The organism is Kitasatospora sp. NPDC004240 (assembly GCF_053603215.1).
Genome location: NZ_JBSGFD010000008.1, coordinates 1 through 105,153 on the forward strand (window position 1 = coordinate 1; position 105,153 = coordinate 105,153).

The 105,153-nt window shown below is 72.2% G+C and carries 96 protein-coding genes; 31 read left to right on the forward strand and 65 right to left on the reverse strand.

Annotated elements, in window-relative coordinates; all coding sequences use genetic code 11:
• Positions 1 to 55: 55 nt before the first annotated feature.
• Positions 56 to 1,120, forward strand: a complete 1,065-nt coding sequence (locus tag ACWEQL_RS03825) for an ABC transporter ATP-binding protein (RefSeq protein WP_452148618.1) — start codon at positions 56 to 58, stop codon at positions 1,118 to 1,120.
• On the forward strand, positions 1,107 to 1,982 hold the full coding sequence (locus ACWEQL_RS03830; protein ID WP_452148535.1) for an ABC transporter permease: 876 nt from the start codon (positions 1,107 to 1,109) through the stop codon (positions 1,980 to 1,982). The genes ACWEQL_RS03825 and ACWEQL_RS03830 overlap by 14 nt, the downstream gene beginning before the upstream one ends.
• A gap of 112 nt (positions 1,983 to 2,094) precedes the next feature.
• Here the strand turns inward: ACWEQL_RS03830 and rarD are convergent, their stop codons facing one another.
• Both rarD and ACWEQL_RS03840 read right to left on the reverse strand, forming a co-directional pair.
• Positions 2,095 to 3,123 (reverse strand): EamA family transporter RarD, encoded by a 1,029-nt coding sequence (gene rarD / locus ACWEQL_RS03835; protein ID WP_452148536.1) that lies wholly within the window; start codon positions 3,121 to 3,123, stop codon positions 2,095 to 2,097.
• 163 nt (positions 3,124 to 3,286) lie between these two features.
• Positions 3,287 to 4,138, reverse strand: coding sequence for an SDR family oxidoreductase (locus tag ACWEQL_RS03840; RefSeq protein WP_452148537.1), 852 nt, complete (start codon positions 4,136 to 4,138; stop codon positions 3,287 to 3,289).
• A 97-nt stretch (positions 4,139 to 4,235) separates the two neighbouring features.
• Here ACWEQL_RS03840 and ACWEQL_RS03845 point away from each other — a divergent pair, with 97 nt between their 5' ends.
• Positions 4,236 to 4,619, forward strand: coding sequence for a winged helix-turn-helix transcriptional regulator (locus ACWEQL_RS03845; protein ID WP_452148538.1), 384 nt, complete (start codon positions 4,236 to 4,238; stop codon positions 4,617 to 4,619).
• 64 nt (positions 4,620 to 4,683) lie between these two features.
• Here the strand turns inward: ACWEQL_RS03845 and ACWEQL_RS03850 are convergent, their stop codons facing one another.
• The gene (locus ACWEQL_RS03850; RefSeq protein WP_452148539.1) at positions 4,684 to 5,457 is read right to left on the reverse strand and encodes a TetR/AcrR family transcriptional regulator; all 774 of its coding nucleotides are present in this window, start codon (positions 5,455 to 5,457) and stop codon (positions 4,684 to 4,686) included.
• Positions 5,458 to 5,507: 50 nt separating this feature from the next.
• Between ACWEQL_RS03850 and ACWEQL_RS03855 the strand changes: the two genes are divergently transcribed.
• Positions 5,508 to 5,729, forward strand: a complete 222-nt coding sequence (locus tag ACWEQL_RS03855; protein ID WP_452148540.1) for a DUF6011 domain-containing protein — start codon at positions 5,508 to 5,510, stop codon at positions 5,727 to 5,729.
• A 33-nt stretch (positions 5,730 to 5,762) separates the two neighbouring features.
• Here the strand turns inward: ACWEQL_RS03855 and ACWEQL_RS03860 are convergent, their stop codons facing one another.
• Positions 5,763 to 6,203 carry a DoxX family protein gene (locus ACWEQL_RS03860; protein WP_452148541.1) on the reverse strand — a complete coding sequence of 147 codons (441 nt, stop codon included), beginning with the start codon at positions 6,201 to 6,203 and terminating at the stop codon, positions 5,763 to 5,765.
• A 125-nt stretch (positions 6,204 to 6,328) separates the two neighbouring features.
• On the opposite strand from ACWEQL_RS03860, the gene ACWEQL_RS03865 reads away from it, so the two are divergent.
• The 4 genes from ACWEQL_RS03865 (at position 6,329) to ACWEQL_RS03880 (ending at position 9,118) form a co-directional block, all read left to right on the forward strand.
• On the forward strand, positions 6,329 to 6,886 hold the full coding sequence (locus ACWEQL_RS03865) for a TetR/AcrR family transcriptional regulator (RefSeq protein ID WP_452148619.1): 558 nt from the start codon (positions 6,329 to 6,331) through the stop codon (positions 6,884 to 6,886).
• Positions 6,887 to 7,078: 192 nt separating this feature from the next.
• Positions 7,079 to 7,633, forward strand: coding sequence for a hypothetical protein (locus ACWEQL_RS03870; RefSeq protein WP_452148542.1), 555 nt, complete (start codon positions 7,079 to 7,081; stop codon positions 7,631 to 7,633).
• Positions 7,634 to 7,804: 171 nt separating this feature from the next.
• Complete coding sequence (locus ACWEQL_RS03875) at positions 7,805 to 8,365, forward strand: hypothetical protein (RefSeq protein ID WP_452148543.1); 561 nt, start codon at positions 7,805 to 7,807, stop codon at positions 8,363 to 8,365.
• Between the two features lie 117 nt (positions 8,366 to 8,482).
• Positions 8,483 to 9,118: a DUF5701 family protein gene (locus ACWEQL_RS03880; protein WP_452148544.1), complete on the forward strand. Its 636-nt coding sequence runs from the start codon at positions 8,483 to 8,485 to the stop codon at positions 9,116 to 9,118.
• A gap of 133 nt (positions 9,119 to 9,251) precedes the next feature.
• Here the strand turns inward: ACWEQL_RS03880 and ACWEQL_RS03885 are convergent, their stop codons facing one another.
• From ACWEQL_RS03885 to ACWEQL_RS03980, 20 genes are all read right to left on the reverse strand, one after another.
• On the reverse strand, positions 9,252 to 10,307 hold the full coding sequence (locus ACWEQL_RS03885; RefSeq protein WP_452148545.1) for a 2-oxoacid:ferredoxin oxidoreductase subunit beta: 1,056 nt from the start codon (positions 10,305 to 10,307) through the stop codon (positions 9,252 to 9,254).
• Positions 10,304 to 12,274, reverse strand: a complete 1,971-nt coding sequence (locus tag ACWEQL_RS03890) for a 2-oxoacid:acceptor oxidoreductase subunit alpha (protein WP_452148546.1) — start codon at positions 12,272 to 12,274, stop codon at positions 10,304 to 10,306. Before ACWEQL_RS03890 ends, ACWEQL_RS03885 begins: the two co-directional genes overlap by 4 nt.
• Before the next feature lie 371 nt (positions 12,275 to 12,645).
• The gene (locus ACWEQL_RS03895; RefSeq protein ID WP_452148547.1) at positions 12,646 to 13,308 is read right to left on the reverse strand and encodes a LuxR C-terminal-related transcriptional regulator; all 663 of its coding nucleotides are present in this window, start codon (positions 13,306 to 13,308) and stop codon (positions 12,646 to 12,648) included.
• Between the two features lie 261 nt (positions 13,309 to 13,569).
• Entirely contained in the window at positions 13,570 to 14,580 is a 1,011-nt protein-coding gene (locus ACWEQL_RS03900) for a polyprenyl synthetase family protein (RefSeq protein WP_452148548.1), read from the reverse strand.
• Between the two features lie 208 nt (positions 14,581 to 14,788).
• A complete protein-coding gene (gene nuoN / locus ACWEQL_RS03905; protein ID WP_452148549.1) occupies positions 14,789 to 16,426 on the reverse strand; it encodes an NADH-quinone oxidoreductase subunit NuoN in 1,638 nt (545 codons plus the stop codon).
• Positions 16,423 to 18,048 carry an NADH-quinone oxidoreductase subunit M gene (locus ACWEQL_RS03910; protein ID WP_452148550.1) on the reverse strand — a complete coding sequence of 542 codons (1,626 nt, stop codon included), beginning with the start codon at positions 18,046 to 18,048 and terminating at the stop codon, positions 16,423 to 16,425. The genes nuoN and ACWEQL_RS03910 overlap by 4 nt, the downstream gene beginning before the upstream one ends.
• Positions 18,049 to 18,082: 34 nt before the next feature.
• Positions 18,083 to 19,978 (reverse strand): NADH-quinone oxidoreductase subunit L, encoded by a 1,896-nt coding sequence (nuoL, locus tag ACWEQL_RS03915; protein ID WP_452148551.1) that lies wholly within the window; start codon positions 19,976 to 19,978, stop codon positions 18,083 to 18,085.
• Between the two features lie 14 nt (positions 19,979 to 19,992).
• On the reverse strand, positions 19,993 to 20,292 hold the full coding sequence (gene nuoK / locus ACWEQL_RS03920; RefSeq protein ID WP_452148552.1) for an NADH-quinone oxidoreductase subunit NuoK: 300 nt from the start codon (positions 20,290 to 20,292) through the stop codon (positions 19,993 to 19,995).
• Positions 20,289 to 21,152, reverse strand: a complete 864-nt coding sequence (locus tag ACWEQL_RS03925) for an NADH-quinone oxidoreductase subunit J (RefSeq protein ID WP_452148620.1) — start codon at positions 21,150 to 21,152, stop codon at positions 20,289 to 20,291. Before ACWEQL_RS03925 ends, nuoK begins: the two co-directional genes overlap by 4 nt.
• Before the next feature lie 11 nt (positions 21,153 to 21,163).
• Positions 21,164 to 21,748, reverse strand: coding sequence for an NADH-quinone oxidoreductase subunit NuoI (nuoI, locus tag ACWEQL_RS03930; protein ID WP_452148553.1), 585 nt, complete (start codon positions 21,746 to 21,748; stop codon positions 21,164 to 21,166).
• A gap of 6 nt (positions 21,749 to 21,754) precedes the next feature.
• Complete coding sequence (nuoH, locus tag ACWEQL_RS03935) at positions 21,755 to 23,089, reverse strand: NADH-quinone oxidoreductase subunit NuoH (RefSeq protein ID WP_452148554.1); 1,335 nt, start codon at positions 23,087 to 23,089, stop codon at positions 21,755 to 21,757.
• Entirely contained in the window at positions 23,086 to 25,692 is a 2,607-nt protein-coding gene (locus ACWEQL_RS03940) for an NADH-quinone oxidoreductase subunit G (protein WP_452148555.1), read from the reverse strand. Before ACWEQL_RS03940 ends, nuoH begins: the two co-directional genes overlap by 4 nt.
• Positions 25,689 to 27,050 (reverse strand): NADH-quinone oxidoreductase subunit NuoF, encoded by a 1,362-nt coding sequence (gene nuoF / locus ACWEQL_RS03945; protein ID WP_452148556.1) that lies wholly within the window; start codon positions 27,048 to 27,050, stop codon positions 25,689 to 25,691. Before nuoF ends, ACWEQL_RS03940 begins: the two co-directional genes overlap by 4 nt.
• A complete protein-coding gene (gene nuoE / locus ACWEQL_RS03950; RefSeq protein ID WP_452148621.1) occupies positions 27,050 to 27,760 on the reverse strand; it encodes an NADH-quinone oxidoreductase subunit NuoE in 711 nt (236 codons plus the stop codon). Before nuoE ends, nuoF begins: the two co-directional genes overlap by 1 nt.
• A 41-nt stretch (positions 27,761 to 27,801) precedes the next feature.
• On the reverse strand, positions 27,802 to 29,271 hold the full coding sequence (locus tag ACWEQL_RS03955; RefSeq protein ID WP_452148557.1) for an NADH-quinone oxidoreductase subunit D: 1,470 nt from the start codon (positions 29,269 to 29,271) through the stop codon (positions 27,802 to 27,804).
• Positions 29,271 to 29,996, reverse strand: coding sequence for an NADH-quinone oxidoreductase subunit C (locus tag ACWEQL_RS03960; RefSeq protein WP_452148558.1), 726 nt, complete (start codon positions 29,994 to 29,996; stop codon positions 29,271 to 29,273). The genes ACWEQL_RS03955 and ACWEQL_RS03960 overlap by 1 nt, the downstream gene beginning before the upstream one ends.
• Positions 29,993 to 30,547, reverse strand: coding sequence for a NuoB/complex I 20 kDa subunit family protein (locus tag ACWEQL_RS03965; RefSeq protein ID WP_328955500.1), 555 nt, complete (start codon positions 30,545 to 30,547; stop codon positions 29,993 to 29,995). The genes ACWEQL_RS03960 and ACWEQL_RS03965 overlap by 4 nt, the downstream gene beginning before the upstream one ends.
• A 116-nt stretch (positions 30,548 to 30,663) precedes the next feature.
• Positions 30,664 to 31,023, reverse strand: coding sequence for an NADH-quinone oxidoreductase subunit A (locus ACWEQL_RS03970; protein WP_030060100.1), 360 nt, complete (start codon positions 31,021 to 31,023; stop codon positions 30,664 to 30,666).
• A 735-nt stretch (positions 31,024 to 31,758) separates the two neighbouring features.
• Positions 31,759 to 32,415: a response regulator gene (locus ACWEQL_RS03975; protein WP_452148559.1), complete on the reverse strand. Its 657-nt coding sequence runs from the start codon at positions 32,413 to 32,415 to the stop codon at positions 31,759 to 31,761.
• Positions 32,412 to 33,503 carry a sensor histidine kinase gene (locus ACWEQL_RS03980; RefSeq protein WP_452148560.1) on the reverse strand — a complete coding sequence of 364 codons (1,092 nt, stop codon included), beginning with the start codon at positions 33,501 to 33,503 and terminating at the stop codon, positions 32,412 to 32,414. Before ACWEQL_RS03980 ends, ACWEQL_RS03975 begins: the two co-directional genes overlap by 4 nt.
• Positions 33,504 to 33,677: 174 nt before the next feature.
• Between ACWEQL_RS03980 and ACWEQL_RS03985 the strand changes: the two genes are divergently transcribed.
• Positions 33,678 to 34,262, forward strand: coding sequence for a hypothetical protein (locus tag ACWEQL_RS03985; RefSeq protein WP_452148561.1), 585 nt, complete (start codon positions 33,678 to 33,680; stop codon positions 34,260 to 34,262).
• 73 nt (positions 34,263 to 34,335) lie between these two features.
• On the opposite strand, the gene ACWEQL_RS03990 is transcribed toward ACWEQL_RS03985, so the two are convergent.
• The gene (locus ACWEQL_RS03990) at positions 34,336 to 35,250 is read right to left on the reverse strand and encodes a DMT family transporter (RefSeq protein ID WP_452148562.1); all 915 of its coding nucleotides are present in this window, start codon (positions 35,248 to 35,250) and stop codon (positions 34,336 to 34,338) included.
• 205 nt (positions 35,251 to 35,455) lie between these two features.
• Here ACWEQL_RS03990 and ACWEQL_RS03995 point away from each other — a divergent pair, with 205 nt between their 5' ends.
• From ACWEQL_RS03995 to ACWEQL_RS04005, 3 genes are all read left to right on the forward strand, one after another.
• Positions 35,456 to 36,172 (forward strand): peptidylprolyl isomerase, encoded by a 717-nt coding sequence (locus ACWEQL_RS03995; protein WP_452148563.1) that lies wholly within the window; start codon positions 35,456 to 35,458, stop codon positions 36,170 to 36,172.
• Positions 36,173 to 36,444: 272 nt separating this feature from the next.
• Complete coding sequence (locus ACWEQL_RS04000; protein WP_452148564.1) at positions 36,445 to 36,771, forward strand: MazG-like family protein; 327 nt, start codon at positions 36,445 to 36,447, stop codon at positions 36,769 to 36,771.
• Between the two features lie 68 nt (positions 36,772 to 36,839).
• Positions 36,840 to 37,763 (forward strand): ATP-grasp domain-containing protein, encoded by a 924-nt coding sequence (locus ACWEQL_RS04005; RefSeq protein WP_452148565.1) that lies wholly within the window; start codon positions 36,840 to 36,842, stop codon positions 37,761 to 37,763.
• A 177-nt stretch (positions 37,764 to 37,940) separates the two neighbouring features.
• Here the strand turns inward: ACWEQL_RS04005 and ACWEQL_RS04010 are convergent, their stop codons facing one another.
• On the reverse strand, positions 37,941 to 38,513 hold the full coding sequence (locus ACWEQL_RS04010) for a YdeI/OmpD-associated family protein (protein WP_452148566.1): 573 nt from the start codon (positions 38,511 to 38,513) through the stop codon (positions 37,941 to 37,943).
• Positions 38,510 to 38,920 carry a VOC family protein gene (locus ACWEQL_RS04015; RefSeq protein WP_452148567.1) on the reverse strand — a complete coding sequence of 137 codons (411 nt, stop codon included), beginning with the start codon at positions 38,918 to 38,920 and terminating at the stop codon, positions 38,510 to 38,512. The genes ACWEQL_RS04010 and ACWEQL_RS04015 overlap by 4 nt, the downstream gene beginning before the upstream one ends.
• A gap of 189 nt (positions 38,921 to 39,109) precedes the next feature.
• On the opposite strand from ACWEQL_RS04015, the gene ACWEQL_RS04020 reads away from it, so the two are divergent.
• A complete protein-coding gene (locus ACWEQL_RS04020; protein WP_452148568.1) occupies positions 39,110 to 40,153 on the forward strand; it encodes a helix-turn-helix transcriptional regulator in 1,044 nt (347 codons plus the stop codon).
• Positions 40,154 to 40,276: 123 nt separating this feature from the next.
• Here the strand turns inward: ACWEQL_RS04020 and ACWEQL_RS04025 are convergent, their stop codons facing one another.
• From ACWEQL_RS04025 to ACWEQL_RS04055, 7 genes are all read right to left on the reverse strand, one after another.
• Positions 40,277 to 41,560: a geranylgeranyl reductase family protein gene (locus tag ACWEQL_RS04025; RefSeq protein ID WP_452148622.1), complete on the reverse strand. Its 1,284-nt coding sequence runs from the start codon at positions 41,558 to 41,560 to the stop codon at positions 40,277 to 40,279.
• A 225-nt stretch (positions 41,561 to 41,785) separates the two neighbouring features.
• Positions 41,786 to 42,478 carry a demethylmenaquinone methyltransferase gene (locus ACWEQL_RS04030; RefSeq protein ID WP_452148569.1) on the reverse strand — a complete coding sequence of 231 codons (693 nt, stop codon included), beginning with the start codon at positions 42,476 to 42,478 and terminating at the stop codon, positions 41,786 to 41,788.
• A 205-nt stretch (positions 42,479 to 42,683) separates the two neighbouring features.
• Positions 42,684 to 43,271, reverse strand: a complete 588-nt coding sequence (locus ACWEQL_RS04035; protein WP_452148570.1) for a hypothetical protein — start codon at positions 43,269 to 43,271, stop codon at positions 42,684 to 42,686.
• A 326-nt stretch (positions 43,272 to 43,597) separates the two neighbouring features.
• On the reverse strand, positions 43,598 to 44,302 hold the full coding sequence (locus ACWEQL_RS04040; RefSeq protein ID WP_452148571.1) for an amidohydrolase family protein: 705 nt from the start codon (positions 44,300 to 44,302) through the stop codon (positions 43,598 to 43,600).
• 15 nt (positions 44,303 to 44,317) lie between these two features.
• On the reverse strand, positions 44,318 to 45,541 hold the full coding sequence (gene mqnC / locus ACWEQL_RS04045; RefSeq protein ID WP_452148572.1) for a cyclic dehypoxanthinyl futalosine synthase: 1,224 nt from the start codon (positions 45,539 to 45,541) through the stop codon (positions 44,318 to 44,320).
• 133 nt (positions 45,542 to 45,674) lie between these two features.
• Complete coding sequence (locus ACWEQL_RS04050; RefSeq protein ID WP_452148573.1) at positions 45,675 to 47,459, reverse strand: protein kinase domain-containing protein; 1,785 nt, start codon at positions 47,457 to 47,459, stop codon at positions 45,675 to 45,677.
• Positions 47,460 to 47,584: 125 nt separating this feature from the next.
• Positions 47,585 to 48,448 carry a menaquinone biosynthetic enzyme MqnA/MqnD family protein gene (locus ACWEQL_RS04055; RefSeq protein WP_452148623.1) on the reverse strand — a complete coding sequence of 288 codons (864 nt, stop codon included), beginning with the start codon at positions 48,446 to 48,448 and terminating at the stop codon, positions 47,585 to 47,587.
• 384 nt (positions 48,449 to 48,832) lie between these two features.
• Between ACWEQL_RS04055 and ACWEQL_RS04060 the strand changes: the two genes are divergently transcribed.
• Positions 48,833 to 49,036, forward strand: a complete 204-nt coding sequence (locus ACWEQL_RS04060; protein WP_057227626.1) for a cold-shock protein — start codon at positions 48,833 to 48,835, stop codon at positions 49,034 to 49,036.
• Positions 49,037 to 49,316: 280 nt separating this feature from the next.
• On the forward strand, positions 49,317 to 49,895 hold the full coding sequence (locus ACWEQL_RS04065; RefSeq protein ID WP_452148574.1) for a dihydrofolate reductase family protein: 579 nt from the start codon (positions 49,317 to 49,319) through the stop codon (positions 49,893 to 49,895).
• Between the two features lie 127 nt (positions 49,896 to 50,022).
• On the opposite strand, the gene ACWEQL_RS04070 is transcribed toward ACWEQL_RS04065, so the two are convergent.
• The gene (locus tag ACWEQL_RS04070; RefSeq protein WP_452148575.1) at positions 50,023 to 50,157 is read right to left on the reverse strand and encodes a hypothetical protein; all 135 of its coding nucleotides are present in this window, start codon (positions 50,155 to 50,157) and stop codon (positions 50,023 to 50,025) included.
• Positions 50,158 to 50,245: 88 nt separating this feature from the next.
• Between ACWEQL_RS04070 and ACWEQL_RS04075 the strand changes: the two genes are divergently transcribed.
• Positions 50,246 to 51,706 (forward strand): recombinase family protein, encoded by a 1,461-nt coding sequence (locus tag ACWEQL_RS04075; RefSeq protein ID WP_452148576.1) that lies wholly within the window; start codon positions 50,246 to 50,248, stop codon positions 51,704 to 51,706.
• 108 nt (positions 51,707 to 51,814) lie between these two features.
• On the opposite strand, the gene ACWEQL_RS04080 is transcribed toward ACWEQL_RS04075, so the two are convergent.
• The 5 genes from ACWEQL_RS04080 to ACWEQL_RS04100 all read right to left on the reverse strand — a co-directional run bounded on the left by ACWEQL_RS04080 (position 51,815) and on the right by ACWEQL_RS04100 (position 55,442).
• Positions 51,815 to 53,257, reverse strand: a complete 1,443-nt coding sequence (locus tag ACWEQL_RS04080) for a replication initiator (RefSeq protein WP_452148577.1) — start codon at positions 53,255 to 53,257, stop codon at positions 51,815 to 51,817.
• 127 nt (positions 53,258 to 53,384) lie between these two features.
• On the reverse strand, positions 53,385 to 53,576 hold the full coding sequence (locus ACWEQL_RS04085; RefSeq protein ID WP_452148578.1) for a hypothetical protein: 192 nt from the start codon (positions 53,574 to 53,576) through the stop codon (positions 53,385 to 53,387).
• Complete coding sequence (locus ACWEQL_RS04090) at positions 53,576 to 54,889, reverse strand: FtsK/SpoIIIE domain-containing protein (RefSeq protein WP_452148579.1); 1,314 nt, start codon at positions 54,887 to 54,889, stop codon at positions 53,576 to 53,578. The genes ACWEQL_RS04085 and ACWEQL_RS04090 overlap by 1 nt, the downstream gene beginning before the upstream one ends.
• Entirely contained in the window at positions 54,886 to 55,086 is a 201-nt protein-coding gene (locus ACWEQL_RS04095; RefSeq protein ID WP_452148580.1) for a hypothetical protein, read from the reverse strand. The genes ACWEQL_RS04090 and ACWEQL_RS04095 overlap by 4 nt, the downstream gene beginning before the upstream one ends.
• Positions 55,086 to 55,442 carry an SCO3933 family regulatory protein gene (locus ACWEQL_RS04100; protein WP_452148624.1) on the reverse strand — a complete coding sequence of 119 codons (357 nt, stop codon included), beginning with the start codon at positions 55,440 to 55,442 and terminating at the stop codon, positions 55,086 to 55,088. The genes ACWEQL_RS04095 and ACWEQL_RS04100 overlap by 1 nt, the downstream gene beginning before the upstream one ends.
• Before the next feature lie 241 nt (positions 55,443 to 55,683).
• On the opposite strand from ACWEQL_RS04100, the gene ACWEQL_RS04105 reads away from it, so the two are divergent.
• Positions 55,684 to 56,472 carry a GntR family transcriptional regulator gene (locus tag ACWEQL_RS04105; protein ID WP_452148581.1) on the forward strand — a complete coding sequence of 263 codons (789 nt, stop codon included), beginning with the start codon at positions 55,684 to 55,686 and terminating at the stop codon, positions 56,470 to 56,472.
• 529 nt (positions 56,473 to 57,001) lie between these two features.
• Positions 57,002 to 60,769, forward strand: coding sequence for an NACHT domain-containing protein (locus tag ACWEQL_RS04110; RefSeq protein ID WP_452148582.1), 3,768 nt, complete (start codon positions 57,002 to 57,004; stop codon positions 60,767 to 60,769).
• A 150-nt stretch (positions 60,770 to 60,919) separates the two neighbouring features.
• Here the strand turns inward: ACWEQL_RS04110 and ACWEQL_RS04115 are convergent, their stop codons facing one another.
• The 3 genes from ACWEQL_RS04115 to ACWEQL_RS04125 all read right to left on the reverse strand — a co-directional run bounded on the left by ACWEQL_RS04115 (position 60,920) and on the right by ACWEQL_RS04125 (position 62,541).
• Positions 60,920 to 61,237: a hypothetical protein gene (locus ACWEQL_RS04115; RefSeq protein WP_452148583.1), complete on the reverse strand. Its 318-nt coding sequence runs from the start codon at positions 61,235 to 61,237 to the stop codon at positions 60,920 to 60,922.
• 367 nt (positions 61,238 to 61,604) lie between these two features.
• Positions 61,605 to 61,808, reverse strand: a complete 204-nt coding sequence (locus tag ACWEQL_RS04120) for a hypothetical protein (protein WP_452148584.1) — start codon at positions 61,806 to 61,808, stop codon at positions 61,605 to 61,607.
• A 262-nt stretch (positions 61,809 to 62,070) separates the two neighbouring features.
• Entirely contained in the window at positions 62,071 to 62,541 is a 471-nt protein-coding gene (locus tag ACWEQL_RS04125; protein WP_452148585.1) for an ATP-binding protein, read from the reverse strand.
• Between the two features lie 166 nt (positions 62,542 to 62,707).
• Between ACWEQL_RS04125 and ACWEQL_RS04130 the strand changes: the two genes are divergently transcribed.
• Both ACWEQL_RS04130 and ACWEQL_RS04135 read left to right on the forward strand, forming a co-directional pair.
• Positions 62,708 to 63,988 (forward strand): tetratricopeptide repeat protein, encoded by a 1,281-nt coding sequence (locus tag ACWEQL_RS04130; protein WP_452148586.1) that lies wholly within the window; start codon positions 62,708 to 62,710, stop codon positions 63,986 to 63,988.
• Between the two features lie 17 nt (positions 63,989 to 64,005).
• Positions 64,006 to 64,719: a creatininase family protein gene (locus tag ACWEQL_RS04135; protein ID WP_452148587.1), complete on the forward strand. Its 714-nt coding sequence runs from the start codon at positions 64,006 to 64,008 to the stop codon at positions 64,717 to 64,719.
• A gap of 66 nt (positions 64,720 to 64,785) precedes the next feature.
• Here ACWEQL_RS04135 and ACWEQL_RS04140 read toward each other — a convergent pair whose 3' ends face one another.
• Positions 64,786 to 66,126 (reverse strand): dicarboxylate/amino acid:cation symporter, encoded by a 1,341-nt coding sequence (locus ACWEQL_RS04140; RefSeq protein WP_452148588.1) that lies wholly within the window; start codon positions 66,124 to 66,126, stop codon positions 64,786 to 64,788.
• Positions 66,127 to 66,532: 406 nt separating this feature from the next.
• Here ACWEQL_RS04140 and ACWEQL_RS04145 point away from each other — a divergent pair, with 406 nt between their 5' ends.
• Positions 66,533 to 67,750 carry an MFS transporter gene (locus ACWEQL_RS04145; RefSeq protein WP_452148589.1) on the forward strand — a complete coding sequence of 406 codons (1,218 nt, stop codon included), beginning with the start codon at positions 66,533 to 66,535 and terminating at the stop codon, positions 67,748 to 67,750.
• Positions 67,751 to 67,781: 31 nt separating this feature from the next.
• Here ACWEQL_RS04145 and ACWEQL_RS04150 read toward each other — a convergent pair whose 3' ends face one another.
• The 5 genes from ACWEQL_RS04150 to ACWEQL_RS04170 form a co-directional block, all read right to left on the reverse strand.
• Positions 67,782 to 68,927, reverse strand: coding sequence for a LacI family DNA-binding transcriptional regulator (locus tag ACWEQL_RS04150; protein WP_452148590.1), 1,146 nt, complete (start codon positions 68,925 to 68,927; stop codon positions 67,782 to 67,784).
• A gap of 125 nt (positions 68,928 to 69,052) precedes the next feature.
• Positions 69,053 to 69,400, reverse strand: coding sequence for a DUF4229 domain-containing protein (locus tag ACWEQL_RS04155; protein WP_452148591.1), 348 nt, complete (start codon positions 69,398 to 69,400; stop codon positions 69,053 to 69,055).
• An 86-nt stretch (positions 69,401 to 69,486) separates the two neighbouring features.
• A complete protein-coding gene (locus ACWEQL_RS04160; RefSeq protein ID WP_452148592.1) occupies positions 69,487 to 70,014 on the reverse strand; it encodes an N-acetyltransferase family protein in 528 nt (175 codons plus the stop codon).
• A gap of 45 nt (positions 70,015 to 70,059) precedes the next feature.
• Positions 70,060 to 71,388 (reverse strand): MFS transporter, encoded by a 1,329-nt coding sequence (locus ACWEQL_RS04165; protein ID WP_452148593.1) that lies wholly within the window; start codon positions 71,386 to 71,388, stop codon positions 70,060 to 70,062.
• Between the two features lie 547 nt (positions 71,389 to 71,935).
• Positions 71,936 to 72,535, reverse strand: a complete 600-nt coding sequence (locus ACWEQL_RS04170; protein ID WP_452148594.1) for an ATP-binding protein — start codon at positions 72,533 to 72,535, stop codon at positions 71,936 to 71,938.
• A gap of 524 nt (positions 72,536 to 73,059) precedes the next feature.
• On the opposite strand from ACWEQL_RS04170, the gene ACWEQL_RS04175 reads away from it, so the two are divergent.
• Entirely contained in the window at positions 73,060 to 73,686 is a 627-nt protein-coding gene (locus ACWEQL_RS04175) for a sigma-70 family RNA polymerase sigma factor (protein ID WP_452148595.1), read from the forward strand.
• Positions 73,686 to 74,939: a zf-HC2 domain-containing protein gene (locus tag ACWEQL_RS04180; RefSeq protein WP_452148596.1), complete on the forward strand. Its 1,254-nt coding sequence runs from the start codon at positions 73,686 to 73,688 to the stop codon at positions 74,937 to 74,939. The genes ACWEQL_RS04175 and ACWEQL_RS04180 overlap by 1 nt, the downstream gene beginning before the upstream one ends.
• Before the next feature lie 61 nt (positions 74,940 to 75,000).
• On the opposite strand, the gene purU is transcribed toward ACWEQL_RS04180, so the two are convergent.
• Both purU and ACWEQL_RS04190 read right to left on the reverse strand, forming a co-directional pair.
• The gene (gene purU, locus ACWEQL_RS04185) at positions 75,001 to 75,870 is read right to left on the reverse strand and encodes a formyltetrahydrofolate deformylase (protein WP_452148597.1); all 870 of its coding nucleotides are present in this window, start codon (positions 75,868 to 75,870) and stop codon (positions 75,001 to 75,003) included.
• Between the two features lie 110 nt (positions 75,871 to 75,980).
• The gene (locus ACWEQL_RS04190; RefSeq protein ID WP_452148598.1) at positions 75,981 to 76,415 is read right to left on the reverse strand and encodes an SCO4402 family protein; all 435 of its coding nucleotides are present in this window, start codon (positions 76,413 to 76,415) and stop codon (positions 75,981 to 75,983) included.
• Between the two features lie 255 nt (positions 76,416 to 76,670).
• On the opposite strand from ACWEQL_RS04190, the gene ACWEQL_RS04195 reads away from it, so the two are divergent.
• Entirely contained in the window at positions 76,671 to 77,978 is a 1,308-nt protein-coding gene (locus ACWEQL_RS04195) for an ABC transporter substrate-binding protein (protein WP_452148599.1), read from the forward strand.
• A 99-nt stretch (positions 77,979 to 78,077) separates the two neighbouring features.
• On the opposite strand, the gene ACWEQL_RS04200 is transcribed toward ACWEQL_RS04195, so the two are convergent.
• Both ACWEQL_RS04200 and ACWEQL_RS04205 read right to left on the reverse strand, forming a co-directional pair.
• Positions 78,078 to 79,211 carry a hypothetical protein gene (locus ACWEQL_RS04200; RefSeq protein WP_452148600.1) on the reverse strand — a complete coding sequence of 378 codons (1,134 nt, stop codon included), beginning with the start codon at positions 79,209 to 79,211 and terminating at the stop codon, positions 78,078 to 78,080.
• Between the two features lie 194 nt (positions 79,212 to 79,405).
• The gene (locus tag ACWEQL_RS04205; RefSeq protein ID WP_452148601.1) at positions 79,406 to 80,782 is read right to left on the reverse strand and encodes a transcriptional regulator; all 1,377 of its coding nucleotides are present in this window, start codon (positions 80,780 to 80,782) and stop codon (positions 79,406 to 79,408) included.
• A 303-nt stretch (positions 80,783 to 81,085) separates the two neighbouring features.
• Here ACWEQL_RS04205 and ACWEQL_RS04210 point away from each other — a divergent pair, with 303 nt between their 5' ends.
• Positions 81,086 to 81,793: a bifunctional DNA primase/polymerase gene (locus tag ACWEQL_RS04210; RefSeq protein ID WP_452148602.1), complete on the forward strand. Its 708-nt coding sequence runs from the start codon at positions 81,086 to 81,088 to the stop codon at positions 81,791 to 81,793.
• 595 nt (positions 81,794 to 82,388) lie between these two features.
• On the opposite strand, the gene ACWEQL_RS04215 is transcribed toward ACWEQL_RS04210, so the two are convergent.
• Positions 82,389 to 83,081, reverse strand: coding sequence for a metal-dependent transcriptional regulator (locus ACWEQL_RS04215; RefSeq protein WP_452148603.1), 693 nt, complete (start codon positions 83,079 to 83,081; stop codon positions 82,389 to 82,391).
• Between the two features lie 221 nt (positions 83,082 to 83,302).
• Between ACWEQL_RS04215 and ACWEQL_RS04220 the strand changes: the two genes are divergently transcribed.
• From ACWEQL_RS04220 to ACWEQL_RS04230, 3 genes are all read left to right on the forward strand, one after another.
• Entirely contained in the window at positions 83,303 to 84,067 is a 765-nt protein-coding gene (locus tag ACWEQL_RS04220) for an SIS domain-containing protein (RefSeq protein WP_452148604.1), read from the forward strand.
• A gap of 254 nt (positions 84,068 to 84,321) precedes the next feature.
• The gene (locus tag ACWEQL_RS04225; RefSeq protein ID WP_452148605.1) at positions 84,322 to 85,266 is read left to right on the forward strand and encodes a DUF4231 domain-containing protein; all 945 of its coding nucleotides are present in this window, start codon (positions 84,322 to 84,324) and stop codon (positions 85,264 to 85,266) included.
• Positions 85,267 to 85,289: 23 nt separating this feature from the next.
• Positions 85,290 to 86,144 (forward strand): alpha/beta fold hydrolase, encoded by an 855-nt coding sequence (locus tag ACWEQL_RS04230; RefSeq protein ID WP_452148625.1) that lies wholly within the window; start codon positions 85,290 to 85,292, stop codon positions 86,142 to 86,144.
• A gap of 22 nt (positions 86,145 to 86,166) precedes the next feature.
• Here ACWEQL_RS04230 and ACWEQL_RS04235 read toward each other — a convergent pair whose 3' ends face one another.
• The 7 genes from ACWEQL_RS04235 to pdxH form a co-directional block, all read right to left on the reverse strand.
• Positions 86,167 to 87,132, reverse strand: a complete 966-nt coding sequence (locus tag ACWEQL_RS04235; protein WP_452148606.1) for a 2-hydroxyacid dehydrogenase — start codon at positions 87,130 to 87,132, stop codon at positions 86,167 to 86,169.
• Positions 87,133 to 87,302: 170 nt separating this feature from the next.
• Positions 87,303 to 91,307, reverse strand: a complete 4,005-nt coding sequence (gene fxsT, locus ACWEQL_RS04240) for an FxSxx-COOH system tetratricopeptide repeat protein (protein WP_452148607.1) — start codon at positions 91,305 to 91,307, stop codon at positions 87,303 to 87,305.
• Positions 91,304 to 92,665: a TIR-like protein FxsC gene (locus ACWEQL_RS04245; RefSeq protein WP_452148608.1), complete on the reverse strand. Its 1,362-nt coding sequence runs from the start codon at positions 92,663 to 92,665 to the stop codon at positions 91,304 to 91,306. Before ACWEQL_RS04245 ends, fxsT begins: the two co-directional genes overlap by 4 nt.
• A 249-nt stretch (positions 92,666 to 92,914) precedes the next feature.
• Complete coding sequence (locus ACWEQL_RS04250; protein WP_452148609.1) at positions 92,915 to 93,751, reverse strand: aminoglycoside N(3)-acetyltransferase; 837 nt, start codon at positions 93,749 to 93,751, stop codon at positions 92,915 to 92,917.
• A 97-nt stretch (positions 93,752 to 93,848) separates the two neighbouring features.
• Positions 93,849 to 96,308 carry an FxsB family cyclophane-forming radical SAM/SPASM peptide maturase gene (locus tag ACWEQL_RS04255; protein ID WP_452148610.1) on the reverse strand — a complete coding sequence of 820 codons (2,460 nt, stop codon included), beginning with the start codon at positions 96,306 to 96,308 and terminating at the stop codon, positions 93,849 to 93,851.
• Positions 96,309 to 96,349: 41 nt separating this feature from the next.
• Positions 96,350 to 96,532 (reverse strand): hypothetical protein, encoded by a 183-nt coding sequence (locus ACWEQL_RS04260; protein WP_452148611.1) that lies wholly within the window; start codon positions 96,530 to 96,532, stop codon positions 96,350 to 96,352.
• A gap of 269 nt (positions 96,533 to 96,801) precedes the next feature.
• Positions 96,802 to 97,434, reverse strand: a complete 633-nt coding sequence (gene pdxH, locus ACWEQL_RS04265; protein ID WP_452148626.1) for a pyridoxamine 5'-phosphate oxidase — start codon at positions 97,432 to 97,434, stop codon at positions 96,802 to 96,804.
• Positions 97,435 to 97,853: 419 nt separating this feature from the next.
• On the opposite strand from pdxH, the gene ACWEQL_RS04270 reads away from it, so the two are divergent.
• Positions 97,854 to 98,954, forward strand: a complete 1,101-nt coding sequence (locus tag ACWEQL_RS04270; protein ID WP_452148612.1) for a citrate synthase 2 — start codon at positions 97,854 to 97,856, stop codon at positions 98,952 to 98,954.
• A 142-nt stretch (positions 98,955 to 99,096) separates the two neighbouring features.
• Complete coding sequence (serC, locus tag ACWEQL_RS04275; RefSeq protein ID WP_452148613.1) at positions 99,097 to 100,215, forward strand: phosphoserine transaminase; 1,119 nt, start codon at positions 99,097 to 99,099, stop codon at positions 100,213 to 100,215.
• Positions 100,216 to 100,501: 286 nt separating this feature from the next.
• On the opposite strand, the gene ACWEQL_RS04280 is transcribed toward serC, so the two are convergent.
• Together ACWEQL_RS04280 and thpR are read right to left on the reverse strand one after the other, a co-directional pair.
• Entirely contained in the window at positions 100,502 to 101,470 is a 969-nt protein-coding gene (locus tag ACWEQL_RS04280; RefSeq protein ID WP_452148614.1) for a LysR substrate-binding domain-containing protein, read from the reverse strand.
• A 191-nt stretch (positions 101,471 to 101,661) separates the two neighbouring features.
• Positions 101,662 to 102,246 carry an RNA 2',3'-cyclic phosphodiesterase gene (gene thpR, locus ACWEQL_RS04285; protein ID WP_452148615.1) on the reverse strand — a complete coding sequence of 195 codons (585 nt, stop codon included), beginning with the start codon at positions 102,244 to 102,246 and terminating at the stop codon, positions 101,662 to 101,664.
• 46 nt (positions 102,247 to 102,292) lie between these two features.
• Here thpR and ACWEQL_RS04290 point away from each other — a divergent pair, with 46 nt between their 5' ends.
• Positions 102,293 to 102,835, forward strand: coding sequence for a GNAT family N-acetyltransferase (locus ACWEQL_RS04290; RefSeq protein WP_452148616.1), 543 nt, complete (start codon positions 102,293 to 102,295; stop codon positions 102,833 to 102,835).
• A 27-nt stretch (positions 102,836 to 102,862) separates the two neighbouring features.
• Here ACWEQL_RS04290 and ACWEQL_RS04295 read toward each other — a convergent pair whose 3' ends face one another.
• Together ACWEQL_RS04295 and ACWEQL_RS04300 are read right to left on the reverse strand one after the other, a co-directional pair.
• On the reverse strand, positions 102,863 to 104,149 hold the full coding sequence (locus ACWEQL_RS04295) for an MFS transporter (protein WP_452148627.1): 1,287 nt from the start codon (positions 104,147 to 104,149) through the stop codon (positions 102,863 to 102,865).
• A 433-nt stretch (positions 104,150 to 104,582) separates the two neighbouring features.
• A complete protein-coding gene (locus ACWEQL_RS04300) occupies positions 104,583 to 105,017 on the reverse strand; it encodes a MarR family winged helix-turn-helix transcriptional regulator (protein WP_452148617.1) in 435 nt (144 codons plus the stop codon).
• Positions 105,018 to 105,153 lie beyond the last annotated feature (136 nt).

Below are 105,153 nucleotides of genomic sequence, written 5' to 3' on the forward strand. Positions count from 1 at the left end.
CCACCGCGATCAACACCCACCGGAAGACCCTCTTCCCCTACACGCCGCTCTACCGATCTCCACCGGCCCCCCCGCCCCCGCCCCCGCCCCCGCCCCCGCCCCCGGCCGCGCCGCCGGGCCGTCCGACGACGTCATCAGGACCAGGGGCCTCACCAAGCGCTTCCGCGGCGGCCAGCTCGCCGTCGACGGGCTGGACCTGAGCGTGCCCCGGGGCAGCGTCTTCGGCTTCCTGGGCCCCAACGGCTCCGGGAAGACCACCACCATCCGGATGCTGATGGGCCTGATCGCGCCCACCTCCGGGGTGGCGACGGTGCTCGGCGAGTCGATGCCGCAGTCGGTGGCCACCGTCCTCCCCCGGGTGGGCGCGCTGATCGAGGGCCCCGCCCTGTACGGCTTCCTCTCCGGCCGGGACAACCTGGCCCGCTTCGACTCCGCCGACCCGACCGCCGACCCGCGCACCCGCGCCCGCCGCGTCGAGGAGGCGCTGGAGCGGGTGGGCCTGACCGCAGCGGCCGGCAAGAAGGCGCGGGCCTACTCGCTGGGCATGAAGCAGCGGCTGGGCCTGGCCTCCGCGCTGCTGCAGCCGCGCGAGCTGCTGGTGCTGGACGAGCCGACCAACGGTCTCGACCCGCAGGGCATGCGCGAGATCCGGGCGCTCGTCCGGGAGGTCGCGGCCGAGGGCACAACGGTCTTCCTCTCCTCGCACCTGCTGGACGAGATCGAGCAGGTCTGCACCCACGCGGCCGTGATGTCCCGGGGCCGGCTGCTGACCCAGGGCACGGTGGCCGAGCTGGCCGCGCGGGCCCAGGGACGGCTGGTGGTCCGGACGCCGGACGCCGTCCTGGCGGGCGAGGTGCTGACCCGGCACCGGGTGACCGACGTGGTGGTCGGCGCGGAGCGGGTGGACGGCGAACTCGCCGCACCGGCCGGGGGTGCGCCGGCTGGCGGACCGCCCGGCGGCGTTCCGGCCGACGACGTGTCGGCCGACGACGTGCTGGCCGGGCTGTGCGCGGCGCTGGTCGAGGCCGGCGTCCGGGTGCGCGGTTTCGGGGTCGAACGGGGAACGCTGGAGGACGCCTTCGTGGCGCTGACCGGGGAGGGCTTCGATGTCGCGGGCTGAGGTCCTGGCCACCGTCGGAACGGGGCGGCGGACGCGGACGGCCGCCGGGTTCCTGGCGCTGTTCCGCAGCGAGCTGGCGCTGACCTTCCGCCGGGTGCGCACGATCGTGCTGCTGGCCATCCTGGCGGTGCTGCCGGTGCTGATCGGCACCGTGATCAAGATCGAGACGGACGGGCCGCGCGGCGGCGAGGGTCCGGCCTTCATCGCCCAGGTGACCCAGAACGGCCTGTTCCTGGTGTTCACCGCGCTGGCCGTGGCGCTCCCGGTGTTCCTGCCGATGACGGTCGGCGTGGTCGCCGGGGACGCGATCGCGGGCGAGTCGGCCGGCGGCACGCTGCGCTACCTGCTGGTCGCCCCGGCCGGGCGCACCCGGCTGCTGGCCGCCAAGTTCGCCGCGGGCCTGGCGTTCTGCGTGGCGGCCACGGTGACGGTCGCGCTGGCGGCACTCGCCACCGGGGCGGCGCTCTTCCCGCTCGGCGAGGTGACGCTGATCTCCGGCGACACCATCGGCTTCACCGAGGCGCTGGTACGGGCGGTGCTGGTGGCCTGCGTGGTGGCGGCCTCGCTGGCCGGGCTGGTGGCGATCGGGCTGTTCGTCTCCACCCTGACCGGCAGCGGCATCGCGGCGATGGCGGCCACCGTCGGCCTGGTGATCACCGTGCAGATCCTGGACAGCTTCCCGCAGCTGCACGCGATCCAGCCGTACCTGTTCACCCACCACTGGCTGAGCTTCGGGGACCTGCTGCGCGAGCCGATGTACTGGGACGGGGTCCTGAAGAACCTCGGTCTCCAGGCGGCGTACGTGGCGGTGTTCGGCTCGGCCGCGTGGTCGCGCTTCACCTCGCGGGACATCACCGCGTAGACCGCGTGGGCGCCGGCGGCCGGCGGGTGGGCGCCGGCCGGCCGACGGGCGGGTCAGCGGGTGATGATCCTCGACGGCGGGTGATGGTCCTCGACGGCGGGTGGTGGCGGGGTCAGCGGGTGGTGACGGGGGCGCCCTCGGCCTGCGCGGCCCCGGGTCCCGGCGCGGGCGCCGGTCCCGACGCCGACCCCGGCTCCGGCTCCGGCAGGCCGCGGACCGCCGCCCGGCCCAGCCGGTCCGCGCGGACCCGGCGCACCGCGTCCCAGGTGAGCACCGCCAGCGCCGCCCACACCAGGGCGAAGCCGGCCCAGCGGGCGGGCGGCATCGACTCGTGGAAGACCGCGACGCCGATCAGGAACTGGAACAGCGGCGCCAGGTACTGCAGCAGCCCCAGCATGGTCAGCGGCACCCGGACCGCCGCCGCCCCGAAGAACAGCAGCGGGACCGCGGTGATCAGCCCGCTGAGCACCAGCAGCCCCGAGTGCCCCCAGCCGAACGACCCGGCCACCGCGTGCCCGAAGGTGCCCTTGCCGGTGATCTCCAGGTAAACGAGGTAGGCGAGCGCGAAGGGGAACATGAAGGCGCTCTCCAGCGCCAGGCTCTGCACCCCGCTGAGGCCGACCGTCTTCTTCAGCAGCCCGTAGGTGGCGAAGGAGAGGGCCAGGGTCAGCGCGATCCACGGCAGCCGCCCGTACCCGACGGTCAGCACCGCCACGGCGGCCGCGCCGATGCCCACCGCCGCCCACTGCGCGGTGCGCAGCCGCTCCTTGAGCACCAGGACGCCGAAGGCGATGGTCACCAGGGGGTTGATGAAGTAGCCGAGGCTGGTCTCCACGACGTGGCCGGCGTTGACGCCCCAGATGTAGACGCCCCAGTTGACCGAGACCACGGCGGCCGCGGCCGCGGACATCACCAGCTTGCGGGGCTCGCGCAGCAGCGGGCGTATCCAGTCCCAGTGCCGCATGGCCGTCAGCAGCAGCACCATCGCGACCAGCGACCAGACCATCCGGTTGGCCAGGATGTCGTCCGCCTCGGCCGGCTCCAGCAGCGGCCAGAAGAGCGGGAACAGCCCCCAGATGCCGTACGCCGCGAATCCGTACCAGAGGCCTCTGCCGGCCTCCCCCTGGGTTGTCCCTGCCATGACGGCCTGCCCTCCGCGCGCGTGTGATCCGAGCCGACGGTAGCGGGCGGGAGGGCGAGCTGTCATCTCCGTATCCACCTTTTGGTCATGACAGGTGGGTCACGGTCCCGCAGGGCCTCCCGTCCCGGTCCGCGGGGCCGGCCGTCCGGCCCCGCGGGGCCGTTCAGACCGCCAGGGCCGCGCGCACGCTCTCGGCCAGCGGGACGGTCGGGCGGCCGATCAGCCGGGCCAGGTCGCCCGGGGTGCCGGCCAGCTCGCCGCGCGCGATGCCGGCGTCGACGTCCACCAGGATCTCGGCGAAGCCCTCCGGCAGGCCCGCGCCGATCAGCACCTCGCGGTGCTCGGCCGGGGTGACCACGCGGTGCTCCACCGGCCTGCCCGAGGCCTGCGCCAGCTCGGCGGCCAGCTCGGCGAAGCTCCAGGCGGCGTCCCCGCTGAGCTCGTACACCCGGTTCTCGTGGCCCTCGCCGAGCAGGACGGCGACCGCCGCGTCGGCGTAGTCCCGGCGCGGCGCCGAGGCGACCCGGCCGCCCTCGCCGGCGCTGCCGACCACCGCGCCGCGGGCCACCGTGCCGGCCGCGTCGCCCAGGTAGTTCTCGGTGTACCAGCCGTTGCGCAGCAGCGCGAAGGGCAGCCCGGACCCGCGGATCGCGTCCTCGGTCCCCCGGTGCTCGTCCACCAGGCGGAAGGTCGCCACCCCGGGCGCACTGGTGTACGCGAGCAGCGCGACACCGGCGGCGCGCGCCGCCTCGACCACGGCCGTGTGCTGCGGGACCCGCCGGCCGACCGCGTTCCCGGAGATCAGCAGCACCCGGTCGCCGGCGGCGAAGACCCCGGCCAGGGTCTCCGGGCGGTCGTAGTCGACCACGTGGACGGCGACCCCGCGCCCGGCGAGGTCGGCCGCCTTCTCGGCGGAACGGACGGCGACCGCGACCTCGCTCGCGGGCACCTTCGCCAGCAGGCCCTCGACGACCAGACGGCCGAGCTGTCCGGTGGCACCGGTGACGACGTACATGGGGTTGCTCCCTCGGTTGTCCCTCGTTGACTTCGACACTCACCCTAGGGAGTGCACTCTCTTTCGGTAAGTACGCACTTTGAAGTACGGTACTGGCATGGAGGTAATGACCAAGGAGTTCCCGCCGGCGGACGTGCTCGACCGGATGTGCCCGTCCCGGGGCGTGCTGGAGCACGTCACCAGCCGCTGGGGCGTACTGGTGCTGATGGCGCTGAGCGAGCGCGGCTACCGCTTCAGCGAGCTGCGCCGCCGCGTCTCCGGCGTGAGCGAGAAGATGCTCGCCCAGACCCTGCAGACCCTGGAGCGCGACGGCTTCGTCCTGCGCGAGGCCCATCCGGTGATCCCGCCGCGCGTCGACTACAGCCTGACCGCCCTCGGCGAGGAGGCCGCCGGGCTGGTCGCCGCGCTCGCCCACTGGACGGAGCACCGCGTGCCGGCCGTCCTGGAGGCCCGCGTCGAGTACGACAACCGCGAGCGCTGAGGCGGCCGTTCAGCCCGCGGGGCGCGGTGGACCCGGCGGGCCCGGTGGACCCGCGGCCCCGGGCTCAGCGGGCGGTGCGGTCGATGAGCGCGGCGAGCCCGTCCAGGACCCGGGCGAGGCCGAAGTCGTACGCGTGATCCGGGCTGTACGCCCCGCCGTGGGCCGCGCCGGCGGCCGCGCCCACCCGGGCCGCGGTGGGGTGACGCTCGGCGTCGAAGACCCGGGCCAGCAGGGGGGCGTTGGCCGCCCACCACCGCTCGTCGCTCATCGCGCTGTCCTGTTCGGCGGCCCGCTCGTCGGCGGCCACCCGGGCACAGGTCTGCACGAACCCGAGCAGGTGGGTGAGCGCCGCGTCCAGTTCGACGTCCGGCAGGCCGGTGCCCTCCAGGGCGCGCAGCTCGTACTCGTACTTGGCCATCAGGCCCGGCCCCAGCGGCGGGCGGCTGGTGGAGACCTCGGCCACCCACGGGTGCGCCCGGTACAGCGCGCGGTTGTCCTCGGCCACGGCCGTCACCCGGGCCCGCCAGCCGTCGTCGGCGGGGGTGGCGCGGGTCATCCGGGCGTAGACGGTGTCGAGCATCAGGTCGAGCAGTTCGGCCTTGCCGGGCACGTAGGTGTACAGCGCCATCGGGGAGAGCCCGAGCTCCTGGGCGATCCGGCGCATGGTGACGGCCTCCACGCCCTCGGCGTCGGCGACCGCGACGGCGGCGGCGGCGATCTCCTCGGTCGACCGCGCCTGCCGGGGGCCGCGCCGGCCCGGCCGCTCCTGCGCCGTGACCCCCCAGAGGAGGGCGAGGGTCCGCGCGGGATCGCCTGCGCTGCTGCGGTCGGTGGCCATGCGCCGATCCTTTCACGGCCCGCCCGGCGGCCACCCGGTACCGTCACGCCATGACCGCCGCCCCCGAGTCCGAGCCGCTGCCCGGCCTGCCCGAGCCGGTGGCGGTGCTGCGCGCCCGCGTCACCTGCCGCCGCTGCCACCGCCCGCTGCACGACCCGGAGTCCCGCATCCTGCGGCTGGGGCCGGAGTGCCGGGACCCGGCCGAGCGCGTCCCCCGCCACGAGGTCCCCCAGGAGCCGATCCCCGGCGTCGACGGCGGCCCCGGCCGCTGAGCCGGGGCCGCCGGACGAGGTGGTGGCGGCCCGTCAGAGCGCGGCGGCGACGGCCGCCGCGACGAACACCACCTGCATCGCCGTCCGGGCGGGGAGGGCCGTCACCGGCCGGCCGCCCAGGGTCAGGCCACGGCGGGCGGCGGAGACGTTGGCCGGGAACATCGCGAGCATCAGCAGCGCCAGCCCGGCCGCCGCGAAGGGCGCCAGCGGCGGCACCAGCAGTCCGGCGGCACCGGCCAGCTCCAGCACGCCGGTGAGGGTGACCAGCAGCGCGGGGCGCGGCAGCGCGGCCGGGATCATGGCGACGAAGTCCCGCCGCCAGCTCGGCACGAAGTGCGGCACCCCGGTGAACACGAACATCAGGGCGAGGCCGCCGCGCAGGGCGGGCTGCCAGGCCTCGAGGGCGTCCACCCCCGCGAACCCGAGCGCCCGGAGCGCGACGGAACCAGCGAACAGCGCGATGAGCGGGATCATCCCGTTCCCCCCAGTGGTGTCACCGATGAATCTTGTCATCGGCAAGATTGGGGGGAGCGCCTCCATCTTGTCAACGTCAAGATAGGATCGGACCCGCAAGCGCCCGACCCCCGGAGGTGAGCAAGATCAGTCAGCCGACGTACCATCACGGCAACCTGCGTCGCGCCGTCATCGACGCCGCCCTCGACGCGATCGGCGAGTCCGGCCCGACCGGCTGGAGCCTGCGCGAACTCGCCCGCCGCGCCGGGGTCTCGCACGCCGCCCCCGCCCACCACTTCGGCGACAAGGCGGGCCTGCTGACGGCGGTGGCCGCCGAGGGCTTCGAACTGTTCGCCGCGAGCCTGGAACGGGCCGCCCCCGACGGCCTGGAGTCGGGCGTGGCGTACGTGCGGTTCGCGATCGACCACCGGGCCCACTTCGAGGTGATGTTCCGGCCGGAGCTCTACCGCGCGGACGACCCCGCGGTGGCCTCGGCCCGCGATCGCGCCGGCCGGGTCCTCACGGCCACCGCCGGCGGCTTCGCCCCGGACCCGGCCCGCAGCCGGGCGACCACCATCGCCGCCTGGTCGCTGGTCCACGGCTTCGCGAGCCTGTGGCTGAGCGGCGCCCTGGCCGAGAGCGCGGACGCCGACCCCGAGGAGCTCGCCCGGGAGGTCCTGCGACTCGTCTTCGGCGGCCGCTGACCCTCCGGCGGATCCGGGACCGGTGCCGGTGTCGGTGGCGGTGGCGGTGGCGGTGCCATTAATGCCGGGGCCGGGGAGGACACCGCTCCCCCGCCGGGGGGAGCCGCCGCCGGACGGCTCCACCGGACGGACGGCGGGGGCCCGTCCGCCGGACCGACGCCACCGCGTGCCCGGAACGGAAGCATCGTCGGTATGACGAACACCACCGGCCGCGCCCCCGGGGACCACGCCGCCGACCCCGGCGACACCGCCGACCCGACGCCCCCGCCCCCGCGCTGGGCGGTCAGGGCCGCCCACGCCGCCGCCCTGGTGACCCTGCCCTCCGGGCTGTGGCGGCTGCTGCTGGCCGCCGGGTACACCGCCGGCTACACCGAGGCCGGGTACCGGGAGCTGGACCCGCAGGGCTGGGGCGCGCTCTACGTGGTCGGGCTGAGCCTGGCCATCGAGCTGACGGGCCTGGCCACGCTGGCCCTGGTCCGCCCGTGGGGCGAGGTGCTGCCCGCCCGGCTCCCGCTGGTCGGCGGCCGGCGCCCCGACCCCCGGACGGTGACCCGGGTGGCCTGGCTCGCCACGGTCGTCCTCGTGGTGACCTGCCTGCCGTTCGCCGCCTGGTGGGCGCTGCCGCACCCGCAGATGACCTCGCTCGGGAGCCTGCTGGTCGGCCTCCTCTACCTGCCGCTGGCCGCCGTCGGCCCGCTGGCCGGGGCGGTCACCTACGCCTACCAGCGCCGGCACCGCCGGGCCTGACGCCCGGGCGGCGACCACCCGCGCGCCGCACGGTTCCCCCCACAGGGGGAGGCGGATCGGCGGCGCGGACGATGGGGCCGGCCCCGGTGGCGCGGGATCGTCGGAGCACCGCCCGGCGTACGCGCGACCCGCCACGCGCCGGGCCCGACAGCCGTGGACGAGGAGCACCCGATGAAGGCCGGACGGAACGCCGCCAGCACCACCACCGCGACCACCGCCCCGCGCTGGGCCGTGGTGGCCGCCTGGCTGACGGTGTGCTGCACGATCCCGTCCTGCCTCTGGCGGCTGGCGCTGGCCGCCGGGGTGGACGTCGGCTTCACCGGCTCGCTGCGCGAGCTGTACCGAGGCCTCGACATCCTGGCGTACGTCCTGGTGCTGTCGGTCGGTTCGGAGCTGGCCGCGAGCCTGACGCTCGGCCTGGTGCGCCCGTGGGGCGAGCGGCTGCCGGCCTGGGTGCCCCGGCTGGGCGGCCGCCGCGTCCCGCCGATGGCGGCGGTCATCCCCGCGGTGGCGGGCGCGTTCGCGGTGACGGCCCTCTGCGCGGCCCTGACCCTCGCGCCCGGCGGCCCGCTCGCCAACCCGGAGTTCCCGCAGGGCACGGCCCGCGTGGTGATGGGTCTCTGCTACGCCCCGATGCTGGCCTGGGGCCCGCTGCTGCTGGCCGTCACGCTCTCGTACGCCCGTCGCCGCCGCGGCGAGCACCGACCCGCTCCGACCGCGGCACTCGCCTGACGCCCGCCCGGATGGCCGGAACCGCATGGGAATCCGGCCGGAAAGGGCCCCGGCCGCTATCTCCGTACAGTGTACACTGTACTGCGTACGGGATAATCGCCGACGAAGGGCAGTGCTTTGACCCTGAGCACCACCGAGTTCGACCGCCAGCTCTCCCGTCTCGTGGAGCTCGGCTACCCCGACCTGGCCGGGCTCACCGAGGACGCCTTCCGCGAGCTCTGCGACCCGCTCCGTGAGCAGGTCGCCGACCTGCCGTGGGAGCCCGACGAGGGCCGCGCCCCGTTCCTCCTGGTCGCCACCCGGGCCCTGGTTCCCATCGAGCGGACCGTCCCGCTCACCACCCTCACCGGCCGGGCCAAGCCCGGCGTCATCGACCGCAGCTTCGCGGACGGCGACCTCGAACGTTTCCTCCCCGTCCCCGAGGTGGCGCTGCCCGACTCCCCGGCCTACCTCCTCCTGGACGCCGACCGGGGCGAGGAGTTCTGCGGCGCCGCGCCACGGGACGCGATGGCCACGATCGCCGAGCGCGGGCGCACCCCGCTCACCATCGAGGAGGGACTGGCCTTCGTGACACTGCATCCGCAGGCACTGGCCAGGAACAAGTGCTTCTCGCTCGGCGCCTCCCGCTGCGGCGACCGCCGGGTGCCGGCCACCTGGATCAGCCAGGGCGCCCCCAAGCTCGGCTGGTGCTGGGAGGGCAACCCGCACACCTGGCTGGGCATGGCCTCCGCCGCCGGCCGCACCGGCGCCTGACACCGGCCGCCGCACCACCGCGCCGCCGCGCCGCCGCATCACCGTGCCGCCGCACCGGCGCACACCGAGAACGGGCGGGTGCCCCCGCACCCGGGGGCACCCGCCCGTTCGGCCGTCGGGCCCGTCCGGGCGGCTACTCGACCGTCCAGGTGTCGTTGCCCGCCAGCAGCGCGGCGAGGTCGCCCGTCCCGTGCCGCTCCACCGCCGTCTCCAACTGGCCGGCCATCAGCTCGTCGTACACCGGGCGCCGCACGCTGCGCAGCACCCCGATCGGGGTGTGGTGCAGGGTGTCGGCGTCGGCGATCCGGGAGAGCGCGAAGGCCCCGGCCGGGCCTGCGGCGTGGGCGTCGTGGACCAGGACGGCGTCCTCGTTCTCGGCGGTCACCCCGGCCACGTACAGCTCACCGGTGTCGGCGGAGCGGAAGACGCCCTGGCCGCCGTCGGCGCCGAAGCGGATCGGCCGGCCGTGCTCCAGCCGGATCAGCGCCTCGTCCCGGGTGCCCGGCTCCTTGAGCACCTCGAAGGCGCCGTCGTTGAAGATGTTGCAGTTCTGGTAGATCTCCACCAGCGCCGTGCCCTCGTGCTCGGCCGCCGCCCGCAGCACCGACTGCAGGTGCTGGCGGTCGGAGTCGATGGTCCGGGCGACGAAGGTGGCCTCGGCGCCGAGGGCCAGCGAGAGCGGGTTGAACGGGGCGTCGAGCGAGCCCATCGGGGTGGACTTGGTGATCTTCCCGACCTCGCTGGTCGGCGAGTACTGGCCCTTGGTGAGGCCGTAGATACGGTTGTTGAACAAGAGGATCTTCAGATTCACGTTCCGCCGTAGCGCGTGGATCAGGTGGTTGCCGCCGATGGACAGCGCGTCGCCGTCCCCGGTCACCACCCAGACCGAGAGGTCCTGCCGCGAGGAGGCCAGACCGGTCGCGATCGCCGGCGCCCGGCCGTGGATCGAGTGCACCCCGTAGGTGTTCATGTAGTAAGGGAAGCGCGAGGAGCAGCCGATGCCGGAGACGAACACGGTGTTCTCCCGCCGGATCCCCAGCTCCGGCATGAACGACTGCACCGCGGCCAGGATCGCGTAGTCACCGCATCCGGGGCACCAGCGCACCTCCTGGTCCGTCTTGAAGTCCTTGGCACTCTGTTGGGCCTCGGCCTTCGGCACCAGCCGCAGGGAGGGGTACTGCTCGCTCATCGGGGGTCCTCCTCGCTCGCCGCCTCGCCCAGGTTCCCGATCGCCGCGCCCAGCACGTCCGCCAACTGGGCCGCCTTGAAGGGGAGTCCGCGCACCTGGTTGTACGACTGCGCGTCCACCAGGTACTTGGCGCGCAGCAGCAGGGCCAGCTGCCCGAGGTTCATCTCGGGGACGATCACCTTGTCGTAACTCCTCAGCACCGCGCCGAGGTTGGCCGGGAACGGGTTGAGGTGGCGCAGGTGCGCCTGGGCGACCCGCCCGCCGTCCGCGCGCACCCGGCGCACCGCCGCCGTGATCGGCCCGTACGTCGAGCCCCAGCCCAGCACCAGCAGCCGGGCGTCGCCGCTCGGGTCGTCGACCTCCAGCGGCGGGACGGCGACGCCGTCCACCTTGGCCTGGCGGGTGCGCACCATGAAGTCGTGGTTGGCCGGGTCGTAGGAGATGTTGCCGGTGCCGTCCTGCTTCTCGATGCCGCCGATCCGGTGTTCGAGGCCGGGCGTGCCGGGCACCGCCCAGGGGCGGGCCAGGGTCTGCGGATCGCGCTGGTACGGCCAGAAGGCGCCGTCCTCGCGGTTCGGCCCGGTCGCGAAGTCCGGGGCGATCTCGGGCAGTTCGTCGACCTCGGGGATCCGCCAGGGCTCCGAGCCGTTGGCCAGGTAGCCGTCCGAGAGCAGGAAGACCGGGGTGCGGTAGGTGACCGCGATCCGGGCCGCCTCCAGGGCCGCGTCGAAGCAGTCGGCCGGGGTGGCCGGGGCGACGATCGGCACCGGGGCCTCGCCGTTGCGTCCGAACATGGCCTGCAGCAGGTCGGCCTGCTCGGTCTTGGTCGGCAGACCGGTGGACGGCCCGCCGCGCTGGATGTCGACCACCAGCAGCGGCAGCTCCAGCGAGACCGCCAGACCGATGGTCTCGCTCTTGAGGGCGATGCCCGGGCCGGAGGTGGTGGTCACCCCGAGCGCGCCGCCGAAGGCCGCGCCCAGGGCCGCGCCGATGCCGGCGATCTCGTCCTCGGCCTGGAAGGTGCGCACGCCGAAGTTCTTGTGCTTGCTCAGCTCGTGCAGGATGTCGGAGGCCGGGGTGATCGGGTACGAGCCGAGGTAGAGCGGCAGTCCGGAGCGCCGGGCGGCGGCGATCAGACCGTAGGACAGCGCCAGGTTGCCGGAGATGTTGCGGTAGCGGCCGGCCGGCAGCCGGGCCGGCGGCACCTCGTAGGAGACGGCGAAGGACTCGGTGGTCTCGCCGAAGTTCCAGCCCGCCCGGAAGGCGCTGATGTTCGCCTCGGCGATCAGCGGCTTCTTGGCGAACTTGCTGCGCAGGAAGGACTCGGTGCCGTGGGTCGGCCGGTGGTACATCCAGGAGAGCAGGCCCAGGGCGAACATGTTCTTCGCCCGCTCGGCGTCCTTGCGCGCCAGCCCGCTGTCCTTCAGCGCCTCCAGGGTCAGCGAGGTCAGCGGCACCTTGTGCAGGTGGTACGCCTCCAGCGAGCCGTCCGCGAGCGGGTCGGCCCCGTAGCCGACCTTGGCCAGCGCGCGCTTGGTGAACTCGTCGGTGTTGACGATGATCTCCGCGCCGCGCGGCAGGTCGGGCAGGTTGGCCTTGAGGGCCGCCGGGTTCATCGCCACCAGGACGTTGGGCGCGTCACCGGGAGTGAGGATGTCGTGGTCGGCGAAGTGCAGCTGGAAGGACGACACGCCCGGCAGGGTCCCGGCGGGGGCCCGGATCTCGGCCGGGAAGTTGGGCAGGGTGGAGAGGTCGTTGCCGAAGGAAGCCGTCTCCGAGGTGAACCGGTCGCCGGTGAGCTGCATCCCGTCGCCGGAGTCGCCGGCGAACCTGATGATCACCCGGTCCAGTCTGCGGATCGGCTTGGCACGCCTGGGCTGCGGCCCTCCCGGAGCGGGCGGACCACTGGGGCCCTTGCCCTCGCCCGGGCCGTCCACTGCCTCTGACTGATCGACCTGACTGGTCACTGCCGCGGACCTCCTCGTGGGCATCAGCCGCGGGCGTGAGCCGTGTGCCCCGTCCGCCTGGTGCACCTCTCGCATCCTATGCGGGTGGGGATTGCCTTGGACGGAACTCCCGCATGCGGCGGGAAATGGCCGCCGTACATCGACGACAACAACGCCGGGTGGCTGGTTCATACCACCCGGGGGCGGTCCGCCGAGGGTCCGGCGACGGTCCGCCGAGGGTCCGGCGGGCGTCCGGCGGCGGTCCGGAACGGCTCCGGCGGGGGCCGACGCGAGGCCGGCGCAGGGCCCGGCAAGGGTTCCGGCGGGCGGCCGGGCTCCCGGGGCCGACGGACGGCCGCGGGACCCCTGCCGGGTCCGGGCGGGCGGGCCCGTCAGGAGTTCAGGTAGGTGAGTACCGCCAGCACCCGGCGGTGGTCCTCCGGGCTCTGCGCGAGGCCCAGCTTCTGGAAGATGTTGCTGACGTGCTTCTCCACGGCGCCGTCCGAGACCACCAGCTGCTTGGCCACCGCCGTGTTGGTGCGGCCCTCGGCCATCAGCCCCAGCACCTCGCGCTCGCGCGGGGTCAGGCCCGCCAGGACGTCGCCCTTGCGGCTGCGGCTGAGCAGCTGCTGCACCACCTCGGGGTCCAGCGCGGTACCGCCCTCGGCCACCCGGACCACCGCGTCGACGAACTCGCGCACCTCGGCGACCCGGTCCTTCAGCAGGTAGCCGACGCCCCGGGTGGAACCGGCCAGCAGCTCGGCGGCGTAGCGCTCCTCCACGAACTGCGACAGCACCAGCACGCCCAGCCGCGGGTGGCGGCCACGGAGGGTGACGCAAGCGCGCAGGCCCTCGTCGGTGTGGGTCGGAGGCATCCGCACGTCGGACACCACCACGTCCGGCAGGGCGTCGGCGGCGGCCAGCTCGTCGATGGTCCTCAGCAGGGCGTCGCCGTCCGCGACGCCGGCCACGACCTCCAGACCGCGGTCGGTCAGCAGCCTGGTCAGGCCCTCCCGCAGGAGTACGGAGTCCTCGGCGATGACGACGCGAAGCATGGCGGCCTTCCAGGTGGTCGGACTGACGGGTGCCAGTCTTCCCTATCGGCAGGGCGCCCCGACGGGGTTTTCCCGGCCCCGGGCCGCCCTCGTCCGGATCACGGCGCCACGGCCCCGGACAGCACCGCCGCGCTCACGGAACGTGCTCGCCGTGGCCCCGGACCGTACCCGCCGGTGGCCGCGGGGCGCCGGGCGCGGGGACCGCGGCGCGTCCGATCGCACCGCCACCGGGTGCACCCGGGCCGGACGTACCGCGACCGGTCACATGGTGCGGATGGCCACCGCGTCGCACAGCCCCTGCAGGGCGGCCTTCGCCGGGCAGTCCGGCAGCGGCTCCAGCAGCGCGCGGGCCTCCTCGGCGTGCCGCAGGGTCTCCCGGCGGGCCCGCTCCAGCGCCGGGTGGCGGCGCAGCAGTCGCAGCGCCTCGGCGTGCAGCTCGTCGTCGGCCAGGTCCAGGGTGAGCAGCTCGCGCAGCCGCAGGTCGGCCGGGTCGGACTCGTCCACCGGCATCTGGGTCAGCAGCAGGATCGGCAGGGTGGGCACGCCCTCGCGCAGGTCGGTGCCGGGGGTCTTGCCGGACTCGTGGCTGTCGCTGGCGATGTCCAGCACGTCGTCGGCCAGTTGGAAGGCGGTGCCCATCCGCTCGCCGTACTCGGTGAGGATGTCGATGACCCACTGCTCGGCGCCGGCCATCTGGGCGCCGAGGCGGCCGGAGACGGCGATCAGCGAGCCGGTCTTGCCGGCGATGACGTCCAGGTAGTGGCGCAGCGGGTCGTCGTCCGGGCCGGGGCCGGCGGTCTCCAGGATCTGACCGGTGACCAGCCGCTCGAAGGCGTCGGCCTGGAGGCGGACCGCGTCCGGGCCGAGGGCGGAGAGCACCTGCGAGGCGCGGGAGAACAGGAAGTCGCCGGTGAGGATGGCGACCGAGTTGTCCCAGCGGGAGTTGGCGCTGGGGGCGCCGCGCCGCACGGGTGCCTCGTCCATCACGTCGTCGTGGTAGAGCGTCGCGAGGTGGGTGAGCTCCACGACCACGGCGGCCGGCACCACGCCGGGCGCGTACGGGTCGCCGAACTGGGCGGCGAGCATCACCAGCAGCGGGCGGAAGCGCTTGCCGCCCGCCTCGATCAGGTGACTGGCGGTGACGGTGATGAACGGGACGTCACTCTTGACGGCCTCGATGAGCGCGGTCTCCACCGCGTCCATCCCGGCCTGGACATCGCGGGTCAGATCGCGGTCCTGCACGCTGAGCCCGAAGGGTCCCACGACGGTCACGAAGACCACTCCTCTGCCCTGGTCGATCTGGCGGTCTGGTCCCTTGGTGCCGCCGCTGGCCTTACAGGCAGGGTATCCGGTCGTGAGTGGATCACTGCACGGGCGTGCGGATCCTGTCATGATCGGGCCCTATTCGCTGGTCAGCAAGGGTGCGGATACGGCGCGTCCGGGCCGCGCCGGTAAGGGCGCGACCCGGACGGACGGTGCCTCAGCGAACGAACAGCGAGGCCTCGGACGCGAGGTCCAGGAAGTACTGGGGCAGCAGCCCCAGGGCGAGGGTGACCAGCACGCCGAGGCCGATCGCGGTGGCCGTGAAGACGCTCGGGATGGCCACGGTCGGACCGCCGGGCCGCGGGTCGGAGAAGAACATCAGCACGATGACGCGGATGTAGAAGAACGCCGCCACCGCCGAGCTGAGCACGCCCACGATCACCAGCGGGGTGGCCCCGCCGGCCGCCGCGGCCTGGAAGACCGCGAACTTGCCGGTGAAGCCCGAGGTCAGCGGGATCCCGGCGAAGGCCAGCAGGAACAGCGCGAAGACCGCCGCGACCAGCGGCGAACGCCGGCCGAGCCCGGCCCAGCTGGAGAGGTGGGTGGCCTCGCCCTTGGAGTCGCGCACCAGGGTGACGACCGCGAAGGCGCCGAGCGTCACGAAGGAGTACGCCAGCAGGTAGAAGAGCACCGAGCTCAGGCCCTGCTTGTTGGTGGCGATGACGCCGGTCAGGATGAAGCCGGCGTGCGCGATCGAGGAGTAGGCGAGCAGGCGCTTCACGTCCTGCTGGGTGACGGCCAGGACCGCGCCGACCACCATGGTGAGGATCGCCACGCCCCACATGACCGGCCGCCAGTCCAGCCGCAGGCCGGGGAAGGCGACGTAGAACAGCCGCAGCAGCGCGCCGAACGCGGCGACCTTGGTGGCCGCCGCCATGAAGCCGGTGACCGGGGTCGGGGCGCCCTGGTAGACGTCCGGGGTCCAGGAGTGGAACGGCACCGCGCCGACCTTGAAGAGCAGGCCGACCGAGAGCATGGCCAGGCCCACCAGCAGCAGGGCGTCGTTCTGGGTGGTGGACAGCAGCGCCGCGGTGGCCGGCGCCCGCCCGGAGATGACGTCCGCGATGTGGCCGAGCCGCACGCCGCCCGCGTAGCCGTACAGCAGGGCGGTGCCGAACAGGAAGAACGCCGAGGCGAAGGCGCCGAGCAGGAAGTACTTGACCGCCGCCTCCTGGGAGAGCAGCCGGCGGCGCCGGGCCAGCGCGCAGAGCAGGTACAGCGGGAGGGAGAGGACCTCCAGCGCCACGAACATCGTCAGCAGGTCGTTGGCGGCGGGGAAGAGCAGCATGCCGCCGATCGCGAACATGGTGAGCGGGAAGACCTCGCTGGTGGTGAGGCCGGCCCGGACCGCGGCCCGCTCGTGCTCGCCGCCGGGGGTGGCGGCGGCCTGGGCGGTGAAGGTGTCGGCGGGCTCCCCGCCGGCCTTCGGCTCCAGCCGGCGCTCGGCGTAGGTGAACACCGCGACGATCCCGACCAGCAGGATCACGCCCTGCAGGAAGAGGGCGGGGCCGTCGAGCGCGACCGCGCCCTCCGCGAGCAGGTCGACCTTCTCGGAGCCGTACCCCTGGGCGGCGAGCACCACCACGGCGGTGAACGCGCCGCCGAGGCCGAGCAGGGCGAGCGCGACCTGGGCCGGGTGCCGGTACCGGCGGGGCAGGAAGGCCTCCAGCAGGATGCCGACCACGGCGGCGCCGAACACCACCAGCATCGGGGAGAGCAGGCCGTACTCGATGTGCGGCGCCGGGATGCTGGGGCTGTTGCCGCCGGCGGCGGCGAGCCATCCGGTGGTGCTCACTTGTGATCACCTCCTGAGGTGGCGGCGACCGGGTGGGCCGGCGCCGGGTCGGTCTCGTGGACCTGTGAGAGGGTCCGGTCCACCGAGGGGTTGACGATGTCGGTGAGCGGCTTCGGGTAGACCCCGAGCAGCACGGTCAGCGCCACCAGCGGTGCCACCACCGCGAGTTCGCGGACCTTCAGGTCGGGCATGGACCGCACGCCCTCCCGGACCGGGCCGGTCATGGTGCGCTGGTACAGCAGCAGGGCGTACAGCGCGGCGAGCACGATGCCGAAGGTGGCGACGATGCCCAGGGCCGGGTACCGGGTGAAGGTGCCCACCAGGACCAGGAACTCGCTGACGAAGGGGGCGAGCCCCGGCAGCGACAGGGTGGCCAGACCGCCGATCAGGAACGTCCCGGCGAGCACCGGGGCGACCTTCTGCACACCGCCGTAGTCCGCGATCAGGCGCGAGCCGCGACGGGAGATCAGGAAGCCCGCGACCAGCATCCACGCGGCGGTGGAGATGCCGTGGTTGACCATGTAGAGGGTGGCGCCGCTCTGGCCCTGGCTGGTCATCGCGAAGATGCCCATGATGATGAAGCCGAAGTGCGAGATCGAGGCGTACGCGACCAGCCGCTTGATGTCCTTCTGCCCGACCGCGACCAGCGCTCCGTAGAGGATCCCGATCACCGAGAGCACCAGGATCGCCGGGGCGAAGGTCTTGGAGGCGTCCGGGAAGAGCCCGAGGCAGAAGCGGAGCATCGCGAAGGTGCCGACCTTGTCGACCACCGCGGTGATCAGCACGGCCGTCCCGGCGGTGGCCTCGCCCATCGCGTTGGGCAGCCAGGTGTGCAGCGGCCAGAGCGGGGCCTTGACCGCGAAGGCGAAGAAGAAGCCCAGGAAGAGCGCCTTCTCGGCGGTGCCGCTGAGCTCCAGCTTCCCGCTCTGCACCGCGGAGGTCAGGGTCTGCAGGTCGAAGGTGCCGACCCCCTGCTCCTGCCCGATGACGTACAGCCCGATCACCGCGGCCAGCATGATCAGGCCGCCGAGCAGGTTGTAGAGCAGGAACTTGACCGCCGCGTAGCTGCGCTGACGCCCCGAATCGGGGCCGCCGGCCCGGTCGCCGAAGCCGCCGATCAGGAAGTACAGCGGGATCAGCATGGCTTCGAAGAAGACGTAGAAGAGGAAGACGTCGGTGGCGTAGAAGGAGACGATCACCATCGCCTCCAGCGCCAGGATCAGGGCGAAGAAGCCCTGGGTGCGGCGCTTGCTCTCGAAGCTCCCCTCCGGCGCGGCGACGGCCGGGTCGGCGTCGTGCCAGGAGGCGAGCATGACCACCGGCACCAGCACGGCGGTGAGCAGCGCCAGCACCGCGCCGATGCCGTCCACGCCGAGCGAGAAGGTGATCCCGAAGGAGCGGATCCAGCTGTAGGACTCGGTCAGCTGGTAGCGCGCGGCTCCGGGGCCGGTGTCGAAGCGGGCGGTGACCACGGCGGCGAGCACCAGGGTGAGCGCCGAGACGGCCAGGGCGACGGTCTTGGTGGTACGCCGCCGCGCCTCGCTGGACCCGGCGGGCAGCGCGGCGGTCAGCACCGCGCCGGCCGCCGGGACGGCGCAGGTGGCGGTCAGCAGGTAGCTCACGACCGCCTCCCCGGGGAGGACATGGACCTGATCATCAGACGGACCTCATCAGGAGAGTCGTGGCGACCAGCACCAGCGTGCCGCCGAACATGGAGAGCGCGTACGTCCGCACGTAGCCGTTCTGGATGTGGCGCAGGCGGCCGGAGATGCCGCCGATCATCGCGGCCAGACCGTTGACGAAGCCGTCCAGGCCCTTGCTGTCGAAGTAGACCAGCGCGGCGGTGAGCGCCGAGCCGGGACGGACCAGGGCCGCGTGGTTGAAGTCGTCCTGCAGCAGGTCGCGGCGGGCGGCCCGGGTGAGCGGGGAGCCCACCGGGGGCACCACGGGGACGGCGGAGCGCCCGTACATCAGGTACGCCACGGCCACGCCGGCCGCCATGCAGACGGTGGCCAGCACGGTGACGGTGATCTCGGAGAGCGGGGAGTGCCCGTGCGCGTACCCGGTGACCGGCTCCAGCCAGTCCACGAAGGAGTCGTCGAGGACGAACAGGCCGCCCGCGAAGACCGAGCCGAAGGCCAGCACGATCATCGGGACGGTCATGCTCCGGGGCGACTCGTGCGGGTGCGGGTCGTTGCCCTGCTCGTCCGGCTGCCAGCGGCGCTCGCCGAAGAAGGTCAGGATCATCACCCGGGTCATGTAGAACGCGGTGACGGCGGCGCCGACCAGGGTGCAGAGACCGAGGATCCAGCCCTCGGTGCCGCCCTTGGCGAAGGCCGCCTCGATGATCTTGTCCTTGGAGAAGAAGCCGGACAGCCCCGGGAAGCCGATGATGGCCAGGTAGGCGAGACCGAAGGTGACGAAGGTGACCGGCATGTACTTGCGCAGGCCGCCGTAGTGACGCATGTTCACCTCGTCGTTCATGCCGTGCATGACCGAACCGGCGCCGAGGAAGAGCCCGGCCTTGAAGAAGCCGTGGGTCACCAGGTGCATGATCGCGAAGGCGTAGCCGATCGGGCCGAGACCGGCCGCCAGGATCATGTAGCCGATCTGCGACATGGTCGAGCCGGCCAGCGCCTTCTTGATGTCGTCCTTGGCACAACCGACGATCGCACCGAAGAGCAGCGTGACCGCGCCGACCACCACCACGGCGGTCTGGGCGTCCGGCGCCAGGTTGAAGATCGCACCGGAGCGGGTGATCAGGTAGACGCCGGCGGTCACCATGGTGGCCGCGTGGATCAGCGCGGAGACCGGGGTCGGGCCCTCCATCGCGTCCCCGAGCCAGGACTGCAGCGGGACCTGGGCGGACTTGCCGCAGGCCGCCAGCAGCAGCATCAGCCCGATCGCGGTCAGCTTGCCCTCGCTCGCCTGGGGCGCCGTGGCGAAGACCGGCCCGAACGCGAAGGAGCCGAACTCCACGAACATCAGCATGATCGCGATGGACAGGCCCATGTCGCCGACGCGGTTGACGATGAACGCCTTCTTGGCGGCCACCGCGGCGCTCGGCTTGTGCTGCCAGAAGCCGATGAGCAGGTACGAGGCCAGGCCCACGCCCTCCCAGCCGACGTACAGCAGCAGGTAGTTGTCCGCGATCACCAGCAGCAGCATCGCCGCCAGGAACAGGTTGAGGTAGGCGAAGAAGCGGCGCCGGCGCTCGTCGTGCGCCATGTAGCCCATCGAGTACAGGTGGATCAGGCTGCCGACACCGGTGATCAGCAGGACGAAGGTGATGGAGAGCTGGTCGATCCGGAAGGCCACGTCCGCCTGGAATCCGTTGACCGGGATCCAGGTGTACAGGTGCTCCGTGATGGTGCGCCGATCGGCCTCGCGGCCCAGCAGGTCCGAGAACAGGGCGAGCCCGAAACCGAAGGAGAGCGCCGCCAGCGCGGTGGCCAGCCAGTGGCCGAACCGGTCCAGCGCGCGGCCACCGAGCAGCAGCAGGGCGGCACCGGCCAACGGGGCCGCCACGAGCAGCGGAATGAGAGAGTTCACCGAGGGCCCTCCGCCTACAGCTTCATCAGGTTGCTGTCGTCGACCGAAGCGGAGTGCCTGGTCCGGAAGATGGACACGATGATGGCGAGGCCGACCACGACCTCGGCCGCCGCGACCACCATGGTGAAGAACGCGATGATCTGCCCGTCCAGGTTGCCGTGCAGCCGGGAGAAGGTGACCAGGGCCAGGTTCGAGGCGTTGAGCATCAGCTCGACGCACATGAACAGCACGATCGCGTTGCGCCGGATCAGCACACCGGCGGCGCCGATGGTGAACAACAGGGCGGAGAGGTAGAGGTAGTTGACCGGATTCACTCCGCACCTTCCTCGTGGTTGGGTACGGGTTCCAGGGCCTTGCGCCCGGCCGGCTCGCGCGGCCCCGCCACCGGCGGCCGCTCGGACGGCGGGCGGCCCAGCCAGTCGGCGGTGCTGGCCTCCAGCTCGGCCATCCGCTGCAGCATCTCCTGGCTGACGTCGCGGATCTGGCCCCGCTCGCGCAGGGTCCCCATGACGGAGTCCTCGGCGACGGTGCCGTCCGGCAGCAGGCCCGGGATGTCCACCGCGTTGTGCCGGGCGTACACGCCGGGGGCGGGCATCGGCGGCACCTGCAGGTTGTCCTTGACCCGCTGGGCGGCCAGCTCGCGCTGGGTCTTCGGGGCCGTCACGTGCTCGCGGTGGGTCAGCACCATGGCGCCGATCGCCGCGGTGATCAGCAGCGCGCCGGTGACCTCGAAGGCCCAGACGTACCGGGTGAAGATCAGCCGGGCCAGGCCCTGCACATTGCCCTCGGCGTTGGCCTCGGCGAGACCGGTGAAGGTGTCCAGCCCGGCGTTGGCGATGCCGGCGATCAGCAGGACGCCGAAGCCCAGCCCGCAGAGCACCGCGGCGAACCGCTGCCCCTTCAGCTGCTCCTTCAGCGAGTCGGCGCTGGTCACGCCGACCAGCATCACCACGAACAGGAAGAGCATCATGATCGCGCCGGTGTAGACAACGATCTGCACCACACCCAGGAAGACCGCGCCCTGGGCCATGTAACAGACCGCCAGCGCCAGCATGGTGGCGGCCAGGCAGAGCGCGCTGTGCACCGCCTTGCGCATCAGCAGCATGCCCAGCGCGCCGCCCACGGCGATCACCGCCAGCACCCAGAACTGCACGGCCTCCCCGGTGGAGGTCATGGACTCGGGGTTCACGGGTGCACCTCCTTCTCCCGCTCGGTGCGCTCCTGCCGCTCGGTGCCCGGCGCCGCCTGGGTGATCTCGCCCCGGTAGTAGGCGCCCTCGTCGGCACCCGGGAAGATCGCGTGCGGCGTGTCGACCATGCCCTCGGACAGGCCCACCAGGAGCTGCTCCTTGGTGAAGATGAGGTCCTTGCGCGAGGAGTCCGCCAGCTCGTACTCGTTGGTCATGGTGAGCGCGCGGGTCGGGCAGGCCTCGATGCAGAGCCCGCACAGGATGCAGCGGGCGTAGTTGATCTGGTAGACCGCGCCGTACCGCTCACCGGGCGAGTAGCGCTCCCCGTCGCGGTTGTCGGCGCCCTCGACGTAGATCGCGTCGGCCGGGCAGGCCCAGGCGCACAGCTCACAGCCGACGCACTTCTCCAGTCCGTCCGGGTGCCGGTTCAGCTGGTGACGGCCGTGGAAGCGCGGAGCGGTGGGCTTCTTCTGCTCCGGGTACTGCTCGGTGAGCCGCTTCTTGAACATGGCCTTGAAGGTCACGCCGAAGCCGGCGGCCGGGCCGAGAATCGACGGCTTGTCCGTCTCGTCGGACGACATCTCGGTTCAGCTCCCTTCGGAATGGTCGGCCCCGTTGAGGGCGTCCTGGAGTTGCTTCGGGGCGCGACTGCGCCGGCGCGGTACGGGCGGCAGCTCCTGGCCCGGCAGGGGGGGCACCGGATAGCCGCCGGCCATCGGGTCGAAGTCGCCGCCGTTCCCGTCCGCCGGCGCCTCGGGCCGCGGCCTGCTCCGGTACACGTCCCGGAGCAGGCCGATCAGCAGGATCCCGCCGACCGGGGCGCCGACGTAGAGCACCACCTCGCCGAAGCCGTAGCCCTCGTTGCGCAGGGCCCGGACGCTGGCCACCATCACCAGCCAGACCAGCGAGACCGGGATCAGCACCTTCCAGCCGAGCTTCATGAACTGGTCGTAGCGCAGCCGCGGCAGCGTGCCGCGCAGCCAGATGAAGAAGAACAGCAGCAGCTGGATCTTCAGGACGATCCAGAGCATCGGCCACCAGCCGTGGTTGGCCCCCTCCCAGAAGGTGGAGACCGGCCAGGGGGCCCGCCAGCCGCCCAGGAAGAGAGTCGCGGCGACCGCCGAGACGGTGACCATATTGACGTACTCCGCCAGCATGAACATCGCGAACTTCAGCGAGGAGTACTCGGTGTTGAAGCCGCCGACCAGCTCGCCCTCGGCCTCCGGGAGGTCGAACGGCGCCCGGTTGGTCTCCCCGACCATCGCGATGATGTAGACGATGAAGGAGACCGGCAGCAGCACCGCGAACCAGGTCGGCTGCTGCGAGGCGACGATCTCCGAGGTCGACATCGAACCCGAGTAGATGAACACCGCCGCGAAGGACAGGCCCATCGCGATCTCGTAGCTGACCATCTGCGCCGCCGAGCGCAGGCCACCCAGCAACGGGTACGTCGAGCCGGAGGCCCAACCCGCCAGCACGATGCCGTAGATGCCGACCGAGGCCACCGCCAGGATGTACAGCAGGGCGATCGGCAGGTCGGTGAGCTGGAGCGGGGTGCGGGTGCCGAAGATCGACACCTCGTTGCCGGGCGGGCCGAACGGGATCACCGCGAAGGCCATGAACGCCGGGATCGCGGAGACGACCGGGGCGAGGACGTAGACCGCCTTGTCGGCGTGCTTGACGACCAGGTCCTCCTTGAGGGCCAGCTTCACGCCGTCCGCGAGGGACTGCAGCATGCCCCAGGGACCGTGCCGGTTGGGCCCGATGCGCAGCTGCATCCAGGCCACCACCTTGCGCTCCCAGACGATCGCGATCAGCACCGTGCCGACCAGGAAGGCGAAGCAGAAGACCGCCTTGAGCAGCACCAGCCACCACGGGTCGTGGCCGAAGTAACCGAGGGTCTCGTACGCGGCGAGGTTCACTGCTGCTCCTCCTCGGCGGCGGCGGGGACGGCGTCCCGGACGGACTGCGCGGCGGACGGGGTGGCGGGCGTTCCGGGTGTTCCGGTGGCCGCGGGCGCTCCGGCCGCCGCGGGCGATCCGGCGGCCGCGCCGGTGGCTACGGTCGCTCCGGCGGACGTCTCGGGGGCGATGGTGACCAGGTGGCCCACGGTCGTCCCCAGGGTGCGGACGGCTCCGCCCGGGGTGGAGTTGAGCGGGACCCAGACGGTGCGGTCCGGGAGGTCCTTGGTGATCTCTAGCGGGAGCACCAGCGAACCGGCCGGCCCGGTCAGCCGCAGCGCGGCGGCGTCGGTCGCGCCGATCTCCTCGGCGGTGACCGGGGAGATCCGGGCGAACGCCGGGTGCCGGGTGCCGGCCAGGTTCGGGTCACCCTGCTGGAGCGAACCGTTGTCCAGCAGCATCCGCCAGCCCGCCAGCACCGCCTGGCCGGTGGCCGGCCGGGGCAGCAGCCCCGGGTGCGCGGCGGGGTCGGCCGGACGCTCGCCGCTCCACGGCGCGAGGTCGTTCAGCTCCACCCGGGCGGCCCGGACGTCGGGCAGGCCCAGCCGGTGGCCGAGCGCGTCGGCGAGCATGTTCAGCACCCGGACGTCCGTGTGCAGGTGACGGCCCATCTGCTGGTCCGGCTTGAGCGCCGCCTCGAAGAGCCGGACCCGGCCCTCCCAGTCCAGGAAGGTGCCCGCCTTCTCGGCGACCGCCGCGACCGGCAGCACCACGTCGGCGTGCGCGGTGACCGCGGACGGGCGCAGCTCCAGCGAGACCAGGAACGGCACGGTGGCCAGCGCCTCGTCGGCGAGCGCCGGGTCCGGCAGGTCGTCCGGGTCCACGCCGCCGACCAGCAGCGCGTCCAGCTCGCCCCGCGCGGCCGCGGCCAGGATCCGGTCGGTGTCCCGGCCGGGCCGGGACGGGAGGTCGGCCACGCCCCAGACGTCGGCGGCCTCGGCGCGGGCGTCCGGCGAGGTCACCGGACGGCCGCCGGGCAGCAGACCCGGCAGGGCGCCCGCCTCGACGGCGCCGCGCTCACCGGCCCGGCGCGGGATCCAGGCGATCCGGGCGCCGGTGGCGTGGGACAGCCGCAGCGCGGCGGTGAGCGCGCCGGGGGCGGCGGCGAGCCGCTCGCCGGCCAGGATCACGGCGCCGGGGGCGCGCAGCAGTTCGGCGGCGCGGCCGGCGTCGTCGCCCAGGGCCTCGTCGGCGGCCAGCGCGGCCAGCCACTCGGCCTCGGTGCCGGGGGCGGCCGGCAGCAGCGCGCCGCGCAGCTTGCCCAGGCCCCGGGAGGCGTACGCGGCGACCGAGAAGACCTTCAGGCCGGCGGCCCGGGTGGCCTTGCGCAGCCGCAGGAAGACGATCGGCGACTCCTCCTCGGGCTCCAGGCCCGCGAGCAGCACCGCCGGGGCGGCCTCCAGGTCGGCGTAGTCCACACCGTCCCCGGCCAGGTCGACGCCCCGGCCGGCCACGACGGCGGCCAGGAAGTCCTCCTCCTCGCCGCTGTGCGGGCGGGCCCGGAAGTCCACGTCGTTGGTGCCGAGCACCACCCGGGCGAACTTGGCGTAGCCGTACGCGTCCTCGACGGTGACCCGGCCCCCGGTGAGCACCCCGGTGCGGGCGCCGCGCAGGCCCTCGGCGGCCTTCGCCAGCGCCTCCGGCCAGGAGGCGGGCACGAGTTCGCCGTCCGCGCCGCGGACCAGCGGGGTGGTGAGCCGGTCGCGCTGCTGGGCGTAGCGGAAGGCGAAGCGGCCCTTGTCGCAGTTCCACTCCTCGTTGACCTCCGGGTCCTCCCCCGCCAGGCGGCGCAGGACCTTGCCGCGGCGGTGGTCGGTGCGCTGGGCGCAGCCGGAGGAGCAGTGCTCGCAGACGCTGGGCGAGGAGACCAGGTCGAACGGGCGGGAGCGGAAGCGGTAGGCCGCCGAGGTCAGCGCGCCGACCGGGCAGATCTGGATGGTGTTGCCGGAGAAGTACGACTCGAAGTCGTCGCCCTCGCCGGTGCCGACCTGCTGGAGGGCGCCGCGCTCGACCAGATCGATGAACGGGTCACCGGCGATCTGCTGGGAGAAGCGGGTGCAGCGGGCGCACAGCACGCAGCGCTCGCGGTCCAGCAGCACCTGGCTGCTGATCGGCACCGGCTTCTCGTAGGTGCGCTTCATCCCCTCGAAGCGGGAGTCGGTGTCACCGGTGGACATCGCCTGGTTCTGCAGGGGGCACTCGCCGCCCTTGTCGCAGACCGGGCAGTCCAGCGGGTGGTTGATCAGCAGCAGTTCCATCACGCCGCGCTGGGCCTTCTCGGCCACCGGCGAGCTGACCTGGGTACGGACCACCATGCCCTCGGCGACCGGGATGGTGCAGGACGCGACGGGCTTGCGCTGGCCCTCGACCTCGACGATGCACTGCCGGCAGGCGCCGGCCGGGTCGAGCAGCGGGTGGTCGCAGAAGCGCGGGATCTGGGTGCCGATCTGCTCGGCGGCCCGGATCACCAGGGTGCCCTTGGGCACCTGCACTTCGACGCCGTCGATGGTGAGCGTGACCAGTTCGACCGCGGCCTTGGAGGTGGATGGCTCTGTGATCGTCACGCGTGCACCTCCCTTTCGGTGGCGGACGGGTGGCCGGGGCGGGGGCCGTCGGCCCAGACGGTGGAGGCGGCCGGGTCGAACGGGCAGCGGCGCTCGTCGAGGTGCTGCTCGTACTCGGCCCGGAAGTGCTGGAGCGAGGAGACGATCGGGCTGGCCGCGCCGTCGCCGAGCGCGCAGAAGGACTTGCCGTTGATGTTGTCGGCGATGTCGAGCAGCTTCTCCAGGTCGCCCTGGACGCCCTGCCCGGCCTCGATCCGCTTCAGCAGCTGGACCAGCCAGTAGGTGCCCTCGCGGCACGGGGTGCACTTGCCGCAGGACTCGTGCGCGTAGAACTCGGTCCAGCGGGTCACCGCGCGGACCACGCAGGTGGTCTCGTCGAAGATCTGCAGCGCCTTGGTGCCGAGCATGGAGCCGGCCGCGCCGACGCCCTCGTAGTCCAGCGGGACGTCGAGGTGCTCATCGGTGAACATCGGGGTGGAGGAGCCGCCCGGGGTCCAGAACTTGAGCCGGTGACCGGGCCGGATACCGCCGGTGATATCCAGCAGCTGGCGCAGGGTGATGCCGAGCGGGGCCTCGTACTGGCCGGGGTTGGTGACGTGGCCGGAGAGCGAGTAGAGCGTGAAGCCGGGGGACTTCTCGGTGCCCAGGCCCTTGAACCACTCCTTGCCCCGGGCCAGGATCGGCGGCACCGAGGCGATCGACTCGACGTTGTTGACCACGGTCGGGCAGGCGTAGAGACCGGCGATGGCCGGGAACGGCGGACGCAGCCGGGGCTGGCCGCGACGCCCCTCCAGGGAGTCCAGCAGGGCTGTCTCCTCGCCGCAGATGTACGCGCCGGCACCGGCGTGCACCGTGATGTCGAGGTCGATGCCGGAGCCGAGGATGTTCCGGCCGAGGTAGCCGGCCTGGTAGGCCTCGGCCACCGCGGCCTGGAGCCGGCGCAGCACCGGGACGACCTCACCGCGCAGGTAGATGAAGGCATGGTCGCAGCGGATCGCGTACGAGGCGATGATCATGCCCTCGATCAGCGAGTGCGGGTTGGCGAACAGCAGCGGGATGTCCTTGCAGGTCCCCGGCTCGGACTCGTCCGCGTTGACCACCAGGTAGTGCGGCTTGCCGTCGTTCTGCGGGATGAACTGCCACTTCATGCCGGTGGGGAAGCCGGCGCCGCCGCGGCCGCGCAGGCCGGACTCCTTGACCAGGGCGATCACGTCGTCCGGCGGCATGGCCAGGGCCGCCTTGAGGCCCTCGTAGCCGGCGTGGCGGCGGTAGGTGGGGAGCGTCCAGGGGCGGGAGTCGTCCCAGGAGGCGGAGAGCACGGGGGTGAGCAGCTTCTCGGCCGGCTCGGCGGAGGTCATCACGCTTCGGTCCCTTCGTGGCGCGGCGACACGACCTTGGTGCCGCCGGTGCCGGGCAGCGCCTCGCCCTTCGCCAGGCGCAGGCCCGCGAGCGAGGGCGCGCCGCCGGCCCCGGACTCGTCGACGGCGCCGGGGCGCTCGTCGGGGAAGCCCGCCAGGATGCGGGCGGACTCCTTGAAGCTGCACAGCCGGGCACCGCGGGTGGGCCGGACCTCCCGGCCGGCGCGCAGCTGGTCGACCAGCTGCCTGGCGCTCTCCGGGGTCTGGTTGTCGAAGAACTCCCAGTTGACCATGACCACGGGGGCGTAGTCGCAGGCCGCGTTGCACTCGATGTGCTCGATCGAGATCTCGCCGTCCTCGGTGGTCTCGTTGTTGCGGATCCCGAGGTGCTGCTGGAGCTCGTCGAAGATCTGGTCGCCGCCGAGCACCGCGCACAGGGTGTTGGTGCAGACCCCGACGTGGTACTTCCCGGCGGGCCGGCGCCGGTACATCGTGTAGAAGGTGGCGACGGCGGTGACCTCGGCCGTGGTGAGGTCCAACTGCTCGGCGCAGAACCGGATCCCGGTCGGGCTGACGAAGCCCTCCTCCGCCTGCACCAGGTGCAGCAGCGGCAGCAGCGCGGAGCGGGCCACCGGGTAGCGGTCGATCAGCTCGCGGGCGTCGGCGGCCAGCCTGGCGTGCACCTCCTCGGGGTACGGCTTGGCCGGCATCGCCGGCAGTCCGAGCTCCACGCCCGGTCGGACGTTCGGGTTCACCGGTCCACGCCTCCCATCACCGGGTCGATCCCGGCCACCGCGACGATCACGTCGGCCACCTGGCCGCCCTCGCACATCGCCGCCATCGTCTGCAGATTGGTGAACGACGGATCCCGGAAGTGGACCCGGTACGGGCGGGTGCCGCCGTCGCTCACCACGTGCACCCCGAGCTCGCCCTTGGGCGACTCGACCGCCGCGTACGCCTGCCCGACCGGGACCCGGAAGCCCTCGGTGACCAGCTTGAAGTGGTGGATCAGGGCCTCCATCGAGGTGCCCATGATCTTGCGGATGTGGTCGAGCGAGTTGCCCATCCCGTCCGGGCCGACGGCCAGTTGGGCCGGCCAGGCGATCTTCTTGTCGGCCACCATGACCGGGCCGGGCCGCAGCCGGTCCAGGCACTGCTCGACGATCCGCAACGACTCCTTCATCTCCTCCAGGCGGATCAGGAACCGTCCGTAGGAGTCGGCGCTGTCGACCGTCGCCACCTCGAAGTCGTAGTCCTCGTAACCGCAGTACGGGTCGGACTTGCGCAGGTCGTGCGGCAGGCCGGTGGCCCGCAGGATCGGGCCGGTGGCGCCGAGCGCCAGGCAGCCCGGCAGGTCGAGGAAGCCGACGTCGACCAGGCGGGCCTTGAACACCGGGTTGCCGGTGGCGAGCTTGTCGTACTCGTGCATCCGGGAGCGCAGCGTCCGCACCGCCTCGCGGATCTGGTCGACGGCACCGGGCGGCAGGTCCTGGGCGAGTCCGCCGGGGCGGACGTACGCGTGGTTCATCCGCAGGCCGGTGACCAGCTCGAAGACGTCCAGGATGAGCTCGCGGTCACGGAAGCCGTAGATCATCAGGGTGGTGGAGCCGATCTCCATGCCGCCGGTGGCGAGGCACACCAGGTGCGAGGAGATCCGGTTGAGCTCCATCATCAGGACCCGGATGACGTTGGCGCGGTCCGGGACGTCCCCGGTGATGCCGAGCAGCTTCTCGACCGCCAGGCAGTACGCGGTCTCGTTGAACAGCGGGGTCAGGTAGTCCATGCGGGTCACGAAGGTGGTGCCCTGGACCCAGCTGCGGTACTCCATGTTCTTCTCGATGCCGGTGTGCAGGTAGCCGATGCCGCAGCGGGCCTCGGTCACCGTCTCGCCGTCGATCTCCAGGATCAGCCGCAGCACCCCGTGGGTGGACGGGTGCTGGGGACCCATGTTGACGATGATGCGCTCGTCGTCGGCACGGGCGACCGCGTCGACCACCTCGCCCCAGTCCCCGCCGGTGACGGTGAACACCCGGCCCTCGGTGGTCTCGCGGGCACCGGCCTGCTCGGCGCCGCCGACGTGCGCGGTGCTCTCGGCGTGGCTGCTCTCGGCGTTCGCGTGGCCTTCGGTGTTCGAGCGACCCTCGGCGTTGACGTGACCCTCGGCATTGGCGTGGCCGGAGGACCCGGTGTGCTCGGCTCGTGAGTGGTGCTGAGTGCTCATCAGCTGTACGACCTCCGCTGGTCGGGCGCCGGGATCTGGGCGCCCTTGTACTCGACGGGGATGCCGCCGAGCGGGTAGTCCTTGCGCTGCGGGTGGCCCAGCCAGTCGTCCGGCATCATGATCCGGGTGAGCGCCGGGTGGCCCTCGAAGACCAGGCCGAAGAAGTCGTAGGCCTCGCGCTCGTGCCAGTCGTTGGTCGGGTAGACGCTCACCACGGACGGGATCCGCGGATCGGCGTCCGGCGCCGTGACCTCCAGGCGGAGCAGCCGGCCGTGGGTGATCGAGCGCAGCTGGTAGACCGCGTGCAGCTCACGGCCCTTGTCGCCCGGGTAGTGCACGCCGCTCACGCCGAGGCAGAGCTCGAAACGGAGCGCCGGATCGTCCCGCAGCGTGCGGACGGCCCGCAGCAGGTGCTCGCGGTCGATGTGGAAGGTGAGCTCCCCCCGGTCGACCACGGTCTTCTCGATCACCTCGGCCGGGTCGAGCCCCTGCTCCTCCAGGGCGCCCTCGAACTCGTCGGCGATCTCGTCGAAAACCCCGCCGTAGGGCCGCTCCGAGGCGGACGGCAGCGCGATCGGCGCGACCAGGCCGCCGAAGCCCGAGGTGTCGCCGCTGCCCTGGGCGCCGAACATGCCCTGACGCTTGCCGACGACCTCGACGGGGATCTCCCGTCGGGCGGCGGGGACGTTCTCGCCGCCGTCGGCCGGGGTGTTGGGGGAGGTCATCGCAGCAGCCCCCGCATCTCGCTGACCGGGGTGGCCTGGAGGGCGAGCGCCTCACCCAGCTCCTCGGCACGGCGCTTGTTCACGCCGAGCGGCTCGTGCTGGATCTTGTCGTGCAGCTTCAGGATCGCGTCCATCAGCATCTCCGGGCGGGGCGGACAGCCCGGCAGGTAGATGTCCACCGGCACGATGTGGTCCACGCCCTGGACGATCGCGTAGTTGTTGAACATCCCGCCGGAGGAGGCGCAGACGCCCATCGAGATCACCCACTTCGGGTTGGCCATCTGGTCGTACACCTGCCGCAGCACCGGCGCCATCTTCTGGCTCACCCGGCCCGCCACGATCATCAGGTCGGCCTGCCGGGGCGAGCCCCGGAACACCTCCATGCCGAACCGGGCCAGGTCGTAGCGACCGGCGCCGGTGGTCATCATCTCGATCGCGCAGCAGGCCAGCCCGAAGGTCGCCGGGAAGAGCGATGACTTGCGCACCCAACCGGCGGCCGTCTCCACGGTCGTGAGCAGAAAGCCGCTCGGCAGCTTCTCCTCGATTCCCATCAGTTCCCTCTCAATGCCCTCAAGTCCTGTGGCTTGTCCACCCGTTCACAAGGCCGGCGGTCACATGGCGCGTACCGCGGCGGGCCCGGGGTCGGCCCCGGTGGTGAGTCCAGCGGTCAGTCCCACTCCAGACCGCCGCGCCGCCAGACGTAGGCGTAGGCGACGAAGACCGTGGCGATGAACAGGAGCATCTCGACCAGCCCGAAAATCCCCAGGGCGTCGAAGGTGACCGCCCACGGGTAGAGGAAGACGATCTCGATGTCGAAGACGATGAAGAGCATCGCCGTCAGGTAGTACTTGATCGGGAACCGACCGCCGCCCACGGGCTGCGGGGTCGGCTCGATGCCGCACTCGTACGCCTCCAACTTGGCCCGGTTGTAGCGCTTGGGGCCGGTCAGTGAGGCCATCACGACGGAGCCGACCGCGAACGCCGCCGCGATGGCACCGAGTACGAGGATCGGCGCGTAGGCATTCATAGCCCCCGCTCCCTCCGTCCAGTCGTCCTTGACTGCAGATCGGAACCGACGGGTCACGCTCTGGTGGACCCGCGTTCCAGTTCCCGAGATCCACCCCATGTGAGGCAGTTCACAAAGCCTGGAACGAGCGCATCCTATGCCCGTGCACTTGTGATCTGCGACACGCGCGTCAGAACGATCTTTGTGATCTGCGACACCTCGCGAATGGCGATGAAAGTGAACATGCCCAGAGTTATCAACACAAGGGAGTCAAATGGTCACAACCAGTCGCATTTATCAGTGAACCGGCTGGTCAGAGCCGCGTTCCTATATCAACTATGCGCCGCCCAGAGCAAATTTCTGGGCGCCAGGTTGACGTGTTATAGAGATCCACTCGGTCTCACTCGCAGGGGTGGAGATCGACGAACAGGCGCTTGACCCTTCGTTCACAAGCGCGCGAACGCGTGCGAGCGCGGTGGGTGAGAGCCGCACCGGAGCGGGCCGGGCCGGGCCGTGCCGCAGTGAAGCGGTGAGGCGGTACCCGGTGAAGCGGTACCCGGTGATGTGGTACCCGGTGATGTGGTGAAGCGGCGACGGCCGGGCCGCGATCCGGGTGGGCCGGGGCAGGGCGGGATCGGGGCACGAACGGGTGGGAGCGGGGTCGAGGCCGGAGCGGGGATGGGCGGGGCACCCCCGTGCAGCCGGCCGCCCGTGGGCTGCCGGGGCCGTTCTGCCGGGAGTTGCCGACCGCCAGGGCTACCCGCGGGCCGTCTCCCATGCCCAGGCCGCGATGCCGACCCGGTTTCGCGCGCCGATCTTGCGCTGGATCGTCGCGAGGTGGTTCTTCACCGTCCCTGCAGTGATGAAGAGTTGGGCTCCGATCTCGGCGTTGGTCGCGCCGTCGCCGACCAGACGGGCGATCTCGACCTCCCGTGCGGTCAGTGCTTCCTGGAGATCATGCTCCGCTCCTCCGTCCTTCCTCCGGCTCTCCGGCTTGGGCGGCTCGGCCAGTTGTCGCAGGAGCCGCACGGTGATCTGCGGGCTGATGAGAGCGTCGCCGGCCACGGCGGCGCGGACCGCCTCCGCCAGCAGCGTCGGCCCGGAACGCTTCAGCAGGAATCCCGCAGCCCCTGCGCGTAGGGCCGTGTGCACGTACTCGTCGAGGTCGAAGGTGGTCACCACGACCACCCGGAACTCCTCACCCAACTGCCGGGTGAGCTCCAAGCCGTCCAGCCGTGGCATCCGGATGTCCGCGAGGATGACGTCCGGCAGCAGCCGCCTGGCCTCCTCGATCGCGGCCACACCGTCGGCCGCCTCACCCACGACCACGAGGTCGGGCTGGGCGTCGAGAATGATCCGGTACGCGCTGCGGATCGCCTCGTCGTCGTCGGCCAGCAGGACCTTGATGCTCATCGGCCCTCCAAGGGCATCGTCGCGGCGACCCGCCAGCCACCGTCCTGCTCACGTCCGGCACTGAGCCGGCCGCCCAACGCCTCCACCCGGGCGGTCAGCCCGTCCAGTCCACTGCCGCCCCGACGCGGGCGGCCCCCCTGCGGCACCGGTGTGGTGCCGTCGTCGGTCACCGCCACCTCCAGTTGCCCTCCCGTCCGGCGCACCCGCACATCCACCGTGCGGGCGGCCGGTGCGTGGCGGCGGACGTTGGTCAGTGCCTCCACCACGATCCGGTACGCCGTCGCCGCCACCTCCCGGGGTATCTCCGGCCCCGTCGGCGGCACCTCCAGCCTCACCTCGGTGCCGCCCGCCCCGGTGAACCGCTCCGCGAGCTCGTAGAGTTCGGCGAGCCCGGGCTGCGGCCCGCGGCCGGCCCCGTCGCCCTCCTCCTCGGTACGCAGCAGATGGACCGTGCGGTCCAGCGAGGCCAGCGCCTGCTGCCCGGCCGCCTCTATCCGCTCGAACAGCGCCGCCGCCCGTACCGGGTCCGTTGCCGCGAGGACCATCCCCGCCTGGGCCTGCGCGACCATCCCGCTCACGTCGTGGGCCACGAAGTCGTGCAGGTCGTGGGCGAGTTCGATCCGTTGGACGCGCTTGGCCGCGGCCACCGAGCGTCGGCGGCTGTCGTCCAGCCCCCGCAGATAGCGTCCGGCCACGGCGGCCGGAACGGCGAAGACCGCGCCGAACCCCACGAGGGTCAGTACGTCGTCGGGGCCGCCCATGCCCTCGAACCGGGAGGGCCAGAGCGCCACCGCCATGCCCGCGGCCAGCGCCGCAGCCGGTCCCCGCCAGGCCTGCCCACTGCGCAGCGCCACCACCATCAGGACCAGCAGCGCAGCCAGCTCGACCAGCCCGAAGATCCCCGGCAGCCGGTCCGCCTCCACCCACCGGCCGGCCGCCCACACGGCGACGGTGATGGCCAGCGAGATCAGCCCCGTCGTCTCCATCACCACCTCCGTTCCGCGGCGCCGCCGCACGATCAGACCGATCAACGCGGTGATCGGGACGGCCACGGCCTCGAGTACCTGGACGATCAATTGGTTCCCCACACATCGTCAGAGTACGGATCTTCCGGCCGCTCCGCCTGTGCCGATCGGCACATTCTCCGGGGCCTCCGAGCGGCGAGAACCTGCCGATCGGCAACTGTTGCCGCTCACCGCCGGCCGACAGGCTTGAGACATCGATCCGGCCACCGGGGCCGGGACGGAGAGGAGTTCATCGCAATGTCCGCCACCGACGCCATGCCGACCACCCGCGGCGCCGTCCGCGCACCCTGGCGACGGCACGGCCGTCCGACCGTCGCCCCCGCCCCGCGCTGGGCCGTGCTCGCCGCCAAGACCACCGTGTGGACCACCGTTCCGTCCGGCTTCTGGCGGGTCGCCCTCGGGCTGGGGATCCCGGTGGGATTCAGTGGTGAGACGGGCGAGCTCTGGGAACGGCACTGCCCCGGTTGGGGCACCGCCTACGTGATCGTGCTCAGCGGGCTCGCCGAGCTCGTGGCCTTCCTCACCGTCGGGCTGGTCCGGCCCTGGGGCGAGGTGGTCCCCCGCTGGATCCCACTGCTCGGCGGGCGCCGGGTCCGGCCGCTGGCCGCGATCGTCCCGGCCGCCGTGGGCTCGGCCATACTCACCGTGATCGGTACGGGCGCCCTCTTCGGCGGCTGGAGCGAGAACATGAGCAGCCCGGACTCCCCGCACGGCCTCGCGGGTCTGGTGATGACCCTCTGCTACCTGCCGATGCTGGCCTGGGGCCCGCTGGTCGCGATCGTCACCTTCGACTACGCCCGCCGCACCCTGGCCCGCCGATGACGACCCGGCGCGACGCGACGCACGAGGGCCGGTCCCACCTCCGCCCCGCCCGTCCGGCTCAGGCTCGTCCGACTCAGGCCCGCTCGGGTACGGCGGCCCGCGGCTCCCCAGGGGCGGCCGCGCGGCGGCCCCACTCGGTGCCCACCAGCACCAGGGCGCCGCCGAGGAGGGCCAGCGGGCCGAGGTGGTCGCCCGCGAGCGTGATCCCGAAGACGGCGGCCCAGAGCGGCTCGGTACCGAGCAGCAGGCTGACCCTCGACGGCGAGGTGGCACGAACGGCCCACATCTGCACGAAGAAGGCGAACAGCGTGCAGAGCAGCGAGAGGTGCAGCAGCCAGGCCCACTGCGCCGGGCCGAGGGAGGAGGCGAGGGTCCAGGGCGCCGGCCCGACGAACGGCGAGACGACGACGAACAGCGCGGTCGCCGTGGCCAGCTGGACCCAGGTGACGGCGAGCGAGTCGGTGTCGCGGATCGCCCGGATGCGTGCCATCGCGAGCACGTGCACGGTCCGTACGACGGCCGCGCCGAGGATGAGCAGATCCCCCGATGTCGGTGGCTTCAGCCCGCCTCCCCCGGTGAGCAGGGCGACCCCGACCACCGAGAGCGCGGCCGCCGCAAGGAAGGCCCGGGGCAACGGCGTCCGTGCGAGGGCGCTCTCGGCCAGCGGGGTGAACACCATCGTGAGGCTGATGATCAGCCCGGCATTGGTCGCGGAGGTGTGGACCGCACCGTAGGTCTCCAGCAGGAAGATCCCGCCCAGCACCAGCCCGAGCGCCGCCCCGCCCAACCACTCCGCCCGCCGGAGCCCGCGCAGCACCCGCCACGCGACCACTCCGAGCACCGGAAGCACCAACCCGAAGCGCAGCACCAGCATCGCCACCACCGTCCCCGGTTCGGCGACCCGTTGCACCGCCAGGAAGCTCGACCCCCACACCACGGCCACCAGCAGGACCGGAAGATCGCGTGTGAACCCGGAGGAGGAACGCATGGACAACGTCGATGACACGGACGAGGAACTCAACAGGACCTCCGAAGCGGCGGTACGAACGGAATCGGTGGGCGAGATTCCCGTACGGCGTCGGACGGATCCCGGGGTCAGATCGAGAGGTCCGCCATCCTCCCGCACCACCCCTCGGGCGATCAATGGTTTTGCCCGTCTACCGGATCGCAACCCGGGCATGGATGATGTCGCCATGACAAGCAAGCCGTCCACCACCCACCGGAAGGCAAGCCAAGTGAAGCGCAGGAACTGGGCGTTGACCGTCGCCGCCGCGACCGCCCTCCCGCTAACCGTCGGCACCGGCACCGCCGTCGCGGACACCCCGTCGACCGCGCCGGACACCCCGGCCGTCACCTGCACCTACACACCGGCCGTACCGGCCGACAACTTCAAGGGCATACCCGTCTTCGACGCCAAGAAGGCCGCCAAGCCCTACAAGGCCACCATCAGGACCAGTCAGGGCCCGATCACCTTCCAGGCGCTCACCGACAAGGCCCCGTGCACCACCTTCTCCTTCCGCTTCCTCGCGGAACGGGACTACTTCGACCGCAGCCACTGCCACCGGCTCACCACGCAGCGGATCTTCGTCCTGCAGTGCGGCGACCCGACCGGTACCGGGAGCGGCGGTCCGGGCTACTCCTTCCCGGACGAGAACCTGACCGGCGCCACCTACCCGGCCGGCACCGTCGCCATGGCCAACGCCGGGCCGAACACCAACGGCAGCCAGTTCTTCATCGTCTGGAAGGACACCAAGCTCTCCCCCGCCTACACCCCCTTCGGCAAGGTCACGGCGGGCCTGGACGTCCTCCAGAAGATCGCCGCCGGTGGCGAGGACGACCAGAACGGCCCCGGCGACGGCTTCCCGACCCTCCCGGTCAACATCCGCAACGTGAAGATCAGCTCCCGCTGATCCCAGGCCCGCCGGCCACCCCGGGGCCCTCCGCCACCAATGCCCGGCCGGTCCCCGGCACCCGGCGGGTCCCGGACCCCGACGACCCCGGACCCCGACGACCCCGGACCCCGGCAGGCCTCCGGGGACTCGGGACGCCCCGGGACCCGGCGCGCTCCGCGGGGATGCGGGGTGCGCGCCGGCGGGTCGGCGCCGGGCCGGTGAGCGCGGGTCGCTCCCGTACGGTGGTGAGGTCGTCCGGAAGACCTCACACCGCACGGGAGCCAGCGCACATGGACCGCAGGATCTGGGAGAGCGTCGAGCACGTCGTCGCCTGGCTGGACGAGGAGAGCGAGCTCGCGCCCGAACAGGAGCGGCTGCTGCGGATCCTGAAGCTCTCCGAAGAGGTCGGCGAGGTCGGACAGGCCGTGATCGGAGCGACCGGCCAGAACCCCAGAAAGGGGGTCACCCACACCTGGGAGGACGTCCAGGACGAACTGTGCGACGTGGTCTTCTCCGCGTTGATCGCCCTGCGCACCCTCACCCCGGACGCCGCACGGGTCTTCGAGGAGCGCCTGTCCTACGTCGAGCAGCGCTCGGCGTCCGGCCGCCGGAGCTGACCGCGATCTCCCCAACTCCCCTAGGGGCACTGTTGATTCGGGCGCGGCCGACCGCTTTGATGGGCCTCGTGACGACGGACTCAGTGGTACTGGTGACCGATCACGGTGAGCAGGAGGGGAGCCGCGCGATCCTGGCCGAGGCGATACGCCGGGTGACCGGCGAGCGCCCGATCTGCCTGGACGCGCGGGACTTCGTCCCCTCGGGCAGCGGACGGGCAAGGCTCGCCCGGGGCCGTCTGCGGTTGGAGGCGGGTGACGCCGTGGTCTCCGGCCCGGCCGCCGTCCTGCTGTACGAGATACCCCCGGCCGGACGGCCCGCGCTGGAGCCGCTCCAGGAGCTGCTGGCCGTCTCGGGGGTGCCGTGCCTCGGCACGCAGGCCGCCGCCTGGCGCGCCGCCGGCGACAAGGAACTGATGGTCAAGGCCTTCACCGCCGCCGGGATACCGCAGATGCCCTCACTCTGCCTGCCCCCGGACGCCGGCGACCAAGCCGCCCTGGACGCGTTCGAGGAACTGGACCGGGACGTCTGGACGCGCCCGGTCTCGGGGATGGGCGGGCGGGACGTCTTCCACGTCACCACGCCGTCCGCTCTCCAGGAGGCGGCCGCCTGCTACGCGTCCGCAGGGCAGCGATGGCTGCTCACCCGCGACGCACGGAACTTCAACCCGGCCGGTCTGCGGCATCAGTACCGGGTGGTCGTCCTGCGCGGCCGGGTGATCTGGGTCGCCGAGCACGTCCAGCCCTCTCCGGACGCACCCTGCAACGTCGCCCAGGGCGCCACCTCGACGCCCCTGCCCCCGGAGGCCCTGCCACCCCACCTGCACCGGGTGGCGGAGGCGGCGACGGCGGCGGTCGGACTGCCGTTCGCCGGCGTCGACCTCGCGGCCGAGAGCGGAGGCGTGGTCTTCGAGGTCAACGTCCACCCCGCCTTCGGAGCCGAAGGCGCCCTCGAAGGTCTCGCGATCCCCTACGTCCAGGCGCACTTGGGCTGACTCCGGCCCACCCACCGGGCAGCTCGTACCCGACCACCCGACCAGCACCCGACCACCCGACCAGCACCCGACCAGCACCCGACCACCCGATCAGCACCTGGCCAGCCCTGACCAGCCCTGACCAGCACCCGGGCACCGGCCATCACCGGCAACCCACCCAGCCGCCAACCCACCGAGTCACCCGCGCCGCAGTTCGTCGACCGCCTTCCGCAGCCGGGCCTCGCGGCCGGCGGCCGTACGGGCCTTCAGCAGCGGGAGGATGAGGCGGTAGCGGGTGGTGCGGTCCAGCGCCTCGAACCGGGCAGCCGCGTCGGGGGCCTCGGCGAGAGCGGCGGCCAGGTCGGACGGGACGGCGACATCGCGCTGGGCGGCGTAGGCCGCGTCCCAGCGCCCGTCGGCCCGGGCGGCGGCGACCTCGGCGAGTCCGGGTGGCCGCATGCGTCCGGCAGCGGTGAGCGCCTCGACGCGCTCGACGTTCCGGCGGGACCACGGGCTGCCCTTACGACGGCGGGAGTACCGCTGCAGAAAGCAGTCGCGGTCGAGAGACCGGCGGTGGCTGTCGATCCAGCCGTAGCAGAGCGCGACCTGTAGCGCCTGTTCGACGGTGACCGAGGCGACGGCCGAGCCCTTCTTCGCGATCTTCAGCCAGGCGCCGCCCTCGTCCTCGTGGTGCTCGGCGAGCCAGGACTCCCACTGCGCCGCGTCCGCGAAGTGCATCCCCGCGGGCGGCGTCCCCTGCGCGTCGGTCATCGGTCCAGCATCTCCAGGTAGTGCTGGTTGTGCATGATGCCGAGCACATTGCCGAAAGGATCGATCACGGAGGCGGCGACGAAGCCGGGCCCGTACTCGGTCAGTGGCGTGTACGGGGTCGCGCCCATGGCCAGCAGTCGGTCGAGGGAGGCCCGGACGTCGTCGACGTGCCAGTGGAGGATCGCGCCGCCCGGGGTGGCGGAGGCGGTCGGCGGGGCGAAGCGGCGGGAGATGAGGCCGAGTTCGGCCTGGTGGTCGCCGATCCGGAACTCGTAGTAGACGACGGAGAGGCCCGGACCTCCCGAGCGCTGGAAGTACGGTTCGACGCCGAGCAGTTCGACGTACCAGCCCTTGGCGGCCTCCAGGTCGTCGGCCCAGAAGTTCACGGTGGCCGGTCCTCGCAGCACGGGGGGTCCTCTCGTCCGGTTCGCCGCTCCGGTGGGGGCGACAGAAACCATCCTCCGACCTAAAGTGCTCACTGTCCGAGCACTTTGCCGTGGAGCTTCCGAGCTGCGCGGTTTTCCGAGCCGTGGAGCTTCCGAGCTGCGCGGTTTTCCGAGCCGTGCAGTTTCCGAGCATCCGGGGGGCCGGGAGACATGCGAGCCGACCGGATCGTCGCAGCCCTGCTGTTCCTCCAAGCCCGCGGCCGGGTGACCGCCGCCGAGCTGGCCGAGGAGTTGGAGGTGTCCGTCGCCACCGCCCGCCGCGACCTGGAGGCGATGTCCGCAGCCGGCATCCCGGTCTACCCTCAGCCCGGGCGCGGTGGCGGCTGGTCGCTCGTCGGCGGCGCCCGTACCGACCTCAGCGGGCTGTCGGCCGACGAGGCGCAGGCACTGTTCCTGCTCCTCGGACCGGCCGTGGCCACCTCCACCGCCGCCGGCCCCACCACCGCCGGCCCCACCACCGCAGCGGGCTCCGACATAACCAATTCCGCCGCCGGCCCCACCGCGGCCACCCGCCCCGGCGCTCCGGCCGCGACCAGGGCCGCTCTGCGCAAATTGGTGCGCGCCCTGCCGGAGACGTTCCGGGCGGACGCCGAGGCCGCCGTCGGCGCCACCCTGTCCGACCCCACCCGGTGGGGCGAGGTCGACCGGAGCAGGCCGGAGAAGGTCGAGTTGCTCCAGTCAGCGGTGGTCCGCCGGCGGAAGGTCCGGCTGAGCTACACCAACGGCGCCGGGGAGCGCACCGAGCGGCTGGTCGACCCGTGGGGCCTGGTCGACAAGGACGAGGTCTGGTACCTGCTCGCCGGCACCGACCGCGGCCGGCGCACCTTCCGGGTCGACCGGATCACCGAGGCGGAGACCACCGGGGACCCGGCCGAGCGTCCGGACGACTTCACGCTCGCCACCGCGTGGCGGGAGGTCGTCGGCGAGGTGGAGGAACGGCGGTCGCGCACCTGGGCGACGGTGCTGCTGGGGAGCGAGCACGTCCGGGTCCTGCGTGACCGGTTCGGGCGGCACTGCCGGGTCGAGGGCGGAACGGACGACGGGCGCATCCGGGTCCGACTCGGCGCGCCCACCCCGCTGGACCTCGCCCGGCACCTGGCCGGCTGGGGCGCGCTGGTCGAGGTGGTCGAGCCGCCCTCCGTCCGGACCGAACTGGCCCGGCTCGGAGCCGAGCTCACCCGGCAGTACGGATGACGGCCCACCACCACCCGGCCCACCACCACCCGGCCGAGAACCGACCGGCCCACCACCGACCGGCCGGCAACCGACCGCACACGCCGGCCGGCCGTCGGCCGGCACCCTCGCAGAAGCCCGGACTCAGGCGTTCGGAGCCGCCTTGGCGAGGCCGTTGATGATGCGGTCCATGGCGTCGCCGCCCTGGGGGTCGGTGAGGTTGGCGAGCAGCTTGAGGACGAACTTCATCAGCATCGGGTGGGTCAGGCCGCGCTGGGTGGCGAGCTGCATGACCTTGGGGTTGCCGATGAGCTTCACGAAGCCGCGGCCGAGCGTGTAGTAGCCGCCGTAGACGTCCTTGAGGATGCGCGGGTACGCCTGCAGGGCCCGCTCGCGGCCGGCCTCGGTGACCCGGGCGTGGGCCTGGACGATGACCCCGGCGGCGATCTGCCCGGATTCCATCGCGTAGGCGATGCCCTCGCCGTTGAACGGGTTGACCATGCCGCCCGCGTCGCCGACCAGCAGCAGGCCGCGGGTGTAGTGCGGCTGGCGGTTGAAGGCCATCGGCAGGGCCGCGCCGCGGATCGGGTCGGTCATGTTCTCCGGCGTGTAGCCCCACTCCTCGGGCATGCTGGCGCACCAGGCCTTCAGCACCTCGCGCCAGTCCAGCTCGCCGAAGGCGGGCGAGGAGTTGAGGATGCCGAGGCCGACGTTGGAGGTGCCGTCGCCCATGCCGAAGATCCAGCCGTAGCCGGGCAGCAGCTTGCGCTGCCCGCCCCGGGTGTCCCACAGCTCCAGCCAGGACTCCAGGTAGTCGTCGGAGTGGCGCGGGGAGGTGAAGTAGGTCCGGTAGGCGACGCCCATCGGGCGGTCCTCGCGGCGGTGCAGGCCCATCGCGAGGGAGAGCCGGGTGGAGTTGCCGTCGGCGGCGACCACCAGCGGGGCCCGGAAGGTGACCGGGCGCTTCTCGTCGCCGAGCTTGGCGGTGACGCCGACGATCCGGCCGGTGCGGTCGTCCAGCACCGGGCCGCTGACGTTGCACCGCTCGTACAGGCGGGCGCCGGCCTTCTCCGCCTGACGTGCCAGCAGCTCGTCGAAGTCGGCGCGCTTGCGGACCAGCCCGTAGTCGGGGAAGGACGAGAGCTCGGGCCAGTCGAGCTCCAGCCGGACGCCGCCGCCGATGATCCGCAGGCCCTTGTTGTGCAGCCAGCCGTTCTCGGTCGAGACGTCGATGCCCATGTCGACCAGCTGCTTGGTGGCGCGCGGGGTGAGGCCGTCACCGCAGACCTTCTCGCGCGGGAAGGCCGTCTTCTCCAGCAGCAGCACGTCGAGCCCGGCCTGGGCCAGGTAGTACGCGGTGGTGGCGCCCGCCGGGCCGGCACCGACCACGATGACGTCGGCGGTGCTCTCGACGGCCCCTGCGCTCAGGTCGACTGCGGTCTCGGACACGGTGGGCACACTCCTGCTGCGGGTTCGGCTGGGCTTGGACGAGTCTACGAGGCCTGACGCGGGCCGATCCGGTCCGAGCGGCACCCGGGACGGAATCCGGAACCGGAATCCGGACGGCCCCGGACCCGGGTACCCGGTACACCCCCGCCGCCCGGCCCCGGCCTCAGGCCTCAGGCCTCAGGCCTCAGGCCTCAGATCACGGGATCAGACCTTGTACGCGCGGTGCAGCGCCACGATGCCGCCGGTGAGGTTGCGCCAGGCGACCTTCGACCAGCCGGCCTCCTGGAGCTTCGCGGCCAGCGCGGGCTGGTCGGGCCACTCGCGGATGGACTCGGCGAGGTACACGTACGCGTCCGGGTTGCTGCTGACGGCGGTGGCCACCGGCGGCAGGGCGCGCATCAGGTACTCGGTGTAGACCGTGCGGAACGGCGTCCAGGTGGGGGTGGAGAACTCACAGATCACCAGCTTGCCGCCGGGCTTGGTGACCCGGAGCAGCTCGCGCAGGCCCTCCTCGAAGTCCTGCACGTTGCGCAGGGCGAACGAGATCGTCACCGCGTCGAAGGTGCCGTCCGCGAACGGGAGCCGGGTCGCGTCGCCGGCGGTCAGCGCCAGCTCGGGGTGGCGGCGCTTGCCCTCGGCGAGCATGCCGACGGAGAAGTCGCACGGGACGACCTTGGCACCGGCCTCGGCGAAGGGCAGCGAGGAGGTCCCGGTGCCGGCCCCGAGGTCGAGCACCAGATCACCGGGGCCCGCGTCCACCGCCTCGGCCACCGCCCGCCGCCAGGCGCGCGCCTGGCCGAGCGAGAGCACGTCGTTGGTGCGGTCGTACTTCGCCGCGACGTCGTCGAACATGGCGGCGACTTCGTGCGGCTGCTTGTCCAGAGAGGCTCGGGTCACGCCCCCATTCTTCACCCTGTCGCCGTGGGCCGTGGCAAGGGGTCACACGGCCGGCCGCCACGAAGGCCCCCGCACACGCCCGACAGCGCCGCCGACCAGCGCCGACCGGCACCGGCTCGGCACCGGCTGGCGCGGCACGGGCGGGCTCGGCGCCTGTCGACGCGGCCGCCCGGCCCGGCACCGCCCGGTACGGCCCGTCCGACCGTCAGTGCGCGGCGCGGCGGCCGCCGGCACGGCGCTTGCGGCGGGAGCGCTTGCCGTGGGTTATCGCGGGCATGCCGTCCGCCAGCGCCCCGGTGGCCATCGCCACGGTGGTGGCGAGGCGTCCCTGGCCCGTCCGGAAGGCGACGGCCCTGCGGTGGCGGCGGATGCGCAGCAGGCAGATCACGAAGAGCACCACGGCCACCGGCACGCTCGTCCGGGCCAGGCCGACGCCGACGGGCTGCGGGTAGGTGTCACCGCAGACGCGGACGGCGCCCGCGTCGTCGGCCGCGTGCTCCAGGCAGACCGGGTCGCCGACCTTGGCGCCCTCGGCGAGCGGCAGGGCGGCGGCGGTGTGGTTGGTCCCGGCGGCCCGGTAGCTGACGGTGCTGTAGGAGCCGCCTCCGGTCGGCAGCTGGGTGACCACGCCCTCGACTCTGACCGGGTGGGCCGCGATCCGGTCGGCCTGCTCGGTCTGACGCCAGCCGAGCAGGCACATGCCAACGGCGAGCACGGCGCTCAGCACGGCGGCGAGGTACCAGCCACGGCCCATCCGCGGGGGACGCGGCGGGTGGACGGTCGCGGATCGCATGGTTCCTGTCCTGCTTGCGTTCCGGGGCCTGGGGCGGGCCCCGCTGCCCGGGGGACGGGCGGTGGTGGTGAGGGTACGTCTGGGTGAGCCGTTCGGGATCGTATCCGCTGGCAGGCCCTCAGGTCACGGCGAAGGGTGAATCAGGGGCCGCGACCCGCAACCGAGTTCGACGGCACACGAATCAACTCGCCGCCCCGAAGCCATCCCGAAGCCGCCCCGAACTACCCCCGAACCGCCCCCAGAGCCCTCCCCGAACAGCCCCGGGCCCACCCCCGAACAGCCCCGGAGCCACGGCAGCCCCCTCAACAAAGCACCCGCGGACGCCCTCAGCGGCGCCGGTACACCAACCGCCCGCCCAGCACCGTGGCCAGGCACTCCCCCGGCCCCTCCTGGCCCGCCCCGCCGGGCACCGCCGTCAGGCCGAGCACCGCCGCCCCGCCGGGCACCGCCGTCAGGCCGAACACCGCGAAGTCGGCCCGCCCACCGACCGTCAGCACCCCGTGCACGGCCTCGTCCAACGGCAGCACCACGAGCGGATCCAACGGCCCCTCGGCACCCTCGGCGCCCCCGGCACCGTCCACACCCCCGGCCCCCACCCCGCCGAGCGGGTGCAGCCCCGAGCGGGCCACCGCCGTCCGGACCGCCACGCGGTCGAACGGTCCGGCCACCGCGGTCACCCCGAAGCCCAGCATCCGCTGCAGCCCGCGCCGGGCGCTGGCCCCGCACCGCGTCTCGTCGGTGCCGGGGTCCACGCCCCCGGGCACCGGTTCGCTGCCCACGCCCTCGCGCGGGTCCGGGTGGTAGGCGTGCTCCAGCAGCCACCGCCCGTACGGGTTGCGCAGCCCGGGGACCAGCAGCGCGTGGCCCCAGTCGCGGAGCCGGGCGGCGGGGTGGGCGGCGGCGAGCTCGGGGTACGGGCCGAGCGCGGCGATCCGTTCGCCCTGCACCAGTACCGCCCCGTCCGCGAGGGACGGGGCGGTGGGTGAGGCCGGATCGGGCCGCAGCAGGGCGGCCCGGTGGAGGGTGAGCACCGTGGTGGCCCCGGGTCAGTCGTTGGCGAGGATCTTCAGCTCGGGGTGCGCGGTGCCGCCCTCGATCGCGGTGGAGGCGATGTGCGAGGCGACCCGCGGGTCGACCGGGTCGTCGGCCGGGTCGTCCAGCACCCGCAGGTGCTGGTAGGTGGTGGAGCGCTGGGCCGGGACGCGGTCGGCGGCACGGATCAGGTGGATCAGCTCGGTGAGGTTGGAGCGGTGCTTGGCGCCGGCCGCCGAGACCACGTTCTCCTCCAGCATGACCGAGCCCAGGTCGTCCGCGCCGTAGTGCAGCGACAGCTGGCCGGCCTCCTTGCCGGTGGTCAGCCAGGAGCCCTGGATGTGGGCGACGTTGTCGAGGAACAGGCGGGCGATCGCGATCATCCGCAGGTACTCGAAGACGGTCGCCTGGGTCGAGCCCTTCAGGTGGTTGTTCTGCGGCTGGTAGGTGTACGGGATGAAGGCCCGGAAGCCGCCGGTGCGGTCCTGCACGTCGCGGATCATCCGCAGGTGCTCGATCCGCTCGGCGTTGGTCTCGCCGGTGCCCATCAGCATGGTGGAGGTGGACTCGACGCCCAGGCCGTGGGCGGCCTCCATGATCTCCAGCCAGCGCTCGCCGGACTCCTTGAGCGGGGCGATCGCCTTGCGCGGCCGCTCCGGCAGCAGTTCGGCGCCGGCGCCGGCGAAGGAGTCCAGGCCCGCCGTGTGGATGCGGGTGATGGCCTCCTCGATCGACACCTTGGAGATCCGCGCCATGTGCTCGACCTCGGAGGCGCCGAGGGAGTGGATCACCAGCTGCGGGAACTCCGCCTTGATGGCGGAGAAGGCGCGCTCGTAGTACTCCACGCCGTAGTCCGGGTGGTGCCCGCCCTGGAACATGACCTGGGTGCCGCCCAGCTCGACCGTCTCCGCGCAGCGGCGCAGGATCTCGTCGAGGTCGCGGGACCAGCCCTTGTCGCTCTTCGGCGGCACGTAGAAGGCGCAGAACTTGCACGCCGTCACGCAGACGTTGGTGTAGTTGATGTTGCGCTCGATGATGTACGTCGCGATGTGCTCGACGCCCGCGTAACGGCGGCGGCGCACCGCGTCGGCCGCCGAGCCGAGCGCGTGCAGCGGCGCCGAGCGGTACAGCTCCAGCGCCTCCTCGGGGCTGATCCGGCCACCGCCGGCGGCGCGGTCGAGGACGGCCTGCAGGTCGGTGCTGGGCGCATCGAGGGTGGTCGCTGCGAGCTCGGACACCTGGCGGCCTTCTCTCTCTCGGGTACGTCCCGGTCATGCCCCGGTGACGGCTGTGACCGGGTACGACGTGACCGGGTACGACTGTGACCGGTACGGCCGAACCAGCCTACGCCAGCCGATTCCCGCCGCCGGGTCAGCCCACCTTGCGCAACGTACCGGACGGGTTCCCGGCCCTCGGGTCCTCGGAGGTGAAGCGGATCGTGTTGTCCTTCCGGAGGGTCAGCGTCTCCTTGGCCGAGCCGCTCGTGCACACCCCGGCGGGCGAGGAGCTGACCAGCCGGGAGGTGAACACCAGCTGCTCCGGCGAGGCCGAGGTGAGCGTCCAGGCACCCTCGCAGGTGATGTCGATGATCAAGCTGGTGCCGTTGGTGCTCCTGGTGTTCTCCTCCCCGATCGTGGCCGGGCCGACGACCAGGGTCGTGGTGCCGGCCGGGGTCCCGCTCTGGGTGGTCACCTCCCCGCGCCAGGTGCCGAGGAAGGCGGCGGGTACGACACTCGGTCCGCCACTCTTCGCCGAACCCGTCGAACCCGTGGCGCCCGTCGAACCCGTGGCACCCGTCGCACCTGTCGAACCCGTCGCCGAAGCACCGGTCGGGGCACCGGTGGAAGCGCCCGCCGGGGTCGACGGCGGCGCCTGGGCGGGTGCCGTGCCGCTGTTCCCCGACGCCCGGGGGTCGTCGTCCTTCTGCATCAGCCCGTACAGCCCCCAGCCGCCGAGCCCGATCACACCGACCGCCAGCACGGCGGCGGCCGCCACGAGCCCTCCCCGGCGGCCCCCGGACCGCCCGTCCACCGAGCCGGTCGGCGCGGACGACCCGGCCGTGGACCCGGCCGCACCCGTCCCCGTCCCCGCCTCGGAATCCGCCGACGAGCCCGCCGACGACCCGGCCGCACCCGACCCGGCCGCCACCTGCTCGGTGTGCCCGGGCCCGGTCGCCCCCGCCGGCGGACGGGACCACGTCCCCTCCGCCCCGCCCGCGCCGGGGGTCTCGTCGGCCTCCGCCTCCAGGTCCAGCAGCTGCACCGCCGTCCGGCCCACCACCGCCGCCAGTTCGGCCGGCAGCCACCCGCCCTGCGGTCCGAGCCGCAGCGCCGCCGCCCCGTCCGGGTCCAGCCGGGCCCGCAGTTGCTCGGGGGTCGGCCGGGCGGCCGGGTCCTTGGCCAGGCAGTCGCGGACGATCGCCCGCAGCGGCCCGGAGAGTCCGGAGAGGTCGGGCTCGGCGTGCAGCACCCGGTAGAGCAGCACCGCGACGCTCACCCCCTCGCCGAACGGCAGCACCCCGCTGGCCGCGTACGCGAGCAGGGCGCCGAGCGAGAACACGTCGCTGTGCGGCCCGGCGGCCGCGCCCTCCGCCTGCTCGGGCGACATGAAGCCGGGCGAGCCGACCAGGAACCCGGAGTGGGTCATCCTGCTGGTGGCGTCCAGGGCCCGGGTGATGCCGAAGTCGATCAGCCGGGGGCCGTCCAGGGTGAGCAGCACGTTCGACGGCTTGACGTCCCGGTGCACCAGGCCGAGGCCGTGCACGTGGGCCAGTGCCTCGGCGAGTCCGGTGCCGAGGCTGCGGACGGCCGGTTCGGGCAGCGGGCCGTAGTCGCGTACGGCGGCGCCCAGTCCGGGGCCGGCCACGTAGCCGGTGGCGACCCAGGGGTGCTCGCCCTCGGTGTCGGCGTCCAGGACCGGGGCGGTCCAGGCGCCGCCGACCCGCCGGGCCGCCTCGACCTCCTGGCGGAAGCGGGCGCGGAACTCCGGGTCCTCGGCCAGGACGTCGCGCACCACCTTGACCGCCACGGTGCGCCCGCCGGCGGTCCGGCCCAGGTAGACCCGGCCCATCCCGCCCGCGCCCAGCCGCCGCAGCAGCCGGTACTCACCCACCCGGCGCGGGTCGTCCGACCCCAGTGCCTGCATCCCCGCCTGCATCGCGCGCGCTCCCCTCGACGGCCGTACCGCACCCGGGCGGGGCGCCACCGGTCCCGGCGCGGGTGCGAGCACCCGTGCCGGCTCCGGGCGCGGCCCGCCGCTCCCAGGTGCAGACCGTACCGGGATCAGCCGACGGGCGCGGGCTCCAACAGGCGCATCGCGACGTCCGGGGCGAATCCGCTGTCGTGCGCCACCCGGCGCGCGAACTCGGCGATGCCGGCGAGCTGTCGCCCGCCCAGCGAGAAGTCCAGCGCCTCGCTGAAGTAGCGCTCCAGCACCTCGGCGTCGAAGGCCTCCCAGCGGGCCGCCTGCTCGGCGACCTTGCCGGCCTCGGCCAGCGAGAGGTCCCGCGACTCCAGGAAGGCCCGGTGCACGGCGGCGGTCAGCTCCGGCGCGCGCTCGGCGAAGTCACGGCGGGCGGCCCAGACGGCGAAGACGAACGGCAGGCCGGTCCACTCCTTCCACATCTCGCCGAGGTCGTGCACGGCCAGGCCCTGCGAGGGCGCCTGCTCCAGCGAGGCCCGCAGCGCGGGGTCGCCGATCAGCACGGCGGCGTCGGCCTCGGCCAGCATCGCGTCGAGGTCCGGCGGGCAGGAGAAGTACTCCGGCCGCACCCCCTCACGCTCCTCCAGCAGCAGCCGGGCGAGCCGTACGGACGTGCGGCTGGTGGAGCCGAGTGCGACCCGCCGGCCGTCCAGCTCGGCGAGCGGCAGCTTGCTGACGATCACGCAGGACATCACCGGGCCGTCGCTGCCGACCGCGATGTCGGGCAGGACGACCAGTTCGTCCGCGTGGCGCAGGTACTCCACGCAGGTGATCGGCCCGATGTCGAGGGAACCGCCGACCAGCAGGTCGCTCAGCTTCTCCGGGGTGTCCTTGGTCAGGTCGAGATCGAGGAGATTGCCGGTCCGCGCCAGACCCCAGTAGAGGGGTACGCAGTTCAGGAACTGAATATGCCCGACCCGCGGCCTGACCGGGGTGTTCCGGATCCCCCCGTCCGTGCCGAGACCCGCCGCTTCCCGCACCACCACCGTGCGCTCCCTTGCTGTTCGTACGCCTTAGCGCAGGGTATGCCCGCCGTCCCGGCAGGCCCGCACCGGCCTTACGACACGCCCCGACAGCCCTTACGACACACCCTGTACGGACCGCAAGTCACCCCTGGTCGTGACAGCGGGCGCATGCTAGCGTTGCCCTCAGTTGCAGTTTGATTCCCCTTGCAGTACTTGAAGCCTGCGGAGCATGTAACCGCGGGCTTTTTGTAGTTTTTCAGCAATATCGAAAAACTCCGGACCCTCCGGAGGCAGGGCGATCAGCGCAGCGGACCGGGTGCCACACGGTGTGGTGCCCAACACGTCCCTCGCAAGGAGAACGGCATGGCTCAGGGAACCGTCAAGTGGTTCAACGCTGAGAAGGGCTTCGGCTTCATCGCCCAGGAGGGCGGCGGCCCCGACGTCTTCGTCCACTACTCCGCCATCAACGCGAACGGTTTCCGCTCGCTGGAGGAGAACCAGGCGGTCAGCTTCGACGTCACCCAGGGCCCGAAGGGCCCGCAGGCGGAGAACGTCACCGCTATCTGATCATCCTCTGATGACCTGATCGCTCGGGACCCCACCGGGTCCGCCGACGGCCTCACGGCCGTCCCATGAGCACAAGAGCAGTACCCAAGGGGGCTCGCCACTGCGGCGGGCCCCCTGCCTCGTTCCCGGCCGCGACCGGTCCGGGCCCGTGCCGCGGAAATTCCTCCGGGAAATCCCCGACCGATGTCGAACCCCGCCCCGCCGCTCCGACCGAAGGGTGACAGCGCGCCGGACCGGGCGCGACGGACCGGTGGAACCCGGTAGAACAAGGACGGCCATCATGGGCGAGCTCATCCACTTCGTACACCAGTCCCTCGACGGTTTCATCGAGGGCCCCGGCGGCGAGTTCGACTGGCCGCGGATGGGGCCGGAGCTGTCGGCGTACTCGCACGAGCTGACCGGCGGGGACACCGTCTTCCTGTACGGCCGGGTGGTCTGGGAGATGATGTCGGGCTACTGGCCCGAGGCCGAGAAGCACTCCACGCACCCGCACGACCTGGCGTTCGCGCCGGTCTGGCGCGCGGCCCCGAAGATCGTGGTGTCCCGGACGCTGCGGGAGGCGGACTGGAACACCCGGGTGATCGGCGCGGACGTGGTCGAGGAGCTGACCGCGCTCAAGGAGTCCGGCGCCCGGCTGGTGCTGTTCGGCGGCTCGGAGCTGGCCTCGTACCTGACCGCGCACCGGGTGATCGACGAGTACCGGATCTTCGTCCACCCGGTGGTGCTGGGCGGCGGCAAGCCGGTCTTCCGGGAGCAGGACCACCGGGTCGGACTGGACCTGGTCGAGACCCGGACCTTCGACTCCCAGGTCGTCATGCTCCGCCACCGCCTCGCCGCCGCCCCGGCCACCGGCGCGTGAGCTCGGGCCGTAGGCCCGGCCGCCGACCCGACCCCCGGCGCGTGACGGCAGGCCGAAGGCCCGCCGCCGGTGAAACGGGCACCGGCGGCGGGCCTTCGGAGTGCGTCCGGGTGCGGCGACCCGGGGCTCAGGCGGTGGCGGCGGCGGACCTGCCGTCGGCCTGGGCCGGGATGGCGGCCGAGGGCGTCTCGTCCAGCAGGTCGGCCCCGGGGTTGTTGTAGGCGACCAGGTCGAGCGTCTTCTCCCGGGCCGCGACCAGCACCGGGATGACGGCCTGACCTGCGACGTTCGTAGCTGTACGCTGAACACCTACGTCACGCAAAGTGATCATATGCGTTCAGGGGGTGGCCATGCCCAAGGCTACGCGGGTCGGTATCTACGTCCGCATCAGCAAGGACCGCAAGGGACAGGAACTCGGCATCCAGCGCCAGGAGAAGGCCTGCCGGGAGTTGTGCGACCGCCTCGGGTGGACCGTTCTGAAGGTCTACCCGGAGAACGACATCTCGGCTTCCACCACGAGTCGGAAGCCGCGCCAGGTCTACACCGAGATGATGAAGGACGCCCGGTCCGGTGTCATCGACGCCATCGTCGTCTACTCGATCGACCGTCTCACCCGCCGCATCACCGAACTGACCAACTTCCTGGAGGAGCAGAAGGAGTACGGCTTCGCGTTCGCCACCACGGAGGGCGAGGACACCTCCAGCGCCTCCGGCCGCATGATCCTCACCATCAAGGGAGCGGTGGCTCAGCAGGAGACCGAGCGCATGTCCGAGCGAATCAACTCGGCTCTGCTGCAGCGCCGGGAGAAGGGGAAGCCCCACGCCGGCGGGCCCCGCGTGTTCGGCTTCGAGGCCGACTCCCGGTTCCAGCGTCTCGTACCGGAAGAGGTCGAGCTGATCCGGCTCGGCTACGAGATGCTCATGGACCGCAAGACGCCGGGCGAGGTCGCCCGTGTCTGGAACGACAAGGGGTCGAGGTCGTCGGGGAGCGGGACCATGTGGACCCTGCACAAGGTCAAGCGCGTGTATCGGTCCGAACGGCTCGGCGGCATCATCACCTACAAGGGGCAGGTGCTCGGCGACAGCATCTACCCGCACCCTCTGACGAAGGAGGAGTGGGAGAACATCCAGACCGTCCTGGACAGTCGCGCGACCCCGGTGGCGCAGGGATCCGGGAAGCGGAAGCACCTCTACTCGGGCTTCCTGGAGTGCAGCAACTGCAACGTCCTGATGGCGGTCCAGTGGACCAGCGACAAGACCCGGACGTTCCGCCGGACCCGTTGCCAGCCCGGCCGGACGGGGGCCGACGGCCGGGTCGGGTGCGGCAAGGTCAGCCGGGCGTACACGTGGATCGAGGACCGGCTCAACGAAGTCGTCGAGGCGGCGCTCATCGCCCGTCAGCCCAAGATCACGCCGCACCAGTCCGGCGTGGACCTGACCGGCGAGATCTCCCGGCTTGAGGAGCGAATCCGACTGCTGCGCCTCCGGTGGAAGGAGCAGAAGTTGGAGGACGAGGACTACTTCGACGCCTTGGGCCATCTGCGCACCGAGTTGCAGTCCTTGCGGGCCCAGGAAGCCGCCGCCGCGGTCGCACAGTCCCAGACCGAGGTGGATGCACTCGCGGTCTGGCGCGATGACACGATGCAGAACCTCGAACGTCGCCGGGCGATCGCCGCCACCGTGATCGCGAAGGTCGAGGTCTACAGCATCGGGCGAGGCCAGCGGAAGCCGCCGGAGATCGACTCGATCAGGGTCATTCCGGTTGGCCAGCAGTCCCCGGCGGAGGGGCACACGCCCGCCGACGATCACTGACGTATCCCGCCACCACCCCGGAGAGCTGCGCGTCGTAGTCCTCCGGGGGTACCCACCTCGAAAGGATCTCCGCGATCCAATCGGCCACCGCGCCGCTCTCCGGGAGAGTCATGACCGCTCGCCCGCCGACTGCCTGGCGATCTCCCGGTTGGCGGCGAGGTCTTCGGCGATGCCGGCGGCAATGAGCGCTTCGGCGGGAGTGTGGCCGGTCCCGACGAAACGCCAGGCGGATTCGGTGATCGTCGTGTCGTCCCAGTCGGCGTACAGGTCGCGGACACCGGCCAGGTTGCGGGCGTGCTCGGCCCGGTCGGCCCGGAGTTGGCCGTAGGTAGTGGAGTAGGCGCGGGTCTTGGTGAGGCAGTGGCCCCGGTAGCCGAGCATGTGGGCCCAGGCACGCAGCCGGAGGTGCCGCAGTTCGGGCAGGCCGCCGAGACGCCAGGCCGTGGCGATGAGCGCCCGGACGTGGGAGGTGACCCGCAGCGCCCGAATCTCCGCCAGCGACTCGATCCGTCGGTCGACGGCCCCCGCGCTCTCGACGCTCTTGCTCGTGTACTTCGCGACGTACGCGGCCACGGCGTCGTCCGTGAGCCTGCCGCCGTCGCTTCCGGCGAGCGGGTGGGCGTCGAGCTGGGTGCCGAACCTCAGTCGGCCGTCGCCGTACGCCGCGGACCAGGGAAGAGTGAGCGCCACAGCCGCCGCGGCTGACCGGACGGTCTCCAGGAGAAGATCGGTGCCCGCCCACGACGGAGGATGCGAGGCCGGACCGTCGGGACCGTCCAGGCGGACGACCGCGTGGAAGTGGATCGCACCGCGCCTCTGGTACTCGGCGACCTTGGCGGCCGAGACGCGGGTCAGCCGACGGATCTCGCCGCGGCCGACGCCCATCCTGGTGGCGAGGTGGTGGTAGAGGTTGTCACGGAACGCCTTCCACAGGGCCGGCGCGGAGGCGTTCCACAGGATGTGGCCCGGATAGTCGTAGCAGGCGGTGCACAGCGGTTGCCCGACGAGGAAGTCCGCGCCCGGGTGGGTGCTGCCGCAGCCGTGTCGCCCGCTGTGTTCGCAGCGCCCACGCCGGGCCGGGTGGCAGATGCCGACTCGATGGACCCGGCCGAACGAAGGGGCGGTAAGAGTGACGAACAGGCGGGGGTGGGTCCGTACGGAGTCCGGGATTCCCTTGCCGCCGGTGAGTCCGGCGCGGACCAGGTGGAAGGTGTCGCCGCTGTGTTCGCGGGAGCAGGGTGCGCAGCGGGAGGCCCGCCGGTTGCGGCAGCGGACGGCGAGTCGGCCGCCCGGCTCGGTGGCCGTTGTGTAGTGGCGGAGGACTTCGCCGGTGTCGGAGGCGAGGGTAGTGGCGTGTCCGGCGAGGTAGACCGGTGCCGTGCAGCCGCCGGTGGCACGGATCTGGTCGAGCCAGCGCGCCAGGTCGGGCATGTCACCGAGGCGGACGAAATCTCTTTCGATTTCTGACAGTTGGCGCAGCCGCGCCTCCCGGTCGAGGAAGGCGCGGCGCGCGGTGGGGTCGGTGTACGGGTTGATGCCGGGTTGGGTCATGGCGGATGTCTCCAGGGCCAGGGTTCGCCGGGCCCCGGCCGGGCCAGACATGCATCGGCTCGGCCGGAGTCCTGGTGGGGGCGGGCGGCGGGGGCGGTTGGGCCGGTTGGCACGTTGATCACGTCCTTCAGGTGGTGTGGGTGAGGCTCTGGACGATCCAGGTCACGGCATGGATGACCGGGTCGGTCCAGCCGATGCGGTCGAGGTAGATCCCAAGCAGGCCGACCAGCACGACCTGCCAGGTGCGCAGTTCGCCCGAACGGACCAGGAGGAAGGTGACGACCGCGAGAATGACGATCAGGACTGCGGTGGTGTCCATCAGACGTAGACCCCTTCGTCCGACTCGTCCGCCGCGTGGAGGCCGGGCCAGGAAGGGGCGAGGCGGGCATGCTTCCTGGCGGCGCGGCGGGCCTGTTCGGGGGTGATGTGGATGGAACGCGCCCTGATCCACTGGCCGTCGGTGTCCGCCGTAATCGCGACGCCCTGTTCGGCGAGAGTGATGCGCTGAGCAGCGGCCAACGCGTCCTTGTTCAGGTCGCCGAGCGCCATCTCCGCCGTGCCTTCGTCGCTCACGCGGTGACAGACGCGGCCGGCCAGCTGGGCGCGCAGGGCCGTGACGCCGGGGCCGAGGTCGGATCCGACGCGTTGCCCCGCGATCACGAGGTGCACGCCCAGGGCGGCGCCGAGTTGGGCGAGCCGCAGGAGGTGGGTGGAGATCTCTCCGACTTCCGCCTTGTCGTCCCTGGTGGCGACAAGGTACAGCTCCGCCACCTCATCCACGATCACGACGACGGGTGACTTGCGGAGCTTGGCCGGGAGGTCCCACACCGACCGGGCCCCGACCGAGCGGCACAGCTGCATGCGTGCCTCGGTCTCCGCGACGAGGTCGGCCAGGAGGCGTGCGGCCTCGGTCCGCGTCGATGCCAGCGCCGACAGCCGGTCTTCGAACAGGGACAACTCCATGCCGCCCTTGAGGTCGATACCGAACAGAGCAACGCGTTGCGGAGCGAGTTCCTTGACCAACGCGGCGACCAGGGTGGACTTGCCGGAGCGGGTGGCGCCGACGATCAGCCAGTGCGGCGCGCGGCGCAGGTCGATCACCCAGGCTCGACCGTCCCCCAGCAGTCCGACGACCGCCCGAAGGGGTCGTTCGCGCAGCCGGTACGGCAGCACCGGGGCCACGAGCGGGTCCCAGGCCAGCGCGGACAGCGTCACGAAACCGCGCTCGCTGGAGAACAGCCGTACCGAATGCACTCGCCAGGTGTGGGTGAGGGCTTCGACGGTGTCGCGGTAGTGGTCCGGCGTCTGTCCGGGGTGGAGGCGCACGGTCACCTCCAACCCACCGCGTCGCAGTTTCGGGAGTCCGATGCGAGGAGGAACGGGCCGGAGGGGATCGCCCCGCACTGCCATCCCGCCGACCACGGCCCGTGCGGGGCGGCGAGCCACGGCCAGGCCGAGGTTGGTCGTCAGCCGGCGCCAGGTAAGGAGAACCCGGATCAGGGCCGCGGGGTAGCCGAGCAGGCACCACCACAGGTGGGGGTGAGTGCGCCGAAGGCCAGGGGCGATGCTCAGCCCGATCAGGACCACGGCGAGGAATCCCAGCCAGAGAAGCTGAAGCACGGACACGCTCATCCCCCGTTCTCCATCGCGGTGTTGTGCGCCTCGGTCTCCAGGTCGCGTGCCTGGCCGACAGCCTTGGCGGCGAGGCCCGCGATGTGGTCGAAGAGCTGAGCACCGCTGTCGTCCGGGGCGAACGGGTCGATCTCTTCGGCGAGGTCTCCGAGTTCGCGCAGGAGACCCCGGAGCCGGACGCGGTTCGCGCCGGTCATCAGGAGTCGGCGCCCTTGCGCGAGGCGGCCGGGACGGCCGGGGCCGGCGCGGGGGTGATGGAATCGGCACGGAAGGACAGACCGTGCCGGTCTCCCATGGCCCAGGAGAAGGCCGTCAGACCGGTGACGTGCACCTGAACGCCTTCGACAACGCCGGCGGGCTCGCCCGAGACGCTGATCTCGATGATCGAGGCCCGCCGACCGTCCTGCCGTACGGCGACCCCGACCGTGTACACGGTGTGGCCGTCACGGTCCTTGCGCACCTCACCGGTTTCTCGGTTCGCCACCCGCGCCTCAGGGGCAACGATGCAGGTCATCGTGCCGAGCCGGGTGCCATCAACGGGAATGGACTGCATGAGCGCACACTCCAAGGTCACAAAGGCCGCATGACGCCATTCGTCAAACGTACTTACCTTTGCTTCTCGATGATGCGCCGCCTTGACGCCCGAGCGCAAGCGATTCATGCTTACGTTTAACGCCTAGCGACTGACGACAGCCTCACTGCATGCGGCCCGAGCTGGGCAAACGACCACAAACGAACGCTCGACAGCACACGCGCGAGGCGGGCGAGGCGCCCGCACCAAGGGGTCAACCACGATGACGATCATCCGAAACGAGGCGCTGCACAAGCAGGTGGCCGCGGCCATGAGGCAGTCCATCGCCTCCGGCGAGTGGCCCCCCGGCACCCAACTGCCCACCGAGACGGATCTCGCAGAGACGTACGGCGTCTCCCGACCAACCGTCCGGCTCGCCGTGGCAGCTCTCCGCAACGAGGGCCAGTTGGACGTGAAGCAGGGACGCGGCACCTTCGTCCGGACCACCGTCCACGGCCCCGCCGGCACTGTCGAACGCACCATCACCCTCAGCGGCAGCCACTACGAGGCGCCCACCGACACGTGGTTCGGGCACGGCGAAGAGCCGACCGTCTACCGCACGCGCACCGACGCCATCACAGCCCCACTGCTAGAGATGGGCGAGGGCGAGATGATGCTTGGCTGTGACCGCCTGATCGCCGACCCGGCAGGCGAGGGGCGCGCGCTGCACCGACTGCTGCTCCCCATGGAGCGCATCGAGGACACCCCGCTCAGCCAGCAGCCCACCGCCACCCCCGCCGAGGCGTACGCGATCCTGGCCGCCGCCGGCCGCGAACTCACCTGGCGTGACCGGGTCAGCGCCCGCGTCCCCCAGCCCGACGAGCGCGAGACCCTTCGCCTCTCTGAGGCCGCTGTCCTACTGGTCGTGCACCGCATCACTTACGACGAGGCGTCGAACCTCCCTCTCCTGGTCGAAGAGACCCGGCTCGGCGCCGAGACCACCGGGCTCACGTACGCCGTCGAAGCCCGGAAGCCCAAGCGCGCCGCCCGCACGGCGAAGGCCGCCCGCTGACAGCACGCGCGCAGCATTCAGCCCCCATGCCCAGGCCGGACGTGGGGGCTGTCGCATACCTTCTTCACTTACTCAAGGGCGCACACGACGCGGCGCGCGGCCCAGGCCGCTCGCCGTCGCTCCTGTCTTCGCCCCGTTCCGGCGGCGGCCGGCCGCGCACGGGGCTGAGGTCAGAACCGGCGGTGGCTGGGGCCGGCGGCTCCGCGGTTTTACCCACCTCTCCGGACCGGGACCCGCGTCGAGCAAGACCGGGGGGCCACTCGGCCAAATTGCGGTCAGGCCCAAAGAGCCCTGACCGAGTCGCAACAGCTTACGGCCCCCCGATCATGCTCGACCCCAGACCTGACAGGACACCGGCCAAAACCGCTCCACCGCCCAGGACAGCGCCCTCCCAAGCATCAGAGCCACGTTCAGCCTTGTCGCGTGCATGCGTCGGCGCATGACCTGGCGCTTTACTCGTCTTGCCTGCATAGCTGTGCGGCGACCTGTAGACTGTGGCCCGTTTCGGCGGCCCTAGCGTGGAGCCAGTGTGGACTACAACTACGAGTCCCTCCTCAATCAGCGATTCCAAATGCTTTGCCAGTCGCTCTTGGTGAGCGAATACCCTGGGGTTCAGTGCTTCCCGGTAGGCATGGCTGACGGCGGAAGAGATGCTACTGCTCGTTCTGGTAGCCACGCTGACATGGTTTTCCAGGTCAAGTTTACATCCAAGCCTTCGTCAATCAAGGATCCGGTTAAGTGGATTACTGATTCGATCGATGGCGAGCTTGAGAAGATTCGGCGACTCCAAGAACGAGGGGTCACAAAATACTTCCTGATCACCAATATGCCTCCGAGCGCGAATCTTGATACCGGAATGATCGACAAGGTTGATAGATATCTGCGACAGCATGTCCCTATCGATGCTCAATGCTGGTGGAGAGATGACCTCGATCGACGCCTTGACAACAATTATGATCTGAAGCTCCGATATCCTACCTTGCTAAATGGGCCGGACTTGCTTCGCCTTGTAGTAGAGAGAATGGGGCCCGACGAAAGCCGTCGGCGCCGACAACGCGCCCTTACCTCGTATTTCGCGCACCAGTTTGATCAGGATTTGTCGATCAGATTCAAGCAGGCGGACTTGTTGCCAAGTTCCCTCTTTGATCTATTCGTTGATGTCCCAGTGGCTCTGACACTTAGTTCAGATCGCGACAATGATGAATCTCTCAGGCACTATGTCGATGCCGTGAATCGCGGACTGCGACTAGAGGACCAAGATTCATCCGTGCGCACCATCAGCCATGGCGTGGTTTATCGCGCGGTGCATGGGGATGCTGCGGACAGCCTGCCGGAAAGGTATTACACTTTCGGCGAGTTCAGGTCTCCTCTAGCAGGAGGGGCCGACCTCCTACTAGATGCCGAATTCATTGATTCATTCTCTCGAATCGTTCTAGAAGGAGCGCCAGGGCAAGGAAAATCCACCCTGGCCCAGTACATTGCGCAGGTTCACCGCGCTCGACTACTTCAGCACGACGACGTCAAACTGCCTTCCGGCCACGCATCCTCCGCAGTCATGGTGCCGTTTAAGATCGAGCTTCGCGATTTGGCTTCCTGGCTGAATGGATTTGACCCCTGGTCAGGAAAAGCAGGAACCCCTCACGAAGGTAAGCGATCCCTCGAAGGCGCACTCGCTGCACACGTTGAGAGATATTCCGGAGGTCACGAATTCACCGTCGCAGACGTAGCGTTCCTGGTTGAGGAACACCCTGTGTTAGTTATACTTGACGCCCTTGATGAGGTAGCAGACCTCGAAGACCGCGAGAAAGTAGTCGAGGAGGTAACTGCCGCCGCAACACGGCTTAGCCAGAACGCGCACCGAGTCCGGTTCCTGGTTACAAGTCGTCCCACGGCCGTGTCAAATGCACCGTCATTCTCGCGTCAAAGATTTCAGCACCTAAGACTTGCCGCCATTACTCCTGAGATTGCCCTTGAGTATGCTAGTCGATGGGGGAAGGCGCGCAATCTTAAAAAGCAGGATATTGTCGAGATTCGAGACATCCTGTCGCATAAAATGTCGGCCCCCCACATGGCAGAGCTAGCAAAGAATACAATGCAGCTCTCCATCCTCCTTAGCTTGATTTACCACAAAGGCTCCAGCCTGCCCGACAAGAGGACGGAGCTCTACGACGCGTATGTTGATTCATTCTTCAATCGCGAAGTAGAAAAGAGCAAGATCGTCCGCGAGAATAGAAATCTGCTGATCTCGATCCACCAGCACCTGGCCTTCTATATCCATGCTAGAGCTGAAGGGCAGCGCACAACTGGACGTATCGATCGCGACGAGCTACATGCCGTGGTCCGAGCGCGCCTCAGGGTTCTACGGCAGCCCGAGGATCTCTTCGACGACCTGTTGACAGGAATGGTCGAGCGTGTGGTCGCGCTCGTCTCGCGAGTGGAAGGTACATACGAATTCGAGGTCCAACCTCTCCGCGAGTACTTCGCCGCGCGGTATCTTTATGATACCGCGCCTTATACCTCAGCGACGCTATCGGCATCAGGGACTAAACCTGACCGATTTGAGGGGATCGCACCGAATCCCTACTGGTTGAATGTGACTCGCTTCTTCGCTGGATGTTTTACCGTCGGCGAGCTTCTGGATCTTTCCGAGCGTGTGTCCGTACTTTGCGGGAGGCCCGAATTCCGCGGTTTGAGCTATCCGCGCGTGTTGGCCCTGTCGCTATTGCAGGACTGGGTATTCTTTCAGTCAGTCCCAGCGACTGAGCGGCTAATCGACAGGCTATTCGATCAGGCAGGTATTCGATGGGCTGAACGCCGGACGCGCGGGCATGCCCTTGCTTTTGGCGCCGAATCAGACGTTAACGTCTCTCTAGTGGGCAAGGCTGGCGGCTCCTACCTTGTGGATAAATTGTGGGAGATCGTCGAATCCGAGTCTCCTAGCGAGCGCGTGCGCGCTGCCTGTGATGTCATCAGGAGCCAAAAAGCGAATAATTCCATTTCTGTCGACGAGATGTGGCAGCGCACGCTTGAAAGCAAGCAAACGACCCAGGAAAAATGCGATTGGATCGTCATTGGTGGATGGCTCGGCGTATTCACTCAAATGAGGCCAGGGCAGCTTGCGGCGGATGATACTTCGCTGATGGAAATTCTCCCTAGCCTAGTGGAATCAGGCGCCAACTTTGACAGTTGTAGCGCAACTTTGGTGCGTGCTGCCGCTGATTGCGTTCTCTCAGACAGCCTATCTGCTAGCCCGGGCGGTTTCCTTAGTCGGCTTGCCTTCATGGTTAATCCGACGCTTTGGACAATGTTTTCTCAGGACGGGCATCCATCCGTACAAAGGTACATGGAAACCGCGCTGTCTAATATGCGGGCCACTTCGCCCTCTGAAACCTTTGAGGCAGTTTCGCAGCTTGGTTCCCGGATGCTACAAGCTGCAGCCGTCGAAACCACGGATAATCTGACATTCTGGAAGGGTTTCCTTGGCGATTTGAACAGTCATTTCGGAGAAAATTGGTCCGGGGTTTGCATCGGTATTGCCTCTGGGGCAATTCGGTCTCCGAAGGAGCGGGGAGCTGGAGCCGATCGTCTCTTCGATCGAAACTTTTCATTTGTCGATCGCGTCAGAAACGCTAAGCGTCGTAGCAAGCAAGTTTCATGGTGGTCGAGCCAGCTTGCAGAAGCAGCGTCTGATCTCGATAGACTTACCTGGCTTGCAATGGTCTATGTGTGGGCTGAGCCTGAAACAATTTCCCAACTCTGGGGACTTATTGAGTCAACTATTGGCGATACCTCTGAGCAAGATCGCCATCGACTCTACCAGCTAACGCGAATCAGCTTCAGGTTTTCACCCCGCTCGACCAAATTCATTCCAATCGATCGCAAGTCGTCCGTCTTTTCTAGCCAAGATGACCTCATGCGTTCATTGTTTTTTGAGCGCATCGAGCCTTGCGTAGAGAAAGACAGATTTGTTCTTCGTGCTGGCAAGATGGAGAACAACGCCAGGCTTGCCGGATTGGTTATTGACCATGCCTGGGAGCGGTTCTTTGCTGGCTCCATGAGTGAGACCGACTTTATGTCTACAGTTGATCGGCAGTATGCGCCCGGGGTTTTCCCATTGGCGCATGACTCTCGTCATGCTTTCAAAATGGGCAAGGTTAAGCCGCTTGCAGAAAATGCCATGGAAAGGCCGTGGGATATGCCGTCGAATGTCCTGGCGGTGGCGGAGTACTATTTCTCAAGGCGTAGCGTGCAGATCAAACCGGTGCTGCGAATTGCCGAAGAGCAGGGCTGGTTCTGATCGGAAATGTCAAGCCGGATTAGTTAGATAATTTAGGCTGAGGGCAACATGGCTGACCGGGCGTGACGTTTCTGTATAGCCTGCGGTGCAGCAAAAGAGACCAGCAGGCCGGGGCCAGTGCTAGCTTGCGTAGGCACTGGCCCCGAGTCGTCATGCTGACTCGTGTCGGACATGCGCCGCGAGGCACAGCAGTTCTTCGAGGCTCAGCCAGCCCCCGTTGCCCTTCAGCCGCACGACCGGCCCGCCGTTAGCGTCGGTGTCAGCAATGGCACGGAGCTGCGAGCGCTCCACCCCGCACAGCGCCAGGAGCGCGTTGAGCTGATCCGCGGTTCTGCGTGCGGCTCGCCAGCCGGCAGCGTAGTCAACGCCCGGCATCCACACCCACGACTCCGGGTCGAGGTCCGCCGCCAACTCCGCATCGAAGTCGTCGTCCCCGTGCAACAGTCCCTCAACTCCCCTGATCAGCAACCGAACCGGCGTCATTCGTGCACAGGCATGCCGAGGAGCCCGATACCATCGGCATCGGGTTCCGACCCACCGGACCACCCCACTCCGGCCAAGGTGACGGGGTGGTCCGGTTCGTCTTCAGTTGTGGTGGATCAGGTCAGATGCGGTGATCCACGAGCTGGTTCAGACCCGCTTTCCTCGCGACGGATGCGCTTTGCGAGCTGAAGCCGTGCGCGCTCGCGGAAGCCCGGCTCGGCACACCACTCGGCCACCTCTCGGTGTGTGGCCCGTCGGCTCGAAGAGATGATCCTCATGGGCCAGGTGAACTGGCCGTCCAGCCACCACCAGGTCACCGCACGACCGACCCAAGATCGCAGGTTTCGGCGCCTCACTCGGGCACCGCCGGATCAGCCGGGTAGAGCTTGACCACGTACGAGGTCAGCCCGACGAAGGCCAGCGCGCGCACCTCTCCGTATGTGGCGAGCCGGTGGCCGATGGTCTGCACTGCCGGCGGGCCGAGCAGGTCGTCGAAGTAGTCCTGCTGCTCGGAGCTGAGTGGCAGCGCCCGCAGTGACGAGAGCAGCGCCGTCATAGCGTCCGAGAGCGTGGCGAACTGTGCGGGCCCGGTGACTCCCTTGACCTCCACAGTCACCGGGAACGAGTCAGACGAGGAAGCCTCCGCGGTCGTGGTCACCGGGCTGACACCTCCCCGGCGCGACGCGGGTGCCGCCGGTGGACCCCGACCGTCTGACCGTTCACAACGATGTACCGGGCCAGTGCCGTGCGCAGTCCCGCACCGCAGTAGTGGCACCTCGTTGCCGCCACCCCGGACGCCGCCCGTCGGCTCCAGGTCATCACGCACCACCTTCCGGCCCCACCAGGGCCCAAACGATCTTTCCGATGCCCTCTGGTCGCGGCCCCCAGCCCCACTCCGACGACAGCTCCTCCACCAGGCTGAGCCCGCAGCCCGAGACGTCGTCGGGCCCGGTCGACCGGCGGATGCCAGGCTTCTCGTTGCTGGCGTCGTGCACTTCGATGCGAAGGTGCCCGTGCACCATCTCCAGCCGCAGGGCAATCTCCCTGCCGGGGGACACCCGGGCGTGCACCACCGCATTGGCCACCAGCTCGCCGATCACCAGTGCACCGTTGTCGAGGAGGCCCGCCCCGTCGGGAACCTGCCCGAGGAAGTCCCGCAGGTGGCGCCGGGCCACCCCGGACGATCGCCGGTGCCGGGCCAGCATCACTTCGAACGGGGCCGCCGCGGCAGCCTGCGTGTGGGGGCCGTCGTCGACCCGGAGCCTTCCCGAGCTGATCACGTGCACCACTCTCCCGATGCTCGGACAGGGAGCCGGAACCTGGTCGTTCCGGCCCTCGGCACCAGATTGCCGAGAGGGAATGCACGCGACGTACCCAAGCTGATTACCCACCGTGGGTAAACTCACGGTCAATCAACTCACTTGCAGCGACTACTGATCACCGGCGGTGGTAGTGGTGACCGAAGCGCGTCTTCCGGACCGGCTCCCACCGGTTCTGCTCTCCAACCCGGAAATGGTCACCGCGTGCCGTGCACGGGACTTCGCGGAGGTCTTCCGCCTGCTCAAACTCGCCGGTGTCTACCCGTCGCTCATCGCCCGTGCCTGCGACCTGACACCGAGCCGAGTCGGCGAGGTCATGGCCGGCAGACGCAGGATCGAGAAGATCGATCTTGTCGAGCGGATCGCCGACGGCCTTCACATCCCCGGCCACATGCTCGGACTGGCTGCGCGGGCCTGGGAGCAGGAGCCCCCCGCACCGCAGACCGGGCGCTGGCTTCCGCAGCCGTCCGCCCCCACACACCGGCTCGGTGCGCCGCTCGATCCGGAGTTCTTCGTCGACCACCTGCGCTGCGTGATGCCTGGCCATTACAAGGCCGCAAACCTCCTGGGCTCGCGCCACGCACTCGACTCCGTGACCCGGAACCTCCAGCAACTGGACCGCCTCCAGCAGAACGCTGACGGTAGGACCCGGGACGAACTGCTCGGTATCGGCGCCCGCACCGCGGAATTCCTGGGCTGGCTCCACCAGGACCTCGGAGACTTCGACCAGGCCGTGTACTGGTCGGACCGCGCCATGGAGTGGGCACAGGAGAGCGGCGACGACGTCATGGCCGCCTACGTGCTGTTCCGCAAGAGCAACCAGGCCACCGCCCGCCGCAACGCGCAGCAGGCCGTAGGGCTGGCCCGCGCCGCCCAACGCTCCACCGGCGCCACGCCGCGCATCCGGGCCCTGGCCGCGCAGCAGGAGGCCCAGGGCCACGCACTCATGGGAAATCCGCGCTTCGCCCAGGCAAAGTTCGACGAGGCCCACGAACTCGCCGCTGAGCAGGACGACTCGCACAACGACGATGCCCTCGATCTGGCGTACTGCACGCCGACCTACATCGAGATGCAGCGCGCCAACTGTCTGATCGAACTCGGTGATCCGCACACCGCCGTGGCCATGTTCGAGGCCGAGCTGCGTGCCCTGCCGACGATCTACCGCAACGACCAGGGCGTCTACCTCTCCCGACTGGCCCGCGCGTACGCCGTCTCCGGTGGGCCGGAACAGGCCGCGGCAGCGGCCGACCGGGCCCTGTCGATCGCCATCGACACCGAGTCCGCGCGAGCCATGTCCGAGCTGTCCGCAGCCGGGAAGGCACTCCAGCGGTGGAACGCCGTGCCCGAAGTAGCCACATTCACCAGTCGATTGACGCTGATGACCACCACGGCCAGCTCTCGACCGTCGGCCATCTGATGGGAGAGGGTGGGCCCATGGACGCACTGATCACGGCCGCCACCTCCGCCGACGAGCGCCGACGCGGAGCCAAGGTCGCCGTACTGCCGGTCGGCAGCTTCGAGCAGCACGGTGATCACCTGCCGCTGACCACGGACACCGTCGTCGCCAGCCTGATCGCCCAGCGGATCGCCACCGACTACGACCTGTTCCTCCTGCCGCCCATCACGGTGTCCTGCTCCCACGAGCACGCCCACATGCCGGGCACCGTCAGCATCAGCGCCGCCACCCTCTACGCCGTGATCAACGACATTTGGAAGTCCCTCCAGGCCTCCGGGGTCCCCGGCCTGCTCATCGTGAACGGCCACGGCGGCAACTACGTCCTCTCGAACGTCGTCCAGGAGGCCAACACCACCGGTCCGAGCGTCGCTCTCTTCCCCGTACGCGAGGACTGGCACCAGGCCCGCGCCGATGCCGGTCTGGAGAGCAGCAGCACCGAGGACATGCACGGCGGCGAACTGGAGGTGTCCCTGCTCCTCCACGGCGCCCCGCACCTCATCCGCGACGGGATCGAGCAGGACGACCACTCCGCCCCGGACCGCCCCTATCTCCTCACCCTCGGTATGTCCGGCTACACCGCCAACGGCATCATCGGCCAGCCGTCACTCGGCACGGCCGCCAAGGGCGGGCTTCTCCTCGAAAGCCTCTCCCGCAGCGCCGCCGCTCATCTCGACATCCTCACCAAGGGCTGACGCCCCGGCCGAGAACGCGACTCGGCCCCTCTCCTACGCCAGGAGAGGGGCCGAGTTTCAGGCGGATCAGGCCGCGGCCGGAGCCTTCGCGGAGGCCTGCGCCGGGATGGTCGCCGACTCGGTCAGCAGGTCACCCTGCGGGTTGTTGTAGGCCTCGCGGTCGAGATTGCCCTCGCGAGCAGCCACGATGACAGGTGTTACAACTTGACCGGCCACGTTGGTCGCGGTGCGGACCATATCCAGGATCGGGTCGATCGCCAGCAGCAGGCCGACGCCCTCCAGCGGCAGGCCCAGGGTGGAGAGGGTCAGGGTCAGCATCACGATCGCGCCGGTGAGGCCGGCGGTGGCGGCCGAGCCGATCACCGAGACGAAGGCGATCAGCAGGTAGTCCTTGATGCCCAGCTCGATGCCGTACACCTGGGCGACGAAGATCGCGGCCAGCGACGGGTAGATCGCGGCGCAGCCGTCCATCTTGGTGGTCGCGCCGAACGGGACCGCGAAGGAGGCGTACTCGCCCGGGACGCCGAGGCGCTCGGTGACGCGGCGGGTGACCGGCAGGGTGCCGACCGAGGAGCGGGAGACGAAGGCCAGCTGGATGGCGGGCCAGGCGCCCTTGAAGAAGTTCAGCGGGTTGAGGCCGGCGGCGAACTTCAGGAGCAGGGAGTAGACCACGAACAGCACCAGCGCGCAGCCGACGTAGACGTCCACGGTGAGCGTCGCGAAGGGCTTGAGGAGGTCCCAGCCGTACGTGGCGACGGACTTGCCGATCAGGCCGAGGGTGCCGAGCGGCGACAGCCGGATGACCCACCACAGCGCGGTCTGGACGAGCTCCAGGACGGACTCGCCGAGCTTGAGGACCGGTTCGGCCTTCGCGCCGAGCTTCAGGATCGCGGCGCCGGCCACGACCGCCAGGAAGACGATCTGGAGGACCTCGACCTCGGTGAACGCGGTGACGATGTTGGTCGGGAAGATCCCGGTCAGGAAGTCGACCCAGGTGCCGGTGGTCTTCGGCGCCTTGAGGCCCTCGGTCGTGAGCGCGGTGCCCTCACCCGGGTCGGTCAGCAGGCCGAGGCCGAGACCGATGGCGACGGCGATCAGCGAGGTGATCAGGAACCAGAGCAGCGTGCGGGCGGCCAGGCGGGCCGCGTTGGTGACGTTGCGGAGGTTGGCGACGCTGACCAGGATCGCGGTGAAGACCAGTGGCGGCACGGCCAGCTTGAGCAGCTGGACGAAGATCTTGCCGATCGTCTCCAGGGTGGTGGCGAGCCAGGAGATCTCGGCGGTGCGGGCGAGGTAGCCCAGCAGGACGCCGAGCACGAGGCCGGCGACGATCTGGACCCAGAACGGGGTCTTCCGGATCTTGGCGAGCACGGAGGGCGACGAGGTCGCCTCGGGCGCTGTGGACATGACGGTGCGGCTCCGGGGAGTGCGTCAGGTGACGGAGAGGGGGGAGGGGAACGCGGCGGCACGGCGCCCGGGGCGGTCGGGGGGACCCGGCCCGGGTTCAGAGGCGTGCCGCCGGAATACAGCTCGGGGCGCGACAGGGGCGCGGGCTGTCCACCGCACCGGTCAGGCAGCACGCGCGCGCGGCCACGGGCATGGGGCCCATGCCGTGCGTCCGGGGTGCTCCTGAGGTGGTCATGGCCGACACGTTAGCAGTAAAGATTTGAGATGTTCAAAGTAGTTGTTTGAGTTCCGGACACGAACGACACTGACGCACCATCAGATCATCCGATCGGGGTCGATTGACCCTGCGCTAGTTATACGTATAACTTGAAGGGACGACCACCACAGAACCCGGAGACCCCCATCCATGGGCTACCTCGCCCTGCTGCGCGCCCCGCACGTCGGCCGACTGCTGTCCGGCACCCTGCTGGGCCGCCTGCCCGCCGGCATGACCGCGCTCGTCATCGCCCTCGCGCTGCGCGAGGCCGACGCGCCGTACAGCAGGATCGGGCTGGCCACCGCCGCGTACGCGATCTCGGCGGCCATCGGCGGGCCGGTGCTCGGACGGATCGTGGACCGCACCGGCCAGCCCAGGGTGCTGCTCGTCTCGGCGGTGGTGGCCGGCACCGGGTACGCGCTGCTGGCGACGGCGCCCGGCTCCGCGCTGGCCGCGCCGGTCGGGGCGGCGATCGCCGGACTGGCCATGCCGCCCCTGGAACCCTGCCTGCGCTCACTCTGGCCGGATGTGGTCGAGGAGGAGCAGCTCGACACCGCCTACGCCTTCGACTCCGCCACCCAGCAGATGCTCTACGTGGCCGGACCGCTCACGGTGGCCGGGATCGCCGGGACGGCCGGCCCGGTGGCCGCGCTCTGGGTGGCGGCCGGGCTCGGCCTGGCCGGCTCCCTGATCGTGGCCACCACCGCGCCGGCCCGCGACTGGCAGGCACCCCCGCGCGCCCACTCGGCCGGACTGCTGGGACCGCTGCGCTCCCCCGGGCTGGTGCTGCTGCTGATCGGACTGGCCGGGGCCGGCTGGTCCGTCGGCGCGCAGAACGTCCTGTTCATCGCGTACGCCGAGGCCCACGAGGGCGCGATCCCGGGCGGCGCGGGGACGCTGCTCGCGCTCGCCGCGGTGGGCGGCCTGCTGGGCGCGCTGGCGTACGGCGCGGTGCGGTGGCGCAGCAGCACGGCGACCCGGACCTGGGTGATGGCCCTCGGGATGGCGCTCTCCTACCTCCCGCTGGTGTTGCTGCCCGGGCCGTACCCGATGGCCGCGCTGGCCTTCCTGTCCGGGGTCGCGCTGGCGCCGCTGCTGGCGGCGGCCTTCGTGCTGGTCGCCGAGCTGGCGCCGACGGGCACGGTGACGGAGGCGTTCGCCTGGCTGGTGACGCTGTTCGCGACCGGCAACTCGCTCGGCTACGCGGTCTCCGGCACGCTCGCGGAGGGCTCGCTGCGCTCCGTGGCGCTCTGCTCGGTGGGCGGGATCGGGCTCGGCGGGCTGCTGCTCCTCGGCTCCCGGCGCTGGTTCCACCCGCTGCCGCAGGGCCGGACGGCGACGGCGGCCGAACCGGTGCCGGTCGGCTGACCCTCCCCCGTACGGGACGTCGGGACAGGACCTACGGCGCGGCCGTCGTGGAGCTGCGCAGCACCAGCGAGGTGGCGAGCGGGGCCACCGGGGCGACCGGTTCGCCGCGCAGCAGTCCGGCGAGCGCGGCCACACCGGCCCGGCCGAGCTCCTCGCCGGGCAGGTCGACGGTGGTCAGCGGCGGGGCGAGCAGACCGGCCACGAAGATGTTGTCCATGCCGACCACCGAGAGGTCGGCGGGCACCCGGAGCCCGAGTTCGGCCGCGGCCTGGTAGACGCCCGAGGCGACCACGTCGTCGTCGCAGATCACCGCGTGCGGGCGGTCGGGGTGCTCCAGCAGCCGGTGCGCCACGCTGCGGGCGGCCGGCTGGCCCTCGTTCAGGCTGACGCCGAACTCGACCACCTCCAGGTCCAGCTCGCGGGCGGCCTCCTCGAAGGCGGCCTGGCGGACCCGGAAGGTGTACGCGGCGTGGGTGGAACGCAGCCGGCCGATCCGGCGGTGGCCGAGGGCGGCCAGGTGCTCGACGGCGGCGCGCATGCCGCCGGCCACGTCGAGCTCGACGGTGGGACGGGCCCGGTCGGTGCCCGGGTCGGCGTCCAGGAAGACGGCGGGGGTGTCGGCGGGCAGCTCGCCGAGCTGGCTGTCGTCCGGTGAACAGATCACCAGGCCGTCGAAGCGGCTGGTGGTGGCGGCCGCGGCGAGGGTGGCGCTGCCCCAGCCGGAGCTGACCACCACGGCCAGGCCGTGCTTGCCGGCCTCCTCGTGGACGCCCTCCAGCACCCGGCCGAAGAACGGGCCGAGGATGTTGGGCACCGCCAGCAGGATCATGCCGCTGCGGCCCAACCGCAGTTGCCGGCCGGCCGCCTGCGGGCGGTAGCCGAGGCTGCGGGCGGCCTCCCGGACCCGCTCACGGGTGGCGTCCGAGACCCGGCGTCCGGCCTCGGCCCCGGAGAACACCAGCGAGACGGTCGCCTGGGAGACCCCGGCCAGCCGCGCCACGTCCCGCCCGGTCGGCCGGCGGACGGGCGGCGGCCAGGTGCCGCTGGTCACGGCCGACGCGGGAGCGGCGTGTTCCCCGGGGTCGGTGTGCTCGCCGGGCCCGTCGTGCTCCCCGGACCCCGCGTGCTCATCGGGCCCCGCGTGCTCGTCGGACCCCGCGTGCTCGTCGGACCCCATGTGCTCCTCGGGCCCGGCGTGCTCCTCCGGCCGAACAGGACGCGACGGCTCGGCGGGCGGGGAACCGGCGGGCGAAGGCCCACCGGACGGCGGCTCGGGGTTGGCGGGCACGGGTGTACGGGGGCTCAGCTCGACCGGTCGGCCGCCGCGCGGGCGGCCTCGTCGGCGGCGTCCTCCTCGGCGTTCTGCGCCGCGATCCGGTCGGCCGTCCGGCTGCGGATGCCGGAGACCTTGCCCGCGATCTGCGCCGACATCTCGTCCCGCTGCCGGCTCAGCAGCACGTAGCTCAGCGGGGCCGAGACGAGTGCCGCCAGCAGGAACAGGAACACCATGCCCGCCTCACCCCGGACCGGGATGACCTGGAAGTGTCCGAGCACCAGGGCGACCAGCAGACAGCCGAGGAAGATGCTGGCGCGCAGGCAGGTGTAGCGGAGCGCCGCGTGCGACCTGCCGCCGTTCACTTCGCTGCTCACTGGGGACACATCCTTACTGCGCGGGGGCGGGACCGGTCTCCCAGTGAAGCATGCCGTACGGCCGCCCCGGCGACGGGTCCCGGCGCTCAGCGGAGGTCGAGCCACATGATGACCTCGTCGCGGTCGTCCCCGGGGGCGACCCGGATGGTGCCGGGCACCCGGCCGACCTCCGTGTAGCCGCAGCGGGCGTAGAACCGCTCCAGGCCCTGCCCGCCGCGGACGGTCAGCCGCAGTCCGGTCAGTCCCCAGGCGCGGGCGGCCCGTTCGGCCTCGGCCAGCAGGGCGACGCCGTGGCCGCGGCCCTGGAGGGCGGGGTCCACCATGACCCGGCCCAGCCTGCGCCAGTGGTCCATCAGGCCGAACCGCAGGTCCTCGAAGATCAGCAGCCCGGCCAGCCGGCCGGTGGCGGTCTCGTGGGCGACCAGCAGCCGGTCCGGCCCGGCGGGTGCGACGGCGCCGAAGTGCTTCTCCGCCGTGATCCAGACCTCGTCCCGGGTGACCGGCGGGACGAAGCCGACGGCCCCGCCGGCGTTGGAGGCGTCGGTCCACAGCCGGACGACGTCCTCGCGCAGCTCCGGGGTGAGTTCGGGATCCAGGGTGAAGGTCAGTGTCATGGTCGCCGAGCCTAGGTCGTGGATCCACGACACCCGTCCGGCGGGTCAGCGGGCGGCGGCCACGGCCCGGTCCGGGGTGCTCCGCAGCGCCAGGCAGAGGCCGACGGCGACGGCGCAGAGCCCGCCGGCGGCGTACCAGGCGAGGTCGTAGTCGCCGAGGGCGTCCCGGGACAGGCCCGCCAGCCAGGCGACCGCGGCGGCGCCGATCTGGTGGCAGGCGAGCACCCAGCCGAAGACGATCGGGGCGTCCTCGCCGAAGTGCCGGCGGCAGAGCGCGACCGTGGGCGGCACGGTGGCCACCCAGTCGAGGCCGTAGAAGATCACGAAGGCCAGGATCGGCGGCTCCGGCGAGCCGGCGAACAGCTGCGGCAGGAAGAGCAACGACAGACCGCGCAGCGCGTAGTAGGCGATCAGCAGCCGGGCGGAGTCGAAGCGGTCGGTGAACCAGCCGCTGGCGATCGTGCCGATCACGTCGAAGACGCCGATCAGCGCCAGCAGGCCCGCCGCCGTGGTGACCGGCATGCCGTGGTCGTGGGCGGCCGGGATGAAGTGGGTGCCGACCAGTCCGGCGGTGGTCGCGCCGCAGATCGCGAAGGAGCCGGCCAGCAGCCAGAACGTCCGGCTGCCGGAGGCCTGCCGCAGCACCCGCAGCGAACGGGCCAGCGCCCCGCCGTCCCGGACCGGCGGGGCCGGCGGCTCGGTGGCCCCGTACGGCAACAGGCCGAGGTCGGCGGGGCGCTCGCGCATGAACAGCAGGACCGGGACGGCGACCGCGCTGGCGGCCAGCGAGACGGCGACCACGGCGGAGCGCCAGCCGTGGTGCTCGACCAGCCAGGCGCCGAGCGGCAGGAAGACCAGGTTCCCGGCGGCTCCGGCGGCGGTGAGGACGCCGGTGACCAGCCCCTGCCGGTCCTGGAACCACCGGCCGGTGACGGTGGTGGCGAAGGCGCCGGCCATCGAGCCGCTGCCGAGGCCGACCAGCACGCCCCAACAGAGGATCAGCTGCCAGGGCTCGGTCATCAGCATGGTGAGCCCGGCGCCGGTGGAGATGGTCAGCAGGGCGCAGACCACCACCAGCCGCACGCCGAAGCGGTCCATGAGGGCGGCGGCGAAGGGGGCGGTGAGGCCGTACAGGGTGAGGTTGACCGAGGTCGCGCCCGCGATCGTGGCGACCGACCAGCCGAACTCGTGGTGCAGGGCGTCCATCATCAGGCTGGGCGTGGAGCGGAAGCCGGCCGAACCGAGCAGGACGAGCAGGGAGATCCCGGCCACCACCCAGGCGTAGTGCAGCCGGGGACGGCCGGCGGGAGCAGGCGCCACGGGAGCGGGAGTCCCCGGAGCGGTGGGGGCGTGCTTGACGTTCGGTTCGTTCACCCGGTCGAGTGTCCCGGCACGGTCGGACGGACACGAGGATCCGGACTGCCAGATTTCCCAAGGAAAGCGACACCGGCCCCGAGGAGGACGCGGATTTCCGCGGGGCGGCCCGGCCTGACCGGAATTCACCCCTCCTACGGGTCGGATCGGACGGCGGCAGGCCGCACGCACCCCGAGCACGGCACGCCCCGCCACCGTCCAACCGCACTGCGCGGGCCCTGAACCCGCGCACACGCTCTCCGCACTCGCCGAGGACCCGCCCACGACCGGCAGACTGCGGCCCCCCTGCTGACAACGTCCCCCTGTGCACAGCAGCACCGCACCGGCGTTTCCGGTGGTCCCTCGGCGTCCCCTCGCGACGGAGCGCTGCACCCAAGAGTGATCAGTCGGATACGTCACGTCAATGGGTAGTCGGAAATTCGGAATGGTTGCGTCAGCTTTCAGCCGGATGATCGTCAGGTGAACCGCCACCGGCCCCCGGAGCGGCCGCCGAGCCGCCGGAACGTCGGCGCACCGGTTCGTCCCGACGTCCGCGCACCGGCCCGGATCACTGCGCCAGGGCCGCCCAGTCGACGCTCTCCAGCGGGTCCACCACCGGGGCTTCGGCGCCGATCTCGCACCAGACCCGCTTGCCCGAACCGTCCGGGTACCAGCCCCAGCGGTCGCAGAGCAGTTCCACCAGCTCCAGGCCCCGGCCGTTGGTGGCGTCCACGTCGGCGCCCGCGTGCCGGGGCGCCGGGGCCGCCTGGCTGGCGTCCGCCACCTCGACCCGCAGCGGCCCGGCCATCGCCAACTCCGGTACGGCCGCGGGCCGCGCCGGCGCCGCATCGGGGCCGGCGGGTGCGGCGTCCGACCGCGCGGGTGCGGCATCGGACCCCACGGGTGCGGCGTCGGACCCCGCGACGTCGAACGCCTCAGCGTCGGCCCCTGCGGCGTCCACCGGCAGACAGAGGCGCAGGACGGCCGGACAGCCGGTGTGCACCACGGCGTTGGTCACCAGCTCGGAGACCACCAGCACCACCGTCTCGGCGATCGGGGCGTCCGGGTCCACGCCGTGGTTCAGCAGTCGTGAGCGGACCCACCGGCGGGCCCGGCCGACCTCGGCGGGATCCGCCCGCACCGCCAGCTGTACCTGAAGAACCTGCACCGCTCCACCACCCGCACTCGCAGTTCGGCCGTCGTGTCGATCGGGCCGGATCGTCCAGCCGGCCGGCCGGGGGCGCCCACCGCCTCCCGGGCCGCCGCGAACCCGTCCGCCGCGAACTCGTCCGTCGCGCACCGGCAGCGACGGGAATACGCCTCAGGATGATTCGGCGGATCGACCGCAGCAAGCGCTTCGGGCATATTCCAGCGATCGGGGGACAGGGCAGTGCATACTGTCCCGTTCACTCCGGCGAGCCTCGTACCGGTGACCGCCTACAGGCCGGACGGGTCGTGGCGAACCTATCGCCGGAACACTCCCGCACCACGCCCGCCACTCGCGAACCACCCGTGCGACATATGTCCAGGAACCTTCGAACATCGGAATCGGCGGCACGTCCCCCGATGTGACGATCCGAAACTCCCCGTTCCATTCTTCACGGATTCCCCCCGTCCGGGAAACCCGCCGGGATACCGTTGAGTAGGTAGCGAATCCGCGGCCCGGATCCCACGACAGGAGGGTGGTTGGTCATGCCCGCCCCCGGGAGCGTCCCGCGCTGGGACGAACAGCTCCAGCGCCGGCTCGCCCGCGGCGAGGAGACCGCGCTCGGCGAACTCTACGACCAGCTCGCGCCGATGGTGCACGGTCTGGCCGCGCGGATACTGGCCGACCAGGGCGCCGCCGACCAGCTCACCCGCGAGGTGTTCGGCCACCTCTGGGAGCACCCCGAGGCCTTCGACCCCGCCCAGGGCTCGCTGCGCTCCTGGCTCGGCGCCCTCACCCACCGCCGCGCGGTGGACCGGCTGCGACTGCGCCGCGGCGCCGGCGCCCCGGGCGGCGGACACCCGGGCGAGGAGGAGATCCGGGCCGTGGCCACGGCCGCCCGGGTCCAGTACGTGGTCGACTCCCTGCCGCAGACGCTGCGCGAGACCATCGCCGTCACCTACTACGACGGCCGCACCTACCAGGAGACGGCCCGTCGGCTGGGCATCACCGAGCAGGCCGCCAAGCAGCGGATGCGGCTCGGCCTGGGGCTGCTCGCCACCGAACTCGCCGAGGAGCGCGCCCGGCAGGAGCGGGACGCCGGTCCGGCCGCGCCGCCGCAGGACACCGGCGGCACCGGCACCGGGGCCGCCGACACGGAAGGGGGCGCGTGATGACCGACGGGGAGCGGCACGAGGCCCTGCGTTCGCTGCTCGGCGCCTGGGCGTTGGGCGCCTGCCCGCACCGCGAGGCCGCCGAGGTGGAGAAGCACCTGGCCGACTGCCGGGAGTGCGCCGAGGAGGCGACCCGGCTGCGGGACGCCGCCGGCTGGCTCTCGGAGGACGAACCGCTGGACCAGCCGGTCGCCCTGCGCCAGCAGGTGATCGACTGGTGCCTGGCCCGGCGTCCGGCCCAACTCCCCGTCCCCGCCTGGGGCGTGCCGTACACCGCGGAGACCGCCAAGTTCGACGCGCTGCTGCGCGACCTCGGCCCGGAGGAGTGGCAGGAGGTGGCCGACCTGCCCTGGCACGGCGGCACCGAGCGGCTGCGTCCGGCCGAGGTGCTCTGCCACCTCGCCGCCGTGGACGGCTACCTGGCGCTCGCGCTCGGCCTGCCCGACCCGGTGCCCGGCGGCCCGGGGGTCCAGGGCGCACCGGGCGGGCCGGTCCCGCGGCGGGTGCCCCCGCAGGACGGCGGGGCGGCCCCGGCGTTCCCCCGGGTGCCCCCGCAGGGCGGTCCGTGGGCGGGGATCGCCGGCCGCACCGCCCGCCTCGCCGCCGAACTGGCGGGCCGGTCACCGGAGTCGGTCCGCGCGCTGTGGCGCCGGCAGACCCATGAGCTGGTCCGCAGCGCCGCCCTGGCGCCGCAGGGCAACACCCCGGTCGACTACGGCTTCGCGAGGCTCCCGCTGCGGGACGCCTTCATCGACCGGGCCTTCGAGTGCTTCGTCCACGGCGAGGACGTGGCCCGCGCCGTCGCCTACCCGTACGAGCCGCCGGCGCCGCAGCACCTGCGGCAGATGATCGACCTGGCGGTCCGGATGCTGCCGCTCGCGCTGGCCGCCCTGCGCGCGGGCGGCGACGGCGGCGGCAGCAGCAGCGGGCCGGTCCCGGCATCGGCGCCGGGGAGCGGACCGGGCCGGCAGCTGCGGCTGGTGATCGACGGCCCGGCGGCCGGCGAGTGGCTCATACCCCTGGACGGCCCGACCGGCGGCGCCGACGACCCGGCCGACCGGGTCACCGGTCACGCCCTCCTCCGGGGCGGGCCGCCGGGCGAGCCGGTGGCCGCGATGGTGCTGGACGGACTGGAGTTCTGCCAGCTGGCCGCCGCGCACCGCGACCCCGACCGGCTGCCGGTCGGCGAGCACGGGGACCGGGCCGCGATCCGCGAGGTGCTGCGGGCGGCCCCGCTGCTCTCCCGCCCCTGACCCGGCACGCCCCTCACCCGGCCAGGACCGAACCGGTCCGGACCGGGCTCAGGCGTCGGGTTCAGGCGAAGACGACCGTGCGGGTGCCGTTGAGCAGCACCCGGTGCTCGCTGTGCCACTTCACCGCGCGGGCCAGTGCCTGGCACTCGACGTCCCGGCCGAGCGCGACCAGCTGGTCCGGGGTGATGTCGTGGGTGACCCGGGCCACCTCCTGCTCGATGATCGGGCCCTCGTCGAGGTCGGCGGTGACGTAGTGCGCGGTGGCGCCGATCAGCTTCACGCCCCGGGCGTGCGCCTGGTGGTAGGGCTTGGCACCCTTGAAGCTCGGCAGGAAGGAGTGGTGGATGTTGATCACCCGGCCGGAGAGCGCCGTGCACAGCTCGTCCGAGAGCACCTGCATGTAGCGGGCCAGCACGACCAGGTCGACGTTCTCCTTCTCCACCAGGTCCAGCAGCTGCTGCTCGGCCTCGGCCTTGGTCTCCCGGGTGACCGGGATGTGGTGGAAGGGGATGCCGTAGCCCTCGGTCAGCTCGCGGAAGTCGGCGTGGTTGGAGACCACGGCGGCGATCTCCACCGGCAGCGCGCCGATCCGGGTGCGGAACAGCAGGTCGTTCAGGCAGTGCCCGAACTTGGACACCAGCAGGACGATCCGCATCCGCTCGTCGCTCGGGTGGATCGTCCAGTCCATCCCGAACGAGGCGCCGATCGCCGCGAAGCTGGCCCGCAGCTTGTCGACGGTCACCGGCCCGGGCGCCGAGAAGTGCACCCGCATGAAGAACAGCCCGCTGTCCCCGTCACCGAACTGCTGGCTGTCGATGATGTTGCAGCCGGTCATGAAGAGGTAGCTGGAGACCGCGTGCACGATCCCCTGCTTGTCCGGGCAGGACAGCGTGAGGACGTACTGGGTGCCGGCGGCCGACTGCTGTTCCACGGTGGGTGTGTCCCGTCCTGAGGTCGTTCGTGTGGGTGGTCCAGCGTGTCACATTCCGGACACGCCGTGCGCCGCTGCCCGTACTGCGGGACGGCCGGCGGTACGGGGCCTCACACCTGGGTCAGGATGCGCAGCACTTCCAGCGAGCGCGGCGGGAGGTCCGGGTCCTCGCCGTCGCCGGCCGCCAGCGTGACGTGCGCCTCGCGGGCCGCCCGGACCGCCTCGGGCCAGTCGGGGTGGCCCAGGTAGGCGGAGGCCGGGGCGTCCGCGCCGACCTCGTGCAGGACGCGGACCACCCGGAGCACCGCGACGTCCACCAGGGCGGCCTCGGTGGAGTCGCGGAAGATCGTTCCGACGTACTTCTCGGCCGACCAGCGGTCCAGCCAGGAGTCCTCCACCAGTCGGTAGACGGCGTCGGTCACGTCACCGTAGCCCTCGCGTCCGGAGAGCCAGGTCTCCTGCTGGAAGGCGGGGTCGGAGAGCATGTGCAGCGCCGAGCGCAGTCGGGCTCGCCAGCGCCACCAGGGCAGGTCGTTGAGCGGCATGCCGCCCATGGTGCTTGAGCGGTACCCCTGGCGAGAAGGGTTTCGGGCAGACCGGTACGAAGAATCTGTGCTGGCGGACATGAAGGTCGATCGTACGTTCCCCTACCGTTCGCGTTCTACACGCGTCCATGACCTCGCCCGCCCGGAGTTCCGCCTCCGTTGGCCTTCCGTTCGCTTTTCGGCCCTCTCGACGTGTGGCATGCGGGCTTACCTGGTGCCCGAGCGCAGCAAAGCGCCGCCAGGGAGGGAAGACCGATGACCAGCCGAAGGGGCTCGTCCCAGGATCCGAAGTCGATCGCCGCGCGACCGCGTCGCCGCCGCCCGATCGCAGCAGCAGCCGCCACGATGGCCCTGCTCCCAGCCCTCTTCTCGGCCTCCGCGTGCGGCGGACCGGCCGACGCCGCCACCAACGGCGGCGAACTCACCGTGATGACCTGGGCCCCCGCAGGCACGGGCGCCACCGACCGTCCCGGGATGACCGCCCTCGCCGAGGCGATCGGCCGGGATCTCAACGCCAAGGGCGGGATCGGCGGCAGAAAGCTGCGGGTCCTCACCTGCAACGAGCACAACAGCGCCGACGGGGTCACCGCCTGTGCCCAGCAGGCCGTGGACGCCAAGGCGGTCGCCGTGATCGGCTCCTACAGCCAGTACGGCGCCAACTTCATGACCGTCCTGGAGCGGGCCGGCATCCCCTACATCGGCGGGTACGGACTGTCCCAGGCCGAGTTCGGCAGCCCGCTGTCGTACCCGGTGGGCGGCGGCATGCCGGCGCTGATCGGCGGCAGCGGCCGTCAGCTGGTCGACGCCGGCTGCCGGACCATCTCGCTGATCCGTCCGGACACCCCGGCGGGCGACAGCCTGCTCGGCGCGCTGGCCAGCGCGCTCAAGCCGGCCGGGATCAAGCTGCTGGACGTGCGGTCGCCGGAGCAGTCGAACGACTACACCGCGGTGGTCCGCAAGGCGGTCGGCAAGGACGAGCCGGGCAACTGCGTCACCAGCGCGCTCGGTGCCGAGCCGACCGGCAACCTGCTCGACTCGTACCGCCGGACCGGCGCGAAGAACACCCGGATCGCCTCGGTGATCGGCAGCGTGCAGCAGTCGGTGGTCGACTCCACCGGCGGCGACAGCGGGCCGCTGGCCGGCGCCTACGTGAGCAGCTGGTTCCCGCCGGAGTCCTCGAAGGTCTGGGACGCGCTGCGGACCGTGGTGCGCGGCACCAACGCGGGCGGCCAGAGCATCGACGTGGCGGACCCCGGCGTGCAGACCACCTGGGTCGCGTACGACGTCTTCCGCCAGGCCACCGAGCGGCTCGGCGCCGCCGGGCGCCCGGTCACCCCCAAGTCGCTGGTCTCGGTGCTGGACAGCGGCGACCCGATCGACACCGCCGGGATCACCCCGCCGCTCAGCTGGGGCACCACCAACATGCTGGCCCGGGCCGACTCGCCGCGGCTGGTCAACACCTGGGTGACCTTCCAGGTGGTCAAGGGCGGGCGGCTGACCCTTCAGCAGCCCGGCTTCGTGGACGTGCGCTGGGTGCTCACCGGGAGCAAGCCCCCGGCGTGACCCGGGCCGTACGGTGACGAACGACCGAGGGGGTCCTGCCCGATCACGGGCGGGACCCCCTCAGGGCGTGTCTGACGGACACGCCCTCGCCGTTCCCGCTCAGAGGTCGCCGTCGGACTTGGTCGGCAGCCCGGTCTGGCCGGCGATGGCGTTCCACAGCGCGGACGCCTGCTTCTTGGCGGTGGTCGCGGTGCCACTGGCCGCCACGGCGTTCTTGTAGTGCGGGTTGTCCGACTTCTTGGGCTCGCAGGCGGTCTGGGCGTCGGCGGCCCAGGCCGCGTACTCCTCGTCGGCGGTGGCCGAGGCCTGCCACGCCTGGTTGAGCTGCTCCACCAGCTGCTGGCCGCTGGGCAGCTTGTCGGTCTTCAGCTGCGCCAGCTTGGCCTGGAGGTCCTTGCGCTGGCCGGCCGCCGCCGCGAGGGCCTGCTGCGACTCCGGCAGCTTGTCGCACTTCTGCACCGCGGCGACCGCGCCGATCACCGCCTGACGGCTGTCGTTGGCGGTGCCGAGCAGCTCGGAGAGCGCCTGCGCCTGGGTCTTGGTCTCGGGGCTCACCGTGGCCGGGCCGCTCGCGGTGGCCGAGGGGCCGGCGCCGGGGGTGCCGGTGACCACGGGTGCGGCGGCGGGCTTCTTGTCCTGGCCCTTCTCGTCGTCGCCGCCGCTCATCAGGAAGGCCACCAGGATCGCGCCCGCCGCGCAGCCGGCCACCACCCCGCCGATGATCAGCTTGTTGGACGAGCGGCCGCCGCCCGGGCGTCCGCCGACCTGCGGCACCGGGGCCACGGGCGGGACGGGCGGCGGGCCCTGGGCCGGCACCGCCGCGGTCGGGTAGTCCTGGAACCCCGGGTACGCCCCGGCCGGCTGCGGCGGAGGGGCCTGCTGCCCCGGGTCGGCCGTCGGGTACGGCGGCAGGTACTGCGTGTCCGCGGCGTGCTCCGGCCCGCCGTGCGGCTGCGGCGGGTACGGCTGCCCCGCCGGCTGGCCGTACCCCGGGCCGTCGAACCCCTGCACCTCGCCGAAGGTCTGCTGCTCGCCGTACGGCTGCGGATCCGCGTACTGCGGCTGGCCGTAGGCCGGCTGGGCGGGCTGCGGCGACTGGCCGTACGGCGGGGCCTGGGGCGGCGGGCCCTGCGGCGGCCGGGCCGGGTTCGACGGCTGCTGCCCGGGCTCCGGGCGGAACAGGTCGTCCAGGTTGAAATCCCCCGAATTGGGGTACGAGCGGCGCTGACTCAACGCGATTCCTCACCTGTGCACGACCGCGCGCTGACGGCGGACCACATCTCGTCGGTTCTGGGGAGCATCACAGCTCCTTGGACGTCGCGCCCACGCTACCGGTTCACCGAACCGGGTGACCACGTGGGCGGAACATCCTCACAAACCGCACTCGTGCCCTGGTCAGGACGGCCGCGAGCCGGCCCGGCCGCCGGTCAGGCGGCCTCCGCCTCGGCCCTCGCCTGGAACTCGCGGACCACCCGCTGCTCCCGGAACGGCTCCAGCCGACGACGGAACTCGTCCAGGTACTCCACCCCTCGGTTGGACCGCAACCCGCTCAGCAACCGCATCGCCTGCGCGCCCGTCTCACAGGCCCGCTCCAGGTCCCGCTGCTGCAGTTGGGCCGTGGCGAGCAGCACGAGGTCCACCGCACGGCGCCGCACCCGGGTCGGCGGGTGCAGGTCGAGCGCCCGGCGGGCGTAGTGCTCGGCCTGGCCGGCCTGTTCGAGGTCGCGGTGGCAGTGCGCCAGCTCGTCCGCCAGGTAGGCGTCGTCGAAGTGGACGATCCAGTCCGGATCGTCCTCCGGACGGCGCCGTTCCATCGCCTCCAGGGCCTTGGCCGCCACCGCCTCGCAGGAGCGGGCGTCCCCGAGCAGCGCGTGACCGCGCGCCTCGGCGGCGTAGAACATCGCCATCGCGGTCGGGGTGGCCACCGAACGGGCGCCCTCCTGGGCCGCGCGGGCGAGTTGGGCGATCTCGCGCGGATTGCCCAGGGTGGCGGCGAGGTGGCTCATCGAGGCCGCCAGGACGTACCCGCCGTAGCCGCGGTCGTCCGCCGCCTGGGCGAGCCGCAGCGCCTGGATGTAGTACCGCTGGGCCAGGCCCGGCTGCCCGGTGTCCACCGCCATGTAGCCCGCCAGCTCGGTCAACCGGGCCACCGCCGCGAAGAGTTGCCGCCCGGTCTCCTCCCGGTAGGCACCGCCGAGCAGGCCGGAGACCACGCTGTTGAGGTAGTGGACGACCACCGGGCGGACGTGCCCGCTGCCGAAGCGGTGGTCCAGGTCGACCAGCATCGCGGTGGTCGCCTTGATCGCCGCGACGTCGGTCGGCCCGACCCTGGTCCCGCCGGTGCGCGCCACCACCGGGTCGGGCGGGGTGATCAGCCAGTCCCGGCTGGGCTCCACCAGCGCGGAGGCGGCCACCGTGGCGCCGGTCAGGAAGTCCCGCCGGCCCACGTCGCTGCGCCACAGCTCGCAGACCTGCTCCAGCGCGGCGCCCAGGGTCGGGGCGAACTGCAGCCCGATCCCGGAGCTCAGGTTCTTGCCGTCCGCCATGCCGATCTCCTCGACCGACACGCTGCGGCCGAGCTTGCGGCCCAGGGCCTCGGCGATGACCGCCGGGGCCTGGCCGCGTGGTTGTTGACCACGCAGCCAACGGGCGACGGACGTCTTGTCATACCGCAGGTCGAGGCCGTGCTCGGCCCCGCAGAGGTTGACCCGGCGTGCCAGGCCTGCGTTGGAGCAGCTGGCCTCCTGGATCAGCTGCTGCAGACGCTCGTTGGGCTGTCGTGCGACAAGTGGTCTCGCGGCCATGGCTTCGCCTCCCCACACCCTCCGGTCCCGGCCGGCGGGCGACGATTCTGCTGATCTGTTGCCGACTGTCCGACCGTCCAAGGAATCTGACACAAGGTTAGCGATCAGCAACGCCAGCGGGATACCCACGGTGACGATCCCCACCCCCCACGCGCCCGGTGAAATGCACCTGTGCGCCCCCGTTGCGCCCGTCCCCCGCCGGTCCGCGACGGTGCCTCACCGAATCGGGTGACATTGCCCCCGCGCGACACTCCGCCCCCCGCCCGGCCGTAACCAGCCTCACGCACGGTAGTTGAGCAGCCCGTGGAAGACATCCCAGGAGCCCTCGACCAGGGCGGCACCGCCGATCCGCCCCCGCTGCTCATCGAAGCCGTCGGCTACGCCGAGAACCGCCACTGGGAGGTCGCCCCGGGCGCCTGGCTGGTCGACGGCGACGGGCCGGCCCGCTGCTCGTGCGGTGACCTCCGCTGCCCGCTGCCGGGCGCCCACCCGATCGACGCCGACTGGGCCCGCAGGGCGAGTGCCGGGCCGGGCGCGGTGCGCCGCTGGTGGACCGAGCGCCCGCAGGCCTCGATCCTGCTGCCGACCGGCCGCTCCTTCGACGTCCTGGACGTGCCGGAGACCGCGGGCTGCCTGGCGCTGGCCCGGATGGAGCGGATGGACCTCCAGCTCGGTCCGGTCGTGGTGGTCCCGGCCGCGACCGGCCGGGTGGGGCGGCGGCTGCACTTCCTGGTGCTGCCCGGGGTGGCGGCCAAGCTCCCCGAGATGCTGCGCCGGCTCGGCTGGCCGCCCGGCCGGCTGGACCTGGTGGCCCGGGGCGAGGGCGACTGGACGGTGGCGCCGCCGTCCCGGGTCGGCCCGTGCGGCTTCGCCCAGTGGGCCCGCTCGCCCTCCGCGCTGAACCGCTGGCTGCCGGACGCCGCCGAGCTGATCAGCCCGTTGGCGTACGCCTGCGGACGCGAGGCCCCGGCGGCGCGCGCCCGTCCGGCCCAGCCGGCGGGGGTGCGCTGACCCGGACCTCACCCTCCCGTGAACTGCCGTCCTGCGCCTATCGGGTGAGGGCGTGCACCGCGCGACACCCCGCGCGCGACTGACGGGCCTTGTCTCCCACCGGAGGCGGGGCCCGTCACACGCGTCTCCGGATAAGAAGTCGGTGTACCCGCTGGTCAACGGCGAAAGCCCCTCGGACGAGTGACAGCGCTCAAGGATTGCCGTGATCTGCCGAGGGGAGGAATTCCACCGTGAGGGGACGCCGGAAGGGACGCTCGGACGGGGAAGCCGGGCGGGGCGGCAAGGAGGGGAAACCGGAGGGGAAGCGGGGGGACCGGGAGGGGAAGCGGGGGGACGGAGGGGAACGGGAGGGGACGGGAGGGGAACGTGGTACCGGCCGGGCTCGGGGTGGCCGGTGCCACGGAGGAGGGAAACGGGGTGGGACGGGCAGGGCCCGGCGCACACCTCCCGGCGGGGACCGGGAGGGGGCGTCGGGCCCTGTGTCGCGTGCCGGACCGCTCGGGTCCGTTACGCCCTGCTCCGCGTACGGACCGCTGGCGGGCCGCCGCGGTGATCCGCCGGCGGTGATCCCCGCCGGGATCCACGCGGTGACCGCTCAGGCGCGGGCCACGAAGACGTGCGCCGCGATGTCCTTGCCCAGCTCGGCGGCGTTCTCGCCGCTGCCCACCAGCACCCCGCCGACGCCGGCCGCGACCTGCACCGTGGAGCCCGGCCGGATGCCGGCCCGGCGCAGGGTGCGCATCAGCTCGCCGTCGGTCTGGATCGGCTCGCCGATCCGGTGGACGACCACGCTCTCGCTGCCCTCGTCCGGCTTCACCGCGTCCAGGGTGATCAGCCCGGCGTCGAAGCCCTCGCCCTCGGCCTTGGCGTCGCCCAGCTCGTCCAGGCCCGGGATCGGGTTCCCGTACGGGGACTGGGTGGGGTGACCGAGCATCGCCAGGACCTTGCGCTCGACCGTCTCGCTCATGACGTGCTCCCAGCGGCAGGCCTCCTCGTGGACCTGCTCCCACTCCAGGCCGATCACGTCGACCAGGAGGCACTCGGCGATCCGGTGCTTGCGCATCACCCGCACGGCCAGCCTGCGCCCCTCCTCGGTGAGTTCGAGGTGGCGGTCGCCCGCGACCTGCAGCAGGCCGTCGCGCTCCATCCGGCCGACCGTCTGGCTGACCGTGGGGCCGCTCTGCTCCAGGCGCTCCGCGATCCGCGCGCGCATCGGGACGATGCCCTCTTCCTCCAGCTCCAGGATGGTGCGAAGGTACATCTCAGTCGTGTCGATCAGCCCAGACATCGCCGCTGGCTCCGTTCTTCGGTGTCCTCACCGCCAATTCTGTCCTACCGCACTGACAACCGGGCCCGCGCAGGCGTGTTCGGGACACCTTTTCGTTCCTGTTGACAGCGGGACGGGTGAGGCAGCACGGTCGTCGCCGTAGCTTTCTCCATCGGCGGTCTGGACCACCCGGGCCGCCCCACCCGGCCGGCTCCCCCACCGGCAGAGAGCGAAGGCAACAGATGAACGACCTGGTCGGCGCGTACTTCGACGCCGCGATCGCCCACCTCCGGCGGGTCCGCGCCGAGGAGGCCGGGAACATCGAGGCCGCCGCCGGGCTGCTGGCCGAGGCGATCACCGAGGGCCGCCGGGTCTTCACCTTCGGTTCGGGACATTCCTCGCTGGCGGCCCAGGACGTGGTCTACCGGGCCGGCGGGCTGGTCCCGATCAACCTGCTGGACGTCCCCGGGATGGCCGGGGTGACCGTGATGCCGGCTCCGCTGTCCAGCGCGCTGGAGCGGGTCTCGGGGCTGGCCACCACCACCCTGGACCTCACCCCGGCCACCGCCGGCGACCTGCTGTTCCTCATCTCGCTCTCCGGGCGCCAGACCATGCCGGTGGAGCTCGCCCAGCACGCCCGCGCCCGCGGCCTGAAGGTGATCGGGCTGACCTCGCTCGCCTACCCGGCCGAGGTGGCCTCGGCGCACCCCTCCGGCACGTACCTCAAGGACCACTGCGACGTGGTGCTGGACAACAAGATCGCGGTCGGCGACGGCGAACTCACCCATCCGGCCGCCGAGACCACCTTCGGACCGGTCTCCACCATCGTCACCAGCGCCCTGATGCAGGCCGTGGTCGCCTCGGCGGTCGGCCGGCTGGCCGACGCCGCGGCGGCCGGCACCGGCCCCACCCCGCCGCTGTTCCGCTCCGGCAACGTGCCCGGCGGGACGGAGTGGAACGCCAAGCAGATGGCGGACAACGCGGAGCGGATCTTCTACACGTACTGATCCGCCCGCACCGGCCGGCCCGCACACACCGATCCGCACGCGGGCGCGGGCGGGCGGGCACCGGCGGCCGGCGGTGACGCCCGCCCCCGTCCCGGCGGGGGCGCCCGGCCCCTCTGAGACAACCTGCGCGGCTTCCCGGCCAATGCGGCCGGGAGCCGGGGGAGCCAGGCGTACCGCTCCCGGTGACCGGGCATGGGGACCGCTGCGACTTGAGCGACGGGTGGGGGCCGAGGATGGCGTCGGATGCTGCTCCGATGGGCGGGCTGCGCGAGAGCGGGCTGCTGCCCGGGTCGTTCTGGACGGCCGACACGGCCTCGCTGCGCGGCCAGCGCCGCGCGGTGACCCTCTCCGCCTGGGAGCTGGCGCTGCTGGTCGCCGCCGCCGCGACCGGCTCCGCCGACGGCGGGCCCTGGGCCTGGCTGGCCGCCGTCGCGTACCTCGGCGCGATCGTGCTGGCCGTGGTGATCGGCCGGCAGAACCCGCAGGGCCTCTGGTACGAGGGCCGGGCCGCCGCCGAGTCGGTCAAGACGCTGGCCTGGAAGTACGCCGTACGGGCCGACGCCTACCAGCCGCCGCCGCGCAGCCTGCCGGACGCCGAGGGCCTCTACCGCTTCCAGCTCGACCGGGTGCTCCAGGCCTTCCGGGACGGCCGGGCGGTCGGCGCGGGCGAGGGCGCGGGCACGGGCGGGGTCACCGACGGGGAGCCGGACGGCGCCGCCACCGGGATCACCCCGGAGATGCGCGCCCTGCGCGAGGAGCCGCTGGCGGTCCGCCGCGAGGTGTACCTGCGCGAGCGCATCGAGGTGCAGCAGGGCTGGTACACCGCCAAGGCCCGGTACTGCGCGCGGGCCGGCTTCTGGACCGGCGTGCTCGGCGTGGTGCTGCCGCTGCTCGGCCTGGTGCTCGCCGTGCTGCGGGCGATGACCGGCTTCTCCTACGACGCGCTCGGGACCGTCTCGGCGGTGGCCGCCTCCGTCACCGCCTGGGCCCAGCTGCGCCAGTACCGCCCGCTGGCCGCCGCGTACGCCATCGCCGCCGACGAACTCGCGCTGATCCGGCGCCAACTCACCGAGCTGGACCTCGCGGCGGCGGACGCCGAGGAGATCTGGGCCAGGCTCGCCCGGGACGCCGAGGACGCGGTCTCCCGTGAGCACACCACCTGGCAGGCGCGCCGCGAGGTGCGTGGCCGGGACCACTGAGGAGGCGGCACGTGGCACTACGGATGGTCAAGACGCCGGACGGCCGCGCGCTGGCCGTCGAGACGCTCGGCGACCCACGCGGGCGTCCGGTGTTCCTGCTGCACGGCACCCCCGGCAGCCGGGTGGGGCCGCACACCCGCAGCACCGTGCTGTACCGGCTGGGCGTGCGGCTGATCTCCTTCGACCGGCCCGGCTACGGCGACTCCACCCGGCTGCCGGGCCGCCGGGTGGGCGCGGCGGCGGCCGACGTCAGGGCCATCGCGGACGAGCTGGGGCTGACCGGGTTCGCGGTGGTCGGCCGCTCGGGCGGCGCCCCGCACGCGCTGGCCTGCGCGGCCCTGCTGCCGGAGCGGGTGCTGCGGGTGGCCACGCTGGTGAGCCTGGCGCCCCGGGACGCGACCGGGCTGGACTGGTACGCCGGGATGACGCCGTCCAACGTCCGCGCCTACCGGGAGGCCGAGCGCGGCCACCACCGGATCGCGGACAGCATGCAGTTCCGCTCGCAGCAGATCAAGGACGACCCGGTCAGCCTGCTCAAGGGGCTGCGTCCCGAACTGCCGGCCACCGACCGGGAGGTGGTGGGGGACGCCGGCTTCCGCCGGATGCTGCAGAGCAACTACCGGGAGGCGTTCCGGCACAACGCGGACGGCTGGATCGACGACGTGCTGGCCTTCACCACCGAGTGGGGGTTCAAGGTCGAGGACATCGCGGTGCCGGCCTGGCTCTGGCACGGCGCGGACGACCAGTTCTCGCCGGTCGACCACTCCCGCTGGCTGGGCGACCACATCCCGGGCGCCGCGCTGTTCCTGGAGCCCGGCGCCGCCCACTTCGGCGCCTTCCGGGTGATGACCCAGGCGCTCAAGTGGGCGGCGGGGTAGGGCGCCACGAGGATCCCGGGCGTCAGACCCGCACCCGGGTGACCGGGGCGCCGCCGGCGAGCACCGCGAGCACGTTGTCGACCGCGAGGCCGCCCATCGCCTGCCGGGTGCGGACGGTGGCGCTGCCCAGGTGCGGGGCCAGCACCGCGCGCTCCTGGGCGAGCAGCGCGGACGGCACCTCCGGCTCGCGCTCGAAGTTGTCCACGGCGGCCGCGAACAGCGCGCCGGACTCCAGTGCGGCGGCCAGCGCGGTCTCGTCCACCACTCCGGCGGTCATGCTCACCAGCACCGCGCCGGAGGGCAGCCGGGCGATCCGGTCGGCGTCCATCAGGTGCCGGGTGGCGGCGCTGAGCGGGCAGGTGACCACCAGCACCGCGGACCGTTCGAGCAGCTCGTCCAGCGGCAGCCAGCGGGCGCCCTCGGCCCGGTCGGCGGGCAGCTCGGTGCGGTTGTGGTAGCTGACCGGCATGTCGAAGGCCCGGGCCCGGCGGGCCACCGCCTGGCCGATCCGGCCCATGCCGAGGATGCCGAGCGGGGTGCCGGACAGCTCCAGGCCGAGCAGGAAGTTCGGCGCCCAGGCCCACGGCCGCCCGGCGCGCAGCAGCCGCTCGCCCTCGCCGAGCCGGCGGGTGGCGGCCAGCAGCAGCGCCCAGGCCATGTCGGCGGTGGCGGCGGTCAGCACGCCGGGCGTGTTGCTGACCGGCACCCTGCGGGCCGCGCAGGCGGCGAGGTCGACATTGTGGTGGCCGACCGCGTGGTTGGCCACGATCCGCAGGCCGGGCCCGGCCGCGGCGAGGAACTCGTCGTCCACCCGGTCGTCCAGGGTGGTGATCACCGCGGAGCGGCCGCGGACGGCCGCCAGCAGCTCCTCGCGGGGCATCGGCAGGTCCGAGTCGTGCACGGTGGCCGCGTGGTGCGCGGTGAGCCGCTCGGTCACCCCCGGGGCCAGGCGACGGGTGACCAGGACGGGGGGCAGCTGCGCGCTCATCGGACACTCACCAGGCTCGTCGGGCTCATCGGGCACACCGGATGGACGGGGCGGATCGGGCTCATCGGGCCCGAAGCCTACGCCCCGGGCCCGGCCGGCTCCCGTCGCCGCCCCTTGCACCACCCCGCCGCCTACCCGCCCGCCGCCGCGCGCACCCGCCGCCCCGCCCGCTACATCGGCTGCGGCTCCAGGTCGCGGTTGATCCGCTTCCAGCCGCGGGCCGACACCGTGTTGGGGTGCTCCTCGCCGAACTGGCGGATCAGTTCCGCGACCGAGCGGGAGCGCAGTTCGGCGGCCTGCGAGTGCCGGTTGGCGGCCCGCAGGGTGACCGCGAGGTTGGCCTCGCAGACGACCGCGTCCGGGTGGGTGGGCGTGTAGCGCTCGCACAGCGCGGCGTACGCGGTGCGCAGCAGTTCCTCGGCGCGCCCGAGCTGTCCGTCCTCCCCGTAGGTGTTGGCCAGGTTCATCATGGCGATGAGGGTGAAGGGGTGGTCCGGCCCGACCGAGCGTGTCATGCCGTCGACGGTGGACACCCCGGTCTCGATGGCCTGCTGGACGTCGCCGCTGCCGCGCAGGTAGATGCCGAGGTTGTTGGCGCAGGCCAGGCTGAACGGGTGCTCATCGCCGAACAGCCGGCGGTGGCCCTCGTACACGGTGACCGCGAGGTCGCGGGCGGCCTCCTTGTCGCCGGAGGCGCTGTAGTCGGCGGCGAGGTTGAGGGCGCAGGCGAGTGCGTCGGGCGCGTCGGCGCCGTAGCGCTCCAGGTAGCGCTCGTAGGTCTCCTTGGTGATCCGCCGGGCGTCGGCGAGCCGGCCGAGCCGGCGCAGCGAGACGGCCAGCGACTTGGCGTTGCGCAGGTTCTCGGGCAGGTCGGGGTCGAGGACGTCGCCGAGGTCGTCGGTGACCTCCTGGAGGAGTTCGGCCGAGCCCTTGTAGTCGCCGAGTTCGCGCAGGTCGCGGGCGAGGTTGGACTTGGTGGAGAGGGTGTACGGGTGGCGCGGGCCGAGGACGGCGGTGCGGCGGTCCAGGGTCTCCTGGTCGAGTTCGCGGGCGGCCTCGCTCTCGCCGACCAGCCGGTAGTCGATGGCCAGGTTGTTGGCCATCGACAGGGTGCGCGGGTTGTCGTCGCCGAACAGCTCGCGGAACTGGTCGAGGATCTCCTTGTCGAGTTCCAGCGCGGCCTGGAAGCGGCCGAGCGCGCGCCGGTCGGCGCCGAGCGAGCCGGCGGTCATCAGGGTGTACGGGTGGTGCTCGCCGAGCAGGACCCGCTGGCGGTCCAGGGTGGACTCGTCCAGGGCCAGCGCCTCGGCGTAGTTGCCCTGGGAGCGCAGCACGTTGGCGAGCTGGAAGCGCAGCAGCAGGGTCTGGCGGTCGTCGGAGCCGAGCTTGCCGGTCCAGGCCTCGTGGAGGTCCTCGCCGAGGCTGCGGGCGCGCTCCAGCTCGCCGCGCTTCCACAGGTAGCGGACGCGGTCGATGAGCAGCTGGCGGGTGTCGGCCTCGTCGCAGTTGTGCGCCTTGGAGGGCGACAGGTGGGGCCAGATCTCGTCGAAGGCGGGCCAGTTGGCGGGGTCGTCGGTGTCGCCGAGGACGGGCCGGGCGCCGGTGAGGATGCGGTGCACCTCGTGGATGGCGACCTCCTGCGCGTCGGCGTCCATCTCGGCCCGGATCACCGCCTGGACGAGGCGGTGCACCTGGAAGCTGTTGCTGCCGGCGTCGACCTTGGCGAGGGCGTACCGGCCGATCGCCTGGATGACCTTGCCCAGCATGAACTTGTCGTTGAGGTCCTCGTCGTACTTGACCAGCGCGCGGATCATCTGGTCGCTGTAGAAGAGGTTCATGGAGATCGGCTCGGCGGCGAAGAACGCGCAGAGCTGGAGCAGCCGGACCGCGGCCGGGGACTGCTGGCGCAGCCGGGTGATGGAGACGTTCCAGGTGGCGCCGACCGGGGTCGGGTAGTCGGTGGGGCTGGCGATGGCGAGCGTGCGGGCGGCCTCGGCGTGCAGCTGGGCGACGTAGGTGTCGACCGGGGTGCCGGTGGTGTCCAGCCAGGCGGCGGCCACCTCGACGGCCAGCGGCAGGTCGCCGACCGCCTCGGCGACCCGGTCGGCGTCGGGGCGGGAGAGTCCGCGGGCGCGTCGGCACAGGAGCTCGACGCTCTCGCCGCGGGTGAAGACGTCGACCTCCAGGGCCTCGGCGTGCCCGGACCAGGCCTGGTTGCGGCTGGTGACCAGGATGTGGCCGGAGCCGCCGGGGAAGAAGCGGCGGATCTCGGAGGGCTCGTCGGCGTTGTCGAAGATCAGCAGCCAGCGCGAGGTGGGCACGCCGCGGCGCAGTGCCTCGCGGGCGGCCTCGGCGGCCTCGCTGACCGAGTCGCCGACCCGCAGGCCCAGCCGGCGGGCGAGCTCGGCCAGCGCGGGGGCGACCAGCTCGGTCTGCTCGGCGTCGATCCACCAGACCAGGTCGTAGTCGGACATGAAGCGGTGCGCGTACTCCAGGGCGACCTGGGTCTTGCCGACGCCGCCGAGGCCGTACAGGGTCTGCGGGGTGGGCAGGACGGCGGCCATGCCGCCGCGCAGCTGGTTGCGCAGCTGCTCCAGGACGGCGGCGCGGCCGGTGAAGGACGGGTTGCGCGGCGGCACGTCCCACACCTGCGGCTTGCTGCCGGGGAACCGGGGCCCGCCCTCGGGGGCGTCGGTGAGCGGGGTCTCGGCCCGGCCGAGCGCCCGCAGCAGGGTCTGCACCGACTGGTGCTCGTCGCGGCCGACCAGGTCGACCGGGTTGCGGTTGCTGAACGGCGCGGTCAGGCGCACGTCGCCGACCCGGACGGGCACCAGCTGGCGCCGGGTGCCGGACGGGTCGGAGCTGACCACCGACTCCCACAGCGCGCGGGCCTGCGGCGAGCGCTGGTAGGCGGGCGAGAGCACGGCGACCGTGCGGTAGGCGGCGTCGATGCCCCGCTCGGTCTCCTGGCGGGGGTCGGAGCCGGCGCTGAGGTCGCGCGGCAGCACCCGGAAGCCGGCCCGGGTGAGGACCGCCTCGATCCAGTCGGCCCACATCCGGTCCTCGGGCACGTACGAGAGGTAGAGGTCGGCCGGGACGGACGGGCGGCGCCGGGTGAAGGCGTCCACGTACCGCAGCCGGACCTCCTCGTCGATCGGCGGCAGCGAGGTGACCCGGCCCTCGGTGATCATCCCGGTGAGCCGCTCGCAGGCGGCCAGCATCGAGGTCGGGGTGCCGGTCTGGTCGCCGAAGGTCGCCAGGATCTCCTCGTAGGCGTAGAACGGCCGGTACGGGATCTCCACCGAGCCCCAGTAGTGGGCGAGTTCGTCGCCGGCGTAGCCGGCCGGCAGGCCGTCGAAGCGGATCCGGGCGAGTGCCCGGCCGGCGTCGGCCTTCTCCTTCTCGCCGTCGTCGATGCGCATCGGCACCGGCAGGATGCGGATCCCGCGCTCGCGGTAGCGGTCGTGGATGTGCTGGGCGATCCGGGAGGCGCCGTCGATCGACTGGTCGCTGAGGGTGAAGCAGACCACCAGCTCGTCGGGCATCTGCACGGTGCAGATCTCGGCGATGTCGGACAGGCCGGTGCGGGAGTCGATCAGCACGTAGTCGTAGCGCTTGCGCATGTCGGCGCGCAGGGCGTCGAAGAACTGCCCGCCGTCGAAGCGGTCGTAGAAGATGTCCCAGTCGAGGTGGGTGACGGCCTCGGAGTAGTCGCGGTTGAACTGGCCGGCGGAGAGGAAGTCCAGGCTGCCGCCGCGCGGGAACATCGGCCAGGAGAGCGAGAGCGCGTGCGGGTGCACCCGGGCGAAGTCCAGGTGCCAGCCGTCGGCGTGCTCGACCGGGCGCAGGGCCTCCTCGCGGTACTCGGCGATCAGGTCCATCATCCCGGTGGTGCCCGCCAGCACCGCCGGGTCGAGGAACGGGTGGAAGAACTTGGCCAGGCCCGGGGCCTCCAGGTCCCAGTCCACCGTGAGCACCCGGAAGCCGTTGGCGGCGAGGATCCAGGCGGTGTTGGCGAGCGCCATGGTGCGCCCGGTGCCGCCCTTGTACGAGTAGAAGGTGATGATCCGGCCGTCGCGGTCCTGCTCGGCCTGCTGTTCCGCCTCCCGCAGGGCGGCGGCCTTCGCCGCGGCGATCGCCCCCACCCGGAGGTTCCTGGTCCGGTTCTCGGTCATGTGTTCCTCCCCCGGGGCGGCCCGTCCTGCGAGGGGTCGCCGTCGTCGTCGGCTGGGTCGTCGTCGTCCGCGAAGGCTTCGGAGCCGGGCCCGTCCCGCCCGCGCCGGAAGGCCCCGCGCAGGTCGGGCCGCGGCTGGGCCGGCTGGTCGGGTTCCCGCTTGGTCCGGCGTTCGAAGGCGTACTTGGCCTTCATCGCGGCCGCCGGCAGCGCGTCGTCGAACTCCTCCTGGGTGCCGAGCCCCGGGGCCGGGCCGCCCATCGCGCCGTGGAAGCTGGGCCGGCCCGAGCGGTGGGTCAACCGCAGGGCCTGTGCGCTGAGTTCGCCCAGCTGGTCGTGGAGCTCCAGGCATTCGGGGTCGTCCAGGTTCCACGGCTCCAGGACGCTCACCCAGTCGGAGTTGGAGCGGTCGAAGCGGCGGACCAGCTCGTGCCGGGCCGCGTCGCGCAGGGCCCAGCGGTCCAGCAGCAGCAGGCCGGGGGCGCTGGGCGAGCCGCCGTCGAGGATCGCCCCGACCTCGTCGTCGAACTCGTGCACGGTCGGCTGGAAGCCCAGCTGCCGGGCGACCCGGGCGGCCTGTTCGGCCAGCGAGCGGGGGGCGGCGGGCCGGTAGGGGTGCCAGTCGGTGCGGGACCTTCCGTAGTAGTCGGGGTTGCGGTCCGGCGGCAGCTCGTCCCGGTGGTAGGAGAGCACGGAGATCCGCAGCTGCTTGGTCGGGGTGTTCACCGGGAAGGCGCTGGGCTGGGCGTTGAAGTCCAGCCGCCGGCCGACCGGGATCACCGTCTCCTCGGCGACCTCGACGATCCGCCGGGCCAGCCGGTGCACCGCGACCTCGTAGGAGGCCCGGTAGTTGCTGAGCTTCATCAGGGCGCACAGGCCCTCGGCGACGTAGTCGACCCCGAAGCCGGCGTGGTTGAACTGCAGGTCGCTGGCCACCTTGGGCAGCTTGTAGCGGCTCATCGGCGCCCAGAGCACCGGGACGATGCCGCTGGTGCGCTCGGAGTCCAGGTTCGCCGGGTAGACGGGCCGCTGGGTGAAGGAGTGCCACTCCTGCCCGCACGGCACGCTGTTGAAGTAGCGCGGCGAGTACAGCGGGACGAACACCCGGCAGGTCGCCAGCTCCTGGGAGAGCCGGTCGGCCCAGAGCTCGCCCTGGTGCATGTCCTCGTCCATGAACCCGACCGGCACCCCGGCGGGCACCGTGGTCTGTTCGAGCACCGCCTCGCAGAGGTCGCGGAAGAGCTTGCGCACCCAGAGGTTGGGGTCGCCCGCCCCCCGCACCCCGGCGCGGGGCGTGTGGGCGTAGGAGAGGAAGAAGTACGGCCGGGCCGCATCCTCGTCCCAGCCAGGGTCGTTCACACGCGCCTCCCCCGGGCCCGTCGGCAACCTGTTCCCCCGCAGTCCCCGTACGGGGGTTCAGTGTAGGAACGATCGACGCCGGAATGGAATAGCACATCGGGCCCGGCGCATGGCATGCGCAGAACGATCAGGGGCGCGCGCGTTGCGGGTGGTAGCCGCCCCGGCGCGCGGCCGACCGGCCCTGCGCCGTAACGGTGGTGAAACCTCGTCGGCGAACGCCGGGCGCACTCACTTCTCCGCCTCGGGCCGTCACGGCAGGCCCCGCCAGCGGCGCAGCACCCGCTCGGCGACGTCCACCGACTCCACCAGCGGCACCAGCCGGCACTCGGCGCCCCCGATCCGCGCCCGGACGATGCCCCGCGCCTCGGCCTGCACCTCCTCGCCGAGCCGTCCGAAGTGCGTGTCGTCCAGGTACGGGCCGTCGAAGGAGACCCACTCGGCGCCGCCGTCGGCCGTCCTGACCTTGCAGCTGTAGTGCCGCACGGCCACGTCCGGCATCCGCAGGTCGGCCAGGTGGAATCCGGTGAACCGGTCGAAGCCCACCCCGATCGACAGCACCCGGGCGTCCAGCTCGTACAGCCGGCCGAGCGGCGAGCGCTCCCCGAGGTGGCAGTCGCGGTCGTGCACCCGGACGACCTCCGCCGCCAGCTCGCCCACCGCGGCGAAGGAGCACTGCGGATGGTCGCTGCGCCGGGCCCCGGGGTGGCGTCGGATCCGTTCGGACAGCACGCCCATGGTCGGCGAGGCCGGGGTGGTCCCCGGGTCGAACGGCGGCCGGTCGGCGCGCCAGGCCTCGATCCGCTCCCGCGACCAGCCGGCCGAGACGGACCGGAACAGCCGGGAGGTGAGCGAGTTCTCCGGCGTCGAGGTGTACGCGACCAGGGTGCCGCCGTCCAGGGCGTCCAGCAGGGCGGCGACCACGGTGTCGGCCCCGCCCTCCACCGGGCCCAGCCGGCTCAACGAGGCCTGGACGAGCAGCACCCGGCCCCGCTCCACGCCGATCTCGCGGAACCGCGCGGCCAGCGCGGCCCGGCCCAGAGGTGCTGGTTCCGCTTCGGCGCCGCGGGCGGGGGCGCCGCCGACCACGGGCAGGGGGCGGGTGTCGGTGACGATGACGGATCCCGGGGAGTGAGGAGGGGTCGGGTCGGGGAAGGGGCGGCGGGTCGGCCGGAACGGCGAAGGGTCAGCCGCCCACCACCGTGTCGGGGACCCTGAGCCGCCGCGCGGCCTCCTCCGCCGCCGCCGGCAGCGGTACCTCCAGCCACGGCGCCACGCTCCCGCGCATCCCCTCCGCGAACCGCAGCCCGGCCGGGGTGAGCGAGCCGGAGCCGGCCAGCCGTTCCACCGCCTCCGCGGTGTACCGCCGCCAGAGCGCGAACCGGGTCCGGGCGTGCTCGGCCGCCGCGCCCGCCAGCCCGTCGTAGGCCCGGGTCCGGGTGCCCAGGAACTCGGTGACCGCCAGATGGGCGTAGGTGCCCTGGAGGAGGCCCTCGATCGGCCGGGGGTCGGGCCGCCAGGGCGCGAAGTAGAGGCCGGTGTCGGACGGGTCGTAGAGGTCCATCAGGTCGAGCACCGCGCCCAGCTTGACGTGCTGGAACTCGTGCGCGATCAGCAGGGCGAGGATCGGCGCGGTGGCCGGCCGGGCGATGCCGACCGTGCCGTACGCCTGTCGCGCGGCGGCGCTGACGTCCCGGCCGGGGAGCCCGGGCCGCAGCGGGGTGATGGCGCCCAGGCCCGTCCGGACGCCGGCCGCGTAGACCGGCAGGTCCCGTCCGAGCAGCTCCCAGGCCTCGCGCAACGCGCCCGTCCAGCCGAGCAGTTCGTCCTCGGTGAGGCGCTCCGCCGCCGGGTGCTGGAAGCAGTCGCGCCAGGGGTCGAGGTCCTCCAGGGCGACCGTCCAGCCGCCGGCCAGACGGACCCGGCGCACCGGCTGCCAGCGCGGGTCCGACGCGGCGCGGCCGGGGCCGGCCGGTCCGACGCCCGGTCCGGTGACCGCTCCGGCGGCGAGGTCCCGGGCGTCGACGGTGACCGAGGTGCCGTCCGCGGCGAGGACGGTGAAGCCGCCGGCCCCGGCGGTCACCCGGGCCTCGCCGTCCGCCACGGCCAGCCGGCCGAGGGTCGGCAGGTGCAGCGCGCCGCCCCGCACCCGCACCGCCACGGTCTCGTCCAGGCCGGCCCGGACCGCGGCCGCGGCGGCCAGCTCGGCGAGCGGGCCGAGCCCCGCGGTGAGGTCCCCGCCCAGCCGGCGGGCGGCCCAGGCCCGGACGAACGGGTGGCCGAGCACGGTGTCCAGCGCGGCGGGCGCGCTCCGGTCCAGTTCGGCCAGCAGCTCCCAGGCCGGCGAGTGCGCCAGCCCGGCCGAGCCCTTGACGGCGGCCAGCATCGCCCGGGTGAGGGCGAGTTGGGAGCGCCCGAGGGCCCGTACGGTGTCCGGGCCGCCGTGGCCGCGGGCCAGCTCGGCCAGCTGGGACTCGGAGAGCGGGGCGGGCGACGGGACGGGGTCCGCCGCCTGGGCGGGGATCGGTGACCCCCGGTCGGCGATGCCGTTGATCAGGGTCATGAGGTCCCCGCAGTAGACGGAGGGGTTGTCGAATCCGCTGCCGTCGGGGCGGTAGCGGTGGGCGTGCAGGCCGCCGCCGCAGGAGCGGACGACCGGGCAGCGGCGGCAGGTGGCGCTCAGCCCGTCCAGCCCGGCCTGCCGGCCGGTGATGCCGGGGTGCCGGGCCACCTCGTCGAGGCTGTGGGTGAAGACGTCCAGGCCGGTGGCGGGCGCCCCGTCGAAGGCGGTCTTCAGGCTGTCGGCCTGTTCGAAGGAGCCGTCGGTCTCCAGGACCACCAGGTCGGCGGGCTCCAGGCCGAGCGACTCGGTGAGGCTGGAGAGCCCGCGCAGGGTGCGGTGCACCGACTCGAAGGTGCGGACGGCGAACGGGCGGCCGTCCGCGTTCCACCGCTCGTGGATCGCCAACAGCCAGTCGGCGTACGGGGTTCCGCCGCCGGGGGCCGGACGCGGGGGTGGGTGCTCCCAGGTCGCGTGCGGCAGGAGGAAGTCGACGGCGGGCGGCTCCAGCCCGGCCAGCGCCCGGTAGACCGCGACCGGGTCGTTGGCCACGTCGATCGTGCAGAGCAGGCCCGCGAAGAGGTGGCGGAACTCCGGCCGGCGCAGCAGCGCGACGGCCCGCATCACCTGGGGGTGCGAGCTGCGGCCGTCGGCGTAGCGGCGGTGGCGGTCGTTGGCGGCCCGGTCGCCGTCCAGCGAGACGCCGACCCGCACGCCCAGCTCGTCGAAGAGTTCGCACCAGGCGGGTGTCAGGAGGACCCCGTTGGTGTGGATGCGCAGGTCCAGGGCGCATCCGGGCGGCAGGGCCGCCCGGAACGCCTCAGCGGCGTGACGGATCGTCACTCGACCTGCGAGGAGCGGCTCCCCGCCGTGGAGGACCAGCCGGACCGCGCGCAGCCGGTGCGCGGCCGCGTGCTCGCCGATCCGCTCGGCGGCCCGGTCCAGTACCGCGTCGCCGATCACCTTGGGCTTGGTGATCCAACTCGCGTCCGCGTGCTCGTAGACGTAGCAGTGATCGCACGCGAGATCACAGCGACTGGCCACCTTCACGACGAACTGCGTGAACGGCAGCGGGGTTCGCGCCATGGTTGATGGTACTCAGAAGGGGGCGACGGCCAACCGGCGGGTCAGATGGACGAGTTGAACGCCGCGACCGGCACCAGGCCTGAATCGGAACCCGGGAGCGCGCGTCGGAGCCGGGCGTTCAGCTCGTCGGCTCCGAGTGAGGCGAGATCGGCCAGGGTGGGCCGGTCGTACTCCTGAGGGTCCGTCAGTTCGGCGGTGGGCCTGGTGTCGAGTGCGGAGGTCATGTTCGATTCTCTTCCACGATAAGGGTTAGAGAGAGCAGAAGGCCGGGTATAACAGCCGACCCCAAAGCACAAGATAGACCTCCGGCCGCCAACTCGCCGCATGCTTGACGCCACTGCCGCGCCTTGTACCGCCCCGGACTGCGGCATCGCCCCAAAAATTCACCCGGACGGCGGTCGCAACGGCGCATCCTCCCGGTGCACGGACACGCCGGACGGACGCGCCCCTCCGCCCGGCGGGCCGCCCGGCGGGCGCGGGTGCGAGGAGGGTCCTACGGGCAGAGCCGTTCGACCCGCCAGCCGGTCGGGGCGGCGACGTCCGCGGTGAAGACCAGGCGGTCGTGCAGCCGGTTCTCCCGCCCCTGCCAGAACTCGACGCTGGACGGCACCACCCGGAACCCTCCCCAGAACGGCGGGACCGGCACGCCCTCCCCCTCCGGGTAGCGGCGCTCCAGCTCGGCGTACCGCTGCTCCAGCACCTCCCGCGAGGCCACCGGGCTGGACTGCTCGCTGGCCCAGGCGCCGAGCTGCGAGCCGTGCGGGCGGGTCCGGAAGTAGGCGGCCGTCTCGTCCCGGCCGACCTTCTCCACCCGGCCCTGGACGATCACCTGGCGGGCCAGCGCGATCCACGGGAAGAGCAGCCCGGCGTACGGGTTCACGGCGAGCTCGGTGCCCTTGCGCGAGCCGTAGTTGGTGAAGAACACGAAGCCGCGCGCGTCGAAGCCCTTCAGCAGGACGGTGCGCGAGCTGGGCCGGCCCTCGGAGTCGGCGGTGGAGAGCACCATGGCGTTCGGCTCGACCACCCCGGCCTCGTCCGCCTCGTGGAACCACCGGGTGAACTGGGCGAGCGGGTCGGGCGCCAGGTGCTCCTCGACCAGGCCCTCGTGGCTGTAGTGCTTGCGCATCACGGTGAGGTCCGGTCCGGGCCGGGCCTCGGTGTCGAGGTGCCGGGCGGCGGGGCTCTGGGGCGTCGGGTGGGCGCGTTCCGGGGTCTGCACGTCAACATCATCCCGTACGACAAGCAACGGGCACCGCTCCGTACGGACAAACCCCGGTGGGAGTTATGGTGTCTCGCCACCGCCTGGCCGCCCGTCGTACGGTGGATTGTCCGGAACCCGCCCGTTCGTTCCGGAGAATTCCCGGGCACGACCGGCCCTCGGCGGAAAAGTCAACCGGGCCTCCGGCAAACATCACCACGGTGGTGTATGGCGCAATGCACCCCGTGCCTGCCACTCTGGCACCGAGTGCCAAACACCATCGGTCACAGGCGTGCCTGCCCCACCACGGCGCGGCCCGCCGATCGCAGAACTGAAGGAGCCGTCGCATGTCCGACTTCGTACCCGGGCTTGAGGGAGTCGTCGCTTTCGAGAGCGAGATCGCCGAGCCCGACCGTGAAGGCGGCGCCCTGCGGTACCGAGGCGTGGACATCGACGACCTGGTCGGCCACGTCTCGTTCGGGCACGTCTGGGGCCTGCTGGTCGACGGCAAGTTCAACCCCGGCCTGCCGGCCGCGGAGCCCTTCCCGATCCCGGTGCACTCCGGTGACATCCGCGTCGACGTGCAGTCCGCGCTCGCCATGCTCGCCCCGGTGTGGGGCCTGCGGCCGCTGCTCGACATCTCCGCCGAGCAGGCCCGCGACGACCTCGCCCGCGCCGCCGTGATGGCGCTGTCCTACGTGGCCCAGTCGGCCCGCGGCCAGGGTCTGCCGATGGTCCCGCAGAGCGAGATCGACAAGGCCGAGACGGTCGTCGAGCGCTTCATGATCCGCTGGCGCGGCGAGCCGGACCCGAAGCACGTCAAGGCCATCGACGCCTACTGGACCTCCGCCGCCGAGCACGGCATGAACGCCTCCACCTTCACCGCCCGCGTCATCGCCTCCACCGGCGCCGACGTGGCGGCCGCCCTCTCCGGCGCGGTGGGCGCGATGTCCGGCCCGCTGCACGGTGGCGCGCCCTCCCGCGTGCTGGGCATGATCGAGGAGATCGAGCGCACCGGCGACGCCGTCAAGTGGGTGAAGAGCGCGCTCGACAAGGGCGAGCGCCTGATGGGCTTCGGCCACCGCGTCTACCGCGCCGAGGACCCGCGCGCCCGCGTGCTGCGCCGCACCGCCAAGGAGCTCGGCGCCCCGCGCTTCGAGATCGCCGAGGCGCTGGAGAAGGCCGCGCTGGAGGAGCTGCACAACCGCCGCCCCGACCGCGTGCTCGCCACCAACGTGGAGTTCTGGGCCGCGATCATGCTGGACTTCGCCGAGGTCCCGGCGCACATGTTCACCTCGATGTTCACCTGTGCGCGCACCGCCGGCTGGTCGGCGCACATCCTGGAGCAGAAGCGCACGGGCCGGCTCGTGCGCCCCGCCGCGCGCTACATCGGCCCCGGCCCGCGCAGCCCGCAGGAGATCGAGGGCTGGGACGCCATCGCGCACTGATCCCACCCCCGCACACCCCCGCTGAGCAGCGGGTCCGGCCCGTTCCGGACCCGCTGCTCCGCTCGCTCGCGGCCGGATCGACGGCATCTCAGCGGGCGGACCGAGGTCACGTTCCGCCGCGACCGGCCGGTAGGCTGCGCCCGTGGCTCAGATCCAGATCCCCGCTGACATCAAGCCCGCAGACGGCCGTTTCGGCTGCGGCCCGTCCAAGGTGCGCCCCGAGGCCCTGAGTGCCCTCGCCGCCACCGGTACCTCCCTGCTCGGCACCTCGCACCGCCAGGCCCCGGTGAAGAACGTGGTCAAGCGCGTACGCGAGGGCGTGAGCAGCCTCTTCTCCCTCCCCGAGGGCTACGAGGTGGTACTCGGCAACGGCGGCTCCACCGCCTTCTGGGACATCGCGGCGTTCGGCCTGGTGCGGGAGAAGTCCCAGCACCTCAACTTCGGCGAGTTCTCCTCCAAGTTCGCCTCCTCGGTGAAGGCCGCCCCCTGGCTGGCCGACCCTTCGGTGATCAAGAGCGAGCCGGGCACCCACCCGCTGCCGGTCGCCGAGGCCGGCGTGGACGTCTACGCGCTCACCCACAACGAGACCTCGACCGGCGTCGCGATGCCGATCAGCCGCCCGGCCGGCGCGGACCAGGGCTCGCTCGTGCTGGTGGACGCCACCTCGGGCGCCGGCGGCCTGCCGGTCGACATCACCGAGACCGACGTCTACTACTTCGCCCCGCAGAAGTCCTTCGCCTCCGAGGGCGGGCTCTGGCTGGCGACCTTCTCCCCGGCCGCCCTGGAGCGCGCCGCCGAGATCGCCGCCTCCGGGCGCTACATCCCGCCGTTCTTCGACCTGCCGACGGCCATCGACAACTCGTCGAAGGACCAGACGTACAACACCCCGTCGATCGCCACGCTGTTCCTGCTGGCCGACCAGCTGGAGTGGCTGAACGGCAACGGCGGGCTCGACTGGGCCGTCGCCCGTACGGCCGACTCCTCGGCGCGGCTGTACGGCTGGGCGGAGAAGTCCTCGTTCGCCCGGCCGTTCGTCGCCAACCCGGCCGAGCGTTCGCAGGTCGTCGGCACCATCGACTTCGACGAGTCGATCGACGCCGCCGCGATCGCCAAGGCACTGCGTGCCAACGGCATCGTCGACACCGAGCCGTACCGCAAGCTGGGCCGCAACCAGCTGCGCGTCGCGATGTTCCCGGCCATCGAGCCGGCCGACGTCGAGGCGCTGACCGCGTGCGTCGACTACGTGGTCGAGCGGCTCTGACCGCCCCGTACACGGCCGGAAGGGGCCACCGCCCGTGGGCGGTGGCCCCTTCCGCGTTCCCGGCCGGTCACGGCCGGGGTCACTTCCCGATCAGCGAGCCGATCAGCACGACGGCCAGCAGCAGGAGCAGGGCTCCGGTCACGATGCGCATACGAGTCTTGGGGTCCACGATCGTCGAGCGTACCCCCGGACGGCCACAGGTCCGCCCCGGCCCCCGGCCCCGGACCCGCCTCACGGCCTGCTGGCCCCGCCTCACGGCCTTCCGGCCCCGGTGCGCGGCCGGTGATCAGCCGCGTGCCGTGCCGAAGCCCTCCGGCGCCCCCGCCTCCAGCCAGACCCGGTAGGAGGGGCTGCGCCGGGTCGCCTCGGCGTGCGCCGCCCGGGCCAGGCCGGTGACCTCGGGCGCCACCGCCGCGGCCGCCGTGCCCGGGTGCCAGCCGACCAGGTGCCGCCAGCACAGCGGGACGCCGGTCAGCGGCACGGTCACCACCCCGGTGGTCGGCGGGAAGGTCGCCCGGCAGAGCCCGACCGCCCGGCCGACCTGCACCAGGTGCACGCAGGCGGCGGTGTCGGTCTCGTACATCGCCAGCGGGGTGAAGCCCTCACGGGCGCAGGCGGCGGAGAAGCAGTCCGCGAAGCAGCCGTCACCGGGCACGGTCGCCCAGTACGCCGTCGCGAGCCGCCCGAGCGCCACCTCGCCGGCACCGGCGAGCGGGTGGGAGTCGGCCAGCATCACGAACACCGGGTCGGTGCCGACCTCCCGCCAGGCCAGCCGGTCGGCGCCGCGCGGACGGCTCTCCCCGCAGGTGCCGATCAGCGCGAAGTCCAGCCTGCCGTCGGCGACCTGGCCGGTCAGCTCGTCCGCGGACCAGGAGGTCGCGGTGGACACCGGCACCCCCGGGTGGCCGGTGGCGAGCCGGTCGACCAGCCCGCCGAGCAGCGGCCCGTGGGTCGCCCCGATCCGGTACCGGCCGGGCCCGCCGTGGCCGTTGGCGAAGCGCACCGCCTCCTGCTGGAGCTGCTGGGCGGCCGGCAGCAGCACCCGTGCCCGGTCCAGCACCAGCTCTCCCAGCGGGGTCGGCCGCACCCCCTCCCGGCCCCGGTCGAACAGCGGACCGCCCAGCGCCCGTTCGATGCGCCGCAGCTGGGTGCTGAGCGCCGGCTGGGCCAGTCCGAGCGCCGCCGACGCCTTGGTCAGGCTCCCCGCCTCGGCGATCGCCCGGATGGTCCTGAGGTGGCGCAGCTCCAGCTCCATGCCCGCACCGTACGGGCGCCACCGGACCGTCACAAGGTGCGCTACGCACCGAGGTTGGAGCCCCCGCCGGCGTCCGGGTGCCGTCCGGTGACCCGGCGGGCGTCGTCGGAGGCCGGGAAGGCGACCACGTCGGCGACGTCCGCCGCCCCGCCGACCCGGCCGATCCACCCTCGGCCGGGTCGGCGGGGCGGCTACCAGCGGGCCAGCGGCCAGGCCCGGACGGTCTCGTAGTGGGCGAAGCCGCCGTCCAGCTCGCTCTTCATCAGGTGCAGCTCGGCGGCCTCCCACTCGCCGCCCCGGTAGTCGTCCAGCGCCGAGGCGAGCGTCGCCAGCTCCGCCGCGGCGACCCGCTGCACCGCCCGGCGCCGGCCCCGGGTGGAGCCGGCCCGGGCCAGGGTGAGGTGCGGGTGGAACGCGAAGGCGTCCAGCTCGCCGACCACCCCCGCGACCGCCTCGGTCACGGCCTCGGCCAGCCGGCGCAGCGCGTACGTCTGGCCCTCCACCCCGGCCCACAGCACGCGGTCCCCGAAGCGCCCGCCGCCGGCCAGCCGCAGCCGGTGCGCCTCGTGCACCTGCGCCACCCCGGCCAGCGCCCCCTCCAGCTCGGGCAGCCGTTCGGCCGGCACCTCGCCGAGGAAGGCCAGGGTGAGGTGCCAGCCCTCCCGGGTGGTCCAGCGCAGCCGGTCCGCCCCGGGCAGGCCGCGCACCGGCTCGACGGCGTCGGACAGTTCCCGCAGGACGGCGGCCGGGGGCAGCACCGCCACGAAGAGCCTCATGGGTCCATCTTCCCGCGCGGAGCGGTTCGCGGTAGAACGGTTTTCCGTGACGAACGAATCCACCGGGACCGTGATCCGCACCGGCGGCCCCGACGACGCCGACGACATCCTCGCCCTGCTCGACGGAGCGGTCGCCTGGCTGGCCTCCCTGGGCCGCACGAAGCAGTGGGGCGACAGCCCCTGGAGCAGCCGTCCGGCGGGCGTGCAGAAGGTGCGGGAGTACGTCCGCCCGCCCTTCCTGGTCCGGCTGGCCGTGAACGGGCGGGGCCGCACGGTCGGCTCCTGCGTCCTCGCCGACGTGCCGCCGCCGTACGTTGAGCCGGCCACCGAGCCGGAGCTCTACCTCCGCAACCTGGTCACCGACCGCGATCTCAGCGGTACCGGTATCGGCGCCGCCCTGGTCGCCGACGCCCTCGCCGAGGCGCGCCGCCGGGGCGCCGCCGTGCTGCGGGTGGACTGCTACGGGGGCGGCGACCGCCGGCTGGTCGAGCAGTACCGCAAGCTCGGCTTCACCGAGTCGCTGTTCTTCGAGTCGGTACTCCCGGACGGTCACCCCTGGCAGGGGCAGGTGCTGGAGATCAGGCTCTGACCCCCCGCACCCACCCCTGACCGTTCGTCAGCAGGCGGTGGCGAGACCTGACTTGGCCGGGGCGGTGCGGGGCACCACGGCCACCACCCGCCCGCCGCGGCCCGGATGCAGGTCGAACCTCACCCGCAGGTCCGCGCCGCGCGCCAGCACCAGGCCGACCACGCCGGCCGCCAGCGCCGAGACCAGCCCGCAGGCCAGCAGCCCCAGCCGGGGCCCGTACGAGGCGGTGACCCAGCCGACGACCGGGGCACCGATCGGGGTGCCGCCGGTGAACACCAGCACCAGCAGGCCCATCACCCGGCCCCGCATCGCGGGGTCGGTGGCCAGCTGCAGCGCCGAGTTCACCGAGGTGTTGAAGCTCAGCCCGAACACCCCGATCAGCGTCAGCAGCGCCGCGAAGGACCAGTAGCCGGGCGCGAAGGCGGCCAGCACCTCCAGCACGCCGAAGGCCAGCGCCGCGCCGACCAGGGTGCGCAGTCTCGGCGCGCCTCGGCGTGCCGCCAGCAGCGCCCCCGCCAGCGAGCCGACCGCCATCGCGGTGTTCAGCAGCCCGTACTGGCCGGCGCCCACCCGGAAGGTGTCGTACGCGAAACCCGACAGCAGCGTCGGGAAGTTGAACCCGAAGGTGCCGATGAACCCGGCCAGCACCATCGGCCAGAGCAGCTCGGGCCGCTCCCTCACGTACCGCAGGCCCTCGCGCAGCTGGCCCTTCTCGCGGGCGATCGGCGCGGTCGGCCGCAGCTCGCTGCCGCGCATCGCCAGCAGTCCGCCGATCACGGCGGCGAAGGAGAGCGCGTTGACCGCGAAGGCCCAGCCGCTGCCCACCGCGGCGATCAGCAGGCCCGCCACGGCGGGGCCGACCAGCCGGGCGGTCTGGAAGTTGGCGGCGTTCAGGCTGACCGCGTTGGCGAGGTCCTTGGGCCCGACCATCTCGGAGACGAAGGCCTGGCGGGCCGGGTTGTCGACCACGGTCACCAGGCCGAGCAGCAGGGCGAAGGCGTACACGTAGTACGGCGTCACCACCCCGCCGATCGTCAGCACCGCGAGGCCGGCGGCGAGCAGGCCCATCGCGCCCTGGGTGTGGACCAGCAGACGGCGCTTGGGCATCCGGTCGGCGAGCACCCCGCCCCAGAGGCCGAGCAGCAGCATCGGCAGGAACTGCATCGCGGTGGTGATGCCGACCGCGAGCGGGCTCCCGGTGAGGCTGAGGACCAGCCAGTCCTGGGCGATCCGCTGCATCCAGGTCCCGGTGTTGGAGACCACCTGACCGGCGAAGTAGTAGCGGTAGTTGCGCACCCGCAGCGAGGAGAACATGCCCCCGGGGCGGGTGAACCTCGCTCCGGTCGGCCCGTCGCGGTCACTGCGGTCGCGGTCCGGGCGGAGGTCGCGGTCCGGGCGGTCGTCGTCCGGGTGGGGGTCGTGTGCGGCGGTGATGGCCGCCGCGGTGCGTTCGTCGGGGTCGTCGTCGCCGCTGCCGGGCAGCCCCGTCGGGGCGGGTGCCGGTGCGTCGGCGGCCGCGGCGCTCGCCGCGGCGGGGTCGGTGGTCGGGTCGTCGGTACGGGTGGCGGCGGCGCTGGCTGCGGCCGGCGGTGTCACGGTGGTCTCCCCTCGCGGCACGACGGCCCGTGGGCCGGCCGTCGTGCTCCTGGTGTCGGTGATGAGCGCTGCGGTGATGCGGTACTCCCTCGTCGTACGGTTCTCGGTGCCGGTGGATGTGCGAGCGCCCGCGGGTCGCGGGCTCCCGGGCCTACAGGTGCGCGAGCTTGTAGAGGACGGGCGCGGCCTCCCGCAGGGTGGCCCACTCCTCCTCGCTGAGCCCCTGCGCCAGCTCCGCCAGCCAGGCGTTACGGCGCCGGCGGCTCTCCGCGAGGATCTCCTCGGCCTGCTCGGTACTGCTGACGACCACCTGGCGGCGGTCCTCCGGGTGCGGCTCGCGCCGGACCAGCCCCTTCTCCTCCAGCATCGCCACGATCCGGGTCATGGACGGCGGCTGGACGTGCTCGCGCCGGGCGAGCTCGCCCGGCGTGGCCTTGCCGCAGCGGGCGAGGGTGCCCAGCACCCCGATCTCGGTGGGGCTGAGCGACTCCTCGACACGCTGATGGCGCAGGCGTCGGGAGAGGCGCATGGCGGACGATCGCAGCTGACTGATCGCTGCGAGGTCCCGCTCGGACATCTCGGGCATGGTCCTTAGCCTACGTCATTACCTTCGCTAAGGAAAATTGATTTCCGGAGGGCCCGGTTCCCGTACGACGGCCGGACACCGCCCCGGCCGCACGGCCGTCGGCGCGCCCGGCGCGCGCCCCCGTTCCCCCGCCCGG

What these genes read in the sequence shown, in the direction of transcription:
- ACWEQL_RS03830 (WP_452148535.1), top strand. Translation starts at nt 1,107, where the DNA reads ATGTCGCGGGCTGAGGTCCTGGCCACCGTCGGAACGGGGCGGCGGACG.
- rarD (WP_452148536.1), bottom strand. Translation starts at nt 3,123, where the DNA reads ATGGCAGGGACAACCCAGGGGGAGGCCGGCAGAGGCCTCTGGTACGGA.
- ACWEQL_RS03840 (WP_452148537.1), bottom strand. Translation starts at nt 4,138, where the DNA reads ATGTACGTCGTCACCGGTGCCACCGGACAGCTCGGCCGTCTGGTCGTC.
- ACWEQL_RS03845 (WP_452148538.1), top strand. Translation starts at nt 4,236, where the DNA reads ATGGAGGTAATGACCAAGGAGTTCCCGCCGGCGGACGTGCTCGACCGG.
- ACWEQL_RS03850 (WP_452148539.1), bottom strand. Translation starts at nt 5,457, where the DNA reads ATGGCCACCGACCGCAGCAGCGCAGGCGATCCCGCGCGGACCCTCGCC.
- ACWEQL_RS03855 (WP_452148540.1), top strand. Translation starts at nt 5,508, where the DNA reads ATGACCGCCGCCCCCGAGTCCGAGCCGCTGCCCGGCCTGCCCGAGCCG.
- ACWEQL_RS03860 (WP_452148541.1), bottom strand. Translation starts at nt 6,203, where the DNA reads ATGATCCCGCTCATCGCGCTGTTCGCTGGTTCCGTCGCGCTCCGGGCG.
- ACWEQL_RS03870 (WP_452148542.1), top strand. Translation starts at nt 7,079, where the DNA reads ATGACGAACACCACCGGCCGCGCCCCCGGGGACCACGCCGCCGACCCC.
- ACWEQL_RS03875 (WP_452148543.1), top strand. Translation starts at nt 7,805, where the DNA reads ATGAAGGCCGGACGGAACGCCGCCAGCACCACCACCGCGACCACCGCC.
- ACWEQL_RS03885 (WP_452148545.1), bottom strand. Translation starts at nt 10,307, where the DNA reads ATGAGCGAGCAGTACCCCTCCCTGCGGCTGGTGCCGAAGGCCGAGGCC.
- ACWEQL_RS03895 (WP_452148547.1), bottom strand. Translation starts at nt 13,308, where the DNA reads ATGCTTCGCGTCGTCATCGCCGAGGACTCCGTACTCCTGCGGGAGGGC.
- ACWEQL_RS03925 (WP_452148620.1), bottom strand. Translation starts at nt 21,152, where the DNA reads ATGACCTCCACCGGGGAGGCCGTGCAGTTCTGGGTGCTGGCGGTGATC.
- nuoI (WP_452148553.1), bottom strand. Translation starts at nt 21,748, where the DNA reads ATGTCGTCCGACGAGACGGACAAGCCGTCGATTCTCGGCCCGGCCGCC.
- nuoF (WP_452148556.1), bottom strand. Translation starts at nt 27,050, where the DNA reads ATGACCTCCGCCGAGCCGGCCGAGAAGCTGCTCACCCCCGTGCTCTCC.
- nuoE (WP_452148621.1), bottom strand. Translation starts at nt 27,760, where the DNA reads ATGCCGGCCAAGCCGTACCCCGAGGAGGTGCACGCCAGGCTGGCCGCC.
- ACWEQL_RS03955 (WP_452148557.1), bottom strand. Translation starts at nt 29,271, where the DNA reads ATGAGCACTCAGCACCACTCACGAGCCGAGCACACCGGGTCCTCCGGC.
- ACWEQL_RS03960 (WP_452148558.1), bottom strand. Translation starts at nt 29,996, where the DNA reads ATGACCTCCCCCAACACCCCGGCCGACGGCGGCGAGAACGTCCCCGCC.
- ACWEQL_RS03965 (WP_328955500.1), bottom strand. Translation starts at nt 30,547, where the DNA reads ATGGGAATCGAGGAGAAGCTGCCGAGCGGCTTTCTGCTCACGACCGTG.
- ACWEQL_RS03970 (WP_030060100.1), bottom strand. Translation starts at nt 31,023, where the DNA reads ATGAATGCCTACGCGCCGATCCTCGTACTCGGTGCCATCGCGGCGGCG.
- ACWEQL_RS03975 (WP_452148559.1), bottom strand. Translation starts at nt 32,415, where the DNA reads ATGAGCATCAAGGTCCTGCTGGCCGACGACGACGAGGCGATCCGCAGC.
- ACWEQL_RS03985 (WP_452148561.1), top strand. Translation starts at nt 33,678, where the DNA reads ATGTCCGCCACCGACGCCATGCCGACCACCCGCGGCGCCGTCCGCGCA.
- ACWEQL_RS03990 (WP_452148562.1), bottom strand. Translation starts at nt 35,250, where the DNA reads ATGCGTTCCTCCTCCGGGTTCACACGCGATCTTCCGGTCCTGCTGGTG.
- ACWEQL_RS03995 (WP_452148563.1), top strand. Translation starts at nt 35,456, where the DNA reads ATGACAAGCAAGCCGTCCACCACCCACCGGAAGGCAAGCCAAGTGAAG.
- ACWEQL_RS04000 (WP_452148564.1), top strand. Translation starts at nt 36,445, where the DNA reads ATGGACCGCAGGATCTGGGAGAGCGTCGAGCACGTCGTCGCCTGGCTG.
- ACWEQL_RS04010 (WP_452148566.1), bottom strand. Translation starts at nt 38,513, where the DNA reads ATGACCGACGCGCAGGGGACGCCGCCCGCGGGGATGCACTTCGCGGAC.
- ACWEQL_RS04020 (WP_452148568.1), top strand. Translation starts at nt 39,110, where the DNA reads ATGCGAGCCGACCGGATCGTCGCAGCCCTGCTGTTCCTCCAAGCCCGC.
- ACWEQL_RS04035 (WP_452148570.1), bottom strand. Translation starts at nt 43,271, where the DNA reads ATGCGATCCGCGACCGTCCACCCGCCGCGTCCCCCGCGGATGGGCCGT.
- ACWEQL_RS04050 (WP_452148573.1), bottom strand. Translation starts at nt 47,459, where the DNA reads ATGCAGGCGGGGATGCAGGCACTGGGGTCGGACGACCCGCGCCGGGTG.
- ACWEQL_RS04060 (WP_057227626.1), top strand. Translation starts at nt 48,833, where the DNA reads ATGGCTCAGGGAACCGTCAAGTGGTTCAACGCTGAGAAGGGCTTCGGC.
- ACWEQL_RS04065 (WP_452148574.1), top strand. Translation starts at nt 49,317, where the DNA reads ATGGGCGAGCTCATCCACTTCGTACACCAGTCCCTCGACGGTTTCATC.
- ACWEQL_RS04075 (WP_452148576.1), top strand. Translation starts at nt 50,246, where the DNA reads ATGCCCAAGGCTACGCGGGTCGGTATCTACGTCCGCATCAGCAAGGAC.
- ACWEQL_RS04080 (WP_452148577.1), bottom strand. Translation starts at nt 53,257, where the DNA reads ATGACCCAACCCGGCATCAACCCGTACACCGACCCCACCGCGCGCCGC.
- ACWEQL_RS04085 (WP_452148578.1), bottom strand. Translation starts at nt 53,576, where the DNA reads ATGGACACCACCGCAGTCCTGATCGTCATTCTCGCGGTCGTCACCTTC.
- ACWEQL_RS04090 (WP_452148579.1), bottom strand. Translation starts at nt 54,889, where the DNA reads ATGAGCGTGTCCGTGCTTCAGCTTCTCTGGCTGGGATTCCTCGCCGTG.
- ACWEQL_RS04095 (WP_452148580.1), bottom strand. Translation starts at nt 55,086, where the DNA reads ATGACCGGCGCGAACCGCGTCCGGCTCCGGGGTCTCCTGCGCGAACTC.
- ACWEQL_RS04100 (WP_452148624.1), bottom strand. Translation starts at nt 55,442, where the DNA reads ATGCAGTCCATTCCCGTTGATGGCACCCGGCTCGGCACGATGACCTGC.
- ACWEQL_RS04105 (WP_452148581.1), top strand. Translation starts at nt 55,684, where the DNA reads ATGACGATCATCCGAAACGAGGCGCTGCACAAGCAGGTGGCCGCGGCC.
- ACWEQL_RS04120 (WP_452148584.1), bottom strand. Translation starts at nt 61,808, where the DNA reads ATGACGGCGCTGCTCTCGTCACTGCGGGCGCTGCCACTCAGCTCCGAG.
- ACWEQL_RS04135 (WP_452148587.1), top strand. Translation starts at nt 64,006, where the DNA reads ATGGACGCACTGATCACGGCCGCCACCTCCGCCGACGAGCGCCGACGC.
- ACWEQL_RS04140 (WP_452148588.1), bottom strand. Translation starts at nt 66,126, where the DNA reads ATGTCCACAGCGCCCGAGGCGACCTCGTCGCCCTCCGTGCTCGCCAAG.
- ACWEQL_RS04145 (WP_452148589.1), top strand. Translation starts at nt 66,533, where the DNA reads ATGGGCTACCTCGCCCTGCTGCGCGCCCCGCACGTCGGCCGACTGCTG.
- ACWEQL_RS04150 (WP_452148590.1), bottom strand. Translation starts at nt 68,927, where the DNA reads ATGGGGTCCGACGAGCACGCGGGGTCCGACGAGCACGCGGGGCCCGAT.
- ACWEQL_RS04160 (WP_452148592.1), bottom strand. Translation starts at nt 70,014, where the DNA reads ATGACACTGACCTTCACCCTGGATCCCGAACTCACCCCGGAGCTGCGC.
- ACWEQL_RS04175 (WP_452148595.1), top strand. Translation starts at nt 73,060, where the DNA reads ATGCCCGCCCCCGGGAGCGTCCCGCGCTGGGACGAACAGCTCCAGCGC.
- ACWEQL_RS04180 (WP_452148596.1), top strand. Translation starts at nt 73,686, where the DNA reads ATGACCGACGGGGAGCGGCACGAGGCCCTGCGTTCGCTGCTCGGCGCC.
- ACWEQL_RS04190 (WP_452148598.1), bottom strand. Translation starts at nt 76,415, where the DNA reads ATGCCGCTCAACGACCTGCCCTGGTGGCGCTGGCGAGCCCGACTGCGC.
- ACWEQL_RS04195 (WP_452148599.1), top strand. Translation starts at nt 76,671, where the DNA reads ATGACCAGCCGAAGGGGCTCGTCCCAGGATCCGAAGTCGATCGCCGCG.
- ACWEQL_RS04205 (WP_452148601.1), bottom strand. Translation starts at nt 80,782, where the DNA reads ATGGCCGCGAGACCACTTGTCGCACGACAGCCCAACGAGCGTCTGCAG.
- ACWEQL_RS04215 (WP_452148603.1), bottom strand. Translation starts at nt 83,081, where the DNA reads ATGTCTGGGCTGATCGACACGACTGAGATGTACCTTCGCACCATCCTG.
- ACWEQL_RS04220 (WP_452148604.1), top strand. Translation starts at nt 83,303, where the DNA reads ATGAACGACCTGGTCGGCGCGTACTTCGACGCCGCGATCGCCCACCTC.
- ACWEQL_RS04225 (WP_452148605.1), top strand. Translation starts at nt 84,322, where the DNA reads ATGGGCGGGCTGCGCGAGAGCGGGCTGCTGCCCGGGTCGTTCTGGACG.
- ACWEQL_RS04230 (WP_452148625.1), top strand. Translation starts at nt 85,290, where the DNA reads ATGGTCAAGACGCCGGACGGCCGCGCGCTGGCCGTCGAGACGCTCGGC.
- ACWEQL_RS04235 (WP_452148606.1), bottom strand. Translation starts at nt 87,132, where the DNA reads ATGAGCGCGCAGCTGCCCCCCGTCCTGGTCACCCGTCGCCTGGCCCCG.
- fxsT (WP_452148607.1), bottom strand. Translation starts at nt 91,307, where the DNA reads ATGACCGAGAACCGGACCAGGAACCTCCGGGTGGGGGCGATCGCCGCG.
- ACWEQL_RS04255 (WP_452148610.1), bottom strand. Translation starts at nt 96,308, where the DNA reads ATGGCGCGAACCCCGCTGCCGTTCACGCAGTTCGTCGTGAAGGTGGCC.
- ACWEQL_RS04260 (WP_452148611.1), bottom strand. Translation starts at nt 96,532, where the DNA reads ATGACCTCCGCACTCGACACCAGGCCCACCGCCGAACTGACGGACCCT.
- pdxH (WP_452148626.1), bottom strand. Translation starts at nt 97,434, where the DNA reads ATGCGCAAGCACTACAGCCACGAGGGCCTGGTCGAGGAGCACCTGGCG.
- ACWEQL_RS04270 (WP_452148612.1), top strand. Translation starts at nt 97,854, where the DNA reads ATGTCCGACTTCGTACCCGGGCTTGAGGGAGTCGTCGCTTTCGAGAGC.
- ACWEQL_RS04280 (WP_452148614.1), bottom strand. Translation starts at nt 101,470, where the DNA reads ATGGAGCTGGAGCTGCGCCACCTCAGGACCATCCGGGCGATCGCCGAG.
- thpR (WP_452148615.1), bottom strand. Translation starts at nt 102,246, where the DNA reads ATGAGGCTCTTCGTGGCGGTGCTGCCCCCGGCCGCCGTCCTGCGGGAA.
- ACWEQL_RS04295 (WP_452148627.1), bottom strand. Translation starts at nt 104,149, where the DNA reads ATGTTCTCCTCGCTGCGGGTGCGCAACTACCGCTACTACTTCGCCGGT.
- ACWEQL_RS04300 (WP_452148617.1), bottom strand. Translation starts at nt 105,017, where the DNA reads ATGCCCGAGATGTCCGAGCGGGACCTCGCAGCGATCAGTCAGCTGCGA.